The sequence below is a fragment of the Isoptericola sp. Y581 genome (assembly GCF_059445475.1).
Genome location: NZ_JCAIUK010000005.1, coordinates 226,446 through 337,037 on the forward strand (window position 1 = coordinate 226,446; position 110,592 = coordinate 337,037).

General features: G+C 73.6%; 110 protein-coding genes, 1 tRNA gene and 1 riboswitch. Of the genes, 54 read left to right on the top strand and 57 right to left on the bottom strand.

Annotated elements, in window-relative coordinates; genetic code table 11:
* Positions 1–154 precede the first annotated feature (154 nt).
* From AC1C2W_RS11520 to AC1C2W_RS11540, 5 genes are all read left to right on the top strand, one after another.
* A complete protein-coding gene (locus AC1C2W_RS11520) occupies positions 155–415 on the top strand; it encodes a hypothetical protein (RefSeq protein WP_495413161.1) in 261 nt (86 codons plus the stop codon).
* 24 nt (positions 416–439) lie between these two features.
* Positions 440–772 carry a CIA30 family protein gene (locus AC1C2W_RS11525; protein ID WP_495413162.1) on the top strand — a complete coding sequence of 111 codons (333 nt, stop codon included), beginning with the start codon at positions 440–442 and terminating at the stop codon, positions 770–772.
* Position 773: 1 nt separating this feature from the next.
* Positions 774–1,391 carry an OmpA family protein gene (locus AC1C2W_RS11530; protein ID WP_495388997.1) on the top strand — a complete coding sequence of 206 codons (618 nt, stop codon included), beginning with the start codon at positions 774–776 and terminating at the stop codon, positions 1,389–1,391.
* Positions 1,392–1,673: 282 nt separating this feature from the next.
* Complete coding sequence (locus AC1C2W_RS11535) at positions 1,674–2,171, top strand: rhodanese-like domain-containing protein (RefSeq protein WP_495388998.1); 498 nt, start codon at positions 1,674–1,676, stop codon at positions 2,169–2,171.
* Complete coding sequence (locus AC1C2W_RS11540) at positions 2,168–3,445, top strand: O-succinylhomoserine sulfhydrylase (RefSeq protein WP_495388999.1); 1,278 nt, start codon at positions 2,168–2,170, stop codon at positions 3,443–3,445. The genes AC1C2W_RS11535 and AC1C2W_RS11540 overlap by 4 nt, the downstream gene beginning before the upstream one ends.
* A gap of 217 nt (positions 3,446–3,662) precedes the next feature.
* Here AC1C2W_RS11540 and AC1C2W_RS11545 read toward each other — a convergent pair whose 3' ends face one another.
* Together AC1C2W_RS11545 and AC1C2W_RS11550 are read right to left on the bottom strand one after the other, a co-directional pair.
* The gene (locus tag AC1C2W_RS11545; protein ID WP_495413163.1) at positions 3,663–4,964 is read right to left on the bottom strand and encodes an FAD-binding protein; all 1,302 of its coding nucleotides are present in this window, start codon (positions 4,962–4,964) and stop codon (positions 3,663–3,665) included.
* Complete coding sequence (locus AC1C2W_RS11550) at positions 4,961–6,328, bottom strand: MFS transporter (protein WP_495389001.1); 1,368 nt, start codon at positions 6,326–6,328, stop codon at positions 4,961–4,963. Before AC1C2W_RS11550 ends, AC1C2W_RS11545 begins: the two co-directional genes overlap by 4 nt.
* A 217-nt stretch (positions 6,329–6,545) precedes the next feature.
* Here AC1C2W_RS11550 and AC1C2W_RS11555 point away from each other — a divergent pair, with 217 nt between their 5' ends.
* Genes AC1C2W_RS11555 through AC1C2W_RS11565 form a run of 3 tightly spaced genes read left to right on the top strand, consistent with a single transcriptional unit; the run spans position 6,546 to position 10,095 of the window.
* The gene (locus AC1C2W_RS11555) at positions 6,546–7,778 is read left to right on the top strand and encodes an ROK family transcriptional regulator (protein WP_495413164.1); all 1,233 of its coding nucleotides are present in this window, start codon (positions 6,546–6,548) and stop codon (positions 7,776–7,778) included.
* Positions 7,775–9,310, top strand: coding sequence for a sulfatase family protein (locus tag AC1C2W_RS11560; protein ID WP_495389003.1), 1,536 nt, complete (start codon positions 7,775–7,777; stop codon positions 9,308–9,310). Before AC1C2W_RS11555 ends, AC1C2W_RS11560 begins: the two co-directional genes overlap by 4 nt.
* 59 nt (positions 9,311–9,369) lie before the next feature.
* A complete protein-coding gene (locus AC1C2W_RS11565) occupies positions 9,370–10,095 on the top strand; it encodes a class I SAM-dependent methyltransferase (RefSeq protein ID WP_495413165.1) in 726 nt (241 codons plus the stop codon).
* 46 nt (positions 10,096–10,141) lie between these two features.
* Here the strand turns inward: AC1C2W_RS11565 and AC1C2W_RS11570 are convergent, their stop codons facing one another.
* Positions 10,142–11,158, bottom strand: a complete 1,017-nt coding sequence (locus AC1C2W_RS11570) for an NADP-dependent oxidoreductase (protein WP_495413166.1) — start codon at positions 11,156–11,158, stop codon at positions 10,142–10,144.
* Positions 11,159–11,208: 50 nt separating this feature from the next.
* The gene (locus tag AC1C2W_RS11575) at positions 11,209–11,595 is read right to left on the bottom strand and encodes a DUF1304 domain-containing protein (protein WP_495389006.1); all 387 of its coding nucleotides are present in this window, start codon (positions 11,593–11,595) and stop codon (positions 11,209–11,211) included.
* Positions 11,596–11,697: 102 nt separating this feature from the next.
* Between AC1C2W_RS11575 and AC1C2W_RS11580 the strand changes: the two genes are divergently transcribed.
* Complete coding sequence (locus AC1C2W_RS11580) at positions 11,698–12,276, top strand: TetR/AcrR family transcriptional regulator (RefSeq protein WP_495413167.1); 579 nt, start codon at positions 11,698–11,700, stop codon at positions 12,274–12,276.
* Positions 12,277–12,330: 54 nt separating this feature from the next.
* Here the strand turns inward: AC1C2W_RS11580 and AC1C2W_RS11585 are convergent, their stop codons facing one another.
* From AC1C2W_RS11585 to AC1C2W_RS11600, 4 genes are all read right to left on the bottom strand, one after another.
* Positions 12,331–12,990 (bottom strand): response regulator, encoded by a 660-nt coding sequence (locus AC1C2W_RS11585; protein ID WP_495389008.1) that lies wholly within the window; start codon positions 12,988–12,990, stop codon positions 12,331–12,333.
* Positions 12,987–14,378: a histidine kinase gene (locus tag AC1C2W_RS11590; RefSeq protein ID WP_495413168.1), complete on the bottom strand. Its 1,392-nt coding sequence runs from the start codon at positions 14,376–14,378 to the stop codon at positions 12,987–12,989. The genes AC1C2W_RS11585 and AC1C2W_RS11590 overlap by 4 nt, the downstream gene beginning before the upstream one ends.
* Positions 14,379–14,526: 148 nt before the next feature.
* The gene (locus AC1C2W_RS11595; protein ID WP_495413169.1) at positions 14,527–15,456 is read right to left on the bottom strand and encodes a hypothetical protein; all 930 of its coding nucleotides are present in this window, start codon (positions 15,454–15,456) and stop codon (positions 14,527–14,529) included.
* Positions 15,456–16,169 carry an ABC transporter ATP-binding protein gene (locus AC1C2W_RS11600; RefSeq protein ID WP_495413170.1) on the bottom strand — a complete coding sequence of 238 codons (714 nt, stop codon included), beginning with the start codon at positions 16,167–16,169 and terminating at the stop codon, positions 15,456–15,458. The genes AC1C2W_RS11595 and AC1C2W_RS11600 overlap by 1 nt, the downstream gene beginning before the upstream one ends.
* 192 nt (positions 16,170–16,361) lie before the next feature.
* Here AC1C2W_RS11600 and recC point away from each other — a divergent pair, with 192 nt between their 5' ends.
* Genes recC through AC1C2W_RS11625 form a run of 5 tightly spaced genes read left to right on the top strand, consistent with a single transcriptional unit; the run spans position 16,362 to position 27,175 of the window.
* Positions 16,362–19,799, top strand: a complete 3,438-nt coding sequence (recC, locus tag AC1C2W_RS11605) for an exodeoxyribonuclease V subunit gamma (protein WP_495413171.1) — start codon at positions 16,362–16,364, stop codon at positions 19,797–19,799.
* Positions 19,796–23,383 carry a UvrD-helicase domain-containing protein gene (locus tag AC1C2W_RS11610; RefSeq protein ID WP_495413172.1) on the top strand — a complete coding sequence of 1,196 codons (3,588 nt, stop codon included), beginning with the start codon at positions 19,796–19,798 and terminating at the stop codon, positions 23,381–23,383. The genes recC and AC1C2W_RS11610 overlap by 4 nt, the downstream gene beginning before the upstream one ends.
* The gene (gene recD / locus AC1C2W_RS11615; RefSeq protein ID WP_495413173.1) at positions 23,380–25,470 is read left to right on the top strand and encodes an exodeoxyribonuclease V subunit alpha; all 2,091 of its coding nucleotides are present in this window, start codon (positions 23,380–23,382) and stop codon (positions 25,468–25,470) included. The genes AC1C2W_RS11610 and recD overlap by 4 nt, the downstream gene beginning before the upstream one ends.
* Entirely contained in the window at positions 25,467–26,075 is a 609-nt protein-coding gene (locus AC1C2W_RS11620) for an HAD family hydrolase (RefSeq protein WP_495389015.1), read from the top strand. Before recD ends, AC1C2W_RS11620 begins: the two co-directional genes overlap by 4 nt.
* 29 nt (positions 26,076–26,104) lie before the next feature.
* The gene (locus AC1C2W_RS11625; protein WP_495413214.1) at positions 26,105–27,175 is read left to right on the top strand and encodes an LLM class flavin-dependent oxidoreductase; all 1,071 of its coding nucleotides are present in this window, start codon (positions 26,105–26,107) and stop codon (positions 27,173–27,175) included.
* Positions 27,176–27,188: 13 nt separating this feature from the next.
* Here AC1C2W_RS11625 and AC1C2W_RS11630 read toward each other — a convergent pair whose 3' ends face one another.
* Positions 27,189–27,995 (bottom strand): nucleotidyltransferase domain-containing protein, encoded by an 807-nt coding sequence (locus AC1C2W_RS11630; RefSeq protein WP_495413174.1) that lies wholly within the window; start codon positions 27,993–27,995, stop codon positions 27,189–27,191.
* A gap of 48 nt (positions 27,996–28,043) precedes the next feature.
* On the opposite strand from AC1C2W_RS11630, the gene AC1C2W_RS11635 reads away from it, so the two are divergent.
* From AC1C2W_RS11635 to AC1C2W_RS11650, 4 genes are all read left to right on the top strand, one after another.
* Positions 28,044–28,502, top strand: coding sequence for a PPOX class F420-dependent oxidoreductase (locus AC1C2W_RS11635; protein WP_495413175.1), 459 nt, complete (start codon positions 28,044–28,046; stop codon positions 28,500–28,502).
* Positions 28,503–28,555: 53 nt separating this feature from the next.
* A complete protein-coding gene (locus AC1C2W_RS11640) occupies positions 28,556–29,293 on the top strand; it encodes an MBL fold metallo-hydrolase (RefSeq protein WP_495413215.1) in 738 nt (245 codons plus the stop codon).
* A 63-nt stretch (positions 29,294–29,356) separates the two neighbouring features.
* Complete coding sequence (locus AC1C2W_RS11645) at positions 29,357–30,271, top strand: LLM class flavin-dependent oxidoreductase (RefSeq protein ID WP_495389018.1); 915 nt, start codon at positions 29,357–29,359, stop codon at positions 30,269–30,271.
* A gap of 60 nt (positions 30,272–30,331) precedes the next feature.
* A complete protein-coding gene (locus tag AC1C2W_RS11650; protein WP_495389019.1) occupies positions 30,332–30,718 on the top strand; it encodes a VOC family protein in 387 nt (128 codons plus the stop codon).
* 74 nt (positions 30,719–30,792) lie between these two features.
* Here the strand turns inward: AC1C2W_RS11650 and AC1C2W_RS11655 are convergent, their stop codons facing one another.
* From AC1C2W_RS11655 to purS, 3 genes are read right to left on the bottom strand one after another with little or no spacing between them, the layout of a single operon-like run.
* A complete protein-coding gene (locus AC1C2W_RS11655; RefSeq protein ID WP_495389020.1) occupies positions 30,793–31,317 on the bottom strand; it encodes a GNAT family N-acetyltransferase in 525 nt (174 codons plus the stop codon).
* Complete coding sequence (gene purQ, locus AC1C2W_RS11660) at positions 31,314–32,051, bottom strand: phosphoribosylformylglycinamidine synthase subunit PurQ (RefSeq protein WP_495389021.1); 738 nt, start codon at positions 32,049–32,051, stop codon at positions 31,314–31,316. Before purQ ends, AC1C2W_RS11655 begins: the two co-directional genes overlap by 4 nt.
* Positions 32,051–32,338, bottom strand: coding sequence for a phosphoribosylformylglycinamidine synthase subunit PurS (gene purS, locus AC1C2W_RS11665; protein WP_495389022.1), 288 nt, complete (start codon positions 32,336–32,338; stop codon positions 32,051–32,053). Before purS ends, purQ begins: the two co-directional genes overlap by 1 nt.
* Positions 32,339–32,562: 224 nt before the next feature.
* On the opposite strand from purS, the gene AC1C2W_RS11670 reads away from it, so the two are divergent.
* Positions 32,563–33,468 carry a DUF4190 domain-containing protein gene (locus AC1C2W_RS11670; RefSeq protein WP_495413176.1) on the top strand — a complete coding sequence of 302 codons (906 nt, stop codon included), beginning with the start codon at positions 32,563–32,565 and terminating at the stop codon, positions 33,466–33,468.
* A gap of 26 nt (positions 33,469–33,494) precedes the next feature.
* Here the strand turns inward: AC1C2W_RS11670 and AC1C2W_RS11675 are convergent, their stop codons facing one another.
* From AC1C2W_RS11675 to AC1C2W_RS11695, 5 genes are all read right to left on the bottom strand, one after another.
* Positions 33,495–34,520 carry a phosphoribosylaminoimidazolesuccinocarboxamide synthase gene (locus tag AC1C2W_RS11675; protein ID WP_495413177.1) on the bottom strand — a complete coding sequence of 342 codons (1,026 nt, stop codon included), beginning with the start codon at positions 34,518–34,520 and terminating at the stop codon, positions 33,495–33,497.
* Between the two features lie 306 nt (positions 34,521–34,826).
* The gene (gene purD, locus AC1C2W_RS11680; RefSeq protein ID WP_495389025.1) at positions 34,827–36,140 is read right to left on the bottom strand and encodes a phosphoribosylamine--glycine ligase; all 1,314 of its coding nucleotides are present in this window, start codon (positions 36,138–36,140) and stop codon (positions 34,827–34,829) included.
* 165 nt (positions 36,141–36,305) lie between these two features.
* Positions 36,306–37,022 (bottom strand): transporter substrate-binding domain-containing protein, encoded by a 717-nt coding sequence (locus AC1C2W_RS11685; RefSeq protein ID WP_495389026.1) that lies wholly within the window; start codon positions 37,020–37,022, stop codon positions 36,306–36,308.
* A gap of 1 nt (position 37,023) precedes the next feature.
* The gene (locus AC1C2W_RS11690) at positions 37,024–38,316 is read right to left on the bottom strand and encodes an adenylosuccinate synthase (protein WP_495389027.1); all 1,293 of its coding nucleotides are present in this window, start codon (positions 38,314–38,316) and stop codon (positions 37,024–37,026) included.
* 160 nt (positions 38,317–38,476) lie between these two features.
* Positions 38,477–38,836 carry an STAS domain-containing protein gene (locus AC1C2W_RS11695; protein WP_495389028.1) on the bottom strand — a complete coding sequence of 120 codons (360 nt, stop codon included), beginning with the start codon at positions 38,834–38,836 and terminating at the stop codon, positions 38,477–38,479.
* Between the two features lie 89 nt (positions 38,837–38,925).
* Between AC1C2W_RS11695 and AC1C2W_RS11700 the strand changes: the two genes are divergently transcribed.
* On the top strand, positions 38,926–39,375 hold the full coding sequence (locus AC1C2W_RS11700; protein ID WP_495389029.1) for a DUF3151 domain-containing protein: 450 nt from the start codon (positions 38,926–38,928) through the stop codon (positions 39,373–39,375).
* A 127-nt stretch (positions 39,376–39,502) separates the two neighbouring features.
* Here AC1C2W_RS11700 and AC1C2W_RS11705 read toward each other — a convergent pair whose 3' ends face one another.
* Positions 39,503–41,674, bottom strand: a complete 2,172-nt coding sequence (locus AC1C2W_RS11705; RefSeq protein WP_495389030.1) for an ATP-binding SpoIIE family protein phosphatase — start codon at positions 41,672–41,674, stop codon at positions 39,503–39,505.
* Between the two features lie 180 nt (positions 41,675–41,854).
* On the opposite strand from AC1C2W_RS11705, the gene AC1C2W_RS11710 reads away from it, so the two are divergent.
* Positions 41,855–42,214, top strand: coding sequence for an STAS domain-containing protein (locus tag AC1C2W_RS11710; RefSeq protein ID WP_495389031.1), 360 nt, complete (start codon positions 41,855–41,857; stop codon positions 42,212–42,214).
* Between the two features lie 124 nt (positions 42,215–42,338).
* On the opposite strand, the gene fbaA is transcribed toward AC1C2W_RS11710, so the two are convergent.
* Together fbaA and AC1C2W_RS11720 are read right to left on the bottom strand one after the other, a co-directional pair.
* The gene (gene fbaA, locus AC1C2W_RS11715; RefSeq protein WP_495389032.1) at positions 42,339–43,358 is read right to left on the bottom strand and encodes a class II fructose-bisphosphate aldolase; all 1,020 of its coding nucleotides are present in this window, start codon (positions 43,356–43,358) and stop codon (positions 42,339–42,341) included.
* A gap of 110 nt (positions 43,359–43,468) precedes the next feature.
* Positions 43,469–44,173, bottom strand: a complete 705-nt coding sequence (locus AC1C2W_RS11720) for a TrmH family RNA methyltransferase (RefSeq protein WP_495389033.1) — start codon at positions 44,171–44,173, stop codon at positions 43,469–43,471.
* A gap of 89 nt (positions 44,174–44,262) precedes the next feature.
* On the opposite strand from AC1C2W_RS11720, the gene AC1C2W_RS11725 reads away from it, so the two are divergent.
* Both AC1C2W_RS11725 and AC1C2W_RS11730 read left to right on the top strand, forming a co-directional pair.
* Positions 44,263–45,003: an HAD-IIA family hydrolase gene (locus tag AC1C2W_RS11725; RefSeq protein ID WP_495389143.1), complete on the top strand. Its 741-nt coding sequence runs from the start codon at positions 44,263–44,265 to the stop codon at positions 45,001–45,003.
* Complete coding sequence (locus AC1C2W_RS11730; RefSeq protein ID WP_495389034.1) at positions 44,996–45,286, top strand: hypothetical protein; 291 nt, start codon at positions 44,996–44,998, stop codon at positions 45,284–45,286. Before AC1C2W_RS11725 ends, AC1C2W_RS11730 begins: the two co-directional genes overlap by 8 nt.
* 19 nt (positions 45,287–45,305) lie before the next feature.
* Here AC1C2W_RS11730 and pyrE read toward each other — a convergent pair whose 3' ends face one another.
* Both pyrE and AC1C2W_RS11740 read right to left on the bottom strand, forming a co-directional pair.
* A complete protein-coding gene (gene pyrE, locus AC1C2W_RS11735) occupies positions 45,306–45,884 on the bottom strand; it encodes an orotate phosphoribosyltransferase (RefSeq protein ID WP_495389035.1) in 579 nt (192 codons plus the stop codon).
* 87 nt (positions 45,885–45,971) lie between these two features.
* Complete coding sequence (locus AC1C2W_RS11740; RefSeq protein WP_495389036.1) at positions 45,972–46,745, bottom strand: SDR family NAD(P)-dependent oxidoreductase; 774 nt, start codon at positions 46,743–46,745, stop codon at positions 45,972–45,974.
* Positions 46,746–46,813: 68 nt separating this feature from the next.
* Between AC1C2W_RS11740 and AC1C2W_RS11745 the strand changes: the two genes are divergently transcribed.
* The gene (locus tag AC1C2W_RS11745) at positions 46,814–47,326 is read left to right on the top strand and encodes a VOC family protein (RefSeq protein WP_495389037.1); all 513 of its coding nucleotides are present in this window, start codon (positions 46,814–46,816) and stop codon (positions 47,324–47,326) included.
* Between the two features lie 7 nt (positions 47,327–47,333).
* On the opposite strand, the gene AC1C2W_RS11750 is transcribed toward AC1C2W_RS11745, so the two are convergent.
* A complete protein-coding gene (locus tag AC1C2W_RS11750; protein WP_495389038.1) occupies positions 47,334–48,338 on the bottom strand; it encodes a ScyD/ScyE family protein in 1,005 nt (334 codons plus the stop codon).
* A gap of 203 nt (positions 48,339–48,541) precedes the next feature.
* On the opposite strand from AC1C2W_RS11750, the gene AC1C2W_RS11755 reads away from it, so the two are divergent.
* From AC1C2W_RS11755 to AC1C2W_RS11770, 4 genes are all read left to right on the top strand, one after another.
* The gene (locus AC1C2W_RS11755; RefSeq protein WP_495389039.1) at positions 48,542–49,357 is read left to right on the top strand and encodes a MerR family transcriptional regulator; all 816 of its coding nucleotides are present in this window, start codon (positions 48,542–48,544) and stop codon (positions 49,355–49,357) included.
* A 48-nt stretch (positions 49,358–49,405) separates the two neighbouring features.
* Positions 49,406–50,302, top strand: coding sequence for an exodeoxyribonuclease III (locus AC1C2W_RS11760; protein ID WP_495389040.1), 897 nt, complete (start codon positions 49,406–49,408; stop codon positions 50,300–50,302).
* A 50-nt stretch (positions 50,303–50,352) separates the two neighbouring features.
* The gene (locus tag AC1C2W_RS11765) at positions 50,353–51,021 is read left to right on the top strand and encodes a septum formation family protein (protein WP_495389041.1); all 669 of its coding nucleotides are present in this window, start codon (positions 50,353–50,355) and stop codon (positions 51,019–51,021) included.
* A 256-nt stretch (positions 51,022–51,277) separates the two neighbouring features.
* Positions 51,278–51,443, top strand: a riboswitch (cyclic di-AMP (ydaO/yuaA leader).
* A gap of 3 nt (positions 51,444–51,446) precedes the next feature.
* A complete protein-coding gene (locus AC1C2W_RS11770) occupies positions 51,447–52,292 on the top strand; it encodes a C40 family peptidase (RefSeq protein ID WP_495389042.1) in 846 nt (281 codons plus the stop codon).
* A 120-nt stretch (positions 52,293–52,412) separates the two neighbouring features.
* Here AC1C2W_RS11770 and clpB read toward each other — a convergent pair whose 3' ends face one another.
* Positions 52,413–55,055: an ATP-dependent chaperone ClpB gene (gene clpB, locus AC1C2W_RS11775; protein WP_495389043.1), complete on the bottom strand. Its 2,643-nt coding sequence runs from the start codon at positions 55,053–55,055 to the stop codon at positions 52,413–52,415.
* Positions 55,056–55,305: 250 nt separating this feature from the next.
* On the opposite strand from clpB, the gene AC1C2W_RS11780 reads away from it, so the two are divergent.
* From AC1C2W_RS11780 to AC1C2W_RS11795, 4 genes are all read left to right on the top strand, one after another.
* Positions 55,306–56,286 carry an LppM family (lipo)protein gene (locus AC1C2W_RS11780; protein ID WP_495389044.1) on the top strand — a complete coding sequence of 327 codons (981 nt, stop codon included), beginning with the start codon at positions 55,306–55,308 and terminating at the stop codon, positions 56,284–56,286.
* Positions 56,279–57,271 carry an alpha/beta hydrolase gene (locus AC1C2W_RS11785; RefSeq protein ID WP_495389045.1) on the top strand — a complete coding sequence of 331 codons (993 nt, stop codon included), beginning with the start codon at positions 56,279–56,281 and terminating at the stop codon, positions 57,269–57,271. The genes AC1C2W_RS11780 and AC1C2W_RS11785 overlap by 8 nt, the downstream gene beginning before the upstream one ends.
* 151 nt (positions 57,272–57,422) lie before the next feature.
* Positions 57,423–59,042, top strand: a complete 1,620-nt coding sequence (locus tag AC1C2W_RS11790) for an AlkA N-terminal domain-containing protein (RefSeq protein ID WP_495389046.1) — start codon at positions 57,423–57,425, stop codon at positions 59,040–59,042.
* A gap of 63 nt (positions 59,043–59,105) precedes the next feature.
* A complete protein-coding gene (locus AC1C2W_RS11795; protein ID WP_495413178.1) occupies positions 59,106–59,696 on the top strand; it encodes a methylated-DNA--[protein]-cysteine S-methyltransferase in 591 nt (196 codons plus the stop codon).
* 178 nt (positions 59,697–59,874) lie between these two features.
* Here the strand turns inward: AC1C2W_RS11795 and AC1C2W_RS11800 are convergent, their stop codons facing one another.
* The 9 genes from AC1C2W_RS11800 to dcd all read right to left on the bottom strand — a co-directional run bounded on the left by AC1C2W_RS11800 (position 59,875) and on the right by dcd (position 69,367).
* Positions 59,875–60,939: a cation diffusion facilitator family transporter gene (locus AC1C2W_RS11800; protein WP_495389048.1), complete on the bottom strand. Its 1,065-nt coding sequence runs from the start codon at positions 60,937–60,939 to the stop codon at positions 59,875–59,877.
* A 23-nt stretch (positions 60,940–60,962) separates the two neighbouring features.
* Positions 60,963–61,319 (bottom strand): monovalent cation/H(+) antiporter subunit G, encoded by a 357-nt coding sequence (gene mnhG / locus AC1C2W_RS11805; RefSeq protein ID WP_495389049.1) that lies wholly within the window; start codon positions 61,317–61,319, stop codon positions 60,963–60,965.
* On the bottom strand, positions 61,316–61,690 hold the full coding sequence (locus tag AC1C2W_RS11810) for an MrpF/PhaF family protein (protein WP_495389050.1): 375 nt from the start codon (positions 61,688–61,690) through the stop codon (positions 61,316–61,318). Before AC1C2W_RS11810 ends, mnhG begins: the two co-directional genes overlap by 4 nt.
* Before the next feature lie 11 nt (positions 61,691–61,701).
* Positions 61,702–62,304: a Na+/H+ antiporter subunit E gene (locus tag AC1C2W_RS11815; RefSeq protein ID WP_495389051.1), complete on the bottom strand. Its 603-nt coding sequence runs from the start codon at positions 62,302–62,304 to the stop codon at positions 61,702–61,704.
* Positions 62,301–63,923 (bottom strand): Na+/H+ antiporter subunit D, encoded by a 1,623-nt coding sequence (locus AC1C2W_RS11820; protein ID WP_495389052.1) that lies wholly within the window; start codon positions 63,921–63,923, stop codon positions 62,301–62,303. Before AC1C2W_RS11820 ends, AC1C2W_RS11815 begins: the two co-directional genes overlap by 4 nt.
* Complete coding sequence (locus AC1C2W_RS11825) at positions 63,920–64,555, bottom strand: Na(+)/H(+) antiporter subunit C (RefSeq protein WP_495389053.1); 636 nt, start codon at positions 64,553–64,555, stop codon at positions 63,920–63,922. Before AC1C2W_RS11825 ends, AC1C2W_RS11820 begins: the two co-directional genes overlap by 4 nt.
* Positions 64,552–67,509 carry a Na+/H+ antiporter subunit A gene (locus AC1C2W_RS11830; protein ID WP_495389054.1) on the bottom strand — a complete coding sequence of 986 codons (2,958 nt, stop codon included), beginning with the start codon at positions 67,507–67,509 and terminating at the stop codon, positions 64,552–64,554. Before AC1C2W_RS11830 ends, AC1C2W_RS11825 begins: the two co-directional genes overlap by 4 nt.
* Positions 67,510–67,589: 80 nt before the next feature.
* Positions 67,590–68,714, bottom strand: coding sequence for a hypothetical protein (locus AC1C2W_RS11835; RefSeq protein WP_495389055.1), 1,125 nt, complete (start codon positions 68,712–68,714; stop codon positions 67,590–67,592).
* Between the two features lie 77 nt (positions 68,715–68,791).
* Positions 68,792–69,367: a dCTP deaminase gene (gene dcd / locus AC1C2W_RS11840; protein WP_495389056.1), complete on the bottom strand. Its 576-nt coding sequence runs from the start codon at positions 69,365–69,367 to the stop codon at positions 68,792–68,794.
* 561 nt (positions 69,368–69,928) lie between these two features.
* Between dcd and AC1C2W_RS11845 the strand changes: the two genes are divergently transcribed.
* Positions 69,929–70,132: a cold-shock protein gene (locus tag AC1C2W_RS11845; protein WP_495389057.1), complete on the top strand. Its 204-nt coding sequence runs from the start codon at positions 69,929–69,931 to the stop codon at positions 70,130–70,132.
* A gap of 120 nt (positions 70,133–70,252) precedes the next feature.
* On the opposite strand, the gene AC1C2W_RS11850 is transcribed toward AC1C2W_RS11845, so the two are convergent.
* The 8 genes from AC1C2W_RS11850 to AC1C2W_RS11885 are packed head-to-tail and all read right to left on the bottom strand — an operon-like array spanning position 70,253 to position 77,113.
* Entirely contained in the window at positions 70,253–71,188 is a 936-nt protein-coding gene (locus AC1C2W_RS11850; RefSeq protein ID WP_495389058.1) for an urea transporter, read from the bottom strand.
* Between the two features lie 14 nt (positions 71,189–71,202).
* The gene (locus tag AC1C2W_RS11855; protein WP_495389059.1) at positions 71,203–72,243 is read right to left on the bottom strand and encodes an urease accessory protein UreD; all 1,041 of its coding nucleotides are present in this window, start codon (positions 72,241–72,243) and stop codon (positions 71,203–71,205) included.
* On the bottom strand, positions 72,240–72,875 hold the full coding sequence (ureG, locus tag AC1C2W_RS11860) for an urease accessory protein UreG (RefSeq protein ID WP_495389060.1): 636 nt from the start codon (positions 72,873–72,875) through the stop codon (positions 72,240–72,242). The genes AC1C2W_RS11855 and ureG overlap by 4 nt, the downstream gene beginning before the upstream one ends.
* Before the next feature lie 58 nt (positions 72,876–72,933).
* Entirely contained in the window at positions 72,934–73,629 is a 696-nt protein-coding gene (locus AC1C2W_RS11865; RefSeq protein WP_495389061.1) for an urease accessory protein UreF, read from the bottom strand.
* An 8-nt stretch (positions 73,630–73,637) separates the two neighbouring features.
* Positions 73,638–75,362, bottom strand: coding sequence for an urease subunit alpha (gene ureC / locus AC1C2W_RS11870; protein ID WP_495389062.1), 1,725 nt, complete (start codon positions 75,360–75,362; stop codon positions 73,638–73,640).
* Positions 75,362–75,847 (bottom strand): urease subunit beta, encoded by a 486-nt coding sequence (locus tag AC1C2W_RS11875; RefSeq protein ID WP_495389063.1) that lies wholly within the window; start codon positions 75,845–75,847, stop codon positions 75,362–75,364. The genes ureC and AC1C2W_RS11875 overlap by 1 nt, the downstream gene beginning before the upstream one ends.
* A gap of 51 nt (positions 75,848–75,898) precedes the next feature.
* On the bottom strand, positions 75,899–76,804 hold the full coding sequence (locus AC1C2W_RS11880; protein ID WP_495413179.1) for a sirohydrochlorin chelatase: 906 nt from the start codon (positions 76,802–76,804) through the stop codon (positions 75,899–75,901).
* A gap of 3 nt (positions 76,805–76,807) precedes the next feature.
* Positions 76,808–77,113 carry an urease subunit gamma gene (locus AC1C2W_RS11885; protein ID WP_495389065.1) on the bottom strand — a complete coding sequence of 102 codons (306 nt, stop codon included), beginning with the start codon at positions 77,111–77,113 and terminating at the stop codon, positions 76,808–76,810.
* A 443-nt stretch (positions 77,114–77,556) separates the two neighbouring features.
* On the opposite strand from AC1C2W_RS11885, the gene AC1C2W_RS11890 reads away from it, so the two are divergent.
* The 6 genes from AC1C2W_RS11890 (at position 77,557) to AC1C2W_RS11915 (ending at position 83,013) form a co-directional block, all read left to right on the top strand.
* Positions 77,557–80,811 carry an FUSC family protein gene (locus AC1C2W_RS11890; protein WP_495389066.1) on the top strand — a complete coding sequence of 1,085 codons (3,255 nt, stop codon included), beginning with the start codon at positions 77,557–77,559 and terminating at the stop codon, positions 80,809–80,811.
* Between the two features lie 47 nt (positions 80,812–80,858).
* The gene (locus AC1C2W_RS11895; protein WP_495413180.1) at positions 80,859–81,377 is read left to right on the top strand and encodes a universal stress protein; all 519 of its coding nucleotides are present in this window, start codon (positions 80,859–80,861) and stop codon (positions 81,375–81,377) included.
* Positions 81,377–81,850: a fluoride efflux transporter FluC gene (locus AC1C2W_RS11900; RefSeq protein ID WP_495389068.1), complete on the top strand. Its 474-nt coding sequence runs from the start codon at positions 81,377–81,379 to the stop codon at positions 81,848–81,850. Before AC1C2W_RS11895 ends, AC1C2W_RS11900 begins: the two co-directional genes overlap by 1 nt.
* Positions 81,847–82,224 carry a fluoride efflux transporter CrcB gene (crcB, locus tag AC1C2W_RS11905; RefSeq protein WP_495389069.1) on the top strand — a complete coding sequence of 126 codons (378 nt, stop codon included), beginning with the start codon at positions 81,847–81,849 and terminating at the stop codon, positions 82,222–82,224. Before AC1C2W_RS11900 ends, crcB begins: the two co-directional genes overlap by 4 nt.
* Before the next feature lie 68 nt (positions 82,225–82,292).
* Positions 82,293–82,366 (top strand) — tRNA-Gly (locus AC1C2W_RS11910).
* A 110-nt stretch (positions 82,367–82,476) separates the two neighbouring features.
* Positions 82,477–83,013, top strand: a complete 537-nt coding sequence (locus tag AC1C2W_RS11915) for a nitroreductase family deazaflavin-dependent oxidoreductase (RefSeq protein WP_495413181.1) — start codon at positions 82,477–82,479, stop codon at positions 83,011–83,013.
* Here the strand turns inward: AC1C2W_RS11915 and AC1C2W_RS11920 are convergent.
* From AC1C2W_RS11920 to AC1C2W_RS11935, 4 genes are all read right to left on the bottom strand, one after another.
* Complete coding sequence (locus tag AC1C2W_RS11920) at positions 82,958–83,710, bottom strand: AraC family transcriptional regulator (protein ID WP_495413182.1); 753 nt, start codon at positions 83,708–83,710, stop codon at positions 82,958–82,960. The two genes, AC1C2W_RS11915 and AC1C2W_RS11920, sit on opposite strands and share 56 nt — an antisense overlap.
* Positions 83,711–83,756: 46 nt before the next feature.
* Entirely contained in the window at positions 83,757–84,059 is a 303-nt protein-coding gene (locus AC1C2W_RS11925; protein WP_495389072.1) for a putative quinol monooxygenase, read from the bottom strand.
* A 147-nt stretch (positions 84,060–84,206) separates the two neighbouring features.
* Entirely contained in the window at positions 84,207–85,274 is a 1,068-nt protein-coding gene (locus AC1C2W_RS11930) for a pirin family protein (protein WP_495413183.1), read from the bottom strand.
* 840 nt (positions 85,275–86,114) lie between these two features.
* A complete protein-coding gene (locus tag AC1C2W_RS11935; RefSeq protein ID WP_495389074.1) occupies positions 86,115–86,681 on the bottom strand; it encodes a DinB family protein in 567 nt (188 codons plus the stop codon).
* A 52-nt stretch (positions 86,682–86,733) separates the two neighbouring features.
* Here AC1C2W_RS11935 and AC1C2W_RS11940 point away from each other — a divergent pair, with 52 nt between their 5' ends.
* Positions 86,734–87,336 carry a TetR/AcrR family transcriptional regulator gene (locus tag AC1C2W_RS11940; RefSeq protein WP_495389075.1) on the top strand — a complete coding sequence of 201 codons (603 nt, stop codon included), beginning with the start codon at positions 86,734–86,736 and terminating at the stop codon, positions 87,334–87,336.
* A 16-nt stretch (positions 87,337–87,352) separates the two neighbouring features.
* Here the strand turns inward: AC1C2W_RS11940 and AC1C2W_RS11945 are convergent, their stop codons facing one another.
* Complete coding sequence (locus AC1C2W_RS11945; RefSeq protein WP_495389076.1) at positions 87,353–88,225, bottom strand: sugar phosphate isomerase/epimerase family protein; 873 nt, start codon at positions 88,223–88,225, stop codon at positions 87,353–87,355.
* 144 nt (positions 88,226–88,369) lie between these two features.
* Between AC1C2W_RS11945 and AC1C2W_RS11950 the strand changes: the two genes are divergently transcribed.
* Positions 88,370–89,014, top strand: coding sequence for an HAD family hydrolase (locus AC1C2W_RS11950; RefSeq protein ID WP_495389077.1), 645 nt, complete (start codon positions 88,370–88,372; stop codon positions 89,012–89,014).
* A 51-nt stretch (positions 89,015–89,065) separates the two neighbouring features.
* Positions 89,066–90,058, top strand: a complete 993-nt coding sequence (locus AC1C2W_RS11955; protein WP_495389078.1) for a phosphotransferase family protein — start codon at positions 89,066–89,068, stop codon at positions 90,056–90,058.
* Between the two features lies 1 nt (position 90,059).
* On the opposite strand, the gene AC1C2W_RS11960 is transcribed toward AC1C2W_RS11955, so the two are convergent.
* Entirely contained in the window at positions 90,060–90,923 is an 864-nt protein-coding gene (locus AC1C2W_RS11960) for a GAP family protein (protein ID WP_495389079.1), read from the bottom strand.
* Between the two features lie 131 nt (positions 90,924–91,054).
* Between AC1C2W_RS11960 and AC1C2W_RS11965 the strand changes: the two genes are divergently transcribed.
* Positions 91,055–92,431 (top strand): sensor histidine kinase, encoded by a 1,377-nt coding sequence (locus AC1C2W_RS11965; RefSeq protein ID WP_495413184.1) that lies wholly within the window; start codon positions 91,055–91,057, stop codon positions 92,429–92,431.
* Positions 92,428–93,138 (top strand): response regulator, encoded by a 711-nt coding sequence (locus AC1C2W_RS11970; RefSeq protein WP_495413185.1) that lies wholly within the window; start codon positions 92,428–92,430, stop codon positions 93,136–93,138. The genes AC1C2W_RS11965 and AC1C2W_RS11970 overlap by 4 nt, the downstream gene beginning before the upstream one ends.
* A gap of 219 nt (positions 93,139–93,357) precedes the next feature.
* Here AC1C2W_RS11970 and AC1C2W_RS11975 read toward each other — a convergent pair whose 3' ends face one another.
* From AC1C2W_RS11975 to AC1C2W_RS11990, 4 genes are all read right to left on the bottom strand, one after another.
* On the bottom strand, positions 93,358–94,227 hold the full coding sequence (locus tag AC1C2W_RS11975) for a carbohydrate kinase family protein (protein WP_495389082.1): 870 nt from the start codon (positions 94,225–94,227) through the stop codon (positions 93,358–93,360).
* A complete protein-coding gene (locus AC1C2W_RS11980; protein WP_495389083.1) occupies positions 94,224–94,415 on the bottom strand; it encodes a hypothetical protein in 192 nt (63 codons plus the stop codon). Before AC1C2W_RS11980 ends, AC1C2W_RS11975 begins: the two co-directional genes overlap by 4 nt.
* A gap of 73 nt (positions 94,416–94,488) precedes the next feature.
* Positions 94,489–96,501 carry an NHL domain-containing thioredoxin family protein gene (locus AC1C2W_RS11985; RefSeq protein WP_495413186.1) on the bottom strand — a complete coding sequence of 671 codons (2,013 nt, stop codon included), beginning with the start codon at positions 96,499–96,501 and terminating at the stop codon, positions 94,489–94,491.
* A gap of 103 nt (positions 96,502–96,604) precedes the next feature.
* Complete coding sequence (locus AC1C2W_RS11990; RefSeq protein WP_495413187.1) at positions 96,605–97,801, bottom strand: FAD-dependent monooxygenase; 1,197 nt, start codon at positions 97,799–97,801, stop codon at positions 96,605–96,607.
* Between the two features lie 103 nt (positions 97,802–97,904).
* On the opposite strand from AC1C2W_RS11990, the gene AC1C2W_RS11995 reads away from it, so the two are divergent.
* Positions 97,905–98,453, top strand: a complete 549-nt coding sequence (locus AC1C2W_RS11995; RefSeq protein WP_495389086.1) for a TetR/AcrR family transcriptional regulator — start codon at positions 97,905–97,907, stop codon at positions 98,451–98,453.
* A 12-nt stretch (positions 98,454–98,465) separates the two neighbouring features.
* Here the strand turns inward: AC1C2W_RS11995 and AC1C2W_RS12000 are convergent, their stop codons facing one another.
* Positions 98,466–98,687 carry a hypothetical protein gene (locus tag AC1C2W_RS12000; RefSeq protein ID WP_495389087.1) on the bottom strand — a complete coding sequence of 74 codons (222 nt, stop codon included), beginning with the start codon at positions 98,685–98,687 and terminating at the stop codon, positions 98,466–98,468.
* A gap of 139 nt (positions 98,688–98,826) precedes the next feature.
* On the opposite strand from AC1C2W_RS12000, the gene AC1C2W_RS12005 reads away from it, so the two are divergent.
* Positions 98,827–99,549, top strand: coding sequence for a cation diffusion facilitator family transporter (locus AC1C2W_RS12005; RefSeq protein ID WP_495413188.1), 723 nt, complete (start codon positions 98,827–98,829; stop codon positions 99,547–99,549).
* A 38-nt stretch (positions 99,550–99,587) separates the two neighbouring features.
* Here AC1C2W_RS12005 and nrdI read toward each other — a convergent pair whose 3' ends face one another.
* Positions 99,588–100,058 carry a class Ib ribonucleoside-diphosphate reductase assembly flavoprotein NrdI gene (nrdI, locus tag AC1C2W_RS12010; RefSeq protein WP_495413189.1) on the bottom strand — a complete coding sequence of 157 codons (471 nt, stop codon included), beginning with the start codon at positions 100,056–100,058 and terminating at the stop codon, positions 99,588–99,590.
* 167 nt (positions 100,059–100,225) lie between these two features.
* Between nrdI and AC1C2W_RS12015 the strand changes: the two genes are divergently transcribed.
* Complete coding sequence (locus AC1C2W_RS12015; RefSeq protein ID WP_495389090.1) at positions 100,226–101,065, top strand: aldo/keto reductase; 840 nt, start codon at positions 100,226–100,228, stop codon at positions 101,063–101,065.
* Positions 101,066–101,318: 253 nt separating this feature from the next.
* Here AC1C2W_RS12015 and AC1C2W_RS12020 read toward each other — a convergent pair whose 3' ends face one another.
* Positions 101,319–102,341 (bottom strand): ATP-binding cassette domain-containing protein, encoded by a 1,023-nt coding sequence (locus tag AC1C2W_RS12020; RefSeq protein ID WP_495413190.1) that lies wholly within the window; start codon positions 102,339–102,341, stop codon positions 101,319–101,321.
* An 89-nt stretch (positions 102,342–102,430) separates the two neighbouring features.
* On the opposite strand from AC1C2W_RS12020, the gene AC1C2W_RS12025 reads away from it, so the two are divergent.
* The 3 genes from AC1C2W_RS12025 (at position 102,431) to AC1C2W_RS12035 (ending at position 104,205) form a co-directional block, all read left to right on the top strand.
* Positions 102,431–103,240: a TetR/AcrR family transcriptional regulator gene (locus AC1C2W_RS12025; protein WP_495389091.1), complete on the top strand. Its 810-nt coding sequence runs from the start codon at positions 102,431–102,433 to the stop codon at positions 103,238–103,240.
* Between the two features lie 75 nt (positions 103,241–103,315).
* The gene (locus tag AC1C2W_RS12030) at positions 103,316–103,585 is read left to right on the top strand and encodes an HPr family phosphocarrier protein (protein ID WP_495389092.1); all 270 of its coding nucleotides are present in this window, start codon (positions 103,316–103,318) and stop codon (positions 103,583–103,585) included.
* A 59-nt stretch (positions 103,586–103,644) separates the two neighbouring features.
* Positions 103,645–104,205 (top strand): vitamin K epoxide reductase family protein, encoded by a 561-nt coding sequence (locus AC1C2W_RS12035; RefSeq protein ID WP_495389093.1) that lies wholly within the window; start codon positions 103,645–103,647, stop codon positions 104,203–104,205.
* A 78-nt stretch (positions 104,206–104,283) separates the two neighbouring features.
* On the opposite strand, the gene ptsP is transcribed toward AC1C2W_RS12035, so the two are convergent.
* The gene (ptsP, locus tag AC1C2W_RS12040) at positions 104,284–105,966 is read right to left on the bottom strand and encodes a phosphoenolpyruvate--protein phosphotransferase (RefSeq protein WP_495413191.1); all 1,683 of its coding nucleotides are present in this window, start codon (positions 105,964–105,966) and stop codon (positions 104,284–104,286) included.
* Positions 105,963–107,339 carry a PTS transporter subunit EIIC gene (locus AC1C2W_RS12045; protein WP_495389095.1) on the bottom strand — a complete coding sequence of 459 codons (1,377 nt, stop codon included), beginning with the start codon at positions 107,337–107,339 and terminating at the stop codon, positions 105,963–105,965. Before AC1C2W_RS12045 ends, ptsP begins: the two co-directional genes overlap by 4 nt.
* A 223-nt stretch (positions 107,340–107,562) precedes the next feature.
* On the opposite strand from AC1C2W_RS12045, the gene AC1C2W_RS12050 reads away from it, so the two are divergent.
* From AC1C2W_RS12050 to AC1C2W_RS12065, 4 genes are all read left to right on the top strand, one after another.
* A complete protein-coding gene (locus tag AC1C2W_RS12050; RefSeq protein ID WP_495413192.1) occupies positions 107,563–108,402 on the top strand; it encodes a GntR family transcriptional regulator in 840 nt (279 codons plus the stop codon).
* Positions 108,399–108,656 (top strand): PTS sugar transporter subunit IIB, encoded by a 258-nt coding sequence (locus tag AC1C2W_RS12055; protein ID WP_344247124.1) that lies wholly within the window; start codon positions 108,399–108,401, stop codon positions 108,654–108,656. The genes AC1C2W_RS12050 and AC1C2W_RS12055 overlap by 4 nt, the downstream gene beginning before the upstream one ends.
* 72 nt (positions 108,657–108,728) lie before the next feature.
* Positions 108,729–108,959 carry a PTS sugar transporter subunit IIB gene (locus tag AC1C2W_RS12060; RefSeq protein ID WP_495389097.1) on the top strand — a complete coding sequence of 77 codons (231 nt, stop codon included), beginning with the start codon at positions 108,729–108,731 and terminating at the stop codon, positions 108,957–108,959.
* Positions 108,959–109,420, top strand: a complete 462-nt coding sequence (locus AC1C2W_RS12065; RefSeq protein WP_495389098.1) for a PTS sugar transporter subunit IIA — start codon at positions 108,959–108,961, stop codon at positions 109,418–109,420. The genes AC1C2W_RS12060 and AC1C2W_RS12065 overlap by 1 nt, the downstream gene beginning before the upstream one ends.
* Positions 109,421–109,515: 95 nt before the next feature.
* Here the strand turns inward: AC1C2W_RS12065 and AC1C2W_RS12070 are convergent, their stop codons facing one another.
* Positions 109,516–110,532: a chymotrypsin family serine protease gene (locus AC1C2W_RS12070; RefSeq protein ID WP_495413193.1), complete on the bottom strand. Its 1,017-nt coding sequence runs from the start codon at positions 110,530–110,532 to the stop codon at positions 109,516–109,518.
* Positions 110,533–110,592: the final 60 nt, after the last annotated feature.

Below are 110,592 nucleotides of genomic sequence, written 5' to 3' on the forward strand. Positions count from 1 at the left end.
CGGTGAGGGGGCCAAGGAGCCGGGCGAAGAAGCCGGCCGAAACTCGTGCGAATAAGTCTGGCCGGCGTGCAACCATTCCGCCGTCCCGCGCGACTCACCCCTGTCAGACGTAGTCAGAACCCATCAGGTCGAACCCTTCCGATCAGGAGAGATCATGCGACACCTGCCCCGCCGACTGGCACCGATCGCCGTCGTCGGCCTGCTCGCCCTCGGCGCCTGCTCCCCAGGCGGCGACGACGCCGAGTTCGACGACGCCGGCTCGACCGCCGACGCGGCGCCGAAGTCCGCAGAGGAGACCCCCACGGACGGGGCCGCCGCCGACGCCCCCGAAGGCACCGCGGGCGTCGACTTCCCAGACCCGGAGGACGTCATCGCGGACGCGACGTTCACCGTGCCTGGTACGGAGAAGGACTAGGTCCGCTTCGGGATCGAGTCGATCGTGGTCTCGGGCGGCACGATGGAGCTGCGACTCGTGATGACGCCGGAGTTCGACGACGGCGGCGGCGCCCCGTCCTTCTACGACGCCACCGGCGAGAGCTCCTCCCTCATCCTCATCGACCGGGAGAACCTCAAGGAGTACCGCGTCCTCGAGGCCGACGGCGGCGGCCGGTGGTACAAGAGCGACGAGGTCTACACGGAGGCGCTGCCCGGCCAGTCCGTGGGATACCAGGCGTTCTTCGCCGCGCCGGAGGACGAGATCACGACGGTCGACGTCAAGCTGGCCGACTCGTGGCCGGTGTTCGAGGACGTCCCCCTGACCTTCGAGGACTGACGTGCGACGCACACCTCTCCCGCGCCGGACGGCGCCGCTCGCGACGGTCCTGACCGTCGCGCTCACCACGGCCACCCTCGGCTCCGCGGCGTCCCCCGCGGCCGCGGCCGCGGACTCCTACGACTGGCCCGCCATCGACGCCCTCGACCTCGGCGAGCCCGCCCAGGAGCAGCGCGTCGCCTCCGTCACGGCGTACGTCGCCGGCGGCTCGGTCACTCGATATGTGGTCGAGGGCTCGGTCGACTCGGTCGACGACACGACGAAGGACGGCGGCGAGACCGTCGTCACCCTCTCGTCCGACATCCTCTTCGACTCCAGCGACGCCTCCCTGTCCAAGGTCGCCAAGGAGAAGATCGCCTCCCTCGTCGAGGACGTGCCGAAGGGGGCCGCGGTCAAGATCGACGGCCACACGGACACGGTCGACACCGACGCGTTCAACCAGAAGCTCTCGGAGCAGCGGGCGAAGGCCGTGGCGGGCGCGGTCGGCGACGCCCGCGGCGACCTGAAGCGCGACGTGCACGGCTACGGCGAGACGCAGCTCAAGATCGCCGAGTCGGGCGACGACGAGGCCGAGGACCGTGCCGCGAACCGTCGTGTCGAGATCCGCTACGGAGGCTGATCGTCAAGAGCCGCCGCGCGTCCCCACACGTTGTCCGCGCCGGGCGGGTAGGGGCCGTCGTGCGCGGCCGCCGGCCGGCCGCTCCGTGCGCGCCCACCGTGCACGTCGCGAGATGGGATGACCACCACGCGGACGCCGGGCGTACGATCGCCACGACCATCCCGAGCGGCCGAGTGACGTGGCACGTCGACGCCGCAGCAACCCGCGGGCCGGTCGCCGCCCTCCCGGCGGCGGTACGGACCGGACGAGGGTGCTACCGCCACGACCGATGGGAGGATTCCGATGACCACCCAGATCGATCCCCGCCCCGCCGACGGCTACGCCGGCGACCTCACCCCGCAGCAGGCGTGGGACCTCCTCGCCGGCGACCCGGACGCCGTCCTCGTCGACGTGCGCACCGAGGGCGAGTGGCGCGCCGTCGGCGTGCCCGACACCGCGAGCACGGGCAAGCGCCCCGTCTTCGTCGAGTGGGTCAAGGCCGGCGGGCGTCCCAACGCGGGCTTCCTCGCCGACCTCGCCGCGGAGGGCGTGACCGCCGACCGCCCGATCGTCTTCCTGTGCCGGTCCGGGCAGCGCTCGATCGGCGCCGCGCGCCTCGCGACGTCGGCCGGCCTGGGCCCGTCGTACAACGTGCTCGAGGGCTTCGAGGGCGGCCCCGGATTCGACGGCGTCCGCGACCGCGAGGGCTGGAAGGTGCGCGGCCTGCCCTGGGGCGCCTACGCCGACGGGGACACTTCGCAGGGCACCACAGGGGGCACCACGTCGGAGTCCCGCGCGTGAGCGCCTCGCGGCAGGGCGTCCCCACCGGACCGGCCGCCGACGACGTCACGCACGGCGGGTCGGGCCGCGGGCCGCTGCCCGCGACCGCGCGCCCGGCGACGCTCGCCGTGCGCGGCGGCCACCGCCGCTCGGACTACCAGGAGACGTCCGAGGCGTTGTTCCTCACCCAGGGCTACACCTACGACACGGCCGCCGACGCCGAGGCCTCGTTCTCCGGCGAGCTGTCGCGGTTCGTGTACTCCCGGTATGGCAACCCGACGGTGCACACGTTCGAGGAGCGGCTGCGCCTGCTCGAGGGCGCCGAGGCCTGCTACGCGACGGCGTCGGGCATGTCGGCGGTCTTCACGACGCTCGCGGCCCTGGTCTCTAGCGGCTCGCGCATCGTCAGCGCGCGTGCCCTGTTCGGCTCCACGAACGTCATCTACGACGAGATCCTCGCCAAGTGGGGCGTGCGCGTCGACTACGTGGACGGCCACGTGCTCTCCCAGTGGGAGGAGGCGCTCGCGACGCCGGCCGACGTCGTCTTCTTCGAGTCGCCGTCCAACCCGATGCAGGACCTGGTCGACGTGCGGGCCGTGGCGGACCTCGGTCACGCCGCCGGCGCCGTGGTCGTGGTCGACAACGTCTTCGCGACGCCGATCCTGCAGAAGCCGCTCGAGCTCGGTGCCGACGTCGTCGTCTACTCCGCGACCAAGCACATCGACGGCCAGGGCCGGGTGCTGGGCGGCGCCATCCTGGGCCCGCGCGAGTTCCTCGAGGGGCCGGTGCAGACGTTCATCCGCAACACGGGCCCGTCGCTCTCGGCGTTCAACGCCTGGGTGCTGCTCAAGGGTCTGGAGACGCTCGACGTCCGCGTCCGCGCGCAGAACGCCGCCGCGCTGCGGGTCGCCGAGGCGCTGGAGGGCTTCGACGAGATCGCCGCGGTGCGCTACCCGTTCCTGCCCTCGCACCCGCAGCACGACCTGGCGAAGTCCCAGCAGTCCGGCGGAGGCACGGTCGTGACGTTCGACCTGGCCGTGCCGGAGGGCACCGAGCCGGAGGCGGCGAAGAAGCGCACGTTCGCCTTCCTCGACGCCCTGCAGATCGTCGACATCTCCAACAACCTCGGCGACGCGAAGTCGATCATCACGCACCCCGCCACGACGACGCACCGCAAGCTCGGCCCCGAGGGCCGCGCCAAGGTGGGCATCGCGGAGACGACGGTGCGGCTGTCGGTCGGCCTCGAGGACACGCTCGACATCCTCGAGGACGTGGAGCAGGCCCTGCGCGCCTGAGCCGCGCACCGCTGGCCACCGGGTCCGGCACGCGACAGGCTGGTCGTCGTGACCCGTCGCCGACCGCCGGAGAGATCGCCGGGTGGTCGTCGACGACGCCGAGCACGTGCGGGCCGCCTGCGCCGCTATCGACAGCTGCTGGTGGACCCGGCCTTCCGGGTGTGGTCCTACCAGTTCGTGAGCACCCGCGGCCGCCGAACGGCCCGAGCCTGAGCGGTCAGTCCACCGGCAGGCCGAGCACCCGCTCCAGGTAGCGGTTGCGGAACTTGCGACCCGGGTCGGACTCCTCGACGAGCGCCCGGAACTCATCCGCCCGCGGGTACGACGACCGCACGACGGCCCCGTCGAGCGTGAACCACTTCCCCCAGTGCGGGCGGGGCGCGAAGGGCGTGAGCGCCGCCTCGACGACCGGGAGCACCTCGAGCACCTCGGCAGGGCTGTTGCGCCACGTCAGGTGGATGCCGAGCGAGTCCCGTCCGCTCGCCGGGCTCAGCCAGAGCTCGTCGGCCGCGACCGAGCGCAGCTCCGAGACGAGCACGAGGTGCGCGAACGTCTCGCTGACCGCCCGCAGCGCCCGCAGGGCGCCGGCGGCCACCGTGCGGTCGACGAAGTACTCCGTCTGGATCTCGTCGCCCCGGCTGGGGCTGGCGTCCGGGCGGAAGTGCGGCAGCCGCTGCCACCACGGCCCGGGCACGCCGCCCTGGACGGTCTGGTTGGGGTTCTGCCCCTCGGCGAGCTCCCCGGCCTCTGCCCGGGCCCAGCGCGCGCCGAACTCCGCGGGGTCGAGGGCGGGGTCCCAGTCCGCGGTCCGTGACTTGAGCCAGACCTTCCCTGCGACCTCCGGGTCGCCCCATCGCGGCATGACGGAGACGCTGAACGCCGCGCTCATGACGTCGTCGAGCCGGTCGAGCAGGACGGACCAGGGCAGGTCGAACCAGACGTCCTGCCTCACGTCGAAGGCGGGCACCAGGTCGAGCGTGACGGTCGTGACGACGCCGAGGGCTCCCAGCGCGAGGACCCGGCCGCCGAAGTCCGGGGCCTCGTCTCGGGTCCACCGCCGCAGCTCACCGTCGGCGGTCACCAGCTCGACCGCCGAGACGGCGCTCGAGAGGTTGCGGTTCCCGTCGCCGGAGCCGTGGGTGCCGGTGGCGCACGCCCCGGCCACGGAGATGTGCGGCAGGGATCCCATGTTGTGCAGCGCCCACCCGGTGTCGGCGAGGCCCGCGGCGACCTGCCCGTACGTGCTGCCGCCCGAGACCGTCACCCGCCCGGCGGCGTCGTCGAGCTCGAGCCGGGCCGGGAGGCCCTGCGCGCTGACCAGGACGCCCTCGGTGTCGGCCACGTCGTTGAATGAGTGCCGCGACCCCAGGGCGCGGACCCGCGGGGACGTGGCCACGAGCTCCTGGAGCTCGGTGACCGAGCGCGGTGTCCACACGCCGCGGGCCGCGAACCGGTGGCAGCCGGACCACGTCGCGCCGGCGTCCGCCGGCCCGTCGGCCGCGCGGAGGAGCGCGGTCACGCGGCGACCGTCCGGCTCTCGCCCGAGTCGGCTCCTGCGTTCTCGCCGTCCGCGCCGACGTCCGCCAGCTCGTTGCGGAAGGTCTCGCCCGCGCGCCAGATGCACAGTGCGCTGATCACGCAGGCGAGCACGAGGTAGGCACCCGCCGGCCACCACGACCCGGCGAGGGCGGTGAGCCCGACGGCGATCGCGGGCGTGGGCCCGCCGCCGATGAGCGCGGAGCCCTGGTAGACGACCCCGAGCCCGGTGTAGCGCACGCGCGTGCCGAAGAGCTCGGCGAACAGGGCGCTCTGGATGCTGAACATGAGGCCGGTCCCGATCGCGTGCACGACGACGATGATCGCCCAGGTGGAGAACGCGTTGCCCTGCGCGATGATCGGGAAGTAGAGCAGTCCCCCCCCGACCGCGCAGATCGCGATCCCGGTCAGGTAGACGGGCCGGCGCCCGATCCGGTCGGAGATCCGCCCTGCCAGCGGCAGCACACCGAGCTGGACGACGGAGGAGATGACGAACCCGGTGAGGATGAGGCCGCTGCTCATGCCGAGGTAGGTCGTGACCCAGGAGACCGCGAAGACGTTGATGATGTTGAACGTGACGGCGTCGGCCATCCGGGCGCCGATGCCGAGCAGCACCGTCCTGGGCTGCTCGCGCAGCAGGGCCAGGAAGGGCGACTTCCGCTCGGACTGGGCGTCCGCCTGGAAGGCGGACGTCTCGGGCAGGTTCTTCCGGATGTAGAAGCCGAGAGCCAGGAACGGACCGCTCAACAGGAACGGGATCCGCCAGCCCCAGCCCAGGAGCTGGTCCTCGGGAAGCTGCTCCACCAGGGCGAAGATGCCCGTGGACGCGAGCAGCGCCGCCGGGGTGCCGAGCTGGTGGAAGCTCCCGGCGAGGCCCCGCTTGCCCTTCGGTGCGTTCTCCAGGGCGAGCAACGACCCGCCGCCGTACTCCCCGCCGATCCCGATCCCCTGCACGAGCCGCAGCAGGACGAGGAGCACGGCCCCGAGCGAGCCCGCGACGGCGTAGGACGGCAGCAGCCCCATGAGGAACGTGCCGCCCCCGATGAGGAACACGGTGAGGAGCAGGACGGGCTTGCGCCCCACCTTGTCGCCGAAGTGGCCGAAGATGATGGCGCCGAGGGGCCGGGTGACGAAGGCGACCGCGAACGTCCCGAAGGACTGGAGCAGCGCGACCGTCGGCGACGCCTCGGGGAAGAAGACATGGGGAAACACCAGAGCGGCTGCCGTGCCGAAGATCCAGAAGTCGTACCACTCGAGGAAGGCACCGGAGAACGCGGCGATCGTGGCGCGCCGTGAGGTGACCGGGGCGGGGTGCGCCAACTCCGGGTGTGAGCGGGGAGACGTCATCGTCGGCCTTCCTTCGTCTCGGACGTCGCCACGTTCGAGGCGACGCGTCGCGGCGACGCTCGTCGGCCGCGACTTCCAGGACGCTAAGGAGCGGCCTTTTTTCCGTCAACAACCTGACAGAAACTTCTCCGTCCTGTTGCCCGCCTCCTCGCCGGTCGGCAGACATCTTTCTGTCGGCTTCTTGTCGGAAAAACGGGATCGTTCCTACCCTGGCCCGGTGACGACGACCACCGGGGCCCCCGCCCTCCTCCGATGGCGGCACGAGGCGCATGTGCTGGCCGCGCTCCGCGAGCACGGTGCCCTGCGCCGCGCCGAGCTCGCGGCCGCCACGGGGCTGTCGCGCACCACGCTGTCGGAGATCGTCGGCGACCTCGTCGAGCGGGGCGCCGTCCGCGTGGTCGCCACCGACGCGGCCGGCCGCCGCGGCTCCGGACGGCCCGCGGAGATGCTCGCGCTCGACCCGGCGTCCGGCCAGTACCTCGGCATCGACCTCGCGCACGCCGCGGTGCACGTCGCGGTCGTCGACGCGAGCCACGACGCGATCGCGTCGGAGCACCGCGAGGTGAGCCCCGACGCCGCGTGGGACGAGCGCGTCCGCGCGGCGCTCGAGGTGGTCGACGAGATCGCCGCCGCCGGGACCCGCCTCGACGCCCTCCAGGGCGTCGGCGTCGGGCTGCCCGGCCCCTACTCCCCCGCCTGGTCGGCGGACCACACCGGGGCGACGGAGTCGTCGGCTGCCGCCCGCAGGCAGGTCGAGGACGCCGTGCACGACCGGTTCGGGCTCTCGCCCCTGCTGGACACCAACACCCGGCTCGCCGCGCTCGCCGAGGCGGTGCGGACGCCGGGCACCGACCAGGACCTCGTGTACCTGCGCGTGGCCACCGGTATCGGGGGCGGCATCGTCGTCGGCGGGCGGCTCGTGCACGGCGGGCGGGGCCTGTCCGGCGAGCTCGGGCACGTCACGGTCCGCCAGGACGGCCGTCTCTGCCGGTGCGGCAAGCAGGGCTGCCTGGAGACCGTGGCCTCCGTCCCCGCGATCCTCGCCACGTGCGCCGAGCGCGGGCTCGACCTCGGCTCGCTGCGCGAGCTCGAGCGGGCCGTCGACCGCGCCGACCCGACGCTCGAGGCCGTGCTGCGCGAGGCGGGGACCGCCACCGGCCAGGTGCTCGCCTCGACCGTGCTCGCGCTGAACCCCACCGACGTCGTCGTGGGCGGGGCCCTCGCCGCCGTCGCCCCGCCGTTCGTGCAGCAGATCGCCTCGACCGTCACGTTCCAGGTCCACCCGATCGACGGCGCCCGCCCCCGGGTGCGCACCTCCGACCTCGGGGACTCGGGCGGGGCTGTCGGGGCTGTCGTCGCCCTGCAGCACCGCACGTCCCTGCTCGCGGACTATCCCGGAGGCCCCGGCGCCTCCTCCATCTCGTCACCACCCCGAAGGAGTACCTCATGACCGCTGCGACCGGACCGAGCGACACGAGGCGCACGAACGTCCTGTTCCTCATGACCGACCAGCACCGGGTGGACACCCTCGGCGCCTACGGCAACCCGATGGCGCACACCCCGGTCCTCGACGCGCTCGCCGCGAGCGGTACCCGGTTCGACCGCTGGTACACCCCGACCGCGATCTGCACGCCCGCCCGCGCGAGCCTGCTCACCGGTCAGGCGCCGTTCCGCCACAAGCTGCTGGCCAACCACGAGCGCAACGTCGGGTACCTGGAGGACCTCGCCGACGGCGTCTTCGCTTTCCCGCAGGCCCTGCGCGCCCACGGCTACAACGCCGGGCTGGTGGGCAAGTGGCACGCGGGCACCCACAAGGAGCCCGTCGACCTCGGGCTCGACGGGATCCATCTGCCCGGGTGGCACAACGCCGTCGACCACGCGGACTACCTGGACTACCTCGCCGAGCGCGACCTGCCGCCCTACGAGATCAGCGACCGCGTCCGCGGGACGCTGCCCAACGGCGGGCCGGGCAACCTCCTTGCGGCACGGCTGCACCAGCCGCTCGAGGCGACGTTCGAGCACTACCTCGCCACCCGCACGATCGAGATGCTCGAGCGGTACGCCGACGACTTCCGCAGCGGCGCCAAGCCGTTCTTCCTCGAGCTGAACTTCTTCGGCCCGCACCTGCCCTACGTCGTGCCGGACGAGTACTTCGACCTGATCGACCCGGCCGACGTCGAGCTGCCGCGCTCGATCGCGGAGACGTTCGCGGGCAAGCCGCCGGTGCAGGCGAACTACAGCGCGCACTGGACGTTCGACACGATGCCGATCGAGACGACACGCAAGCTGATCGCCGTCTACTGGGGCTACGTAGCGATGATCGACCTTGAGATCGGGCGGGTGCTGGACGCGCTCGACCGGCTCGGCCTCACCGACGAGACCGCGGTCTTCTTCTCCTGCGACCACGGCGAGTTCACCGGCGCCCACCGCCTGCACGACAAGGGCCCGGCGATGTACGAGGACATCTACCGCACCCCCGGCATCCTCCGGATCCCCGGCGGGCCGGCAGGACAGGTCCGCACCGAGTTCGTCAGCCTGCTGGACTGCACGGCCACGATCCTCGAGCTTGCGGGGATCGATCCCGCGCCGGCGGTGGACTCCCGGTCACTCGTCCCGCTGGCAGCCGGCGAGAGCCCCGAGTGGGCCGAGGACATCGTCTGCGAGTTCCACGGGCACCACTTCCCGTACCCACAGCGCATGCTGCGCACCGACCGGTACAAGCTCGTGGTCAACCCCGACTCCACGAACGAGCTGTACGACCTGCACAACGACCCCGACGAGCTGTCCAACGTCTACCACCACCCCGAGATGGGCGAGGTCCGGCGGGCCATGATGCGGCGGCTGTACCAGGTGCTGCGCGAGCGCGGCGACAACTTCTACCACTGGATGACCACGATGTACGACGTCGGCGAGGTCGACCACGACCCCACCCAGTCCGGTCTCGACGAGACCACCTACGTGGGGGCGTCCGCGCAGGGCTGACGGCGCGGCGCACACCAATTCGCTGGAACGGAGCGCCCACCCTTCCCTAGCGTCGGACCATGCCCGACGCGATCTTCGACGACCCCACGCTGGCCCGGCTGTACGACCCGCTCGACCCGGACCGCAGCGACCTCGACGCGTACCTGGCGCTCGCCCGCGAGCTCGGCGCGCGCCGCGTGCTCGACGTCGGCTGCGGCACGGGCACGTTCGGGGTGCTGCTCGCGGACAGGGGTTTCGACGTCGTGGGAGTGGACCCGGCGGCCGCCTCGCTCGACGTCGCGCGCGGCAAGCCCGGCGCCGAGCGCGTGCGCTGGCTGCACGGGGACGCGACCACGCTGCCGGCCCTGCAGGTGGACCTCGCGACGATGACGGGCAACGTCGCGCAGGTCTTCCTCACGGACGACGACTGGGCGGCGACGCTGCGCGGCGTCCGCGCGGCGCTCGCCCCGGGCGGGTACCTCGTCTTCGAGACCCGTGACCCGGCACGCCGCTACTGGGAACGCTGGACGCGGGAGCACACCTTCGCACGCACCGACGTGCCCGGGTTCGGCGTCGTCGAGACATGGACCGACCTGACCGACGTCTCCGAGCCCTTCGTCACCTTCCGCGGCACCATCGCGCTGGCGGACGGGCGAGTGCTGCACTCCGACTCCACGCTGCGTTTCCGCGAGCACGACGAGATCGAGGCGTCGCTGGCCGACACCTGCTACGTCGTCGAGCAGGTGCGCGACGCCCCGGACCGGCCCGGGCTGGAGTGGGTGTTCGTCGCCCGGGCCGCTGGTTGAGCTCGTCGAAACCCTGTCTCGACGAGCTCGACCGACGCGTGCGGGATCAGCCGGCGATGCGGACGACCATCTTCCCGGTGTTGGCGCCGCGCATCATGTCGACGAACGCCTGCGGGGCGTTCTCGATGCCGTCGACGACGGTCTCGTCGTAGGCGATCTTGCCCTCGGAGAACCAGCCGGTCATGAGCTCGCGGAACTCGGCCCCGTGGTGGAGGTACCCGCCGATCGTGAAGCCCTGCATCCGCAGGCCGCGGGTGATGAGGTTCGCCATGTTGTCCGGCCCGGGCACGCGGTCCGTGGTGTTGTAGCCGGCGATGGCGCCGCACAGCGCGATCCGCCCGCCGTCGTTCATGACGTCCAGCGCCGCGGTGAGGTGGTCGCCGCCGACGTTGTCGAAGAAGACGTCGACGCCGCCGGGCACCAGCTCGGGGAGCTGCTCGCGCACGGGCGCGTCCTTGTAGTTGAGGGCGGCGTCGTAGCCGTACTTCGAGGTGAGCAGCTCGACCTTCGCGGCCGACCCGGCCGAGCCGACGACCCGCCCCGCGCCGAGCAGCCGCGCGATCTGGCCGGCGGCCGTGCCGACGGCCCCCGCCGCGCCCGAGACGAAGACGGTGTCCCCCGGCCGCATGCCCGCGATCGCGGTGAGCCCGACGTAGCCGGTGAGGCCCGTCATGCCGAGGATGCCCAGGTGCAGGGACAGCGGCACGCCCGGGAGCTCCGGGACGATGCGGAAGCCGCGCGCGTCCTCCTGGACGACGTCGCGCCAGCCATGCTGGTGCAGCACCACCGCGCCGGCGGGCACGTCGTCCGACGCGGACTCCACCACGCGGCCGATCGCGCCGCCCGTCATGGTCTCCCCGAGCCGGAACGGCGGGGTGTAGCTCTTGACGTCGTTCATCCGCCCCCGCATGTACGGGTCGACGGAGACGAACTCGTTGGCCACGCGGACCTGCCCGGGCTCGAGGTCGCCGTAGGTGACCTGCACGGTGCGGAAGTCGTCCGGCGCGGGCCACCCGGTGGGGCGGGCGGCGAGCTGGACCTGGGTGCTGACGATCGTGGACATGCGGGTGGAGCCTTCTTCCGGGTGTGGCGGCGTGCGGTGTGGCGCGAAGGTCAGAGCGCGAGGCCCACGACGAGCGCGACGACGGCGAGCAGCGGCACGGCGCCCTGCTTGAGGGCCGCGCCGCGCTTGCCGGGCGAGGACAGGAACAGGACGAGCGCGGCGGCCAGCATGCTGCCGGTGCCGGCGAGGACGAGTGCCGCGCCGGCCCCCGTGGTCCCGGCCGCGACGAGCACGATGCCCACCGCAGTGACGACGGCGAGGAACAGGTTGTAGAAGCCCTGGTTGAAGGCCAGCTCGCGCGTCGCGACGGCCTCCGGCTCGCTGGTGCCGAACGTGGCCCGTGCCCGGGGCGTGGTCCACGCGAGGGACTCGAGCCAGAAGATGTACACGTGGAGCGCCGCGGCGACCCCCGCCAGGACCAGTCCTGTGCCGACCATCGGTGCCCCCTGCTGCCTGCCCGGCCGGGGCGGCCGGGTCGATTCTGCAACGGTCGGTCCACTGTATATACTATAACGAGCGTTTCACAACTTGGAGGCACGATGGGCAGGGCGCAGGGGTTCGAGACCGTGCAGGTGGTCCGGGCGGCCCGCGAGGTGTTCTGGCACGACGGCTACGCGGAGGCGTCGGTCCCCGCGCTGGAACGGGCCACCGGGCTGAACCGGTCGAGCCTCTACCACGCGTTCGGGTCCAAGCGCGGCCTGTTCGACGCGGCCGTGCAGAGCTACCTCGACGAGGTGGTGCGCCCCCGCCTGCGCCCGCTGGTCGCCGACGACGTGGACCCCGGCGCGCTCGTCGCCTACCTCGCCGGCCTGCGCGCCGCGCTCGCCCGCGCGGACGAGATCCAGGGCACCTCCGGCTGCCTGCTCGTCAACACCTCGAGCTCGCCGATCGCGCGCGACGACGCCGTCCGGCAGACCGTGGCCGACTACCGCGCCGAGCTGTACGACGCGCTCGGCCGCGGGGTCGCGGCGATGCTCCCGGACGCCGGGCCGGCCGAGGTCAGCCGGCTGGCCGACGTCTGCACGGCCCTCGTGATCAGCGCGTTCACCCTGGTGCGCGTCGACCCGCCGAGCGCCCTGCACTGCCTGGACACCGCCGTCGAGCTGCTCGAGCACTGACCCGCCCGAGCAGCGACTCGTTGGTCGAGGTGAACGTGCCGTCGCCGGAGGCGGTCAGCCGCGCGGCACGACCAGGCCCGAGTCGTACGCCCACACCACGAGCTGCACGCGGTCGCGGGCGCCGGTCTTGGTCATGATCCGGCTCAGGTGGGACTTCACCGTGCTGGGCTCCAGGAAGAGGCTCGCCGCGATCTCCGCGTTCGACGACCCGCGGCACAGCAGCTCGACGATCTCCCGCTCCCGGGGCGTGAGCAGCCCCGCGGCCGCCTCGTCGAGGGCCGCCGGGCCCCGGCGGCGGGCGAACTCGTCGATCACCCGGCGGGTGAGGGACTGGTCGACCAGCCCGTCCCCCGCGGCGACGCGGCGCACGGCGTCCACGAGCACGTCGGGCTCGGCGTCCTTGAGCAGGAAGCCCGACGCCCCCGCCTCGAGGGCGCCGAACACGTAGTCGTCGAGGTCGAACGTGCTCACCACGAGCACCGGCACCCGGTCGTCGACGTCCGGGCCGGCGAGCTCGCGCGTCGCGGTGATGCCGTCGCCGCCGGGCATGCGCACGTCCATGCACACGACGTCGGGGCGCACGCGGCGCGCCACCCGCACCGCGTCGGCGCCGCTCGACGCCTCGCCCACCACCTCCAGGCCCTCGCTCTCGAGGATCACGGTGAACCCGGCGCGCACCACGGCCTGGTCGTCGACCAGCACGACGCGCGTCATCGGTCCGCCCGCTCGCCGTCCGGGCGCGCGGCGCCACCGGGCACGGGCACGGGCACGGGCTCGGGCGTCGTCTCGGGCTCGGTCGCCGTCGGGCCCACGGCGCGGGGCACCGTGAGCCGCACCTGCCAGCCGCCCCCGGCGACCGGGCCGGCCGCGAGGGTGCCGCCCACCAGCACGGCGCGCTCCGTCATGCCGATCACGCCGTGCCCGGGCAGGCCCTCCTCGGGGCTCTGCTCTGCGTCATCCAGGCGGCCGTTCGGGCTGCCGGAGCCGTTGCGCACCGTGACCTCCAGCGCGACGTCGTCGTACGCCGTCGCGACCTCCACGGGACTGCCGGGGGCATGCCGGCGCGCGTTCGCGAGCGACTCCTGGAGCACCCGGTACACCGTGAGCTGCACGGTCGGTGGGAGGTCGTACCGCTCGCCGCGCCGCCGCTCCTGCACGCGCGTGCCGGTGCTCCGGGCGAGGTCGAGCAGCGCGGGCACGTCCGCGAGGGTGGGCTGCGGGGCCGCCGGCGCGTCGTCGTCCCGGGTGGCCGAATCACGCAGGATGCCGACCACGAGCCGCAGGTTGTCCAGCGTCTCGCGCCCCTGCGCGCGAATCCACCGCAGCGACTCCCGCGCGCGCTCCGGGTCGCGGTCCACGAGCCGCTCCGCGGCCGATGCCTGGACGACGATCCCGGACAGGTGGTGCGCCGCGACGTCGTGCAGCTCGCGAGCCATGCGCCCGCGCTCGGCGAGCACGGCCCGCGCCGCCAGCACCTCGCGCTGCCGCTCGGCCTGCTCCACGCGGGCGTGCAGCTGCGCCAGGAGCTCGCGCCGCGTGCCCACGTACGCACCGACGAGCACGGCCCCGAGGTAGGTGATCAGGGCGGACACCAGCCCGCCCCCGAGCTGGGTGGCGACCGGGACCCCGAGCTCGTCCGCCGTGGCCGGGCCGCCGAGGACGTAGCCGAGCAGCACCTGCACGACGGCGGTGGTGCCCGCGACCCACAGCGCCGACCGCCGCGAGGCGTAGGCACCGAGGGAGTACGCCGCGACGAGGCCCGCCGGCGCCTGGAAGTTCACGAACGCCGGCAGCAGCGGCACCAGCGCGAGCTGGCCCAGCAGCGTGAGCGAAAGGCACAGCAGGGGCGACCGGCGGCGCAGGGCCAGCGCCATCGCCTGCCCGACCAGCACCACGCACGCCGTGGTCCGGGCGCCGACGCTCATGACGTCGAGCGACGGGTCCGCGCCGAACGCGGCGCCGATGTCTGACGGCACGACCTGCAGCACCGTGAGGAACACCACCACGGAGACCGCCGCGACGACGGCGCCGAGCAGGGCGTCCCGACCCGTGGAGGTCCGGACGCCGAGGGCGTCGAGGCGGCGGCGCAACGCGTCGAGCACGGATTCCTCCGGTGACTGGTGAGGCCGAACAGGGGGTGAAAAGTGTCGCAGGGGTTGCGGGCGGCACGGTCGCCGTGCGTCGCCCGGCCCACGGTACGGGGTCCGGGGGCCGGGCGACGTCGGACGAGACCAGGCGAGACCGGTCAGGTCAGGCGAGGTCGCGCCGCCGGAAGACCGCCCCGGCCGTGACGAGCAGCAGGGCCGCCCAGACGACCAGGCCGACGAGCGCCGCGGCGGCGCCCATGCCTGCCGCCGGCGTCCCGCCGAACAGCTCGGCCGTGCCCCGCCCCGCCGACGCGAGGGAGCCGAGCGTGATCGGCAGCCACGACGTCGCCGTCGAGGCACCGCCCGTCAGGAGGAGCGTCGCGGCCTGCACCATCGGCTCGAAGAGCGCGAGGGCCACGACCACGACGACCGCCGCGACCTGCCCGCGCACGAGCGTGCCCACCGCGAGGCCGAGCCACGCGAGCAGCACCATGACGGCGAGCCCGCGACCCCACCCGCCCAGGGCCTCCCCGGGGCTGATGGCGAGGCTCGCCCCGGTCGTCGTCGCGACGGCGACGACCAGTCCGAGCGCCGTGACCACGACGAGCACCGCGCCCGTGACGAGGGCCACCGTGGCGGTCGCCCCCGCCTTGCCCGCGAGGATCCGCAGGCGGTCGGGGACGGCGAGCGCCGTGGGCACGATGCCGCCCGTGCGGAAGTCCGTCGTGGCGGCGAGCGCCCCGAGCAGCAGCATGCACAGGGCCGTGACGCCGCTGGAGCCGGAGCCGGCGGGCCCGTTGCCCATGAGGTCGAGCAGGGCGCCCTGGGCCGACGCGGCCCCGAGGTCGGTGGCCGCGGCGAGGTCGGACAGAAGCTCGGTGGTGTCGCCCGGGGACGCCTGCACGCCGACGTGGAACCCGGCGTCGGTGCCGGACCCGCCGCTGAGCGCCTCCAGGGTGCGCAGCGTGCGCGGCAGCACGAGGGTGAGGACCTGCGTGAGGACCATGCCCGCGGCCGCGACGGCCGCGATGATCCAGGGTGTCCGGGTGGTCCGGAGCTTGAGCAGCTCGGCACGAAGCTCGGCGGGGAACATCAGCGCACTCCTTCGGTGGCGGCGGTGAGGTCGAGGTAGACGTCCTCGAGGGACCGGTCGGTGACGAGGTCGGCCATCGGGCCGGCGGCGACGACCTGGCCCTGGCCGATCACGACCAGGTCGTCGGCCACCTGCGCGACCTCGGCGAGCACGTGGCTGGCCAGCAGCACCGTGCCGCCGTCGTGGGCGAAGGAGCGCAGCAGCTCGCGCAGCCAGCGCATCCCCGCGGGGTCGAGCCCGTTGGCGGGCTCGTCGAGGACCAGCACCTCCGGCCGGCCCAGCAGGGCGGCGGCGATCCCCAGCCGCTGCTTCATGCCGAGGGAGTAGGTGCGCACGCGGCGGTCCGCGGCGGGCGTCATGCCGACGGCGGCGAGCACCTCGTCCACCCGGCGCGCGGGCAACCGGGACGCCGACGCGAGCACGCGAAGGTGGTCGCGGCCGGTGCGGCCGGGGTGCAGGCCGCCCGCGTCGAGCAGCGCCCCGACGACGCGGGCCGGGCGCTCGAGGTCGGCGTACCGGCGGTCGTCGAACGTCGCGGTGCCGGCGTCCGCGCGGGACAGGCCGAGCAGCACGTGCAGCGTGGTGCTCTTGCCCGCGCCGTTGGGCCCCAGCAGCCCGACGACGCGGCCCGGTGCGGCCGTGAACCCGACGTCGTGCACGGCCTCGAAGCCGCCGTAGGACTTGTGCAGCCCCTCGATCCGGATGGTGGTCATCCGTCCTCCCCTGTCGTCCCGCTCGTGCGCCGGCGCCGTCCGCGCCGGTGACCACCAGGCTTCCGTCGGGGCCCCGTCCGGTCTTGGTGCGCAGGTCGGAACCCGCGTTGCGCCTTCCGGCGGAAGGACCTGTTCGACGGGGCTGTGGATGCGCGGGTGTCCGTGTCGGCGCAGGCCCGTACCCTGGCCGACGTGCTGCACGTCCACCGATCCGAGCGCGCCGATGCGCTCGTCGCGCCCCTGGCCGACGTGCTCGCCGAGCCCCCCGACGACCCGTTCACCCCCGACGTCGTGGCCGTGCCCACGCGCGGGATCGAGCGGTGGCTGGCGCAGCGGCTGTCGCACCGTCTGGGCACCGGCGGCAGGCCGGACGACGGGTCGGGCGCGGGCGTGTGCGCCAACGTGGACTTCAGCTCCCCCGCCCGGCTGGTCGCGTCCGCGGTGACGGCGGTGACCGGCGTCGAGGCCGACGACGACCCCTGGCGTCGCGCCCGCCTCGTGTGGCCGGTGCTCGAGACGATCGACGCGTCGCTCGACGAGCCCTGGGCGGCCCCGCTCGCCCGGTACGTGGGGGCGGACGGCGACCCCGTGCGCCGGTCGCGGCGGATCGCCCTGGCGCAGCGCGTGGCCGGCCTCTTCGCCGGCTACGCCCAGCAGCGCCCCGGGCTCCTCACCGGCTGGCAGGACGGTGCCGACGAAGGGGCCGACGGCGCGCCCTTCCCCGCCGACCTGGAATGGCAGCCGCGGCTGTGGCGGCTCGTGCGGGCCCGGGTGGACGCCCCCGGCCCCGCCGAGGTGCTGGCCACGGCCGTCGCGACGCTCGCCGCCGACCCCTCCGCCGTCGACCTGCCCGCCCGGCTGTCCGTCTTCGGCCCGACGCGGCTGCCCGAGGACCAGCTGCGGGTGCTGCGCGCGCTCGCCCTGCACCGCGACGTCCACCTCTGGCTGCCGCACCCCTCGCCCGCCCTCTGGGAGACGGTCGCGGGCCTGCCCGCCCCCGGCGTCCGGCGCGACGACCTGCCGCCCGTCGCCCGCCATCCGCTGCTCGCGTCCACCGCGCGCGACGCCGTCGAGCTGCAGCTGCGGCTGTCGGGCGCGCTCGACGAACCGAACGAAGATGACGCGTCCCCCACGGTTGGCGTCACGTCCCACCCGGCTCCCACGCCGCCCGCCACGCTGCTCGGCGCGCTGCAGGCGGCCCTGCGCGACGACGACCCGGACGCGCCGCCGCGCCCTCTCACGCCGGAGGACCGCAGCGTCCAGGTGCACGCGTGCCACGGCCGCGCGCGGCAGGTCGAGGTGCTGCGCGAGGTGCTCACCGGGCTGTTCGCCGCCGACCCGACGCTGGAGCCCCGTGACGTCATCGTCATGTGCCCGGACGTCGAGTCGTTCGCCCCGCTCGTGACGGCCACGTTCGGCACCGTGCCCGACGGGGTCACGCAGGTGCACCCCGGCCAGCGACTGCGCGTCAGCCTCGCCGACCGCGGGCCCGGCGTCGTCAACCCGGTGCTCGGCGTCCTGGCCACCCTGCTGCGCCTGGCCGACGGCCGCGTCACGGCGTCCGAGGTGCTCGACCTCGCCGCGAGCGAGCCCGTGCGTCGTCGCTTCCGGCTGTCGGACGACGACCTGGACCGCTGGCGCACCTGGGCCGTGGAGGTCGGCGTGCGCTGGGGCGAGGACGGGTCGCGGCGGGCGCGGTTCGGCATCGACCCACGCGTGCGGCAGGGCACCTGGGACGCGGCCCTGGACCGCGTGCTGCTGGGCGTCGCGATGGCCGAGGAGGACTCGCGCTTCGTGGGCCCGGCGCTGCCGCTGGACGACGTGGGTTCCACCGACGTCGAGGTGGCGGGCCGGTTCGCCGAGCTCGTGTCCCGGCTGACGGGGCTGCTCGCCGACCTCGACGGCACCCACCCGCTGGAGCACTGGCTCGACGCGCTCGACCGGGCCGTGACCCTGCTGACCGATCCCGCTCCTGACGACGCGTGGCAGACCATGCAGGCCCGGCGGGTGCTGGGCGACGTCCGGGCTGCGGGCACGTCGGGCACCGGGCGCGCGGGCTCCGCGCTGCGCCTCGAGGACGTCCGCGCCCTGCTCGCCGACCGGCTGGCCGGCCGGCCGACCCGCGCGGGCTTCCGCACCGGCGCGCTCACGGTGTGCTCGCTGGAGCCGATGCGCGCGGTGCCGCACCGGGTGGTCTGCCTGCTGGGGATGGAGGACGGCGCGTTCCCGCGCTCGGCCACCCCGGACGGCGACGACCTGCTGGCCCGCGACGCCTGCCTGGGCGAACGCGACCGGCGCAGCGAGGACCGGCAGATCTTCCTCGACGCGCTCACGGCGGCGCGCGAGCACCTCGTGGTGCTGCACTCCGGCGCCGACGAGCGCACCGGCGCGGCGCGGCCGCCGGCGGTGCCCGTCGCGGAGCTGCTCGATGCGCTCGACCGGCTCGGCACCACCGCGGTCGGCCGCCCGGCGCGCGAGCAGGTGGTGGTGCGGCACCCGCTGCAGGTGGTGGGCGAGCGCAACTTCGAGCCCGGCGCGCTGGGCGTCCCCGGGCCGTTCAGCTTCGACGCCGCCGCCTTCCGGGGCGCCCTGGCCGGGCGTGCGGAACGCACCGAGCCCGGATTGCTCGTGCCGGGCCCGCTGGACGTCGCGGCCGCGGGCGGCGACGGCGGCACCGAGGTCGACCTCGACGAGCTGGTGCGGCTGCTCGAGCACCCCGCGCGCTGGTTCGTCCGCACCACGCTCGGCGTGCTGCTCACGCAGGACGAGGACGAGGTCGACGACCGGCTGCCCCTGACCATGCCGCCGCTCGCGGCGTGGGGCGCCGGCGACCGCCTCCTGACCGCCGTGCTCGGCGGCACCGACCCCGCGCGCGCCTTCCAGGCCGAGTGGCGTCGGGGCCAGGCGCCGCCGCGCGAGCTCGGCCGCACCGCCCTGCGCGACGTCGTCGACCGGGTGCAGCCCGTGGAGGTGCTGGCGCGACAGGTCCGCACCGACCAGCCCGCGCGCGCCGTCGACGTGGCCGCCGCCCTGCCGTCCGGGGCTCTGGTCACCGGCACGGTGCCCGGCGTGCACGGCGGCCGGGTGGTCCGCGCGGAGTACTCGAAGCTGGGCCCCAAGCACCGGCTGCGCGCCTGGGTGCAGACGCTCGCGCTCGCGGCGTCGGGCGACGACGGCGGCCTCCCCGAGGGCCAGCGGTGGCACGCGGGCACGGTCGGTCGCGCACCGGGCCGCGGTGCCAAAGCGGCGTGGAGCCTGCTGCAGGCCCCCGACGCCGCCGAGGCCGCGAGCCTGCTCGACGACCTGGTCGCCCTGCGCGCGGAGGCGGCTCGGGCGCCGCTGCCCCTGCCGACCGAGGCCGCGCACGCGTACGCCGTCTCGCGCGCCGGCGGCACGGGCGATCCCGGCCAGGCGATCAGCGAGGCCCGGTACACGTGGAACGGCGGCTTCGAGAAGGCCGACCCGTACCACCTGCTGGTGTGGGGCGACGGCGCCACGCTCGACGCGATCGCCGGCACCCCGGACGACGACGACCGCCGGCGCTTCCCCGACGACCCCACCCGGCTGGGCGCGCTGGCACGGCGCGTCTGGGACCCGTTGCTGGCGCACGAGACGAAGGGCACATCATGACGGCGGCAGGCACGGGCACGGGGGCCTACGCGCAAGACGCCACCGACCGGCCCGTCTTCGACGTCTGCGGCCCGCTGCCCGAGGGCACCACGGTGCTCGAGGCGAGCGCGGGCACCGGCAAGACGTTCACGATCGCCGCGCTCGCGACGCGCTTCGTGGCCGAGGGCCGCGCGGAGCTGCGCGAGCTGATGCTCGTCACCTTCGGCCGCGCGGCGACGTCCGAGCTGCGCGACCGGGTGCGCGAGCGCCTGGTGAGCGCCGAACGGGCCCTGCGCGGGCCCGACCCGGCGTCCAGCTCCGACCCGGTGGTGGCCCTGCTCGCCGACGTCGACGCGGCCGAGCTGGACCGCCGCCGGGCGCGCCTCGCCGCCGCCCTCTCGCAGCTCGACGCGGCGACGATCACCACGACGCACGGCTTCTGCCAGCAGATGCTCACGTCGCTCGGCATCGCGGCCGACGTCGACCCCGCCGCCACCTTCGTGGCCGACGTCGCGGATCTCGTGCGCGAGGTCGCGGACGACCTGTACGTGCGGCGGTTCGCGGACGAGGCGCACCCCGCGCTCACGCCGTCCATGGCCGCCGACCTGGGCCGGGCCGCGGTGAGCGACCACCAGGCCGACGTCGAGCCGGCCGAGCCGGACGGAGCGCCGCCGTCCACCCCGGGCGCGCTGCGCCGGGCCGTGGCCGCCGCGACGCGCGACGAGACGCTGCGGCGCAAGCGCGCCCAGCACCTCATGGACTACGACGATCTGCTGGTCATGCTGCGCGACGCCCTCGTCGACCCGGTGCACGGACCGACGGCCGCCGAGCGCGTGCGGTCCCGGTACCGCGTGGTGATGATCGACGAGTTCCAGGACACCGACCCGGTGCAGTGGGAGATCCTGCGCACCGCCTTCCACGGCCACCGCACGCTGGTGCTCATCGGCGACCCGAAGCAGGCGATCTACGCCTTCCGCGGCGCGGACGTGGTCGCATACCTCGACGCCCAGCAGGACGCCACCGCCGTCGCCACCCTCGGCACCAGCTGGCGCAGCGACGAACCCCTGCTCCGGGCGCTGGACACCGTGCTGGGCGGCGCGGCCCTCGGCGACGAGCGGATCGTCGTGCGCCCGGTCGACGCGGCGCACGCGGGCTCGCGGTTCGACGGCGGCGCGCCGCTGCGGCTGCGCCAGGTCACGCGCGGCGCGCTCGGGCTCTCCCCCGGCGAGACGCCGCCCGTGGGGTCGCCGCGCCAGCTCGTCGCCGCCGACGTCGCGGCGGACGTCGCGGCCCGGCTCGGCCGCGACCGGCTGCTGGCTGAGTTTTCCTCGCCGGTCGAAACCCCGGCGGTCGAGCCTGTCGAGACCACCGGGGGCACATGGCGCCCCCTCGAGACACGCGACGTCGCGGTGCTGACCCGCACGAACGCGCAGGCGGAGGCGGTGCGCTCGGCGCTCGTCGCACGCGGCGTGCCCGCCGTCGTGTCCGGCCTGTCCAGCGTGTTCGCCACGGAGTCGGCCCGGGACTGGCTGACGCTGCTCGCCGCGCTCGAGCAGCCGGGTGCCCACGGCCGGGCGGCGGCACTCGCGCTGACCCCGTTCGTCGGCTGGGACGCGGAACGCCTGGCCACGGCGGACGACGCCGCCCACGACACGCTCGCCGACACCGTGCGGCGCTGGGCGCGGCTGCTCGGCTCGCGCGGGGTGGCGGCCCTGCAGGAGGCCGTGACCCGCGACGGGCTGGCCGAGCGCCTGCTGCGCACCAGCACCGGGGAGCGGCGCCTCACCGACCTGCGGCACGTGGGCGAGGTGCTGCACATCGCGGCCGTGACCGAGGGCCTGGGCGCCTCGGCGCTCACGGCCTGGCTGCGCCGCCGCATCCGCGAGGCCGCCCAGGACTACGACGAGGAGCGCAGCCGCCGGCTGGAGACCGACGCCGCGGCCGTGCAGGTCGTCACCGTGCACGCCAGCAAGGGCCTGGAGTTCGGCGTCGTGTACGTGCCGTTCGCCTGGGACCGGTTCGAGCCCCGCCAGCCGGAGGTGCTGCGGTTCCACACCGGCGACGGGCACCGCATCCTGCACGTGGGCGGCCCCGGGTCGTTCGGGTACGACGCGGCGCTGGAGCGGCACCGGGCGGAGGACGGCGGCGAGGACCTGCGCCTGCTGTACGTGGCGCTCACCCGCGCCCGTCACCAGGTGGTGGCGCACTGGGCGCCGTCCAAGGCGAACAGCGCCAAGGGGGCCCTGACCCGCGTCGCCCTGGGCGAGCGGACCCTGGGCGGTGAGCCCGCCCCGCATGCCTCGCAGCAGGCGATGCGCGACGACGCCGTCCGCGCGGCGCTCGGCGCGCTCGCCGGCCGCTCCGCAGGCACGATCGCGCTCGAGGAGGTGCCCGCACGGCCCTCGACGGCTCGGTGGCGCCCGCCCGCCGCGGAGCCGCCCGCGCTGGGCGTCGCCCACCTCGACCGGGTGCCGGACCAGACGTGGCGGCGCGCGTCGTACTCCGCCCTGACGGCGGCGGCGCACGACGCGCGTCACGCGGGCGGCTTCGCGGCGGCTCCCTCGGGCCCCGGGTCGCCGGCCGGCCCGGAGTCCGTCGGCGGCGTCGAGTCGGAGCCGGAGGGCGGCGGCATCCAGGACGAGCCGGCCGAGGCCGCGCCCACGGCCGTGCGCTCGGCCGGGTCGCACGACGCCACGCCCGCCGACGCGCCTGGCGCCGACCTGCCGTCCCCGATGTCGGGCCTGCCCGCCGGCACCGGCTTCGGCACGCTCGTGCACGAGGTCCTCGAGTACGTCGACACCGCCGCCCCCGACCTCGACGCCGAGCTGCTCGCCCGCTGCGCGGCGGCCGCGACGTCGCGGGTGCCGGGCACCGACCCCGCCGAGCTCGCCGCCGCCCTGGGGGTGGTCGCACGCACGCCGATGGGGCCGCTCGCCGCCGGGCGCACCCTGGCGGACGTCGCGCCCGCCGACCGGCTCGCCGAGCTCGAGTTCGAGCTGCCGCTCGCCGGCGGCGACGGCGAAGCGCCGGGCGGCGCGACGTCGCGGGCCGCCACGTCACAGGGCGCGACCCTGGCCGACGTCGCCGCGCTGCTCGGCCGGTACCTCGCCGACGACGACCCGCTCGCGGGATACCCGGCCGCGCTCGCCGAGCTCGCCGCGGCCGACCCCACCGACCGACGCCTGCGCGGGTACCTGACCGGGTCGATCGACGTGGTGCTGAGGGTGCCCGGCAACCACACCCGCGACGGCGAGCCCCGCTTCCTCGTCGTGGACTACAAGACCAACCGGCTCGGCGTCCCCGACACCCCGCTCACCGCGCACGACTACCGCCCCGAGGCCACCGTCGACGCAATGCTGCACGCGCACTACCCGCTGCAGCTCCTGCTCTACCTGGTCGCTCTGCACCGGTACCTCACCTGGCGCCTGCCCGGCTACGACCCCGACGTGCACCTCGGCGGCGGGCTCTACCTGTTCGTGCGCGGCATGTGCGGGCCCGCCACACCCACCGGGCCCGACGGCACGCCGTACGGCGTCGTGGCCTGGGCCCCGCCGAGCGGACTGGTGCCTGGCCTGTCAAACCTGCTGGACGGAGGCGACGTATGACGGCCGCACCGAACCCGTCGGTCGAGCCACCCCGTCCGCCGGTCGAGCCACTCCGTCCGCCGGTCGAGCCTGTCGAGACCACGAACCGGGTTTCGACGGGCTCAACCATCGACGTCGTCGACGGCGACGTCCGCGCGGCCGTCGACGCCCCGGGCCTGCTGCGGGAGTTCAACGCCGCCGGGCTGGTGGCCGCGACGGACGTGCACGTCGCGACCCGGCTCGGCCGGCTCACCGGCGAGGACGACCCGACGGTGCTGCTCGCGGTCGCGCTCGCCGTCCGGGCGCTGCGGGGCGGGTCGGTGTGCGTGCGGCTCGACGACCCCGACGAGCTCGCGGCGCTCGCGCTGCCCGAGGACGCGGACCGCGGCGACCTCCTCGCGGACGGCGCCGCCCCGGCCGCTCCCCCGCCGTGGCCCGAGCACGCGGCCTGGGTGCGGGCGATCGAGGCGAGCCCGCTCGTGGCCCCCGGCACCGGAGAGCCGGCCGACCGGCCCGCCCGCTGGGTCGGTGGCCGGCTCTACCTCGACCGCTACTGGCGGGACGAGCTCACGGTGCGGCACCTGGTCGACGCGCGGCTCGCCGCCGCGCCGTTCGATCCGGACGGTGCCCGGCTCGACGCCGCGCTCCTCCGCCTCTTCCCCACCGCCGACGACGCGCGCCAGCGCCTCGCCGCCGAGCACGCCGCCGTCCGGCGGCTGACCGTCCTCACCGGCGGGCCCGGCACGGGCAAGACCACGACCGTGGCCCGGCTCCTCGCCGTCCTGCAGGACGTCGCCGGACACGACGCGGACCGGGCCACCGGCGCGCCGGGCCTGCGCGTGGCTCTCGCCGCGCCCACCGGCAAGGCGGCCGCCCGCCTGCAGGAGGCGGTACGCGACGTCGTCGACGGTCTCGACCCGGACGACCGCGCGCGCACCGGCCGGCCCCAGGCCACCACGGTGCACCGGCTCCTCGGCTACCGCAGCGCCACGCGGTTCCGGCACCACGCGGGCCACCACCTGCCGCACGACGTCGTCGTCGTGGACGAGACCTCGATGGTGCCGTTGTCCCTCATGGCGCGGCTGCTGGAGGCGCTGCGCCCGGACGCGCGCCTCGTGCTGGTGGGCGACCCCGACCAGCTCGCCTCAGTCGAGGCCGGCGCGGTGCTCGGCGACCTGGTCGCCCGCCCGCCGGTCGCGCCCGCCCCCGCCCGGGTCGGCGGCCGCGGCACCACCGACGCCGCCGGCCTGACGGGCGACGAGCCCGCCGGGCTCGGCAACGGGGTGGTGCGGCTCGTGACCGTGCACCGCCAGGGCGAGGACTCCGCGATCCTGCCGCTCGCGGCCGCGATCCGGGACGGGGACGCCGACGCCGTGCTCGACGTCCTGCGCGCGGGCACGGGCGGCGTCGAGCTCGTGGAGGCCGACACCGAACGGCTCGACGAGGGCGCGGTACGCGACCTGCGCGACGACGCGATCGACGCGGGCCGCAGCCTCGTCGCCGCGGCCCGCGCGGGCGACCCTGCCGGCGCGCTGGAGGCGCTCTCCCGCCACCGGGTGATGGTGGCGCACCGGCGCGGCCCGGTCGGTGTGGCCCGCTGGGCGGCGCAGGTCGAGTCGTGGGTCGAGGAGGCCACCGCCGACGGGACCACCCTGGGCACCCCGTGGGTCGTGGGCCGGCCCCTGCTCGTCACCAGCAACGACGCGGAGGTGGGCCTGTACAACGGCGACACCGGCGTCCTCGTCGCCGAGGGGGACCCCGATGCGGCTGAGGACGGCGCCGGCGCGGTCGTGGCAGTGTTCGGCGACCCGCGCGCCCCGCTGCGGGTACGCACCCACCGGCTGCCCCCGGTCGAGACGGTGCATGCCATGACCGTGCACCGGGCCCAGGGCAGCCAGTTCCGGCGGGTGTCGCTGATCCTGCCCCCGGAGAGCTCGCCCCTGCTCACCCGCGAGCTCCTGTACACGGCGGTGACCCGCGCCCAGGAGCACGTGCGCGTCGTGGCGAGCGCCGCCGCCGTCCGGGCCGCCGTCGCGCACCCTGTGCGCCGCGCGAGCGGGCTGCGCGAGCCGCTGCCCGCCGCGAGCGGGGAGGCCACGCACCGATGACCGCGCCGACCCTGATGGTGGACGTCGACGGCGTCGTCGTGCGCCGGGACGACGACCGCCCCTGGCAGGCCGACCTGCGCGCCGACCTGGGGATCGACCCGGACGAGCTCGACCGGCAGTTCTTCCGGGTGCACTTCGACGACGTGGCCGCCGGCCGCGCGGACCTGTTCGACCGGCTCGACGCCGTCCTCCCGCAGCTCGGCGGCGCCTCGTCGCGGGCCCTGGTCGACTACTGGTTCGCGCAGGACGCCACGCTCGACGGCGTGCTGCTCGCCGACCTCGCGGAGGCCCGGGCGCGAGGGATCGACGCGCACCTCGCGACCGTGCAGGAGCACCATCGGGCCCGCTACCTGTGGGAGTCGCTGCGGCTGCGCGATCGGTTCACCGCGATCCACTACTCGGCCGACGTCGGGTACCGCAAGGGCGACCTCGACTTCTACCGGGTCGTCGAGTCGCGGACCGGGCGGCGCCCGGAGGAGCACTGCCTGATCGACGACCGACAGGGCAACGTCGAGACGGCCCGGCGGGCCGGCTGGCGCGCGTTCCTGTGGACCCCGGAGTCGCGCCTGGCGGACGTCCTCGCCGGCCCGCCCCCGACGGAATAGCGCCCAGGGATCCGGGGTTGACCAGAGCGATGAACTCCGACCTCGCACCGCAGCCCACATCCCCGCGCCTGTCCGTCCTCGACCTCGTGCCGGTCCGCACCGGGCAGAGCAGCCCCCAGGCGCTCGCCGCGTCGCTGGCGCTGGCGCGCCGCGCGGACGAGCTGGGCTTCGAGCGGTACTGGTTCGCCGAGCACCACAACATGGCCGCCGTGGCGGCGTCGACCCCGCCGGTGATGATCGCGGCGGCCGCCGCCGTCACGCAGCGGATCCGCGTGGGCTCCGGCGGCGTCATGCTGCCGAACCACGCGCCGCTCGTCGTCGCCGAGCAGTTCGCCGCGCTCGAGGCGCTCGCCCCCGGGCGGGTCGACCTCGGCATCGGCCGCGCGCCCGGCTCCGACCCGGTGGTCACCGCGCTGCTGCGCCAGTCCGGCCCGACGTCGGACGTCGAGCGGTTCCCGCAGCACGTGCGCGACATCCTGGCGCTCATGAGCCCCGACGGCGCGTCGCTGCGCCTCGGCGACGGCAACCTCTACGAGGTGCACGCGACCCCCGCGGCGGACGACTCCCCGACCGTCTGGCTGCTCGGGTCGAGCGACTACTCGGCCCGGCTCGCCGCCGAGCTCGGGCTGCCGTACGTCTTCGCGAACCACTTCTCCGGCGCGGGCGTCGACCAGGTGCTCGCCCTGTACCGCGACGGCTACCAGCCCAGCGCCGCCCACCCGGAGCCGCAGACCTTCCTCACCGCGAACGTCGTCGTCGCCCCCACCGCCGACGAGGCCCACGAGCGCGCGCTCCCCCAGCTGCGCTCGATGGCGCGCCTGCGCACGGGCAAGCCGATGGGCCGGGCCGAGACGGTCGAGGAGGCGCTCGCCGCCCCGCTGGACGGCATGGCGCAGCAGATCATCGAGGACATGCGCTCGCGCTGGATCATCGGCGAGCCGCACCAGGCCGCGGCGCAGCTGCGCGACCTCGCCACCCGGCACGGCGTGGACGAGGTCATGACGGTGCCCGTCGCCGGCTCCTACGCCGCCGAGCCGCTCGACGCCACGCCCGGCCGCGTCCAGACCCTCGAGCTGCTCGCCGCCGCTCTCGCCTCCTGACTGCGGGGGCCGCCTACGCGGACCCGACCGCGATCCCCGCGACCTCGGCCTGGAAGACCTCATCGGCGCGGGCCCGCGACTCGTCCGCGCTGCGCGTGGACGGCAGCTCGTCGAATGCCGCGGCGCGGTCGAGCTCCTCGATGACGAACCGCTCGAGCACGGCGGGCGGCGTCCCGGCGCCGAGCTCCCGGGTCACGGCCTTCGCGGCGACGACGTCGCCGACGGCGGCACGGACGTCGTCTGGCACCGAGCTGTCAGCGACCAGCGTGGGCAGGTCCATCGGCGGCGTGACGGCGCCCGGGTGGTCCGCCAACCAGCGCAGCGCGACCGCCGGGCGCAGGGCGTAGAGGAACTTCTTGAGGGACGGGCCGGCGACCCGCTGCTGTCGCGCGACGTGGAGGTAGTGGCGTCCGACCGCCCCGCGGTCCACCACCTCGTCGGCCAGCGCCAGCAGCCGGTCGCGGAAGCCCACGTCGCCGCGATAGACGATCGGCGAGCGCAGCCACTCGACGGCGGTGACGTTGCCCTTGACGAGCAGGCGCACCGCCTTGGCGAGATCCCACCCGTTGACGTCGAAGACCGCGTCGAGCGGCGTCTCGATCACGTCCCGCCCGGGCCAGAGCGACAGGTACTGCCCCGGGGCACGCACGTAGACGAACCGGCAGTCGTAGTCGCTGTCCGGCGAAGGGAAGCCCCAGGCTCTGCTGCCGGACTCGATCGCCCACGCGACGCGGACGTCGTCCTCCGCTTCGACGCTCGCGAGTCGCGCGTCGATCTCCTGGACGACCACGGGGTCCAAGTCAGGTGGGATCGCTCGCACCGACCCAGCCTAGGGTCCGGCGCAGGCACCGGTGGCAGAATGACCCGCATGTCACGGACGGGCGACGACGTGGACGCCGGCTTCGACGACGACGAGGCGGCCTACCTCCGGTCGGCTTCGCTGGCACGGATGGCGACCCTGGGGCCGGACGCGCAGCCGGACGTGGTCCCGGTGGCCTGCGAGTTCGACGGCACCGACTTCTGGGTCGGCGGCGGCGAGACCATGCTGCGGACGCGCAAGGTCCGCAACGTCGCGGCCGGTCGTCGCCGCGTGGCACTCGTCTTCGACGACCTGCCGTCGTTCGACCCCTTCGTGGCGCGGGGCATCCGCGTCTACGGCGTCGCCGACGATCCGGTCGAGCGCGTGGGGATCACCGGCCCGGGCTGGTTCGTCCGGGTCCACCCGACGGAGTCGTGGAGCTGGAACCTGGCCGGCGAACCCGTGGGCGACACGTGGTATCCCGCGCGACACCACGTTCACGGCGGGCAGGACGACGCCCGGTCGTGACGACGAGCCCCGCTCCCCACGTCACCGTCGTCCGCGCGGACAACCCCGGCCCGATGACGCTCGACGGGACCCGTTCGTACGTGCTGCGCGCGCCGGGCTCGTCGTCGTGCGTGGTGGTGGACCCGGGGCCGGACGACGAGCGTCACCTCGCCACGCTCGCCGCGGAGGGCCCCGTCGAGCTGGTGCTGATCACCCACCGCCACGCCGACCACACCGCCGGGTCGGCGCGGCTGCGCGAGCTCACCGGCGCACCCGTGCGCGCCGCCGACCCGGCGCACTGCCACGGCGGCGCGCCGCTGCGCGACGGCGAACGGATCGACGCCGGCGGCGTGCGGGTCGAGGTGCTCGCCACCCCGGGGCACACGGCCGACTCGGTGTCGTTCGTCGTGACGACGCTGAGCGACGACGGCAAGGACGGTGCGGACGACCCGGTGGTGCTCACGGGGGACACCGTGCTCGGTCGCGGCACCACGGTCATCGCCGCGCCGGACGGGTCGCTGCGCGACTACTTCGCCAGCCTCGACGTGCTGGAGCGCGTGGGCGACGGGCGACCCGGCCTGCCGGCGCACGGGCCCGCCCTCGACGACCTCGGCGAGGCGGTGCGCGCATACCGGCGGCACCGGCACGAGCGGCTGGCGCAGGTGGAGACGGCGCTGCGCGAGCTCGGCACCGACGCCGGCGCGGACGCCGTCGTCGTGCGCGTCTACGCCGACGTCGACCCGTCCGTGCTGGGCGCGGCGCGGCAGTCGGTGGCAGCGCAGCTCGCGTACCTGCGCGACGAGCGCACCTGACGGGTCCAAACAGACCACGGCAGGCCCCTGTCGCGTGTCGGTGTCACACGGCACGATGGCGGGATGACGGTCACCGCTGCCCCTCGCCCGGACGCCCGGCCAGCTCCTGTACGGCTGGGCGTCGCGTTCGCCCCGACCCAGGCCCCGGAGACCCTGCGCTCCCTCGCCACGTCCGTCGAGGCCGCCGGCCTCGACGACCTGTGGGTGTGGGAGGACTGCTTCAAGCAGAGCGGGCTGGCCTCCGCCAGCGCGGCGCTCGCCTGGACGGACCGCATCCGCGTGGGGCTCGGGCTGATGCCCGCCCCGCTGCGCAGCACCGCGATCACCGCGATGGAGCTCGCCACCGTGGCGCGCCTGTTCCCCGGCCGATTCGTGCCCGCGGTGGGGCACGGCGTGCAGGAGTGGATGGGCCAGGCGGGCGTGCGGGTGGACTCCCCGCTCACCCTGCTGCGCGAGCACACGGAGGCGCTGCACAGCCTGCTCGCCGGCGAGGAGGTGACGAGGTCGGGCCGCTACGTCCAGCTCGACGGCGTCCGCCTGGAGTGGCCGGCGCCCGACGTCCCGATCGTGCTGGGCGGCGTGGGCCCGCGCTCCCTCGCCCTGGCGGGCGAGCTCGGCGACGGCGTGATCCTCGCGAACGCGCTCACCCCCGACGACGTCCGCGCGGCGGCCGAGACGGCCGGGGCGGCGGCGCAGCAGGCCGGTTGGCCCCCTCCGAACGTGTACGCCACGCTCATCGCGGCCACCGGGCCGGGCGCGCAGGAGCGTCTGGACGCCGAGCTGCCGCTGTGGGGCGCCGAGCCCGGGCGCGGCATCGGCGCCGCCGGTGACGCCCGCGCGATCGCGGACGCCGTCCTGCGCCTCGCCGCCGCCGGGGCGAGCTCGGTCGCGATCCAGCCGACCGCCGACGAGCCCGACCTGGCCGGATTCGTCGAGCTGCTCGGGCGCGAGGTGCGGCCGCTGCTCGGCCAGGCCTGACGACGGACCCAGAACGACCGAGGAACCACCGAGGAACCACCGAGGAACGAGGAGCGCATCATGGACTGGAAGATCGAGCTGATCCACGTGCCGGTCAGCGACGTGGACCGCGCCAAGGAGTTCTACGAGCGGGTCGGCTTCCATCCCGACCACGACCAGCAGGTCAACGACGAGCTGCGGTTCGTGCAGATGACGCCGCCCGGCTCCGCGTGCTCCATCGCGTTCGGCACGGGCCTCGACGGCACCTTGGAGCCCGGCCGGCAGGACACCATCCAGGTGGTGGTGCCCGACGCGGACGAGGCGCTGGCCCACCTGCGCGACGTCGGCGTCGAGGCCCGCGGCGTGGACGAGCAGCCCTGGGGCCGGTTCGTCACGTTCGACGACCCGGACGGCAACTCCTGGACGCTGCAGCAGCTGCCGGCGTGGTCCGCTGCCAACGCCGGTTGAGCTTGTCGAAACCGCTCGGTTGAGCTTGTCGAAACCCGGAGCTGGGTTTCGACAAGCTCAACCAGCGGACACGGTCAGAGCCGCTTGCCGTAGCAGCGCTGCTGCTCGAAGGCGGCGTGGTCGCCGAACTTCTCGATCGGCTCGTAGCCGATCGCCTCGTACAGGGCGATCGCCTCGGGCTGCGCCGTGCCGGTCTCCAGCACGAAGCGGCGGAATCCGACCTGGCGTGCCGCACGCTCCAGCTCGGCCATCAGGCGCCGGGCCACGCCGCGCCCGCGGACGTCCGGGTCCACGTACACGCGCTTGACCTCGCCGGTGGCCGCGGGGTGGGTGGTGCCGCGCCCCCGGAGGTCGTCCGTGCCGGAGACGTCGCGCACCGCGGCGGTCCCCACGGGCTCGCCCGCCAGCCGCGCGACGAGCGCGACGACGATGGTGCGCGGGTCGATCGCCGGCGCCGGGTCGTCCTCGCCGTACCGCACCGTCATCTCGGCCTCCTGGGCCGCACGCAGGGCGACGGCCGCCGGGTGCTCCCAGTCGACGGCCTCGATCACCAGCTCGTCGGGACCGGCGGTCGCGGCCACGGCGGTGGTGGCGGTCATGCCCGGACGAGCGACGCCAGGACGGACGTGAAGAAGCCCAGGCCGTCGGTGCCGGTGCGCGGACCGCCCTGTCCGTCCGGGCCGAACCCGGGCTCGACGGCGTGCTCGGGGTGCGGCATCAGGCCGACCACGTTGCCGCGCGCGTTGCTGATGCCGGCGATGTCACGACGCGAGCCGTTCGGGTTCCAGCCCAGGTAGCGGAACACCACGCGGCCCTCGCCCTCGAGCTCGTCGAGGGTGTGCTCATCGGCCATGAACTGGCCGTCCTGGTTCTTCAGCGGGATCGTGATGTGCTGGCCACGCTCGTACCGGTTGGTCCACGCGGTCGCGGTGTTCTCGACCGACAGCACCTGCTCACGGCACACGAAGTGCAGGTGGTCGTTCTTGACCATCGAGCCGGGCAGCAGGTGCGCCTCGGTCAGCACCTGGAAGCCGTTGCAGATGCCCAGCACCGGCATGCCGCCCTTGGCCGCGTCGACGACGGCGTCCATCGCGGGGGCGAAGCGCGAGATCGCGCCGGCGCGCAGGTAGTCGCCGTAGGAGAACCCGCCGGGCAGCACCACCGCGTCGACGCCGTGCAGGTCGCCGTCGGCGTGCCAGAGGGAGACGGGCTCCCCGCCGGCGAGGCGCACCGCGCGCGAGGCGTCGCGGTCGTCCAGCGTGCCGGGGAAGGTGACGACGCCGATCCGCGCGGCGCCCAGCGTGGTCGACGGGGAGGGCGTCGCCGCGGTCATCAGGCCACACCCTCGGCGGTGACGGTGCCGGCCGCGTCGGTGGCCGCGTCCGCGACCCGCACGACGTCCTCGATGACCGGGTTGGACAGCAGCGTCTCGGCGGCCTGCTGCGCCGCGGCGAGCACCTCCGCCGTCACCTCGCCCTCGACCTCGAGCTCGAACCGCTTGCCCTGGCGCACCCCGCTGAACTGCGTGAAGCCGAGGCGGGGCAGCGCTCCGACGACCGCCTTGCCCTGGGGGTCCAGGATCTCGGGCTTGGGCATGACCTCGACGACGACGCGTCCCACGGGGTGCTCCTTGGATCGTGACCGGGCGGTCAGGGTGGCCGGCGCTCCGGGGTCCCGGCACGGGGACGTCCGACCGGGACGCACGCACGTGGCGAGCGGGAGCACGACGGCGGGATTCCGCGACGAGTCTACCTTCGGCGCGATAGCCTCTGGACGCCGTTCAGCACCGCGAGCATTCCGGGCCGCTGACCTGCGCACACACGACAACACGACGACGAGGAAGTATGTCTGCACCGACTCCGCCCCCGGGCGACAGCGCACCCGACCCGTACTCCGCCCCCGACCCGAACCGCCTGGCGTCGGCCGAGCCGGCGACACCGTCTCCGACGGCCCCCGCGCCGCCCGCGGTTCCCTCCCCTGCGCCCTACACCCAGCAGGCGCCCTACGGCCAGGAATCGCCCTACGGCCAGCAGGCTCCTTACGGCCAGCAGGCGCCCTACGGCCAGCAGGCGCCCTACGGCCAGCCGGCGCCCTACGGCCAGCAGCCTCCCTACGGCCAGGGCGCGCCCGGCACCGACGGGTTCTCGATCACCGCACTGGTCACCGGGATCCTCTGGCTCAGCCCGTTCGCGATCGGGTTCGGTATCGCCGGCCTGCGCCGCACCCGGCGCACGGGGCGCTCCGGCCGCGGCCTGGCGATCGCGGGCATCGTGCTGGGCGCGCTGGGCCTGGTGGCCTGGCTGCTGTTCATCGGGCTGGTCGTGCTGGCGGTGAACAGCGACGAGTTCCAGGACGGCTTCCAGGAGAGCTACGACGAGGCGTACTCGGCGCAGACCGGCGCGAACCTGGCCGTCGGCGACTGCTTCGAGCCGCCCGCTGACGTGACCGAGCTCGAGGACGTCGTGACGCAGACCTGCGCGACCGCCCACGGCGCCGAGCTGGTGGGCGTGCACGACATGACGGACGCGGAGTTCCCCGGCACCGACTCCGTCGAGACCTCCGCCGCCGACGTCTGCTACGACCAGTTCGCCGACTACGTGGGCACGGACTACGACTCGTCCAGCCTCGACATGGTCTACCTGTACCCCACCGAGGCGTCCTGGGGGTTCGGGGACCGGCTGGTGCTCTGCTGGGCTGAGACGTCGGACGGCGTACCGCTCGAGGGCAGCGTCGCCGGCAGCGGCCTGTAGCCGCGTGCCGGCACCGCGGGGGCGCCTCAGCGCAGTGGCGCCCCCGTCAGCCGCTCGTACGCCTCGAGGTACCGGTCGCGGGTGCGCTCGACGACGTCGGCCGGGAGAGCGGGCGCCGGGGCGTCGCCCGACCGGTCCCAGCCCGACTCCGGCGAGGTGAGCCAGTCGCGCACGAACTGCTTGTCGAAGCTCGGCTGGGTGCGGCCCGGCTCCCACCCGTCGGCGGGCCAGAACCGCGACGAGTCGGGGGTGAGCACCTCGTCGCCCAGCAGGATCCGGGGTCCACGGGAGTCCCCGGAGCGGAGCGAGGAGACTCCGGGGGTGGAGGTGGCTCCCGTGGCCGGGTCGAGGCCGAACTCCAGCTTGGTGTCCGCCAGGATGAGGCCGCGCTCGAGCGCGATCTCCTCGGCCCGGGCGTAGACGGCGAGGGTGAGGTCGCGCAGGCGCGCGGCATCCGCGTCCCCGATCCGGCGCGCGACCTCCTCGAACGGCACGTTCTCGTCGTGCTCGCCCACCTCGGCCTTGGTTGCCGGCGTGAAGATCGGCGCCGGCAGGCGCGAGCCGTCGACGAGTCCGTCCGGCAGCGGGATGCCCGTGACCTCTCCCGACGCGCGGTACTCCGCGAGCGCGGAGCCGGTCAGGTAGCCGCGGGCCACGCACTCGACGGGGAACATCTCGAGGCGGCGGCAGATCATCGCGCGCCCGGCGACGACATCGGGCACCAGCCCGTCGCCCGGCTCGGCGCTCGCCTCGGTGGACACCACGTGGTTGTCCACGACGTCGGCGAGCTGCTCGAACCACCACAGGCTGAGCTGCGTCAGCACCACGCCCTTGTCCGGGATGCCAGGCGCCAGCAGGTGGTCGTAGGCGGAGATCCGGTCCGAGGCGACGACGAGCACGACGTCGCCCAGCGGGTGCACCCCGCCCATGGCGGGCAGGTCCGGCTCGTACAGGTCGCGGACCTTGCCGGAATAGACGTGCCGCCACCCCGGCAGGTCGAGCGGTCCCCCGGCGAAGGCGTCGGGCTGGTCGGCGTCGCGCGTCTCAGTCACGGCGCCCAGTCTTCCACCCCTTGGCGGCGGGAAACGGCGCACCTCCTGCTCCGGCGGTGTCGGAGGACGACGCGTTGAACGGGGTGACGGTCATCCCGACCGGGATCGAGACTCTCTGATCACGACGATCTCATCCACGCCAGATCGACGCGATCGGCATCGCCCAGATGCGCTCTCCGAGCTGGCAGGTGAGCCTCCCCGTGTGGAGGACGACACCGCGTCGGAGGGTGTCACCCAGCTCGTCGCATAGCCACGCCAGGTGACGGGCGTCGCGCTCGCTCGATCGGTACGGGCCGCACGACACGCTCAGGGGACGGCGACCCCGCCGCGCTCGGCCTTCAGCGCGATGTCGCTGCGGTGGTGCGACCCGTCCAGGGCGATCTTCGCAACCCCCGCGTACGACGCGGCCCGCGCGGCGGCGAGGTCCGCCCCGCGTCCGACCACGGAGAGCACTCGGCCGCCCGCGGACACCAGCGTGCCGTCGTCGGCCAGCGCCGTACCCGCATGCAGCACGTGCACGCCGTCGACCGACCCGGCGTCGTCGATCCCGGTGATGGCGTCGCCCTTGCGCGGCGACTCCGGGTAACCCTGGGAGGCGACGACCACGTTGACCACCGCGTCGTCCGACCAGCGCAGCGGCTCGATGCCGTCGAGCCGGCCCGTGGCGGACGCGAGCAGCACGCCCGAAAGCGGGGTGCGCAGCCGCGCCAGCACGGCCTGGATCTCGGGGTCGCCGAAGCGGGCGTTGAACTCCACCACCCGGGTGCCGCGGCCGGTCAGCGCGAGCCCCACGTACAGGACGCCGGAAAACGGCGTGCCGCGGCGGGCCATCTCGTCGACGGTGGGCTGCGCGATGCGGTCGATCACCTCGGCCACCAGGCCCGACGGCGCCCAGTCCAGCGGCGTGTAGGCGCCCATGCCGCCGGTGTTCGGGCCGGCGTCGTCGTCGCCCACGCGCTTGAAGTCCTGCGACGGCACCATCGGCACCACGCTCGTGCCGTCGCACAGGCAGAAGACCGACACCTCGGGGCCGTCGAGGTACTCCTCGACGACCACCCGGCCGCCCTCCCCGCGGGCCCGGAGCGCCTCGCGGGCGTGTTCGAGGGCGGCGGCGCGGTCGGACGTCACGACGACGCCCTTGCCCGCGGCGAGCCCGTCGTCCTTGACGACGTGGGGCGCACCGAACGCGTCGAGCGCGTCTGCCACCTGCTCCACAGTCGTGCACACGTGCGCCATCGCGGTCGGCACGTTCGCGGCGGCCATGACGTCCTTCGCGAACGCCTTCGACCCCTCCAGCTGCGCTGCCTCGGCCGACGGGCCGAAGCACGGCACCCCGGCCTCGCGGACGGCGTCCGCGACCCCGGCCACGAGCGGCGCCTCGGGCCCGACGACGACCAGGTCGACGCCGAGCGACCGCGCCAGCGCGGCGACGGCGCGGCCTTCGTTCGCGTCCACCGGGTGCAGTGTGGCCTGCGCGGCCATGCCCGGGTTCCCGGGGGCGGCGTGCAGCTCGTGCGCCGGCTCCGCGGCCGATCCGGGGGCGCCGTCGGCGGCCTCGAACGCGAGGGCGTGGACGATGGCGTGCTCGCGGGCACCGGTCCCGACGACGAGGATCTTCACGGGCAGCCATGCTAACCGCCGAGATAGAGAACCTCCGCCCGCGAGATAGAGAGGCGGGAGCCGCGAGATAGAGAGCGCGGAAACATCGTTCCGCGCTCTCTATCTCGCGGGCGGAGGTTCTCTATCTCGCGGGTGGAGGTTCTCTATCTCGCGGGTGGAGGTTCTCTATCTCGGCGTCGCGACGGTGGCGTCCTGGCCGGAGCGGGCCAGTGAATCCGTGACGAACCCGTCCGCCGTCAGCCCGGCGACGACGTCGCGCAGCCACGCCACGCCGGCCGGGTCGCGGTCGCGCCCGGTGGCGACGGCCTGCCGGATCTCGGTGAACCGCGGCTCGACGAGGCGCAGTCCCGGACGCTCGGCCACGTAGCGGGTCAGCGGCTGCCGGATCCCCGCCGCGACCTCAAGCCCTTCGCGCGCGAAGACCTCCACACCGTCGGCCCCCCGCACCACCTCCGCGTGCTGCAGGGTGCGTGTGAGGAACAGGTCGTACGCCGAGCCCTCCTTGACGCCGACGCGCACGCCGGGCCGGTCGACGTCGTCGGCGATGCGTACGGGCGAGCCTTCGGGCACGGCGAAGACACCCTCGATCAGCACGTACGGGTCGGTGAACGCGACCTGGGTGGCCCGCTCGGGCTCGACGGCGAGGAAGCCGACGTCGACCCGGCCCTCCGCAACGGCCGCGAACGACAGCCGCGCCGCGTCGACGCAGTCCAGGTGGACGGGCACGTCGAGTCGGCGCGCCAGCTCGCGTGCCAGGTCGACCGTGACGCCCGACGGTGCCTGCGGCGTGCCCTGCGCCAGCACGGGGTTGCCCAGGTTGATCACCGCGCGCAGCGTCCCCTGCGGCGCGAGGGCGGTCATGACCTGCTCGGGGGCGCCCACGTCAGCGCGCGTGGATCAGGTCGTGCACCGGGATGATCTCGTCGCGGCGCGGGCCCACGCCCACCGCGGAGATGCGGCAGCCGGAGAGCTCCTCGAGCCGCTCGAGGTAGGCCTGCGCGTTCTTCGGCAGGTCCTCGATGGTCCGGGCGGTGGAGATGTCTTCCCACCACCCGGGCAGTTCCTCGTAGATCGGGGTCGCGTGGTGGAACGCCGACTGGTCGTCGGGCATCTCGTCGTACCGCGTGCCGTCCACGTCGTAGGCCACACACACCGGGACCTTCTCCAGGCCGGTCAGCACGTCCAGCTTGGTGACCACCAGGTCCGTCAGCCCGTTGATGCGCGACGCGTACCGCGCGATGACGGAGTCGTACCAGCCGCACCGCCGGGCGCGGCCGGTGGTGACGCCGTACTCGCCGCCGGTCTTGAGCAGGTACTCGCCCATCTCGTCGAACAGCTCGGTCGGGAACGGGCCCTCGCCCACGCGCGTCGTATAGGCCTTGATGACGCCGATGACGGAGTCGATCCGCGTGGGCCCGATGCCGGAGCCGGTCACCGCGCCGCCGGCCGTCGCGCTCGATGACGTGACGAACGGGTACGTGCCGTGGTCGATGTCGAGCATCGTCGCCTGGCCGGCCTCGAAGAGGACGTTCTTGCCGGCGTCGAGCGCCTCGTTGAGCACCAGCGGCGTGTTGGCGACCATCGGCTGCAGCCGCTCGGCGTGGGCGAGCAGCTCGTCGACGGTCTCGTCGATGTCGACCCCGCGCCGGTTGTAGACCTTGACCAGCAGGTGGTTCTTCTGGTCGAGGGAGCCCTCGACCTTCTCCCGCAGGATCTTGGGGTCGAACAGGTCGGCGATGCGGATGCCGACCCGGTTGATCTTGTCGGCATACGCGGGGCCGATGCCGCGCCCGGTGGTGCCGATGCGGCGCTTGCCGAGGAAGCGCTCGGTGATCTTGTCGAGCGTGCGGTGGTACCCGGCGATGACGTGCGCCTGGCTCGAGACCAGGAGCCTGGAGACGTCCACACCCCGCTCGATGAGGTCGTCGAGCTCCTCGAACAGCACGTCGATGTCCACGACGACGCCGTTGCCGATCACCGGCACGACGCCGGGCGACAGGATGCCCGAGGGCAGCAGGTGGAGGGCGTACTTCTCGTCGCCGATGACGACGGTATGGCCCGCGTTGTTGCCGCCGTTGAACTTCACGACGTAGTCGACCCGGGACCCGAGCAGGTCCGTGGCCTTCCCCTTGCCCTCATCGCCCCACTGGGCACCGACGAGCACCACGGCTGGCATGAAATCTCCTCGCATCGACGAGGCCCGGCATGTCACCCGTCAGCGGGCCGTCCTCGGCCGGGCCGCGCCCGAGTTTACCCGGCCGTGGTCCGGATGCTGGTTGAGCCTGTCGAAACCCCTCGGCGGGGTTTCGACAGGCTCAACCAGCGGTGGCGCGACCTCAGCCGGGCCGGTGCGACGCCGGCGCGGGCGGTGCGGGTGCGGACTCGCACCGGTGGTCGCGGTCGATGCGGAACAGGTCGAGGGCGCCGCACACCTCGAGCACGAACAGGTCGCGCTCGTCCGCGCCGCGCAGCACGGTGGCGCCGCCGCGCTTACGACCCGCGTCGGCGAGGGAGATGAGGAACGCCGCGCCCGTGGAGTCCATGAACGTGACCCGGCACATGTCGATCACCAGCAGCTGCCGGCGCAGTCCCACCACCCGGGTGGCGATCTCCGGGAACTGGTCGCGCTCGGCGAGGTCGAGGTCCCCTGCGACCACGAGCGTCGTCGTCGTCGAAGACGTCGCGATCTCGATCATGATGCCGAGCGTACCCGCGCCGGGCCCCGCGCGACGCGCGAGGAGCCAAGGGACACCGCGCTGCCGGGATCCGGTCCAGAATGAGTGCCATGACCTCCCCCCTGGACGACCTGCTCGGCGGACCGCCGACCACCCGCCTGCCCGACGACGATCCCCAGGTGCGCGAGGGCCTCGACACCGGCGAGGACCCGGCCCGGCTCGCCGCCGACCACCCGACGTCGTCCCTGGCATGGGCCGTGCTGGCGGAGCGCATCCTCGCCGGCACGGACGCGGGGCCGAGCGCCGCCCGCTCGGTCGCGGCCTACGCGTACGCCCGTACCGGCTACCACCGTGGCCTCGACGCGCTGCGCCGCGCCGGCTGGCGCGGCCAGGGCCCGATCCCCGCCGACCACGTGCCCAACCAGGGCTTCCTGCGCGCCCTCGCCGCCCTGGCCACGGCCGCCCGCCAGATCGGCGAGGACGCCGAGGCCGACCGCTGCGAGCAGTTCCTCCGCGACTCCGGCACCTCCGCCGAGGAGGTCCGCGCGCTCGCTGGTTGAGCTCGCGTCGTCCCGAGCTCGTCGAAGGGTCGAACCCGCTGGTTGAGCCTGTCGAAATCCGATCCGTGGTCTCGACAGGCTCGTCCGACGAGGACGAGCGGCACTCGACCGACGGGACGGGCGGCTACTAGGGCGCCGCGGCGTCCGCGCGCAGCTTGGCCCAGACGAGCTTGCCGGAGCCGGCGGGCCGCCACCCCCAGTCGGCCAGCCGCTCCACGATCTGCATCCCGAACCCGCCGACGCGGTTGGGGTGGCCGTCGGTGGTGACGGGCGGTGCGGGGTTGGAGTCCTCCACCTCGATGCGGAGCCCGTCGCCGGTGTCGAAGAGCCGCAGCGCGATGTTGCCCCAGCCGTGCAGCACCCCGTTGGCGACCAGCTCGGAGACGACGAGCTCGGCGGAGGCGGACTCGGGCAGCCCCCAGGCCTGGCAGGTGCGCAGGACGGCGTGCCGGGCCCGCCCGATCGATGCCGGTTCGCTGGGCAGCAGCCAGCGCCGCGACCGCGGGCTCAGCGGCTGGATCTGGGAGTCGGCGATCGGGTCGGGCACGCGGACCACGACGAGCGCCACGTCGTCCTCGGGCGCGTCGGCGAGTCGGGAGAGCAGCTCCTCCCCCACCCCGGCGGCGTCCCGCGCCGTGATCCGGCCGGACGTCTCGATGAGGGCGTCCAGACCGACCTTGAGCGACCGGTCCCGGCGCTCGATGAGGCCGTCGGTGTAGAAGAGCATCACGTCCCCGCGGCGCAGCTCGACCTGCCCCGTGGTCCGCGGTCGGGTGCCGAAGCCGATGAGCGACCCGGCCCCGCCGGAGAGCTGGGTGACCTTCCCGTCGCGCAGCAGCAGGGGCGGCAGGTGGCCGGCCCTGGTGTACTGCACGGTCCAGGCGTCGCTGTCCTGCTGGTGCCGCAGGGTCGCGTACACCATCGACGCGGAGCGCGGGATCCGCATCCCGGTCACCAGCTGGTCCACCCGGTCCACGACGATCCCTGGCGTCGCCAGCTCGAACGCGTACGACCGCACCACCGACCGGAGCTGCCCCATGGCCGCGGCCGCCTCGACGTCGTGCCCGACGACGTCCCCGACGACGAGGCCGACGGTGTCGTCGCTGATCTGCATGACGTCGTACCAGTCGCCGCCCACCTGGGCGTGCTCGGCGTTCGGGGCGTAGTAGGTCCACACGTCCAGCCCGGAGACGTCTGCCTGCTCGGGCAGCATCGCGCGCTGCAGCGCCTCGGCGAGCCGGTGCTCGCGCGCGTACAGGCGCGCGTTGTCGATCGCGGTGCCGGCGCGGCGCGCCACGACCTCGATCACGGTGTGCACGTGGTGCGGCTCGGACGGGTTGGCCCAAGACTCCTCGGTGACTGTGCCGTCGGCCGCCACGCCGACGCCGTGCCAGGTGGCGAGCAGTCCCAGCACGCGACGGCGCCCGGCGACGGCGTGCACGACGATGGCCCGCGGGAGCGCCCCGGTCTCCTCGACCACGCGGCGCAACAGGTCGCGGCGCAGCCACCCGGAGGCCGAGTGCGCGGGGAAGCGGGCGTCGAGCCGCAGGAGGACGGGTCCCTCGACGACGCCCTCGAGGAGGTCCTGCACCTGGTCCCGCACCAGCTCGTGGGGCTCGTCCTGGACGTCTGCCTCAGGGGCGTCGGGCACGTAGCGGGCGTGCCGCCGGCCGCGGCCGCTCGGAGGCGAGGCGACGTCGACGCCGCCGGCGAAGAGGAGGCCGTCGTCGTTGACGTAGAACCCGGCCCACGGCACGAGGGCGCGCAGCAGGTCGGCGATGTCGCGAAGGGCGTACGGGTACTCCAGGTCGCCGAGCAGCTCGGTCGTCTGGGCGATGAGGTCGAGGTCGGCGCGCTCCCGGCGCTCGACCTCGAGGGAGGCGAGCTGCGCGGCCTGCCGCTCCACGTGCGTCGAGACGTCGGTCGCGGTGCCGAACCAGCGGCGCACCTCGCCGTCGTCGTCGGGCACCGGGGACATCGTCACCTGCCACCACGTGACGCCCCCGGCGGGGTGGCGGCCGCGCACCATCCGGGTGGTTGGGCGGCCCGCGCGCAGGTCGTCCTGGCTGCCTTCCCGCTCCACATCGTCGTCGACGAGCTCCAGCAGCGGGTGCTTGCCCAGGACGGCGAGGTCGGACACCCCGATGCCAGTCTCCCGGCCGAACGCGGCGTTGACCCACAGCACCGGCATGCCGTCGTCCCACATTCCGGTGACGAAGGCTGGGATGATGGCGCTCGAGAGCGCCGCATCGAGAAATCCCCCAGGGAGGGGCGGCACAGGACCGGATGAATCGGTCATAATGCCTCCACTGCCGAGATTCCCCGCTCTGGTTGGTGTTCTTGCTGGTCATTCAACCGTAGATTGGTGTCCGCCGAGACTTGAGGTGAACGCCCCGCGCGTGGAAGGAGCACCGTGCACGACGGATCGAACTCGACCCCACGTGACCCGCGGCGTGCGGACGTGTGGGAGGCAGACGCTATGCCCGAGCTGGGCGACCCCGCGAGCGTGCACGTCATCGTCGGCGCGTCACGCGCCCGTGTCGTGCTGTCCGGCGAGATCGACGCCGACATCGGCGCCGAGCTCGGCGAGGCGATCTCGGACGCCGAGGGCTCCGGCCTTCCCGTCGAGATCGACGCCCACCACGTCACCTTCATGGACTCCTCGGGCGTCGCGTTCCTCGCCCGGCTCGCCTCGCGCAGCCCGCACCGGGTGCGTGTGCTCCGCGCGCCGCCCACGGTGCGCTTCCTCCTCGAGGTCACCCGGATCGGTGAGCTGCTCGAGATCGTCGACGTCGACCCGGGCTTCGACCTGGGCGACTCGACCAAGACAACGAGATAACGAGTGCCTCACGCCGAGGTAGTTCGAAAATCGCCGAGGTAGTTCACAAGAGGCGGCCCGCACGAGGTGCGGGCCGCCTCTTGTGAACTACCTCGGCGATTTTCGAACTACCTCGGCGTGATGGTCACATCTTGTGGCCGGCGGAGCGAAGCTGCTGTGCGGCCTCGACGATGCGTGCCGCCATGCCGCCCTCGGCCAGCTTGCCCCAGGCACGCGGGTCGTAGGCCTTCTTGTTGCCCACCTCGCCGTCGATCTTCAGGACGCCGTCGTAGTTCTTGAACATGTGCTCGACGACCGGGCGCGTGAACGCGTACTGGGTGTCGGTGTCGATGTTCATCTTGATGACGCCGTTGTCGACGGCCTCGGAGATCTCCTCGGCCGTGGAGCCCGAGCCACCATGGAACACGAGGTCGAACGGGTTCGCCTTGCCGATCTCGTCGCCGACGGACTTCTGGATGTCCGCGAGGATCGACGGGCGCAGCTTGACCGCACCCGGCTTGTACACACCGTGCACGTTGCCGAACGTGAGGGCGGTCAGGTAGCGGCCCTTCTCGCCGGCGCCCAGCGCCCTGATCGTGGCCAGGCCGTCCTCGGCCGTGGTGTAGAGCTTGTCGTTGATGGCGGCCTCGTGGCCGTCCTCCTCGCCGCCCACGACGCCGATCTCGACCTCGAGGAGGGTCCGCGCGGCCTGCGAGAGCTCGAGCAGCTCGGCGGCGATGACAAGGTTCTCGTCCAGCGGGATGTCCGAGCCGTCGAACATGTGCGACTGGAAGGTCGGGTTCTTGCCCGCCTTGACCTGCTCGGCCTCGAGGGCGAGCAGCGGGCGCACCCAGGAGTCGAGGTTCTTCTTGACGCAGTGGTCGGTGTGGATGGCGATGTTCACCGAGTAGTTCTTCGCGACCTCGGTGGCGTACGCCGCCAGGGCCAGCGAGCCGACGACGCGGTCCTTGATCGTGGAGCCCGACGCGTACTCGCCGCCGCCCACGGACACCTGGATGATGCCGTCCGACTCGGCCTCGGCGAAGCCCTGGAGCGCGGCGGTGACGGTCTGCGACGACGTGATGTTGACGGCGGGGTAGGCGAACTTGCCGGCCTTCGCCCGGTCGATCATCTCGGCGTAGACCTCGGGGGTTGCGATAGGCATCTGCGGTACTCCAATGACGGGGCGTACGGGGATGCATCGGGCTGCGACGTCGCGACCGGACACCGAGCTGCCCGCATGCAGCCTGATTTTCTCACGCCCGGTCGGGAGAGTCACATGCCGTCGGGTCCGTGAGACGGCGACGCCGTCGAGGGGGCCGCCGGAGAGAGCCACCGCGACGCCCAGACCTGCATCGCGATCGCGCCCGCGGCACCCGCGTTGAGGGAGCGCGTGGACCCGTGCTGGGTGATGTGCACGACGTCGACGCACGCCGCCTGCGCCTCGGGGGTCAGGCCCGTGGACTCCTGCCCGAAGAGCAGGACGCAGCGCGCGGGCAGCGCGTATCCCTCCAGCGGCACCGAGCCGGGCACGTTGTCGACGCCGAGCACGGGGAGGCCTTCGGCGGCCGCCCATGCCGCGAGCGCCGCCGCGTCCGGGTGGTGGTGGGTGTGCAGGTAGCGGTCGGTGACCATGGCGCCGCGCCGGTTCCACCGCCGGCGGCCGACCACGTGCACCCCGGCGGCGTTGAACGCGTTGGCGGTGCGCACCACGGAGCCGATATTGAGGTCGTGCGCCCAGTTCTCGATGGCGACGTGCAGGGTGCGGTCGGGCGGGCGGCGGGCGTCCAGGTCGGCGGCGACAGCCTCGACCGACCAGTACCGGTACCGGTCGACGACGTTGCGCCGGTCGCCGTGCGCGAGGAGCTCGGGGTCGTAGCGCGGGTCGGGGGCGCCGCCGGGCAGACGCGGCCACGCGTCCGGGCCGCCAGGCCATGGGCCGACGCCGACCTCCCGCCCGTCGTCCCCGCCCGTCGTCATACGCACCATCCTGGCCCACGCACGGCGGCGGCCCGCGCACTAGGGTGGCGGCTGTGAGTGAACGAAGGATCGACTCCTGGCTGAGCGACATGGACGGCGTGCTCGTGCACGAGGGGAGGGCCATCCCCGGGGCGGCGGAGTTCGTCCGGGCGCTGCGCGAGGCGGAGCGCCCGTTCCTCGTCCTCACGAACAACTCGATCTTCACGCCGCGCGACCTGCGGGCCCGGCTCAAGGCGTCCGGCATCGAGGTGCCGGAGCAGGCCATCTGGACGTCGGCGCTCGCCACGGCGCAGTTCCTCACCGACCAGATCCCGAACGGGTCGGCGTACGTGATCGGCGAGGCGGGCCTCACCACCGCCCTGTACGAGGGGGGCTACACGCTCACCGAGTCGAACCCGGACTACGTGGTGCTGGGCGAGACCCGCACCTACTCGTTCACGGCGATCACCAAGGCGATCCGCCTCGTGCGCGACGGCGCTCGGTTCATCGCCACCAACCCGGATACCACCGGCCCGTCGGCGGAGGGGCCGCTGCCCGCGACCGGCGCCGTCGCGGCGATGATCCAGGCCGCGACGGGGCGCTCGCCCTACTACGTCGGCAAGCCGAACCCCATGATGTTCCGCTCCGCGCTCAACCGGATCGACGCCCACTCGGAGACCACGGCGATGATCGGCGACCGCATGGACACCGACGTCGTCGCGGGCATCGAGGCCGGGCTGGAGACCTTCCTCGTCATGACCGGCTCCACCACCGCGGACGAGGTCGACACCTACCCGTTCCGCCCGTCGCACGTGGTGGACTCGATCGCCGACCTGATCGACCGTGTCTGACACCACCGCACCGGGCCCGGACGAGGACCCGACGGCCCACGACCGTCGATCCGTGGTGCTCCCGGTCGCGGCGGTCGTCGTCGGTGCGCTGCTGGCCGCCGTGGGCACGTGGCAGGCCCTGACCTGGGACTTCTCGTTCGGCTGGTTCGCCTACGCCCCGTTGTCGGACACCACGTTCGCGCCGAGGATCCCGAACTACTGGCTCCCGCCGGCGATGATCGGCGTCGGCGCGCTGCTCGTCGGGCTGGGTACCGGTTTCCTCCTGGGGCGCCGACGGCGCTGACGCCGCAGGACTCGCTCGCTCAGACGAGGCCGAGGTCCGCCAGGTCGTAGAGGTAGTGGTAGGGGACACCGAGCGCCTCGATCTTCTCGCCGGCTCCGGTGGCGCGGTCGACGATGGTGGCGCAGCCCAGCACCTCGGCGCCAGCGGCGCGCAGCGCCTCGATGGCCTGGATCGGGGAGCCGCCGGTCGTCGTCGTGTCCTCGAGGACGACCACCTTGCGGCCGGCGACCTCGGGGCCCTCGATCTGGCGCTGCATGCCGTGCGCCTTCGCGGCCTTGCGGACGACGAACGCGTCGAGGTCCTGCCCGCGCGACGCGGCGGCGTGCAGCAGCGCGTCCGCGATGGGGTCGGCGCCGAGCGTCAGGCCGCCGACGGCGTCGATCTCCGCGGTGCCGAGGCCGACCTCCTCGAGGTGGTCGAGCAGCACGTGGCCGACGAGCGGGGCAGCGCGATGGTGCAGCGTGATGCGGCGCAGGTCGACGTAGTAGTCGGCCTCCTTACCGGACGACAGCGTCACCTTGCCGTGCACGACGGCGAGCTCGGTGATGAGGTCACGCAGCTGCTCGCGGGGGGTCGGGGAGAAGTCGGCGGTGGTCACGGGCACCAGGGTACGGGGCCGGGCACCACGGAATCAGCGGCGGTCAGCGGGGGGTCGGCGGGGGTCAGCGGCGGTCAGCGGGAGGGGTCAGCGGTACTTGCCGACCGCGCGCACGACGGCCCGGGGCGCGAGGCGCAGCAGCGCCGAGGCCGCCTTGTACCGGACGGAGGGCGTGGAGATGACGACCCCCCGGCGCACGTCGGCCAGGGCCTCGGAGACCACCGCCGGCGCCTCGAGCCAGCCGATCTCGGGCAAGGACGTCATGTCGACGCCGGCCCGGTCGTGGAACTCGGTGTGCACGAAGCCGGGGCACAGCACGGTCGCGGTGACGCCGGTGCCCTTGAGCTCCACCGCGAGCCCCTCGGTGAACGACCGCACATACGCCTTGGCCGCCGCGTAGGTGCCGCCGGCCGTGAGCGCGGCGACGGACGCCACGTTGAGGATCGCGCCGCGGCCGCGGGAGGTCATCTGCCCGGCAGCGGCGTGGGAGAGCACCAGCACGGCGCGGACCATGACGTCGAGGGCCGACAGCTCGACCGCGAGGTCGCCGCCCACGAACCGCTGCGCCGTCGCGAACCCGGCGTTGTTGACGAGCAGGCCCACCGGGCGCCGGTCGTCGCCATCCTCCGCGCCGGTGACGGCGAGCCGGGCGGCGACGCGGTCCAGGTCCTCGGGCACGGACAGGTCGGCCGAGAGCACCTCCACGCGCACCCCCGCGGCGGCGCGCACCTGCGTGGCGAGCTGTTCGAGCCGGTCGCGGTCGCGGGCCACGAGCACGACGTCATGCCGCGCGGTGGCGAGCTGCCAGACGAACTCCAGGCCGAGGCCGGCGGTGGCGCCGGTGACGAGCGCGGTTCCCATGGGGGCAGCCTAGACGGCCCGGCAGGGACACTTGACCCTGACGCGGCGTGAGGCTGCACGCTGGCCGCATGACCGACAACACCTTCCCCGCGTTCAGCATCAGCCCGGTGCCGCTGCCCGGTGCCGGTGTGCAGCCGCCCGAACAGTTCCGCGGCATCTACGGCATGCCCATGTTCGCCAACGTCCCCACGGACGACCTCGAGGCGTCGACCGACTTCTGGGTGAACGGCCTAGGCTTCTTCGAGTTCTTCGCCGCGCCGGGCACCGTGGTGCACCTGCGTCGCTGGGCGTTCCAGGACGTGCTGCTCGTGCCCGCCGCGCCCGCCGCCGAGCCGGGGCCGCTGAGCCTGAGCTTCTCCTGCGTGCAGGGCGAGATCGACGAGATCGCGGCCGCCTGCGAGCGCGTCGCCCCCGGCTCGTCCACCGGCCCGCGGCTACAGCCGTGGGGCACCCTCGACCTGGAGGTCGTGACCCCCGAGCGCACCCGGGTGGTCATGACCGCCGCCCGCCCCTGGGACCCCGCCAGCCCGGAGGCCCAGACCGTGCGCGACGACCTGGGCTTCGGGGCCCCGGAGGCGTGACCCGGGGTCAGTGACCCCCGCCGTGCCCGTGCCCATGCCCATGCCCCAGGGGGACCGTCCACACCTCCCCGGTGAGCGTGACGACGTACGCCGTGTCGCGGACGATCTCGACGGACGTCGGCTGGTCCAGGCCGGACGCGACGACGCGCAGGGCGCCGCCCCGCCCGACCTTCATGAGCTGGCCCGTGTTCGGGTCCGCGGGCGACCCCTCGGGGTTGGTCGGCGTGAACACGCCCTGCGCGAGCGCGTACAGCCCGCTGCGGCCCTTCTCGACGTCGACGAGCAGCCGGCCGCCGGAGGCGACCTCCTGCACGCCGGCGCGCCCGGGCCGGAACGCCACGACCTTCCCGTCCGCGGGGAGGTGCGGCACCGGGCCGGCCTGGGCGACCAGTACGGTGCGGCCGACGGTCTCGAGCCCTGTGGGGACGACGTTGCCGAGGGTGAGGACCTCCGTGATCGAGCCGCGCGGCGACACGCGCAGCACCCGGTTGAGGTGGCCGTCGGTGACCAGGAAGGCGCCGCGGTACGTCTCGAGGCCGAACTGCACGCCGGTCGGCACGAAGAAGTCGGTCTCGGGCGGGTGCTCGACGGACCAGGCGCCGATGTCCGCGACGGGGGTGACGGACCCGGACCGGCCGACCCGGTAGAGGCCGGAGACGTCCGGGTCGGCGGCGAGGGTCACGAGGACGTACGCGGTGCGGCCGAGGAAGGCGACGTCGAGCGCACCGCCCGGCGTCCCCTCGACCTGCTCGGGCAGGCCGGACGCGAACGTCGTGACCTGACCGGTGCGGCGGTCGATCCGGGAGACCTCCCCCGACTGCGGTTCCGTGACGTAGAGGGCGCCGTCGGGGCCGACGGCGCTGCCGCCGCCGCCGGACAGGTCGGACGCCAGCAGCGCCGGGTCGGCGTGCCCGGGGCCGGGCCGTGGTGAGGTCGCGACGGCTGCGGACGCCGCGGTGGTCGCGAGGAGCGTGGACAGGACGATGGCGGTGATGCGGCGTGGGGTACGCATGGGGACCCCTCCCATGGGCGCGTCGTTGCACAACTGTGGGTCGGGCCCGGCGCGTCCGATGACGTCCGCGTACCGGGTCGGGAGATGGCGCTGCCCCCTCGCCGATCGACATTACGCCCGCCGGGCACCGCCGTCACGGGCCGGTGCGGCGGGCAAGCGTCGCCGGCCGGGAGCGCGGGGACGAGGCCGGGGAGACTGAGGGCATGACGCCCCGACCGACGCACCAGCGTTCCCGCGCCGACGGCCTCACCGTCGGCGTCGCGGCCCGCGCCGCGGGCGTCACCGTCCGCGCGCTGCACCACTGGGACGCGGTGGGCCTGGTCCACCCGTCCGCGCGTACGGCCGCCGGGTACCGGCTGTACACGGCGTCCGACCTGACGCGGGTGCACCGCGTGGTCGTGTACCGCGACCTCGACGTGCCGCTCGACGAGATCGCCGCGCTGCTCGACGCGCCCGAGGGTGCGGACGCGTCCCTGCGCCGACAGCGCGACCTGGTGCGCGAGCGCCTGCGCCGCCTGGAGCGGGCGGCCGGCGCCCTCGACCGGCTGGTCGAGGCGCGCGAGCGCGGCGTCCTGCTGTCTCCCGAGGAGCAGGTCACGCTGTTCGGCGACCATTGGCAGCCCTCGTGGGCGGCCGGCGCGCGCGAGCGCTGGGGCGACACCGCCCAGTGGGCCCAGTTCGCGGAACGAGCGGCCGAGCGCAGCCCGGAGGAATGGCAGGAGGTCGGCGCGGAGGCCGAGGCCGTGCTCGTGGCGCTCGCCGACGCCATGGGACGCGGCGTGCGGCCGGGCACAGTCGAGGCCGACGCGTCGGCCGAGCGGCACCGTGCGTCGCTCGGCGCGTACTTCGACGTCACGCCCGCCATGCACGTGGTCATCGGGCATATGTACGCCGCCGACCCGGACTTCGCCGCCAACCACGACTCGCGCCGGCCCGGCCTGACCGCGTGGCTGCGCGACGTGATCGACGCGAACGCCCGCGCGCACGGCGTCGACCCGGACACCGCGACCTGGGAGTGATCCACAGGCCCGCCCGCTCCCCCGCGGTCCGCCGGTAGCCTGGCGCCCGTGCGCCTCGCCACCTGGAACGTGAACTCCATCCGTGCCCGCCTCGACCGCGTGATCGCTTTCCTGGAACGCTCCGGCACGGACGTGCTCGCGATCCAGGAGACCAAGTGCCGCGACGAGCAGTTCCCCATCGCGGCGTTCGAGGCCGCGGGGTACGAGGTGGCGCACGTCGGGCACTCGGCATGGAACGGCGTCGCGATCGCATCCCGGGTCGGGATCGCCGACGTCGAGACGTCGTTCCCCGGGCAGCCCGGCTTCGCCAAGCCCGCGGCGCCGCGCTCCCCCGCGAGCAAGGACGACGATGCGCCGGCGGAGGCGCCCGACGCGACACCCGACGAGGTGCCGGCCACCCTGCTCGACGTCCCGCCGCCCGTGGAGGCGCGCGCCCTGGGTGCCACGTGCGGCGGCGTGCGCGTCTGGTCGCTGTACGTGCCGCACGGCCGCGCGATCGGCGACCCGCACTACGCCTACAAGCTCGCGTGGCTCGACACGCTGCGCGAGGACGCGTGCGGCTGGCTCGCCGCCGACCCCGACGCCCAGGTCGCTCTCGTGGGCGACTGGAACGTCATCCCGCTCGACACGGACGTCTACGACCCGGCCGCATTCGCCGGACACACCCACGTCACCCCCGCCGAGCGGGAGGCGTTCGCCGCCTTCGCCGACGCGGGATACACCGAGGTGACGCGCGAGCATCTGCCGGCCGAGCACACCTACACGTACTGGGACTACCAGCAGCTCGCCTTTCCCCGGAACAAGGGCCTGCGGATCGACTTCGCGTACGCCTCGCCCGCGGTGCGGCGTCGCGTGACCGGCGTGGCGATCGATCGCGACGAGCGCAAGGGCAAGGGCGCGAGCGACCACGTGCCGGTGATCCTCGACCTGTCCGACGCCGCCTGAGGCGGGCCGGGACCTCCAGGAGCAGGCCGTGAGCACGCGATGAGCAGACCATGAGCACAGACCCGTCGACCCCCGACGCCGCGGTGGGTCAGCACCCGCCGGACCCGACCTTTGCGGCGCCGACCCCGCCCGGCGTCCTGCCGGCCGAAGGTCTGGCCGACGCGCCGCTCCCCGGCGGCTCCACGGGGGCCCTCCCGGCGACGTCGTCCCGCCCGACCCCCTCGCCTGGGGACCGCGCCCGCGGGCGGCGGCGAGCCACCCGCGCAGCCGCGGGCGTCGTCGCGCTCGCCGCGGTCGCGGGCGGTCTCGCGCTCGGGGTCGCGACAGCGCGCGACCGGGCGTGGGCGCCGCTGCCGCCCGACGTCGCGTCCCCGAAGGAGGCGAACGCCGTGCAGCTCGTGCTGGGCTCGTGCCTGCGCGACCTGCCGGACGGCGACCTCGCCCGGGTCACCGCGGTGCCGTGCGGGGAGGACCACGCCGCGCAGGTGGTGGGCCGCACCGACGCCGCCCCGGACGCCGTCTGGCCGGGCACGGACGCCCTGGTGCGCCGGACCTCCGCCGTGTGCGGGCCGGAGCAGCTCGGGCCCGCCGGTCGCGACGTCGAGGGCGTGGAGTTCGTCGTCCTGACGCCCTCCGAGGCGGGGTGGGAGGCGGGGGACCGCGCCGGGCTGTGCCTCGCGGTGCCGGAGGGCGGCGGCGCCGTCGACCTGCTGTCCTGAGCCGCACCGACGCTGATACGTCCCGGCGCCGATGGCTACAGTGATCTTCGTCACATTCGGCGCCAGGCCTTGCGCCCGGTTCGGAGGGTGATGTCCGGACTCGTCCTGCGCGGACGCTGGGAGGTCGTCGCCGGGCGCACCACGCCCGGTGTTATCGGAACGTGCCCACGGAGGGTCGGCGGGGTTAGCGTCCTTCGACGGCGCCTGCTCCAGGTGCCGGCCGACCGGGACGCAGCCGAGTGCTGCCGGCGTCCCGGTGACCACGAAACTCACGGCAGCAGCGGGAGACCCACATCTCTTCCGGCCGGCCGCCCGGACCGACACGGTCCGGACGCTCCCGGCCTTGGGGTTCAGCCATCTTTCGATGGCAGGCCAACGATCTCGGCCTCACCCGACAGCTCATCTCGCAGGCTGGAGGTCCACCCATGCCCACGACCCTCGACCCTGCGCGCCCCGGCACCGTCGCCGTGGCGGCCTCCCGCCCCCGGCGCGCCATCGTCGCCCTCGGCCTCGCCGCAGCCCTCACCGGCGGCGGCCTCGTCGCCACCGCCCCCCACGCCTCCGCCGCGACCGGCTCGGCGTCCGCGAGCGTCAGCTCCGTCGCCGTCCACACCGCCAAGGCCAAGACCAAGCCCCGCACCGTCTTCAAGGCGACCAAGCACACCGTCGCCAGGACCTCGGGCAAGTACCGCCCCGCGTTCTCGATGAAGGTCACGCACGCCGGCAAGGCCGTCTCCGGTCGCGCCAAGCTGGTGCTGAACGGCAAGGTCGTCTCGACCAGGAAGCTGCACAGCGGCAAGTCGACGTTCAAGCCGTACTGGTCCACGTACAAGTCGGGCAAGAACCGGGTACGCATCGTCGTCTACCCGACGTCGAACAACCTCGCGAACAAGTCGTCGCGCACCACCGGCGTGACCAAGAAGACCGGGTCGTCCGTCGTGGCGCTCGCCAAGAAGCAGGTCGGCAAGCGCTACGTGTCCGGCGCCGCCGGCCCGAACTCCTTCGACTGCTCCGGTCTCACCTCGTACGTGTACAAGAAGGCGATCGGCAAGAAGCTCCCGCGGACGTCCTCCGCCCAGAGGAACGTCGGCAAGGTCATCTCGCGGAGCAAGGCCAAGCCCGGTGACCTCATCTGGTCCCCCGGGCACGTCGCCATCTACGTCGGCAACGGCAAGCAGATCGACGCCGCCCGCCCGGGGGTCGGCGTGGTCAAGCGCTCGATCTGGCAGAGCAGCCCCAAGTTCATCCGCGTCAGCAGCAAGGCGATCTGACCTTCTCGCCGAGATAGACAAGCTGGTTCGCCGAGATAGAGAAGCTCGAAGGACGCCGCGACAGATCGCGGCGTCCTTCGAGCTTCTCTATCTCGGCGAACCAGCTTCTCTATCTCGGCGTCAGAGGACGGTCACCACGAGGCCAGCGGCGTCGGGCGCCCGGTCCACGACCACCGTGCTGCCGTCGGACACCGTGCCCGCGAGCAGCTCCTTGGCCAGCCGGTCGCCGATCTCGCGCTGCACCAGTCGGCGCAGCGGGCGGGCGCCGTACGCGGGGTCGAACCCCTCGAGCGCCAGCCACTCCCGCGCGGCGGGCGTGACGTCCACCGTGATGCGCCGGTCGGCCAGCCGCTGGGCGAACGCCGCGACCTGCAGGTCGACGATCTCGCCGAGCTCCTCGACGCTCAAGGCGTCGAAGATCACCACGTCGTCGAGCCGGTTGAGGAACTCCGGCTTGAACGACGCGCGCACGGCCGCCATGACGGCCTCGCGCCGGGCGGCGTCGTCCAGGGCCGGGTCCACGAGGAACTGCGAGCCCAGGTTCGACGTCAGCACCAGGATGACGTTGCGGAAGTCGACGGTGCGGCCCTGGCCGTCGGTGAGGCGGCCGTCGTCGAGCACCTGCAGCAGGATGTCGAAGACCTCGGGGTGGGCCTTCTCCACCTCGTCCAGCAGGACGACGGAGTAGGGCCGGCGCCGCACGGCCTCCGTGAGCTGGCCGCCCTCCTCGTAGCCGACGTACCCGGGGGGCGCGCCGACCAGCCGGGACACCGAGTGCTTCTCGGAGTACTCCGACATGTCAATGCGCACCATGGCGCGCTCGTCGTCGAACAGGAAGTCCGCCAGCGACTTGGCGAGCTCCGTCTTGCCCACGCCCGTGGGGCCGAGGAAGAGGAACGACCCGGTGGGCCGGTCGGGGTCGGAGACGCCGGCCCGCGAGCGCCGCACCGCGTCGGAGACCATGCGCACGGCCGCCTTCTGGCCGATGAGCCGCGCGCCGATGACGTCCTCCATGTGGAGGAGCTTCTCGGACTCGCCCTGCAGCATGCGCCCGGCCGGGATGCCGGTCCAGGCGGAGACCACCTCGGCGATCTCGTCCGCGCCGACCTTGTCGGCGATCATCGGACCTTGCGGGTTGAGCTGGTCGAAACCCTGCTCCTCGGTCTCGGCAGCCCCGACCGACGACTCCGCCTCGGCGCGCTCGGCCGCGTCGAGCTCGCGCTCGACCTGCGGGATCTCGCCGTACAGGATGCGGGCCGCGCCCTCGAGGTCGCCCTCGCGCTGCAGCCGGTCGGACTCGGTGCGCAGCTCGTCGATGCGGGCGCGCAGGTCGCCGACCCGGTTGTGGCCGGCCTTCTCCGACTCCCACCGCGCCGTGAGCGCGGCGAGCTCCTCGCGACGGTCGGCGAGGTCGGCGCGCAGCTTCTCCAGCCGCTCGCGCGACGCCGCGTCGCCGGTGCTCTCGGCGTCCTTGAGCACGACCTCCTCCATCTCGAGGCGCGTGACGGCGCGCTGCAGCTCGTCGATCTCGATCGGCGAGCTGTCCATCTCCATGCGCAGCCGCGACGCGGCCTCGTCGACGAGGTCGATCGCCTTGTCCGGGAGCTGGCGGCCGGTGATGTACCGGTCGGACAGCGCGGCGGCGGCGACCAGGGCCGAGTCGGCGATCGTCACCTTGTGGTGCGCCTCGTACCGCTCCTTGAGCCCGCGCAGGATGGCGACCGTGTCTTCCACGGACGGCTCGCCCACGAAGACCTGCTGGAAGCGCCGCTCCAGGGCCGGGTCCTTCTCGATGTGCTCGCGGAACTCGTCGAGCGTCGTGGCGCCGACCATCCGCAGCTCGCCGCGCGCGAGCATGGGCTTGAGCATGTTGCCGGCGTCCATCGCGCCCTCGCCACCGGCGCCCGCTCCGACGACGGTGTGCAGCTCGTCGATGAAGGTCACGACCTCGCCGTCCGACGAGGTGATCTCCTCGAGCACGGCCTTGAGCCGCTCCTCGAACTCGCCGCGGTACTTGGCGCCCGCGACCATGCTCGGCAGGTCGAGGGCGACGAGGCGCTTGTCACGCAGCGACTCGGGCACGTCGCCGGCCACGATCCGCTGGGCCAGCCCTTCGACGACGGCGGTCTTGCCGACGCCGGGCTCGCCGATGAGCACGGGGTTGTTCTTGGTGCGACGGCTCAGCACCTGCACCACGCGGCGGATCTCGGCGTCGCGCCCGATGACCGGGTCGAGCCGGCCGTCGCGCGCAGCCTGCGTGAGGTCGGTGCCGTACTGCTCCAGCGCCTTGTACGTGCCCTCGGGGTTGGGGCTTGTGACGCGGCTCGACCCGCGGACGGCGGGGAGCGCGGCACGCAGAGCGTCGGCGGTGGCGCCCGCCTCGGTGAGCGCCTGCGCCGCGGGCGACTGCCCGGCCGCCACCCCGATGAGGAGGTGCTCGGTCGAGACGTACTCGTCGCCGAGGGACTCGGCCTCCTTGCCGGCGTTCTCGAGCACCGCGCTCATGGCGCGCGACGGCGAGGGCTGGGCGACGGCGGAGCCGCTGACCTGCGGGAGCGCGACGAGGGCGGCCCGCGTGCGCTGGCCGATCTGCTGCGCGTTGGCGCCGACGGCATCGAGCAGGCCGGCAGCGACGCCGCCCTGCTGCTGCAACAGGGCGGACAGCAGGTGCACGGGCTCGAGCTGGGGATTGCCCGCCGCCGACGCCGACTGCACGGCGTCGCCGAGCGCCTGCTGCGACATGGTCGTGAGCTTGATGTCCATGGGACCTCCGTGATGACAGGGAAAACGTCTGTTCGGGGAACGCCTCCAAAGTTGAGTCTATTCCGCTCAACTTTGGTCGCAACCGCCAGCGTGTGCGCTGGTCGAGCCCGGTGGCTCGCCGCCCACGGCTAGGGGATGCTGGGGCGGTGACCACTCGAACCGGCGGCCGCCGCCGTCTCCGCACCGCGATCGCGGCGACGCTCGCCGCCGTCGGCCTCCTCGCCCTCGCCGGCTGCATGAAAAAGTCGACATGGACCTCACGCTGTCCGAGGACGACAGCGTCTCCGGCACCATGATCATGGCCTTCTCCAACCAGCTGGCCGAGACCATGGGCATGGAGCCCAGCGAGCTCTGGGACCAGGCCGGGAGCGAGCTCCAGCAGGACCTGCCCGAGGGCGCCACCCATGAGCCGTACTCCGACGACGAGTACACCGGCACCCAGATCACCTTCGCCGACATCCCGCTCGAGGAGTTCGACTCCGGCGGCGCCACCGGCGAGCAGCTGAGCGTCACCCGCGACGGCGACGAGTACGTGGTGGACGGCACCATGGACCTGTCCGAGGGCGCCGACCAGATGGGCTCGCTGCCCGAGGGCGTCATGGACTCGTTCGACGTGCAGATCTCGGTCACGTTCCCCGGCGCGGTGGGCGACACCAACGGCACGGTCGACGGCAGCACCGTCACCTGGACGCCCGCGTTCGGCGAGACCACCGAGATCCACGCCCGGGGCGCGGCCGAGCCCGGCGCGGGCGACTTCCCGTGGTGGATCGTCGGGCTCGTCGTGGGGCCGATCGTCATCGGCCTCATCGTCTGGTTCGTCGTGCGGAACAACCGCCGTTCCACCGCCGTCACCGGCGACTCCGCCCTCGCTGCGGGCACCGCGCCCGGAGCCGGCCCGACGCCCGGAGCCGGCCCGACGCCCGGAGCCGGCCCAGCGCCCGGAGCCGGCCCGACGCCGGAGGAGCAGGTGTTCGGCGCGCCCCCGGCGGCTGCGGCGCCGACCGCCCAGCCCGGGGCCGAGCCCGGCACCGGCCCCGTCGCGGAACCTCTGGAACCCGAGCCCGCCCCCGACTCGCCCGCGCCGTCCGGGCCGACCACCGGCCCGGTCGCCGAGCCGCTCGAGCCGAGCCAGCCGACCCAGCCCATCGAGCCGGAGACGCGCGCCGACGGCCCCGACACCGACGGCCCCGACACCGAGCGCCGCCCGACCGACCCGCCCCAGGGTGCCTGACGCGCGCGGCGCCGCCGGCGCCGTCGGGGCGTGGCGAGCCGACGTCCTCGGCGCGGACTTCGAGGCCCGCAGCCTGCCGCTCCCGGGCGGCGCCGAGGCCGTGCTGGTGCGGCACGTCCCGTCCACCCCGGGCAGCGACACCGGCACCCCGCCCGCCCGGACCGCCGTCCTGTACGTGAACGGCTTCGTCGACTACTTCTTCCACCCGCACGTGGCGCGCGCGGTCGCCGACCGTGGCCCCGCGTTCTACGCCGTCGACCTGCGCGGCCACGGGCGGGCGCTGGCCGCGCACACGGCCGCGGGGCACGACCCGAACCTCGTGACCGACCTCGCGCTGTACGCCCAGGACCTCGACGCCGCGGCCGACGCCGTCCGGGCGGCGGGCCACGAGCGGCTGGTCGTGCTGGGGCATTCGACGGGCGGCCTGATCGCCCCGTTGTGGGCGTCCGCCCGCCCCGGGCGGGCGGACGCGCTGGTGCTCAACAGCCCCTGGCTCGAGCTCAACGAGGGCTGGCTGAAGCGCGGACCCGTGACGTGGGCGATCGACGTCGTCGGGAGGTTCGCGCCGCGGCTCGTCGTCGGCTCGCCCGGGGAGCACTACGGGCCGGCACTGCACCACGAGTCGGGTGGCGAGTGGGACTTCGACCTCGCTTGGAAGCCGCACCACGGCTTCCCTGCGCGCGCGGGCTGGCTCCGCTCGGTGCGTCGCGCGCACCGGCGGGTGGGCCGCGGTCTGGACCTGACGATCCCGGTGCTGGCGCTCTCCTCGAACCGTTCCGGCCCTGCCCGGGCGTGGCACCCTGAGCTGGTCACCACCGACTCCGTGCTCGACGTCGAGCACATCCGCGAGCGGGCGCCGCGCCTGGGCACGGACGTCACCCTCCGCATCATCCCCGGCGGCGCGCACGACCTCGCCCTGTCGCCCGAGCCCGCCCGCGACACCTACCTCGCCGCCGTCCTCGACTGGGTCGACGAGCTCCCCTAGCTCGCCGAACAGGCGGTTGACACCGTGATGCGTCCGAAGACGGCCCCATCACGGTGTCAACCGCCTGTTCGGCAGCGGGGGGCCGAGCGGCGGTCTCCGTCGTGTCCGATTCCCGCTAGCCCCCGCCGGTGCCGGGCGTGAGGATGGGGTCATGACCACGACAGCCCACCCCCGCGCGACGGCAGACGACCCGCAGGTCTTCGCCGAGCGGTACCGCGCCATCGCCGCGCGCGACACGCGGTTCGACGGGCAGTTCTTCACCGCGGTGCGCACGACGGGCATCTACTGCCGGCCGTCGTGCCCGGCCCGGACGCCCAAGCCGGAGAACGTCACGTTCTACCTGACGTCGGCCGCGGCGCACGAGGCCGGCTTCCGCGCCTGCAAGCGCTGCCTGCCCGAGGCCGCGCCCGGCACACCCGCCTGGGACCTACGCCACGACCTGGCCGCCAGGGCCATGCGGCTCATCGCCGACGGCGTCGTGGACCGGGAGGGCACCGACGGCCTCGCGGGCCGGCTCGGGTACAGCTCGCGGCACGTGCACCGGCTGCTCGCCGCGGAGCTCGGGGCCGGCCCGCTCGCCCTCGCCCGCGCCCAGCGCGCGCAGACGGCCCGCAGCCTCGTGGTCGCGACCGACCTCCCGCTCTCGGACGTCGCGTTCGCCGCCGGCTTCGGGTCGATCCGCCAGTTCAACGACACGGTGGTCGAGGTCTTCGACGTCACGCCGAGCGAGCTGCGGGCCCGCGCCCGGCGCCGGTCCGTGCCCACGGTGCCGGCCCCGCGGGCGTGGCGTGCCGACGGCGAGGGTCCCGACGTCGCGGCCGGGTGCGCCGTCGCGGGAGTGCGGCTCGCCCTCGAGCTGCCCGTGCGGGAGCCGTTCGACGCGCGCGGGGTGCTGTCGTTCCTCGCCGCACGCGCGGTCGACGGCGTCGAGGTCGCCGACGTGGCCGGGGACGACGTGCGGTACGCCCGCACGCTGCACCTGCCGCACGGGCCGGGGGCGGCGGAGATCGAGGCCGGTCCCGGTGTCGGGCCGGGCCGCGTCGCGGTGCGGCTGGAGCTCGCCTCCGCCGCGGACGTCTCGGTCGCGGTGACGCGCCTGCGCCGGATGCTCGACCTCGACGCCGACCCCGCCGCCGTCGACTCCGCCCTCGCGTCCGACCCGGCGCTCGCCCCGCTGGTCGCCGCGACCCCGGGCCTCCGGGTGCCCGGCGCCGTCGACCCGCACGAGCTGGTGGTCCGCGCCATCGTGGGTCAGCAGATCAGCGTCGCGGCCGCGCGCACCCACCTGGGCCGGCTCGCCGTCGGCGCGGGCACCCCGTACGCGTCGGCCGTGCCCGGCCTCGCCCGGCTCTTCCCGACCCCCGCCCAGGTCACCGCCTCCGCCGCTACGTACCTGCGCCTGCCGGCGCGCTCGCTCGCGACCCTCGCGGACACCACCCGAGCCCTCGACGACGGCTCGCTCGCGGTCGGCGTCGGGGAGGACGCCGACGAGCTGCGCGCCGCGCTCGTTGCCCGGCCCGGCATCGGGCCCTGGACCGCGGCGTACGTGGCGATGCGGGTGCTGCGCGACCCGGACGCCTGGCTCGACGGCGACGTCGCGCTGCTCGCCGGAGCACGCGCCGCCGGCGTCGACCTGCCCGGCCTCCCCGACGACGCCTCCCGCGCCGCCCGGTCCCGCGCCCTCGCCTCCCGCGCCGAACGCTGGGCACCCTGGCGCTCGTACGCCGCGATGCACCTGTGGCGCGCCGCCCTCCCGCCGACCATGCAGTAGCGCTCGCTTTCCAGCCACCGTCCGACCCGAACTGCCTGTTCGGCACCTGACCTGGAGGTTCTGATGACCACCACCACGACGACCGCACCCACCACCACGACGACCGCACCCACCACCACGACGACCGCACCCACCACCACCGCCCGCGCCACCACCGTCGCCACGCCGGACGGGCCCTTCACCATCGTCGCCGACCCCGACGGCACGGTGCTCGCCTCCGGCTGGACGCCGGACCCGGCGGCGCTGGTCGGGCTCACGCACCCGGACGTGCGGCCCGGCGGGACGGCGCCCGTGCCCGAGGACGACCCGGCCGTCGCCACCGCCGCCGCTGCGGTGCGCGCCTACTACGCGGGTGACGTGCGCGCGATCGACGCCGTCCCGGTCCGCCAGGTCTCCGGCCCGTACCGGTCCCACGCGTGGGACGTGCTACGCACGGTCGACCCGGGCGAGCCCGTGACGTACACCCGCTACGCCGAGCTCTCCGGGCGGCCCGCGGCCGTCCGCGCCGCGGCCGGCGCCTGCGCGATGAACGCGGCCGCCCTGTTCGTCCCGTGCCACCGCGTGCTCCGCACCGACGGCAGCCTCGGCGGCTTCCGCTACGGCCTGGACGTCAAGCGCAGCCTCCTCGCCCACGAGGCCCGCCACGCCGGTTGAGCGACACGCTGGTTGAGCCTGTCGAGACCGGTTTCGACAGGCTCAACCAGCGGGCGTTTCGACAAGCTCAACCAGCGGACGTTTCGACAGGCTCAACCGGCGGACGCTTCGACAAGCTCAACCGGCGGACGCTTCGACAGGCTCAACCAGCGGACGCTTCGACAAGCTCAACCAGCGGTCAGAGCGACGGCTCCTCCGGCGTCGACACGGTGAACACGGCCCCCGCGATGGCGGGCACCCGCGTGGCGGCCCGCTCGAGGTCGTCGAGCCGACCCGCGACGGTCGCCTCCTGCTCGTTGCCACGCAGGTCCACGCTCGCCACGAGGTACAGCGATCGCGGCCCGACATACTCCAACCGCAGGTAGGTCACCCGCTCCACCTGCGGCATCGTGATCAGGTGCGCGAGCACCGCCGCGCGGGTCGCGGGCCGGGCCGCCTCGCCGACGAGGAAACGCCGGTTGCGGTCGACGAGCACGAGCGAGACGACGGCGAGCACGACGCCGACGACGATCGAGCCGAGGGCGTCGGGCACGGGCGACCCGGTGAGCTGGTGGGCGAGCACGCCGGCGAACGCGACGACGAGCCCGATGAGCGCGGCGGCGTCCTCGGCGAAGACGGCGCGCAGGGTGGGGTCGGACGTGACGAGCACGTGGTGCAGCACGTCGTGCTCGGCCTTCTTCGCCTCGGCCCGCGCCTGCCGCGTGGCCCGGAGGAACGACGTGCCCTCGAGCAGGAACGCCAGGCCGAGCACGGCGTACGCGACGCCGAAGTCGCTGGCGGGCTCGGGGTGCACCAGCTCCTGGATGCCGTGCGTGATGGACACGCCGGCGCCGACGGCGAACAGCCCGATGGCGGCGAACATCGACCACACGTAGGCCTCGCGGCCGAAGCCGAGCGGGTGCAGCAGGTCTGCGGGTCGGTGCGACCGGCGGTCGGCGACGAACAGGAAGATCTCGTTGCCGGTGTCGGCCCACGAGTGCACGGCCTCGGCGAGCATCGACGCCGAGCCCGTCATGACGGCCGCGGCGGACTTCGCCAGCGCCACGAACGCGTTGGCGGCGAAGGCGATCACGACCGTGCGGGTGCTCTCCCCGCCGGAGCCCGTGTCCTGGACGACCCGCGGGCTGGCGCCCGGCTCCGGCGGGGCAGCCCCGGGCTCGGGTGCCACGGGCCCGCCGAGCGCCGCGAACGGGTCGGGTTCGGGCGCGGACGACGACGGCGGGTCGGGATCGGCAGGTGCCATGTAGCCGGTCTACCAGCCGTCGGTCAGTCGGGCTCGCCGAACTCGTTGGGCCGCAGGTCCTCGGGGTGGACCTTGCCGGTGCGGAACCCGGCCCGCCCCACCATGTGCGCCGCGACGGGCGAGGTGATCAGCTGGAACGCCACGACCAGCACGAGCATCGCGATGGCCGACCAGCTCCGCACCCGCAGCGCGAGCGCGATGAGCATGAGGATCAGCCCCAGCACCTGCGGCTTTGTGACGGCGTGCATCCGTGCGAGCAACGACGGGAACCGCAGCAGCCCCACGCCGGCGCCGAGGGTCAGGAACGCCCCCGCGAGGAGGCACACGGCAGCGATGACGTCCGCGACCGTGGTCCACAGGCCCGGGTCCACCTCGGTCATCGCCGCTCACCTCCCTCGTCCTCGGCCTCGGCCCCGCGCGGGCCGTCGCGTACCTCGCCGCGGGGCACGTCGGCCGCCCGCGCCTGGGCGGCGACCTCCTCGGGGGTGCGCACCCGGCCCTCGCTCTCAGGCTCGCGCGCGGCGAATCGCGCCATCGTCACCGAGCCGACGAAGCCGACCATGGACAGCGCCACGAGGATCGGGATGGTCTCGGTGCGGCGCGACCAGATGGCCTCGATCGCGATGGCGCCCACGAGGGTCACGGTGAGGGTGTCGAACGCGACGGCCCGGTCGAGCATCGACGGCCCGCGCTCCACGCGCACCAGCGCGAGCAGCGCGGCGACCGCCACGAGCACGGCAGCTGCGATCACGGCGACGAGCATCATGCGTCCCCTTTCCCGGGGTGTCCGACGCCGGCGGCGTCGGGCTCCAATCCGCACCGCGCCAGCACCGGCGCGCTCGCGAAGGCGCGCAGCACGCGCTCCTCGAGCGCGAGGGTGTCGCGACGCACGGCCTCGGGCCCTCCGGCCGCGTCGATGTCCAGCACGTGCAGGTAGACGATGCCGGTGCTGCGGCGCGCCTCCACGACCAGCGACCCCGGCACCAGCGACGACATCAGGGCGGTGATGGTGAGGTATGCGTCCTCGGGGTTGCGCAGCCGCACCGCCACGATCGCGCCGCGCGGCGTGGGCCCGGGCCGGATCGCCGCCCAGGCGACGTCGAACGAGGCCACGAACAGGTCGGACACGAAGCGGCCCACCAGCACCGCGGCGCGCCACGGCCGGACCGTGCCGTGCATCGTGATGGGCGGCAGCGGGAACAGGGTCAGCACCAGCGCGGCGAGCGCCGCGCCGGCGATGACGTTGGCCCACGACAGGTCGCCCCACAGCAGCACCCAGATCAGGGTGAGCAGCGCCAGGGCGTGCCACTGCGAGCCGAGACGGCGCAGCAGGCGCACGGGGCGGCGGCGCGGGTGCAGGCTCACGGGCCGTCACTCCCCCCGGTGTCCGACGACCCGCCGTCCGACGCGTCGTCGGACACCACGTGGGACTCGCCCTGGCCGCGCTCGGCCCCGCCGGGGAAGACGGCGTCCACGTACGTGTGGCCGTCCATCGACGCGGTGGCTGCGCGCTCCGCGTAGCTGTAGAGCGGCCCGGCGGCGACGGTGAGCAGCAGGCCGAAGGCGACCAGCGCCCCGGTGGGCCAGACCATGCCGCGCGGTAGCGGCACGTCGGACTCGATCTCCTCCGACGGCGCCTGCCAGAAGGCCTTGTTCCAGGCCTTGACCACGGCGTACAGGGTGAGGAGCGACGTCACGACCGAGCCCACGACGAGCACCCACGACAGCTCGGTGCCGACGCGCACGCCCTCGGTGAGCAGACCCACCTTGCCCAGGAACCCGGACAGGGGTGGTATGCCCGCCAGGTTGAGCGCCGGCACGAAGAACAGCACGGCCAGGCCCGGCGCGAGCTTGGCGAGGCCACCGAGCCGGTCCAGCGAGGTCGACCCGCCACGCCATTCGACGAGCCCCACCACCAGGAACAGAGCCGTCTGGACAGAGATGTGGTGCACCACGTAGTAGATGGCCGCGGCAGTCCCCGCCTCGGAGGCGAGCGCGATGCCGAAGATCATGTAGCCGATGTGACTGACCAGGGTGAACGACAACAGTCGTTTGACGTCGTTCTGCGCCACGGCGCCCAGGATCCCGATCACCATGGTGAGCAGCGCCAGCACCATCAGCACCTGGTCCACCGTCGGGTTGTCGGGGAACAGCAGCGTCTGCGTGCGCAGGATGGAGTACACGCCCACCTTGGTGAGCAGGCCCGCGAACACGGCCGTGACCGGCGCGGGCGCCGTCGGGTACGAGTCGGGCAGCCACGCGGACAGCGGGAAGATGGCGGCCTTGATGCCGAAGGCGAGCAGCAGCAGGATCTGCAGCGCGGTCCGCACGGTCGGGTCGATCTCGGGCAGCCGCTCCGCGAGCTGCGCCATGTTGACCGTGCCGGTGGCGCCGTAGATGAGCGCGATGGCGGTGAGGAAGAGCAAAGACGACAGCAGCGCGACGACGACGTACACCGACCCTGCGCGGATGCGCTCGGCGGTGCCACCGAGCGTCAGGAGCACGGACGACGCGGCGAGCAGGATCTCGAAGCCGACGTAGAGGTTGAACAGGTCGCCGGTGAGGAACGCGTTCGCGACGCCGGCGGCCAGGATGAGGAACGTCGGGTGGAAGATCGCGACCGGGATCATGTCGCCGCGCTGGGTGCCGGGCTCGTCCTCCCCCTCGGGCACGCCCTGCCCCTGGGAGTACAGCAGCACGCACAGCAGCATCACGCTGGAGACCGTGAGCATGACGGCGGAGATGCGGTCGGCCACGAGGTCGATCCCGACCGGCGCGGCCCAGCTCCCGATCTCCACCACGATCGGCCCGGAGTCCGCCGCGAACAGCAGGCCCACGGACGCCGCGGTGACGGCGGCGAGCGCGGTGACGCTGATGATGCGCTGCAGCTTGGCGTAGCGGTGCAGGGCGAGCGTCAGCCCCGCCGCGAACAGCGGCAGCATGACGGGCAGCGGCACGAGCGTCTCGACGGACCAGGGGGTCACGAGCGTCCCTCCTCGTCGTCAGCACGCTCGTCGTCAGCACGCTCGTCGTCAGCACGCTCGTCGTCAGCACGCTTGTCGTCAGCACGTTTGTCGGTGGCACGCTTGTGGGTTGCACGCTTGTCGGTGGCACGCTTGTCGGTGGCCCCGCCGACCTCGTCCGAGCTGTCGTCGACGTCGTCGTAGACGTCGGCGGCCTCCTCGTCGAGCGTCTTGTCGGGCTCGGTGTCGTCCGCGTCCTCGAACGCCGGCGCGTTGAGGGCGGCGTGGCGGGCCACGCGCCGGTCCTCGACGTCGTCCGCCACCTCGTCGTGCCCGTGCAGCTGCCACGACCGGTAGGCCATGGCCAGCACGAACGCGGTGAGGGCCAGCGTGATGACGATCGAGGTGAGCACCATCGCCTGGGCGAGCGGGTCGCTCATCCGCTCGCCGTCGGGGGCGTTGCCCACGATGGGCGAGGCGCCCGAGCGGCCGCCCGCGACCAGCAGCATGAGGTTGACGCCGTTGCCGATGAGCACGAAGCCGAGCAGCACGCGGGTGAGCGGCCGCTCCAGCAGGAGGTAGACGCCCGTGGCGAACAGGACGCCGATGGCCACCACGAGGACGGCGGACGGGGTGTTCTCGAGGACGGTCATCGGGCGGCCCCCTCACGCTCGTCGGGCGCCTGGACCTCGGCCACGACGGTGCGCGCGGGCCGCGGGTCCTGCCGGTCGATCTCGGCGCCGAGCGTGCGCAGCAGGTCGAGCACCAGACCCACCACGACGAGCATCACGCCGATGTCGAAGAACAGCGAGGTCACGAGGTGGACGTCGCCCAGCACGGGCACGTCGTACCAGTGGAAGATGGTGCTCTGCAGCACCTCCTGGCCGGCGACGAGCGTCGCGAGCCCCACGCCGGCGGACAGGAACAGGCCGGTGCCCAGCAGCACGCCGGGGTTGACCGGAGCGGCCTCGCCGAGCTCGTAGCGCCCACCCGCGAGGTAGCGCACCGCGAACGCGATACCCACCACGAGCCCCGCCGCGAAGCCACCTCCGGGCGCGTTGTGACCGCTGAACAGCAGGAACACCGCGAACACGATCATGGCATGGAAGATCACGCGGGTGATGACCTCGAACAGCACGGACCTGCGCTCGGGCTCCATCGTGCTGCCCGCGGCGAGCCACACCCGGCGGGTGTGCGGGTCGGCCTGGCTGACCTCGTCCACCCGGGACAGCCGCAGCACCTCGCCGCTGCGCTGCCGCAGGAAGACGAGGGACGCCACGCCGGTGGCCGCGACGAGCAGCACCGAGATCTCGCCGACCGTGTCCCAGGCGCGGATGTCCACGAGCGTCACGTTGACGATGTTCTTGCCGCCGCCCCACTCCACCGACTCGGCCGGGAAGCTGGTACTGATCGGTTCGGCCACCCGCACCAGCGGCGCCGCGACCGTGAACGCCATCATGACGAAGCCCGTGACCACGGCCAGCGCGAGCCGCAGCCAGCGGCTGGTCGTGAGCGGCCGGTCCGTGAAGTACGGGGGCAGGCGCCGCAGCACCAGCACCATGATGACCAGGGTGATCGTCTCGCACAGCACCTGGGTGAGGGCGAGGTCGGGGGCGCCGTGCAGCATGAACAGGGTCGCGTTGGCGTAGCCCGCGGCGCCGACGAGCACCACGGCCTTGAGGCGGCGGCGCGCGCGGGCGGCCAGCACGCATGCGACGACGATGATCGCGACGACCGCGACATCGGCCGGGCGGTCCCAGGGCACGACCTCGATCCGGGGCGTGCCACGGATCAACCCGGTCGCGATCACCGTGCCCGGGGCGACGGCGAGGACGACGAGGATGATGCCGAGGTAGACCGGCAGGGAACCGCGCTGCGTGACGGCCGTGACGTCGGCCGCGACGTCGTCCAGCCGTCGCATCGTGCGCCGGTACACGACGTCGGCCCCGCGCGGGGACCACAGGGCGCCCTGGGCCCGCTCCACCCACGAGCGCTGCCAGAACAGCACGAACCCGACCAGGAGCACGAGGACAGTGAGCCCGAGGACGGGGGTCAGGCCGCCCCAGAGCACCAGGTGCCCGGGCTCCCCGGCGGGATAGCGGTCCGCGTACGGAGCGAGGAGGCGCTCCCCCGTCCCCGGCACTAGCGCGACCGCCAGGCCGCCCGCCGCGAGCACGAGCGGCGGGCCGACCAACAGCCAGGGATGGCGCCGCACCGGCGTCGCGGGGGCAGGCTCCGCCGCGGCGTCCCGCCCCTCGCCCTCGACGACGCCGGCCCCGGCCGCCGCCGCACCGGGCCGCCGCTTCGTGCCGAACGCGCCCCACACGAACCGCAGGCCGTAGGCGACCGTCAGGGCCGAGCCCACGACCACGGCGACGAGCGCGATCGCCTCGACGGCGCCCGCGCCGTGCGTGACGTCGTGCCACAGGCCCTCGAGCGCGGCTTCTTTGGCCACGTACCCCGCGAACGGCGGGAACCCGATCATCGACGCCGTCGCGAGCACGCCCGCCACGGTGGTCAACGGCATGGTGCGCCACAGCCCGGAGAGCTTGCGCAGGTCGCGGGTGCCGGTCGCGACGTCGATGCCGCCGACCACGAGGAACAGGGCCGCCTTGAACATCGCGTGCGCCCCGAGCAGGGCCAGGCCGGCGAGCGCCAGGGCACGGTTGCCCAGCCCGAGGAGCAGCACGATCAGGCCGAGCTGGGAGACGGTGCCGAACGCCAGAACCAGCTTGAGGTCGTGCTGGCGCAGCGCCTGGTATCCGCCCAGCAGCAGCGTGCCGCCGCCGAGGACGAGCACGAGCCAGCGCCACACGGGCAGGTCCGCGAACGCGGGGGCGAAGCGGGCGACGAGGTAGACCCCCGCTTTGACCATGGCCGCCGCGTGCAGGTAGGCGGACACCGGGGTGGGGGCCGCCATCGCCGCGGGGAGCCAGAAGTGGAACGGGATGAGCGCGGACTTCGTGGCGGCGCCCGCGAGCAGGCACACGGCCGCCCAGGTCACCGCCGTGCCGGACGGCGGGTTCGCCACCACCTCCGAGACGCGCCACGTGTCGCCGACGACGCCCAGGATGATGAGGCCCACCAGCATGGCGAGCCCGCCGGCCGTCGTCACGATGATCGCCTGCATGGCCGCGCGTCGGGACGCCTTGCGGTCGGCGTAGTGGCCGATCAGCAGGTAGGAGAAGACCGTGGTGAGCTCCCAGAAGACGAACAGGAGCAGGAGGTCGTCGGCCGTGACCAACCCGACCATCGCCCCGGCGAACGCCGTGAGGACGGCGGCGAACCGGCCCAGGCCGAAGGCGTCACGCGCGAAGTAGGCCGAGCAGTAGAGGAGCACGAGGGCGCCGACGCCCCCGACCACGAGCAGCATGAACCACGCGAGCGTGTCGAGCTGCAGAGTGATCGAGAGCCCCAGGCCCGGCACCCACGGGACGTCCGTGGTGGGGAAGTCGCCGGCGGTCACCCGCGGGGTCATGGCCAGCGCGTAGACGACCGCTGCGGCCGGGCCGAGCGCCAGCACCCGGAATGCGCGCCTCCCGAGCCATGCCACCAGAGCCGGCGCCGCAAGGGCCAGCAGGAAGATGAAGAGCAGCACTGAGAGCACAGCACTCCGTCCGGTCGAGGGGCGGGGCGATGGCTTATCTTACCGTCCCGCGGCCGATGCTTCCGCCGGTGGGGCCGCTGTCAGAGGTCTTCGGGGGCGAGCAGGAAGTCCGCCTCGTCGGCGATCTCCCCGCCCACGGCGACCTGGATCGCCACCGCCATCTTCGCCACGACGTCCGCCGCGCGCCGTCGCGCGACGACGTGCGCAGGCTGCGGGAACTCCTGGTTCGCCTCGTAGAGGTCCGGCGGGTCCCAGCGCACGTGGTAGCAGATGGCCCCCGACGCGGCCCAGGGCAGGTCGCGCACCAGCAGCGGCAGCGTCTCCTCCCCGATCACCTCGACCGTGACGGAGCCGTCGAGGCCGAGATCGCTCGCCAGGCCGTAGGCGTCGAGCACCATCGGCGCCTGGAGCGCCTCGATGTCGATGTCGTCGGCACGCGCGTGGATCGACGTGCGCACCTCGGGGTCGAGCGGCTCGCCCGGGTACAGGGGGCGGTCCGCGATCCCCTTCGGCGGGCCCTGGTACGGCTTGCCCTCGGTGGCGAGCACGACGCGAGGGTGCACGGCCTGCAGCACGCGGTGCGCGGCCTGCGGGTCCAGCCAGATGTCGGAGTACACGGTGAGGTCCACGGCCACCCCGGGATCGGGGGTGAGCACCATGCCGGGCCCCGCGCTGCGGCGGCCGCCGTCGGCCTCGTCCCAGGTGCCGGCGACGTCGAGGCGCACCGAGCCGCCCAGACGACGGGCGGCCTGCAGCAGCCAGGTCACGACCCGCTGCTCCTCACGGTTCGGCATCGCCGCGGGGAAGGCGCGGCCCACTCCGTCCCGGTCGCCGCCGTACCGGGTGGCGTCGTCCCAGCGCTCCCGCGGGCACACGACGTCGAACACCAACGTGGTGCCGGAGGGCAGGCCGGCGTCGACCCCCTTGCCCGACGGCGCGTAGGGGCCGGCCACCGTGCTGTGCCGCGACAGCCGCAGCACGCCGGGCTCGCCCGGGTTCGCCATCCGGCCCATCGGGACGTCCGCGCCCGGTAGGTCTGCAGGAACGACGTCCCACCGCGTGCCCACGAAGCGCGACATCGCCAGCACCTCGATCTCGTCGACGACGACGTCCGAGGGCACCCCGATCAGGTGACGCGCCTGGTGCCCCTGCGCCGAGACCGGGGGCAGCGGGGGCAGGGTGTGGGCCGCCTGGTTCTGGGCCATCTGACGGAGCTCCTTCCGGGACCGGGGTGCGCCGGTGCCGGCGCGGCGGGACCGAGCGTAGCGACGTCCGGTCCCGTTCAGACGTCGCTCCGGTGGAAGGACTGCCACGACCGGCTCGCCGTCGGGCCGCGCTGCCCCTGGTAGCGCGAGCCGTACGCGTCCGAGCCGTACGGGTGCTCGGCCGGGGAGGACAGGCGGAAGAAGCACATCTGGCCGATCTTCATGCCCGGCCACAGCGTGATCGGCAGCGTCGCGACGTTGCTCAGCTCCAGCGTCACGTGCCCCGAGAACCCCGGGTCGATGAACCCGGCCGTGCTGTGCGTGAGCAGCCCGAGGCGGCCGAGGGACGACTTGCCCTCCAGGCGCGCGGCCACGTCGTCGGGCAGCGTGACGGACTCGAAGGTGGAGCCGAGCACGAACTCGCCGGGGTGCAGCACGAACGGCTCGCCCGGGACCACGTCGACGAGCCGCGTGAGCTCCGGCTGCTCCTGCGACGGGTCGATGAAGGGGTACTTGTGGTTGTCGAACAGCCGGAAGTACCGGTCGAGGCGCACGTCGATGCTCGAGGGCTGGAGCATCGACGCCTCGTACGGGTCGAGAACGACCCGCCCGGCGTCGAGCTCGGCCCGGATGTCACGGTCGGAGAGCAGCACGGGGCAACGGTAACCGGCGCGCCGGTCGCGTGTGCTGAGCCGTGCCGGGCGGGGCGGGACGTTCCTCGTGTACCCTGGAGATTGCGCACGCCGCGGGGATGGATCCCACGGCACCCTTCGGTACCTACGCATCGAAGCCAGGTCCGGCGCACGCGACAGCACCGCTGTCCAACGAATATCTCCGCACACAGAGTGCGGAGCGAAAGCAGAGAGCATCACTTCTTCCACCCTTGAACGGCCCTCGACCGCACCCGCGGCAGAGGGCACATCTGGATCGGCCCCTGTGTGGCGCCGCGCCGACGACGACCTGTGGGTCGCGACGGTAGACGGCGAGTACGGCGGCATGATCACCCGAAACTCCGACGGCTTCCACGTCCACGACCGCTACACGCGGCTGGTCGCAGTCGTCCCCTCCCTCGCCCAGGCGACGCGGCCGCATGCCCCGTCGCGCCGAGGCACCGCGCGGGCTCGTCGAGCCCGCGCCCACAACGTCACCGCCCGTCCGGGCACGACGACCGGGCCCACGTTCGCGGGTCCGTCGCAACAACGAAAGAAGACACCATGACCACCGGAACTGTGAAGTGGTTCAACGAGGAGAAGGGGTTCGGCTTCATCGCCCCCTCCGACGGCACCGCCGACGTGTTCGCGCACTACTCCGCGATCGCCGCCGACGGCTTCCGCTCCCTCAACGAGGGCCAGCAGGTCGAGTTCGACGTCACCCAGGGCCCCAAGGGCTCGCAGGCCTCGAACATCCGGCCGCTCTGACACCCCGCCGCCTGCACGCCGCGCATGCGGCGTGCAGGCGACCGGCTTTCCCACCTTCCGGCCGGCCCGCAGCCCGGCCGACAGTCCGGCCGACAGTTTGGCCGACCGCTCAGCGACGTGTCACGGACGCTTCAGAGCGGGCACGAAGGTGGCCACGACGAGCAGGATCCACGTCGTGAGGATGTACGGCCACGTGTAGTGCGGCGCGCTGGTGAGGTCGGTCATGACGAGCGTGACCACCGCGGTCACGATCGCGCCCAGCGCCGCGTAGAGCCACGACGCCGTGCTGCTGCGCAGGAACGTGACCGACAGGGCGATGGCGGTCAGCACGCCCGAGTACCCGGCGAGACCCTCCGCGATCGTGCTCGAGGTCTCCCCGAGGGCGAGCGCGCACAGGCTGCCGATCACGCTGCCCATCACGGCCGCGAGCCCGACCTTCCACGACGCGATGAACAGGCCGAGCAGGATGAGCGCCCCGGCCCAGATGCTGTTGACGAGCACGACCTCCGAGACGTTCGTGAGCAGCGATCGCAGCACCGACTCCCCCGTCCCGTCGGTGACGTGCTGGGGCGTCGAGGACACGTGCAGGCTCGTCGTCGACATGTAGACGATCCCCGCGACGGTGCAGAACGGGGCGGTGGTCGACGGGAGCCCGAAGCGCGCGAGGGGGCGCGAGGCGAAGAGCCACCCGAAGAACCAGGTCACGGGCCCACACACGAGGCCGCCGATGACGGCCAGGGCGTACGACCAGCCCTGGTCCCCACCCATCGCGGTGAAGACGGCGGCGCCGAGCAGCGCACCGTTGAAGCCCTGCATGCCCATGGACAGGGAGTCTGAGCCCACCCGCAGGACCACGCCCGCGAGCGTCGAGGCGACGGCTCCGATGACCACGAGCACGGCCATCTTCCAGTCCGCGACGACGAAGGCCGCGAGGATCAGCAACCCCGTCCACACGTTGCGCTGGAAGAAGATCTGGGACACCCCGTCAGGAAGGGTCTTGAGCGAGGACACCCATGTGTTCGGTCGTGCCCTCGCTGCGGCTCCAGTCGTCGACATGTCAGCTCCCTGCCTCAGGTCTTCCGGATCTTCGGAGCGTCGTGCCCGGTGAGCCGGCGGCGCAGCGTGCGCCAGGCGGCCGTGGTCGTCCGGAGCACGTCCTGCGTGTCGTCCCCGAGGATGCGGATCCACACCCCGGCGTCGCCGGGGAGCGCGGAGACCCCGACCAGCACGCCGGGCGGCGACGACTCCAGCTCGCGGTGCAGCAGGTCGCTCAGCTCGGCGGCCGGGGCCATGGGGGTCAGCACGTACAGCATGGCGACGACGTCGTGGTCGTCGAGCACCGCGAGACCGCCCGTCGCGCCATCGGTCGGGGTGAGGCGCACGCGGTCGATCGCGACGATCTCGCCGCCCGGGCGACGCACCTCGACGTCCGACGCGAGGACCGTGTACGCGTGCCGCTCCCCACGCGCGAGGCGCCCGCTGACGAGCGTCTCGCCGAGGAGCAGCGTGGCCGAGGGCGCGAGCTCGACGCGCGTGCGCTGGTAGAGACGCGAGTCGGCGAATGCGATGACCGGGTCCGGCAGGTACTCGACGTACGCGTCGTCGTCGACCCGGATGTTCGTCTGGGCCACCGCGTAGTCGTACTCCATGCGCAGCGCGCGCGTGTACGCCGACGTCGTGACGTGCGCCGACGTGCCGGGGCCGAACCCGAGGTCGGTGCGCAGCCGGTCGCCCTGCATGATCCCGGCGCCCGTCGCCATCAGGTAGGTGTACGGCATGTCGGGGCGCGCGAGGTCGTAGTAGAGCGGCCGCATGATCTGCAGCGGCGACTTCTGGTAGTGCTCGACGAGCTCCGTACCGTGCCCCGTCCGGGCGAACTCGAGCTCGAGCATGCCGACCTTCCCGGGGCTGCCGCTGGGCAGGGTGTCGGGCACCCCGCTGTGCCGGCGCACCTCGAGCGGGATGCGGTCGGGCTCGTAGTGGGCCCGCTCGAGCCGGGGCCCGCCGTACCCGGCCGCGGGGCCCGCGCCCCGCAGCGGGACCACGTCGCCACCCCCTCGCGGGTCGGGGCCGCCGGCTGGCACGTCGTCCTCGACGGGCTGGGCGCTCATCGGGCCAACGCGGCGGAGCGGGCGTCCCAGACGGCGAGGATCTCCTCCTGGAGCCGGTCGATGCCCTCGCCCGTCAGGGAGTTGGTCAGCACCACGGGCTTGCCGTCGCGCACGCGGATCGCGTCCGACTCCATGACCGCCAGGTCGGTGCGCACGTACTGCGCGATGTCGATCTTGTTGATGACGAGGATGTCCGAGCTGGTGATCCCCGGGCCCCGCTTGCGGGGCATCTTCTCGCCCTCCGACGTGTCGAGCACGAAGACGAAGACGTCCGCGAGCAGCGGCGAGTACGTGAGCGTCAGGTTGTCCCCACCGGACTCGTACACGATGGTGTCGACGTCGGGGAAGCGCTCGATCATCTCGGCGCCGGCCGCGAGGTTCATGGTCGGGTCGTCGCGGACCGCGGTGTGCGGGCACGCCCCGGTCTCGACGCCGACGACGCGCTCGGGGTCGAGGATGCCCGCGAGCTCGCGGCGCACGTGCTGCGCGTCCTCCTGCGTGTAGATGTCGTTGGTGATGACGGCGGGCTGGCGACCCGCCGCCAGGAGGCGCGGCACGAGCGCCTCCGCGAGCGCGGTCTTGCCGGAGCCCACGGGGCCGCCGATGCCGATCCTCAACACGTTGTCGCTCATTCGTCCACCGTCTCTCTCGTCGGTCTGATCTCGGGTCGGTGCGGTCTCAGGTGAGACCTCAGCTCGCGAAGAGCCGCGCCTCGGCCCGCTCGTGCTGTGCCGACATCACGTCGGCCATCGGGACGAACCCGCCCATGTCCTCCAGCTCGCGGTCGACCGCGTCGGCCGCCGCCCGGGCGATGACCGGGCCCACGGCGTGCAGCGCGACCTGCACCTTCCGGTGGTCCGCGAGCTGCAGGCGCAGCGCCGCCCCGAGGAAGCTCACGGCGAACGCGGACAGGTCGGACGCGACCGCCTGCTCGGTGCCCACGCCCGCCGCGGCGTACGCGACCGCCGTCGCGACCGGCTGGCACCCGGGCGTCTCCTTGGCCACCACGGCCCGGCCCCACTCCGTGAGGCCGGGCCCGCCGATCGACTCGAGCGCGATGTCCGTGAGCTGGTGACCGCTGCGCACCGACGCACGACGCATCTCGGCGTTGAGCTTCGTGGCGAACAGCATCCGGTCCACGAGCCGCACGCGCTCCCAGTCGTCGGCCTGCGCAGCCTCGTGGGCCCGGGCGAGCGCCGTGGCGTCGCCCGGGCCTACGGAGTGCAGCAGCAGGCCCCGCAGCAGCCCCTCGACGCCCGCCGGCTCGACCTCGTCCGCCTGGCTGAAGCCCTCCAACCCGTGCGACATCGTGTAGAAGCCGCTCGGGAACGCGGAGTCCGAGAGCTGGAGGCTGACCAGGAGGTCTCGTACGGCGGCCGACGACATGCCCGGCCTCAGGCGAGGAAGAACAGCTGGGACATGGGCAGCGAAGCGGCCGGCTCGATGTGCGCCCGCTTCCCGTCGAACGTCACCTTGTACGTCTCGGGGTCGACCTCGATGACGGGCGTCTCGCCGTTGCGGACCATGTGCTCCTTCCCTATCCCCCTGCAACGGCGCACCGGCAGCACCTGGCTCTTGATCCCGAGCTGCTCCGGGACGCCCTTGTCGATCGCGGCCTGCGACATGAACGTGACGCGGGTCGCCTGCTGGGCAGGGCCGAAGGCGCCGAACATCGGCCGGTAGTAGACGGGCTGCGGCGTGGGCAGCGACGCGTTCGGGTCGCCCATGAGCGCCCAGTTGATGAGGCCGCCCTTGACCACCATCCGCGGCTTGACCGCGAACGAGTCGGTCGGCCAGAGCACGATGTCCGCCAGCTTGCCGTCCTCGAGCGAGCCGATGTAGTCGGCCACGCCCTGCGTGATGGCGGGGTTGATCGTCACCTTGGCGAGGTAGCGCAGCACGCGGAAGTTGTCGTTGCCCTCGGTGTCCTCGGGCAGCGGCCCACGCTGGTCCTTGCTGTGGTGCGCGGTCTGGAACGCGCGGGTCACCGACTCGCCGATCCGCCCCATCGCCTGAGAGTCCGACGAGAACATCGAGAGCACGCCCTCGTCGTGCAGCACCGTCTCGGCCGAGATGGTCTCGGCTCGCACGCGCGAGTCCGCGAAGGCGACGTCCTCCGGGATGTCGTGCGCCAGGTGGTGACACACCATGACCATGTCGAGCAGCTCGTCAACCGAGTTGACCGTGTACGGCAGCGTCGGGTTCGTCGACGACGGCAGCACGTTCGGGTAGCCCGCCGCCTTCATGATGTCCGGCGCGTGCCCGCCTCCCGCACCCTCCGTGTGGTACGTGTGAATCGTCCGGCCGTCGATCGCCGAGATGGTGTCCTCGACGAAGCCCGCCTCGTTGAGGCTGTCGGTGTGTATCGAGACCTGGACGTCGTACTCGTCGGCCACGGACAGCGCGTTGCGGATGACGGCGGGCGTGGAGCCCCAGTCCTCGTGGACCTTGAGCGACGACGCGCCGGCCTCGATCTGCTCGACGAGCGCAGCGGGCAGGGATCCGTTGCCCTTGCCGTGGAAGCCCATGTTGACCGGCATCTCCTCGGCCGCCTGGATCATGCGGTGGAGATGCCACGCGCCGGGCGTCGTCGTGACGCCGTTCGTCGCGTCCGTCGGCCCGGTGCCGCCGCCGAACAGCGTGGTGATGCCGTTCGACAGCGCCGCCTGTGCCTGCTGCGGCGAGATGTAGTGCACGTGGCTGTCGATCGCTCCCGCGGTCGCGATGCAGTGCTCGCCCGAGAGGACCTCGGTCACGGCGCCGACGACGAGCCGCGGGTCGACGCCGCTCTGCAGGTGCGGGTTCCCGGACTTGCCGATGCCGACGATCCGGCCGTCCTTGACGCCGATGTCGCCCTTGACGACACCGAGGACCGGGTCGAGGACGATCGCGTTGGTGATGACGAGGTCGAGCGCGCCCTGGGCGCTCGTCGCCTGCGGGTCGGCCGCCATCCCGTCGCGGGCGGACTTGCCGCCACCGTAGACGACCTCGTCGCCGTAGTGCCCCTCGTTGTAGTCCTTCTCGATCTCGATGACGAGGTTCGAGTCGGCGAGGCGGACCTTGTCGCCCGTCGTCGGCCCGAAGAGATCGGTGTACTGCTTGCGCGAGACGATGGCCATCAGCTCTTCCCCTTCCCGCGGCTGCCGCTCTTGCGGGCCGTCGGCTTGCTTGCCGCAGGCTTGCCTGCCGTTGACTTCTTTCCCGCCGGCGTGCGTGTCGGCTTGGCGGTCGGCCTGCCGTCGCTGAACTGGCCCTCGTGCAGGCGTACCAGCGAGTCGATGCGGGTCTGCCGTGCGTCGAGACCGCCGTCGACGAGGTTGTTGAACCCCACGGCGTGCCGCGTCCCGGCGTATGCGGTCAGCGTGACGTCGCGCGTGTCGCCCGGCTCGATCCGTACGCCGGTGCCGGCCGGGATGTCGAGGTGCATCCCGTAGGCCTTCTCCCGCTCGAAGAGCAGGGCGCGGTTGACCTCGAAGAAGTGGAAGTGGGACCCGACCTGCACCGCGCGGTCTCCCGTGTTGCTCACGGTGATCGTGACGGTGGGGCGACCGGCGTTGATCTCGATGTCGTCGCTCAGGTGGTGGTACTTGGGGCTGCCTAGCATCGTTCTTCCCTCCGCTGCGCGGGCGTGCATGACGCCGCGCGGACCGTTCGGTCAGTGGTGCGAGGCGAGGACCTCGTCGTGAGAGGCGTCGGGTGTGGACGTCTCGTGCGCCTCGTCGTGGTGGACGTGGGTATGGGCGGGTGCATGGGGGTGCGGGTGGTCGTGCGGGTGGTCGCGCCCCCCGCCGCCCTCCTCGAACGCGTGCGAGTGGGCGTACCCGTGCCCGTGGTCGGCCTGGAGGCCGGTGGCGATGCCGTCGTGACCGTGGGACAGGTCGTGCAGCGCGGCGTCCACCCGCTGCCCGACGACGTGGAGCAGGCCCTGGCGGGACACGAGCGGCCCGTACCAAGAAGCGTGCTCCGCCTCCCCGAGGCCGGCGGGCGCCGCGCGGGCGAACCCCGCAGGCACGACGACCACGTCGTCGGACCCCAGGAGGCGCGCCCGCCGGGCCGCCTCGGCGAGGTCGGCCCCGGCGTCGTAGGACGCCACCTCGACCTGGGCGACGCTGCCGTGCGTGCGCACGAGGTGGGCGACGCGGTAGAGCTCCGCGTCGTCGAACGGATTCGCCGCCGGTGCGGCGACGACCATCCCCGTGGCCGGACCGTGCGCCGCCACCTGGGTCGCGGCCCGCCGCAACCATGCGACGAGGTGGTCGATCGTGCCGAGGCTCGCGCCCAGCGCGACCCGGCCTGCGCCGGGCCCTGACGCGACCCAGGCGAGCGCCTTCGCGGCGTCCGCGACCATGACGGGGTCGCGGCCCCATGTCATGGGCAGCACCGCCACCGGGCCGTCCCCCGCCGCGAGCAGCCCGATCACGGCCTCGTGGAGCGGCCGGCCGGCCGGGGTCGCGACGGCGCCCGGCAGGGCGTCGAGGAGCGGCTCGAGCTCGGCCCCGCCGGCACTCTCGTGCCCTCCGACGAGGATGATCCGAGCGGTGCCCCCCGGCGTCGACGGCATGCCTCAGGCCGCCACGGGGTCGTGGCAGGAGACGAGCTTGCTGCCGTCGACGAACGTCGCCTCGACCTGGAGCAGTGCGAGCCGCTCGCGGACGCCCGGCATGCAGTCGCCCTCCCCGACGACGTGCTTGCCCAGCTCCATGCACTCGGCGACCGACTTGCCGTCGCGCGCCGCCTCGAGGATGGCCTCCGAGATGAGGGCCTGTGCCTCGCTGAGGTTGAGTTTGGTGCCCCGCTCGCGGCGACGCCGCGCGAGGTCCGCAACCTGGTAAACCATCAGTTTGTCGATCTCTCGTGGAGTGAGGTTCATGGCCTGCCCGACTTCCGGAAAGTAACGGCTGGAACGATACGAACCAGCCCTGACGTGTCGTCTTTCGAAGATACCTGGGCCGCCCCGACCCACAACCGGAGAAGGAACACACGGCTCTGACCAGGGCATTCACTGTTAACCAGTCACCGATTCCGCATTGTCGGTGCCTGGTGAAAACTCCTGCTAGCACGGCAGAGAAACCGTCCCGCGGCCTTTCGCAGGACGGGGGCGGTGCGCTCGTCTACCGTGGGCGGGTGGAAACCGTCTGGTTGATTCTCGGGATCGTTATTCTGGCCGCGACGCTTCTCGACGTTTTCCTCACGGCGCTCAACTATGACGAATCGGGCTTTATCGCCGGGCGCGTCTCAAGCCTGCAATGGCGGGGCCTGCGTCGGGTGACCCGACGCATGTCGAGGCGCTGGCGACCGGTCGCACTGCGTCAGGTGACGGGCCTGCAGATCGTCGGGGTCGTCGTCGTATGGCTGTTCGGGGTCATCCTCGGGTACGGGCTCATCTACTACGGGCTCATGACAAGCTCCTCATTCTCCGCATCTGGCACAGATGCCGCATTCAATTTCTTCGGCGCCTTGTACTTCAGCGCCGCACAGCTCGCGACGGTCGGCGGGTCCTATCTCACCGCCGAGACCGACGTGCTGCGCTTCCTCAGCATCGCCGAGTCCCTCACCGGCGTCGTCCTCGTCTCCCTGATCCTCACCTTTCTGCTGGGTGTCTACTCGGTCATCGGCGACCTCAGCGCGCTGTGCACCCGGTTCTTCAGCGCCGAGCGCGGCGCCGGGTCCCCCGTTGCGAGCCTCGGTCCCTACTTCAACGACGGGCAGCCCAGCGGCCTCGACGGGCACCTCGACGGCATCGCCGGCTCCTTCGCCTCGTACAGCGACGGATTGCGGCTGCACCACTCCGCCTACTACTTCCAGAGCGGTCGGGACCGGTTCGCACTCCCGTACGCGGTGCGCATGCTGGGCGGGACGCTGGGCGCGGTGCGCTGGGGCCTGCCGTCCGGGCACCCCGCCACGACGCAGCCCGGGCTCGTGCCCCTGACATTCCAGTTCCTCGAGTTCGGCGAGTACCTCGAGCGCACCGCGCACTGGAAGAGCGTCGGCGTCCCCGAGGTGGTCGGGCCCGAGGAGTTCGCACGCCTCGTCGCGGACCCGCACCTGCGCGACGAGTGGGTCGCCCGGTTCGTCGCGCTCGACCGCGACATGGCCGCGCTCGCGGGCCTGACGCCGCTCGCCGACGTCGACGACGCCTACCGCCGGTACGCGCAGTGGCTGCCCTTCGCCTACCGCGCGCAGCAGATCACGCTCGCGGTGAGCCGCGACCTGGACTACCAGCCGATCATCATGTCGGACACGCCCGTCTCGATCCTGCACGCCGACGACTTCGCCCTGCGGAGCCTCGCGGAAGAGCAGCCGGTGCCCACGCCCCCGCCCGGCCCGCAGGACACGGAACCGCACAGCCACCTCTCCCGGTGGCGCACGTTCGTCGGCCGGCACATGTCGCTCGTCGACCCGGGGCACGCCCGCCTGCGCGCGGCCGTGCGAGCGGCGACGGCGGCAGCGGCCGCCGTCGCGTCCCTCTACCTGCTGTTCGACGCCCTCGGGGAGAACGCGGTCCAACCGGCGTTCTTCGGCGGCTTCGTCGCCATGCTCAGCACCGGCATCTCGGGCGACAAGACCGTCCGCGGCCGCAAGGTGACGAGCCTGCTCGTCGTCGTGCCGGTCGCGCTCGTGGTGCTGCTCGGCGCGCTCGCCTCGGGGTCGTTCGTCTGGACGAGCGTGCTGCTGATGGCGGTCGCCCTCGTGAGCGTCGGGGCGGGACGCTTCGGCCCGCGCTGGGCATCGATCGGCCGCGTGACCTTCATGTCGTACTACTTCGCCCTCATCCTGCGGCTCGAGCTGTCGGACGTGCTGCTCTTCACGGCGGCGGCGGTGCTCGGTACCGCCTGGGCCTACCTCCTCAACCACGTGGTGCTCGCCGAGCGCCCGCGCAGTGTGCTGCGCCACGGGGTCGAGAGCTTCGGCGAGCGCCTCGTGACGTCGATGGACGCACTCGTCGACGCCGTGTCATGGGCCCGGTGGGACGTGGACGTGCGCAAGCGCGTCGCGCTCGACACGCGCCAGCTGCACCGCGGTGCGTCGTTCCTCACCGGGCAGCTGACCGGGGAGCCGGGCGCCACCGGCGTGGACCGCGCGCACGGCGCGCTCCTGCGCCTGCGGGTCTTCGACACCGAGCTCGCCGCCGTGAACCTCGCGGTCGCGGCGCGCGCCGTCACGGGCACCACCGTGCAGCTCGAGCTGCGCGGGCGGCTCGCAGGCCGCCTCGAGCTCCTGCAGGCGCACCTCCAGGCGCTCGTCGACCTCCCGCCGGGCGACGCGGCACCGCCGTCCGCACCCTGGCCCGACGAACCTCCCCCAGCCACCTGGCCGCCGCAGGCGCGCGCGCTGCACCACGCCACTGACGAGCTCTACCGCGCCACGACCGCCCTGCGCGACGCCGCGCTCGCAGCGCTCGACCCCGAGGCGCCGCCGTTGACGCGCCCCGACACCGACGACCTCGCGGACGCGGACCAGCTCGCACGGCTCGAGGAGCCGGCGCCCACCGCGGCGTCCGCCGCGGGCGGCCGGCGGCTCGCACCGCCGACGCGGCGCGCGGTGCAGGCGGCCCTCACGACGGGCGCCGCGCTCCTGATCGGCGACGCCGTGTCCGCGACCCATCAGTACTGGGCGGCGCTGGCGGCGTACCAGGTGCTCGGGGGCACGGACGGCGAGACCTTCGTCAAGGGGGCGCAGCGCATCATCGGGACCGTCTTCGGCGCCGCCGCCGGGTTCGGGGTCGCGATCTGGACCGGAGGGGACCCGGCCGTCATCGTGCCGCTGCTCGCCGTGGCCGTCTTCGCCTCGACGTATTACCGGCCCGTGTCGCCGGCCGTATCGATGTTCTGGACGACCATGATCTTCGCGCTCATCTACGAGTTCCTGGGGCGCCTGACGACGCTCGCGCTCGAGATCCGGGTGCTCGAGACCCTGATCGGTGCCGCGGTCGCCCTGCTCGTCGCGTGGCTCGTCCTGCCGACGCACACACGCTCCAAGCTCGACCACGACATGACGACGCTCGTCACGGACATCCGCGTCGTCGTCCTCGCGAGCCTGGGGCGCCTGGGCGGGGACACGGAGATCTCGAAGACCGCGATCGAGCGGCGGCTCCTGAGCCTCGACCAGCACGTGCGCCAGGTCAACGTCACGGCCGCTCCGCTGCGGCGCGCGTCGGGCTCGCTCGAGGTCGGCGGCATCGAGTCGCAGCTCACGGCCGTGTGGTCGCTGACGTACAACACGCGCCGCCTGGTCCGCGCCGTCGAGCAGGCTGTGGACGAAGGCGTGGGCCCTGGAACCGAGGACTGGCCCGGGCTGCGGCGCCTCACGGGCGACAACCTCTCGGCGCTCACCGTGGCGCTCGCCGGCAAGCTCCCCGGGTCGGTGCACGACGACCTCGACCTCGGGAGCGAACCCGGCTCCGCCGAGCCGCCCGCGCGTCCGGAGGACGCCGTGCTGCGTCAGCTCGAGTCCATCAACCAGACCACCCTGCTCCTGCTCAGCACCATCTCGCCGGGCGCCGTGAGCGCCGGCAGATCCTCCGACGGGGCGGTGCCGGCCGGCACGGCGTCGCCGGGCGCAGGCTGACAGGCGCTCGAAGGGCATGGCCGGAGGGTCGGCCCTACGCTCGGGGCATGGGAGAGAACAGCGGGTTCGATCCGCAACCAGTTGTCCTCGGCGTCACCCCCGGGCAACCCGACCACATCCTGCACGACGCGGCCCGCTTCGCGACGCAGTTCGGCACCGAGCTGATCTGCGCTTACGTGAATGCGGGGCGGTTCGCGGTGTCGGAGGGCGCGGACGGGCAGATGACCTCGTCCTCGATCGACCCGGACTTCCACGACACACGCGAAGACGAGTTCGACCCCGCGCTCGCGGCGCACCTGGCCTCGGTGCTCGACCGGAGCGGCGTGCGGTGGAGCACCCGGCTGCTGGTGGGCGACACCGCCCAGGCCCTGGGCCACCTCGCGGAGACGGTCGACGCGGCGATGATCGTCGTCGGCACGCACGAGCGCGGGTTCGGCGGCGGCGTCCAGGAGTTCTTCAACCGGTCGATCGCGGTGCACCTCGCGCACCGCCAGAACCGCCCCGTGGTGGTCGTCCCCGCCCGGCCGGCGGGTGTCGAGTCCCCCCTGCCCTGGATGTCGGACTGATGGCCGCGGAGGCCAGGCCCAGCTACCTGCGCTGGGCCTCCATCGGCATCGTCATGCTCGGCGGCGCGTTCGGGGCCGCAGGTCGCGAGGGCGTGACGCTCGCGGTGCCGGACATCGACGAGCTGCCCATCGCGATCCCGATCGTCAACATCGTCGGGGCATTCCTGCTGGGCTACCTCTACGAGGCCGTGGCCCGCCGCCTGCCCGACGACCCGCTCGGACCCCGGCTCAAGCTCCTCCTCGGGACGGGCTTCTGCGGCGGCTTCACGACCTACAGCTCGCTGGCCACCGACACCGCGGTCCTGCTCGACAAGTCACGCGTCGACCTCGCCCTGATCTACGTCCTCGCGACGGTTCTGATCGGTGCGGTCGCGACCTTCACCGGCATCGTCGTGGCGACCAAGGTCAACGCCCGCAAGCAGACCGCCGACCAGACCGCCGACCATTCGACCGACCAGGGGGCGACGCGATGACCCTCGGTGTCTTCCTCCTCCTCGCGGTCGCGGGCGGCCTGGGCGCGGGCACGCGCTTCGTGGTCGACGGGCTCATCCGCTCCAAGATCAAGACCGCCTTCCCCTGGCCCACCGCGATCATCAACATGACCGGGTCGCTGGTGCTGGGCGTCCTCACGGGCCTGGTCGTCAGCAAGTTCGCCTCGACCGACGTCAGCGCGGTCATCGGGACGGGCTTCCTGGGCGGCTACACCACGTTCAGCACCGCGAGCTACGAGGCCGTCCAGCTCATCAAGCAGAAGCGCTACGGCACGGCCCTCGCCTACTCGATCGGCATCGTCGTGGTGTGCGTGGCGCTGGCCTACCTCGGCTACCGCTGGGGCGCCGCCCTCTGACGCGGGTTCGAAGCATCCGCTCGTGTTGGGTATGCTCGGGGCGCGCACATCGTCTACGGTGCTGCTGCGCGGGTGTAGTTCAATGGTAGAACTTCAGCTTCCCAAGCTGATAGCGCGGGTTCGATTCCCGTCACCCGCTCCACCACGAGGGTCAGATCAGAGCAAGCGCTCAGGTCTGGCCCTTCGTCGTGTGCGGGCGCGGTGGAGTCGTGCGCAGGCGCGGTGGATCAGGACGGCGGTAGGTTCGCGCGCATGAAACTCGCCTCCCGCGCGTTGCACACCCGGTGGTTCGTCCGCGCCCCGATCTGGCTCTTCCGCGCCGGGCTGGGCTTCCTCGCCGGCGGGCGGCTGCTGATGATGCAGCACCGCGGGCGCACCAGCGGGCAGCGGAGGTACGTCGTCCTCGAGGTCGTCGCGCGCCCGGCGCCGGATGTCGCCGCCGTGGTCGCCGGACTCGGGCCGCGGTCGCAGTGGTACCGCAACGTCCAGGCCGACCCGCGCGTGCTCGTCTCGATCGGGACGCGGCGCGACGCGCAGGCGCGGGCGGTCGTCCTCGCGCCCGGTGACGGCGCCGCCGTCCTGCGCGCGTACACCGCCGCCCACCCCGGCCCCTGGGCGCAGCTGCGCCCGGTGCTCGCCGAGTGGGCCGAGCCGCTCGCCCGCGAGCGCGGCGAGCCCGACTGGCTGCGCGTGGTGCCCGTGGTGGAGCTGCGGCTCGCGGCACCTGGTTCGGTCAGGGGAGAAAGCTGGCCCGGTACTCCGTCGGCGTACGGCCGGTCAGCTCCCTGAAGGCGGCGTTGAACGCCGACAGCGAGGTGTACCCGACCCTGAAGGCGATCGTGGTGACCGGGGTGTCTCCCGCGGCGAGCTCCTCGATGGCGCCCAGCACCCGCATCCGGCGCAGGACCGCCCGCCAGGACATGCCGGCCTCCTCCTCGAATCGCCGGGCCAGCGACCGCGGCGCGAGGCCGACCTCGGCCGCCAGGTCCTCGAACCGGACCTCACCGCCGCGACGCTGCTCCGTCAGCTCGAGGGCCCGGCGCAGCTCCGGTGATCGTCCCGCCGGCACGACGACCGGGCTCGGCTGCCGGGCGAGCCGCCAGGTGACCGCGGCGAGCGCGGCGAACAGCGTCTCTGCGTACGCCGTGAGAGGTTCGTCGTCCTCGCCCCACGTACGGCACTCGGTCAGGAGCGCGCGTGCCAGCGGGTCGAGGTCGAACACGGTCAGGGGCGCCGGCGGCGGCGGGGCGAAGCCGGTGTCGAACAGGATCGACGCGGTCGTCACCGGCCGCGGGATACTCACCCGGATCGGCTCGCCCGCCTCGATCAGCGCGGCCCGCGCCGGCGGCAGCAACCACGCCTGGCCCTGCGCCTCCAGCCGGAGGGTCCCGGCCGAGGCGCAGAGCAGGTAGTGCCGGTCCACGCACAGGTCGCGAGGGGGCTCCGGCGCGAACGTGCGGACGAAGCTGTACGCCCCGCGGGTCATCGACGGTCTCGCACAGGCCGAGCCTAGAGGCCGGGCGCGACGCCGGTCAGGCCACCGCCTCCAGCAGGTCGGCGTGGAAGCGCCGGCTCACCGGGGCCTCGATCATCAGCGGCCGGATCACCTCGCCCGATCGCGCGAAGGTGTCCGACCCCAGGTAGCCGGCGAACGACGCCTCGTCGTCCCACTCGTGGATCACCGTGACCGCGGTGTCGTCCGCACGTGCGGCATAGACCCGGAAGGCGAGGTTGCCCGGCATGGCCCGTACCCGGCGAGCCTCCCCGTCGAACTGGGCGAGGGCAGCGGGCCGGTCGGGGGCAGCAGTCCTGAAGTCGACGATCGCGATGAGCACGAGAACCTCCTGAGTAGTGCGGCGACGGGCCGCGGATCCGATGCCTCGATCCTCCGGCGGCATCCGCCCGGCACGCCTCCGCCGGCCGGACGCGTTCACGCTCCCAGCGGACACCGATGCCAAGCCCCTGAGGCCGTGTGACGAGGGTCAGCGGCGGGAGCGCGGCCGCAGCCGGACGTCGGGCAGGGCCGGCGCACGCAGCGGCCCGCCCGCGTACCCGTGCACCTGACCGAACCGGCGACTCTCGGCGCCGGCGGCGTAGCGGGTGTCCGGCCCTGCGCCGGACCCTCCTGAGCCGGTCGACGGGTCGTCGGCCACCTGCGCCATCCAGTCGGCACGCGCCCGCGCGACGTCGTCGTGGCTGCCGCCCACGAAGTTCCACCACATGACGACGTCCTCGGTGAACGGCTCCCCGCCGATGAGGACGGCGCGCGCCGGCGTGTCCCCCGCGGTCACGACGAGCCGTTCCCGGCCGGGCGCCACGTAGCCGAGCTGGGCCGGCGGCACGGGCTCGCCCTCGAACGTCAGATCGCCCGCGTCGACCAGGAGGGCGTGCTCGAACGACGGGTCGGCGTCCAGCGTCACGGTTGCGCCGGCGGGCAGGTCGAGCTGGGCGCCGACCAGCGGCGTGTAGGTGCGCGCCGGCGACGCGAGCCGCCGCCCCGCGACACCGAGCGACCCCAGGAAGACCTGCACCCGCGCGCCGTCCACCGTGGCCACGGGCAGGTCGGCGTGGTGCTCGAAGTGCGGGGCCGCCTCCCGGTCGGACGACGGCAGCACCGTCCACAGCTGCACGCCGTGCAGCAACGGCGGGCGCTCGTCGGCCGGCGACTCCTCGGAGTGGGAGATGCCGACGCCGGCCGTCATGAGGTTGAGCTCCCCCGGGCGCACGGTCTGCAGCGAGCCCACCGAGTCGCGGTGCAGGACCTCCCCGTCGAACAGCCACGACACGGTCTGCAGGCCGATGTGCGGGTGCGGCGGCACCTGCATGCCCGCCGACCTCCCGCCCGAGAGCGAGACGTCGTCGGGGCCGTAGTGGTCGCAGAAGCACCACGCGCCGACCAGGGAGCGCTGCCGCTGCGGGATGGTGCGGCGCACGTTCATCGCGCGCGGGCCGCCGAGCGGGACCTCGCGAGCCGTGAGCAGCTCGACGCCCGCGGGCCGGTCCCCGGCGGTGCAGGTGCGTTCCGTGGGCCGGGTCTCGAGGTTGCTCATGCAGGTGAGCGTAGGGCCGGCGGAAAAGCCGAGGCCCCCCGGGGCGGCCGGGGGGCCTCGGAGATGACCGCGTACCCCTGGTCGACGGTCCAGGGACCAGGGGCGCCGTGGCGACGTCACGACCCCGGCGGCTCGTCGGGTCTCCTCGAGGCCTGGTGCGTCGTCGCCCCTCCGAGACCCGTTCTCCACGAGCTGCCGGACGCGGGTGGTCTTCCGGCCCCGTACAGACACCTGTGTCGTCACCCACAACCCGCACCGCGGTACGGGACGGCCCGTCGTTCTCCGGTCGACCGTGTCCCGTGGAGGAGGCGCACGACCGTGCTTCGCAGGGGATCGCAGGCCCGATCTCCGCAAGACCGGTAGGCACGTTTCTAGACCTGCATCGGGTGCTGTGCAAGGGGTGCGGAGCAGGTTTTCGGGGGTCAATCTCCGGTCACAGGTTCGTCCACAAGGTGACCCGCGGAATCCCCACACCGCCCACAGGCCTGTGGACAAAATTTGTGGACGACGCGCCGGGCGCGACACGCGTCGGCCCGACCACCGCCGACCACCGCGTGAGCCGCGCCGACGACCCGACGGCACGGCAGGCGATTGCTCTGGGCCCGGAAACCGCATGATCCCAACGTTCTTACGGGGTGAATCGGCCCGGCCGCGCCACCCTGCGAGGCGTTGCCGCACCCCCGCTACGCCCGTTCCAGCTTGGAACCCCGCAGGTGAGGGCACAGGACGGCACGAGCCCGCCATCACACATCAGCCTGTGGAAAGAACCTGTGGACGACGAAACCGTCACACCCAGGCAACCCGCCCCGGGCGCCTGCGCCTCCAGGCGCCGGTCGGGCGTCAGGCGCGCACGTCGTGCAGGTGGTGCACGATGTCGTGCAGGAAGTACTGCCCCAGCGTGCGCACGGTGAAGACCGACCCGTCCGACCGGCGGCCCGCGCGCTCCTCCTGGCCCGGCTCGACGGCATCGAAGGCCGCTGAAACCACCCGGCCGGCCACGTCGAGCTCGTCGGCAAGGGCGTCCGGGTCCTGGTGGGCGTAGTCGCCATCGAGGGCGGCGACGTCCTGGTCCCAGTTGGCGAACGCCGGGTCGTCCTCGGCGATCAGCTGCGCGAGCCGCTCGTCGAAGATCACGAAGACATCGCGCACGTGGGCGGCGTACTCGAGCGGCGACCAGACGTCGGGCCGCGGCCGCGCCGCGGCGTCCGGGCGGGCGAGTGCGGCGCGCCAGCGGGGCAGCGCCTCCCGCAGGGCCGGGCCGACGTCGGACGTGGCGACGTCCGCTGCGACGAACCCGCAGTCCGGGCACGCGCGCGCCAGCACCCAGGTCCAGTCCTTGGTGTCCGGCACGATGCCGTCCGGCTGCGCGGCGGGGGTCGGCTGGGACGGTCCGGTGGGCTCTGTCACACCGGCACCCTAGCGTCCCGAGGTGCTGACAACGGATGCCTATGATGTCAGCATGCCCAAGATCATCGGCAAGAGCCTGCACGAGCACCGGCAGATGACCCGGCACAAGTTGTTCACCGCGCTCTCGACGTTGATGTCCGAGCGCGGGTTCGACTCCGTCACGCTGGCCGACATCGCGATCGCGGCCGGCGTCGGGCGTACCGCGGTCTACAACCACTTCCCCGACAAGGAGGCGCTGCTGCTGGGCTTCATCACCCACGAGACCGAGCAGTACGCGCAGACCCTGGAGCGGGCGCTCGTCGAGGTGGACGACCCGGTGGAACAGCTCCGGACGTACATCCGCCAGCAGGCACAGCTCACCCGCGTCTTCCACCTCGCCCCGGGCCCCGACCTGCGCTCCGTGCTGTCGCGCACCACGCAGGCGCGGCTGCGGGAGCACGCGGAGATCGTGGAGTCCATCCTCAAGCGCATCCTGCGCGCCGGGATCGCCGAGGGCGAGTTCCCGGAGCAGGACATCGAGCCCACGGTGCAGCTGGTCAACGCCTGCCTGTCGGGTCGCCTCGTCCCGGACGAGCCCGCCGCGCGGGAGCGCGCCGTGCGCGCCACCGAGGCGTTCGTGCTGCGCGCCGTCGGCGCCCGGGGCGTCGCCGCCTGACGAGATCCTGCTGCGGTCACCACGCGTCGGCGGGCAGGTGGTGGTGCTCGGGCGGCGGCGGCTGGTACGGCTCCGGGACGGGAGCGAGGTGGGCCCGCGCGAAGTGCAGCGCCACCTCCAGGTCCGCGTGCCGCTCGCGGGCGCTGCGCGCCTTGCGGGTGGAGATCTCGACGACGACGTCCCCGGCGAAGTCCCGCCGCGACAGCTCCTCGAGCACCTTGTCGCAGGCCATGTCGCCGCGACCAGGGACCAGGTGCTCGTCGCGCCCCGACGCCGTCCCGTCCGCCAGGTGCAGGTGCCGCAGCCGGTCACCGAAGTCGTCGACGAGCGTGATCCCGTCCTGGTGGGCGATCGCCGCGTGCGAGAGGTCGAGGGTGACGGCGTCGTAGTCGTGCTCGAGGGGATCCCAGCCGGGCAGGTAGGCCTTCAGCTCGCGCTCGCCGCGGGAGCGGGGCCGCCACGGGTACATGTTCTCCACCGCCACGATGACGCCGTCGGCCTGGTTGAGGCTGGCCTGGTTGAGCTCGTGCACCAGGTCCTGGAACTGCCGGGCGTACTTGTACTGCCAGCGGAACGGCGGGTGCACGACGACGGTCCTGGCGCCCAGCTCGCCGGCCATGTCGACGGTGCGGCGCAGCTTGTCCGCAGGCGCCCGGCCCCACACGCGCTGGCTCACGAGCAGCGTGGGCGCGTGCACCGACCGGATCGGCACGCCGTGCTCCTCGGCGAGATGCTTCAGGGCCGCCGCGTCCTGCGTGGCCTCTTCCGCCCACACCATGACCTCGACCCCGTCGTACCCGAGCTCGGCCGCGACCTCGAACGCGAACGCCGCGCGGCGCGGGTACACCGACGCGGTCGAGAGTGTCACGGGAATCCTCGCGCCGACCATGCTTCGCACGATAGCGGTCACTGCTGAACGGGAACTGACGAACGGCCGGCCGCCGGAGCCACGACCGTCGTCGGTTGAGCTTGTCGAAGCCAGCGGACCGTGGTTTCGACAAGCTCAACCGACGGTGCGGATAGGGTCGCGGGCATGGTGCGCGCAGTGGTGTTCGACGTCGGCGAGACCCTGATCGACGAGACCAGGATCTGGACCCGCTGGGCCGACCGGCTGGGGGTACCCGCCCTGACCTTGATGGCGGCGCTCGGCGGGTGCGCGGCGCTCGACCTCTCGCACCGACACGCCTTCGAGATGGTGCGGCCGGACGTGGACGTGCCCGCCGAGATCGAGCACTGGGCCCGCGACGACCCCGACGGGCTGCGGGAGAACTTCGACGCCGACGACCTCTACCCCGACGTGCGGGAGGCGCTGGCGGCGCTGCGGGCCGCCGGGCTCGCCGTCGTCGTCGCCGGGAACCAGCCGCCGCAGGCCCGGGCCGCGCTCGAGGCGATGGACCTGCCCGTGGACGCGATCCGCACCTCCGACGAGTGGGGGGTCCAGAAGCCGGATCCCGGGTTCTTCGCGAAGGTCGCCGAGCTCACCGGGGTCCCGGCCGCCGAGATCGCCTACGTCGGTGACCGGCTCGACAACGACGTCCTGCCCGCCGCCGACGCCGGGATGCGGCCGATCCTGATCCGCCGCGGCCCGTGGGGGTATCTGCACGCCGAGCGCCCCGATGCCGCGCGCGCCACGGTCGTCGACTCGCTGCTGGAGCTGCCCGCGCTGCTCGCGCCGTAGGCACGACCGGTGGTCGCGCGTCACGACGTGACGGGCACTACGCTCACCCGCGTGCTCACCAAGACGGCCGTCACCGACGATCAGGTCGCCGCGCTGCTCGCGCCGCTCGGGCCGGTGCGCCTGGTCGCACCGCTGACGGGAGGCCTGTTCGCGAGCGTGCTGCGCGCGGACCTCGCCGACGGGCGCTCCGTGGTGGTCAAGGTGACGGGCGCGGACACGTCCCGCCTGCTGCAGTACGAGCACGGCGTGCTCGGCACGGAGGCTGCCGTCGACCGGCTGGCGCGCGCGGCCGGGCTGCCCGTGCCGCGGGTGCTGCACGTCGACACCACGCGTGCCCACCTGGACGGCGACGCGCTGGTCACGACGTTCCTCGACGGCGGTCTGTGGAGCACCCTCGAGCTGGACCCGGCCGCGACCGGCCGCGCCCGCCGCTCCCTCGGCGGCTTCATGGCGACCCTGCACCGGATCACCGGCGACCGGTTCGGCTACCCCGCCCCCGAAGCCGGGCTGAGCGCCGCGACCTGGCCGGACGCGTTCGCGGCCATGGTGCGCGCCGCGCTCGACGACGCCGCGCGCTGGGGCGTGGCCCTGCCTGCCGGGCGGCTGCTCGACGCCGTCGAACGCCACCACGACCTGCTCTCCGCGATCACTACCGCCCGCCTCGTCCACGCCGACCTGTGGCCCGGCAACATCCTCCTCGACCCCGTCGAGCACACCCTCGTGGGCGCCCTCGACGGCGAGCGGGCGCTGTGGGGCGACCCGGTGTTCGAGCTGGTCGGCGCGGACCAGCTCGGCGCCGGTGCCGTGGACCCCGACCTGCTGGCCGGGTACCGCGATGCGGGCGGGGACCTCGGCGTCGGGGACGGCAGCCTCGGCTCAGGCGACCCCGAGGCCTGGCAGCGCCTGCGGCTGTACCGGGCGTACTTCGCCTGCCTGCTCGTGGTCGAGATCGTGCCGCGCGCCTACGCCGGCCCGTGGGTGGCGGACCACGAGCGCACGGCACGCGCCAACCTGGGGCGGGTGCTCGACGAGCTGGGCGTCTGAGTCACTGGATCCGCAGGGCGGTCCACCCAAGCGCCCCGAAGGCGTTGAGCGCGAGCAGCACGCCGATGATGCCCAGCACCCAGCCGGTCATCTCCGCGGCGTTCTTGGACAGCCACCCCTCCAGCCGGCGCAGCAGCGGGTCGACGGCGCGCGCCGCGACCAGCCGGCCCCCGAGCAGGAGCAGCGCCGGGAGCACCATCACCACGCAGTACGCGGCGAGGACGCCGACGCTCGTGCCGGTCGCGAGTTCCGACGTCGTGATCAAGCCGATCGCCGCCAGGTACGGGAGCATCGTGCCGACCTCGAGCGCCACCGCGCCGAGGGCGAGGCCCATGAGGGGCAGCAGCGACGTGCGCGGGCGCACCGCCGTCGAGGTCGTCGTCGACGTCGGTGCCAGCATGCCGGGCACCGGGCGGGCGTCGGCACCGCTCCCGCCGAGGCCACCGGACTCGATCCCCATGGCGCGCTCCCGCCAGCGGACCAGCCGCCCCGGGCGCGCGCCCTCGCGCTCCGCGCGCGCCCGGGCCCGCTTGCCGTCGAAGCGGAAGCTCAGCGCGAACAGCCCGATGCCGAGCAGGAGCTGCGCGATCATCGCGGGCCGCGACTCCAGCACGTCGCCGTACCGCTCCAGGAAGGCGCCGGCGCCGAGCAGCACCGCGACGCCCACCGCGAGGTAGAAGACCGCGACCGTGCCGAGGTAGGCGAGCATCCGCGCCGGGCGCACGCGGCCGGGGGCGAGCAGCAGCCAGACGGGGATCAGCAGGGTGCCGAAGCTGGTCGAGTCGATGAGCGCGAGCACCACGAGCGCGCCGGCCATGGCGCCGAGCCCGGCGCCCCCGAGCCCTCCGAGATCCAGAAGTTCCATGCCTCGATCCTGGCGGCGCGACGCCCGCCCGGTCGTCGGCCGAAGGAGTGATCCTCGCGCGTCGCGCGCCCCCGGCACGGATACCCCCTTCGGACGATCCCCCGGAGCCGCCCCTGTGCTGGGATGGGACGGTGACCACCGGACCCACCGCGACCACGCGCCTGCGCAGGCTGGTCGAGGTGTGGGGCGGCGACGACCGGCGCGGCGACGTCGCCAACGCCGTGACGCTGTTCGTCCTCGGCTGGTTGCTGCTGCAGGTCGGGCTGGTGGACATGTACACGGGGGATCCGCCGCTGGTCGCGCCGCCCGAGCCCTGGTGGCGGGTGGCGCTGCTGGCCGTGGGCTGCGCGATCACGCTGGCCAAGAGGGTCCGGCCGATGCTCGCACTGGCGGGTGGCGTGGTGGTGACCCTGGTCGACGTGGCGTGGGGCGGCAGCCTCGCGATCATGCTCGTGCTGTGGGACCTGCTGTTCGCGGCGGCGATGTGGTCCGGGTCGACGGCGCGCCGCTGGCTGTGGGGCACGGCGGTCACGCTCGCCGTCGGCGGCGCGGTCGCGGCCGGCGAGATCGAGCAGGACGTGCGCGCCTTCGTCTACGGGGGCCTGCAGTTCGGCGGGATCCTGCTGGTGCCGATGTGGTGGGCGGACAACGTGCGACAGAAGTCCGAGCTGGCCGGGCTGGAGCGCTCTCGGGCCGACGAGGCGGCGCGGGCCGCCGAGCTGGAGCGCGAGCGCGCGACGGACCTCGTCACGATCGCGGAGCTCGATCGGCACGAGGCCGTGCAGGCGGAGCGCGCCGCGATGGCGCGGGACCTGCACGACGTCATCGCCTCCCACCTGTCCACCATCGCGATCCACTCGGGGGCGGTGCTCAGCACGCCGCCGGACACGGACCGGGACCGGGCGGCGCTCGAGCAGGTCCGCGAGAGCTCCATCGCGTCGCTCACCGAGATGCGGTCCATGATCGAGCTCCTGCGCGCCGACGCCGCCCGCGACCCGCTCGCCGCACCCGGCGGGCTCGACCAGCTGGACGACCTGCTCGACTCTGCCCGCGCGACGGGGGTCGACGTCACCCTCGACGACCCGGACGGCGTGGCGCGGGCGAGGCTGCCCGCTGCCGTCGGGCACACGGTGTACCGGATCGCGCAGGAGGCGCTGACCAACGCGCGCAAGCACGCGCCCGGAGCCCCGGTGACGGTGCGGCTCGAGCTGCTGGGCGGTGAGCGCGCCGCGGCGGGGGACGTCGTGACGCTGAGCGTCCGCAACCCCGCCCCGGCGGGCGCCACGGCCGGTGCTCTCGGGGCGAGCGACCCCGCCCTCAGCGCGGGCACGGGGATGATCACCATGCGCGAGCGCGCGGAGGCGCTCGGCGGCACGTTCGAGGCCGGGCCGGTGGACGACGGCGGCTGGGCCCTGCGCGCGCGGGTGCCGGCCGGGACGGAGACCGGCGGGGTAGCGACCGGCAGGGTAGCGACCGGACGGGTAGCGACCGGACGGGAGGCCGGATGACGACGACCAGGAACGGGCGGACCGGCGGGAGCGCGCCCGTGCGCGTGCTGCTGGCCGACGACCACGCGGCGATCCGCGCCGGGTTGCGGCTGCTGCTGGACGCCGCCGACGACGTCGAGGTGGTGGGCGAGGCGGCCGACGGCATGGCGGCCGTGGCAAACGCGCGCGCGCTGCGGCCCGACGTCGTCCTCATGGATCTGCGCATGCCCGGCACCGACGGCATCGCGGCCACGCGCGCGATTACCGCGGAGGGCCTGGCCGACGTGCTGGTGCTCACCACGTTCGATCTTGACGAGTACGTGGACGGCGCCCTGCAGGCCGGGGCGGCGGGGTTCCTGCTCAAGACGGCCGAGCCGGCGGCGCTGCTCGACGCCGTGCGGCAGGTCGCGGCCGGCGACGGCGTGCTCGCCCCCGAGGTGACGCGGCGGGTGCTGGCCCAGCTCGCCGGGGGCGGCGCCGGCCGGCCCGCTCCCCGGGCGAACGGCGCTCGGCCCGACCGGGACGACCCCCGGCTCGCCGACCTCACCCCGCGCGAGGTGGACGTGCTCGCCGCACTGGGGCGCGGGCTGTCCAACCAGGGCATCGCCGCGGAGTTTGTCATCACCGAGGCCACCGCGAAGACCCACGTCTCGCGGGTGCTGGCCAAGCTGGGCGTGGTGTCCCGCATGCAGGCGGCGATCGTCGCGCGCGACGCCGGCCTGGCCTGAGCAGCCCTGGCACTCGCCCCCGCGCAGGCGTCTGCGTTCTCACTCCTGTCGGCGCGCCGGAATTCTCTCCTCGCCAGCGATCACGACTCCTGTGTCACGGGAGTCTCCTGCCAGGCAAGACTCCCGCCGGGTGACGAGTCAGCATTCCTGCTGAGCAAGCAGTTCGAAAGATGCACACGTCTTGAGCTGGAGTCCATTTCGCCTCAGTCCGCGGTCGCCTCAGTTCGCGGGCGCGAGGCCCGGGCTGCGCACCACCTGCGCGGCGTGGGCGGCGGCCGCGGTGAGCGCCTCCGCGAAGTCCGCCCCGCGTAGGTGCGCGTCGAGGTAGCCGGCGAAGAACCCGTCGCCCGCGCCGTTCGTGTCCACGACGTCGTCGACGACGTCCGCGGGCACGTCGACGAAGCCGTCGGCCGTGAGCGCCGTCGCCCCGCGCGCGCCGTGCGTGCACACGACGAGCCGCGCCCCGGCGTCGAGCCGCGCGGTCATGAACGCGCGGTGGTCGGCCAGCCGGTCGGAGCTGAAGAACACGTGCGTGCCTGCTGCCGCCCAGGGACGGTGGAAGTCCGTGACGCCGTCGTAGTCGTGCAGGTCGACCCAGACGTCCCGCCCTCGCTCACTCGCCGCGGCCAGGACCGGTAGGGCTGAAGGGGCGAGGTCCACGACCACGGCCGCGGCGGCGTCGAGCGCCGCGAGCGTGGCGTCCCAGCCCGGCCCCGACGCGGGCACCTCGCCCGGTGCCCGCAGGTAGACCGAGAGCCGCCCGCCGTCGCCGTCCATGAGGTTGAGGTGGCTCTCGGTGCGCCCGTCGGGCGACGGCTCGGCGAGCACGCGCACCCCGGCGCCCGCCAGGACGTCGCGCACCCGACCGCCCTCGTCGTCCGACCCGAGCACCGTGCGCAGCACGACGCTGCGCCCGAGGCGGGCCAGGTTGAGCGCCTTGCCCGCGGACGTGCCGCCGACGGCGTCGTAGGAGTCCCGGGCAAAGACGGTGTGCGGGGTCGGGGTCGGCAGCGCGTCCACGTGGACGATGCGGTTCCAGGCCGCCGGGCCCGCGACGAGCACCTCGCCCGTGCCGCCGAGCCCGCTCACCGGTCGGCCCGGCCGACGTGCGCGCCCGCACCGACGGCGTACGCCTCGCGCAGCCACCCGGCGAACTCGTCGTCGAGCTGCTCGACCTCCGAGACCCGGAAGTGGTGCACGAACAAGCGTTGGGTGTACGGCTTGGCGCTCGTGATGCGCGGGTCCTCCTGGCCGTCGCCGTCCGTGACGTGGATCATGCGCAGGACCGTACCGCCCGCCACCGACCCGAGGTCGGGCCGGGCGGCGCCGGGCGAGGCGAGGCGCTGTTCCTCAGCCGCGCAGCGGGAGCGTCAGCGAGGCGTCGCCGCCCGGCGTCACGCGCACCGGCACGCCCCAGTCCTGCTGGGCGAGGTGGCACGCGGGGAAGACGTCCGGGTCGGGCTCGCCGTCGAGCCCGAGCGGGACGACGTCGCACGACGCGGCCTTGGCCGTCACGTGCAGCACCCCCTCCGCGATGTCCGGGTTGATCACCAGGCCCCTCTCGAGGTCGACGCCGTCGCCCGCGCCGTCGAGCAGCAGCTCGGGCGGGGTGGCGCTGACGCGCAGCTCGGTGGACGGGCCCCAGCGGTCGTCGAGCTTCTGCCCCGGGGCGGGCACGAACGGCACGTCCAGCCGCAGCTCCCCGGGCGTGACCTCCGTGGCCGGGCGCGCCATCCGGTGCGAGCCGCCGTCGAGCACCTCGCCCGCCAGGTCGGCAGGCAGGGCCACCCGCGTGAGCCGGTGCGCGGCCGACTCCACGACGAGCAGGTGCACCCGGTCCCCCTCGACCTGCACCACGACGTCCGACGGCTCCGCGAGCCCGGTGGCGAGGGTCGTGACGGTGTCCGACGCCGGGTCGTAGCGGCGCAGCGCGCCGTTGTACGTGTCGGCGACGACGACGCTGCCGTCGGGGAGCGACGCCACGCCCAGCGGGTGCTGCAGCAGCGCCTCGCGGGCCTCGCCGTCGCGGTGCCCGAAGTCGAACAGCCCCTGCCCGACGGCGGTCGTGACCCGCACCCCCCGCGAGTTGTCAGGGCCAGGCGCATCAAGACCTTCGCGTGGCCCTGACAACTCGACGCGCCGCAGCGCCGACGTCTCGGCGTCGGCCAGCCAGAGCGCGTCCCCGTCGGTCGAGCCTGTCGAGCCTGTCGAGCCGATGCCCGCCCGCGCCAGCCCGGACGGCTGGGCGAACCACGCCTCGGTGCCCGGCCCGTCCTCGAGCCCCTCGTTCATCGTGCCGGCGAGCAGCCCGACCGTGCCCTCCAGGGCGTCGAAGGCCCACAGGGTGTGGTTCCCGGCCATCGCCACGACGAACGCCCCGAGCCGTGGCGACCACACCATGTCCCACGGGGAGCTGAGCCGCACGGACCTCGCGGGGTGGACGGCGCCGAGGTCGAGCCCGCCGGTCGCCCCGACGACGTTCTCCTGCCCGCCCACCATGAACTGCTCGCCGGTGCCCGCGACCGTCGTCACCGCGCCGTCGTCGAGCCGCACGCCGCGCAGCGCGTGGTTGACCGTGTCCGCGACGAGCACGTCGTACCCGAGCGCGGGGCGCAGCTCGTCGGGGACGAGGCACAGGCCGTTCGGCTCGCTGAACCGCGCGACGTCGGCGGCCCCGTCATCCAGCCCGCGCTCGCCGGAGCCGATGCGCCGCACCAGCGTCTCGGCATCGGGCGCGAGCTCGGCCAGCGAGTGGTGGCCGGCGTCCGCGACGAGCAGGTTCCCGCCCCGCAGCACGACGGCCTTGGCGGGGAAGCGCAGCGTGCTGGGCGTGGGCTCGGGCGGCACGTACGGGCCGTCGCCGCGGTGCAGCGTGCCCTTCGCGTCGTGCTCGGCCACCAGCTCCTCGACGATCGCCTCGATCGCCGACGCGTGTCCCTCCCCCGCCATCTGCGCGACGACGTAGCCCTCGGGGTCCACGACGACGAGCGTCGGCCAGGCCCGCGCGGTGTATGCGCCCCAGGTGACGAGCTCCGGGTCGTCGAGCACGGGGTGGTGCACCTCGTACCGCTCGACGGCGGCCGCGAGCGCCACCGGGTCCGCCTCGTGCGCGAACTTGGGCGAGTGCACGCCCACGATCACCAGCTCGTCGCGGTGCCGCTCCTCCAGCTCGCGCAGCTCGTCCAGCACGTGCAGGCAGTTGATGCAGCAGAAGGTCCAGAAATCCAGCACCACGACCTTGCCGCGCAGGTCGGCGAGGGTGACGTCGCGGCCGCCGGTGTTGAGCCAGCGGCGGCCGACGAGCTCGGACGCGCGGACGCGGGGCAGACGGGACGAGGAGGTCACCCCGCCATTCTGCGCCATCGTGGCCAGGTCTCCGACGGCGCGGCTCCCGTGTGTTCGTCAAGTACGCCGGGGCCGCCCCGGAGTGAACGGGTGAACCCCGACCGGACGGCCCGCACCACGATCAGCCCACGAGCTCGGGGAGCTCGATGGCGTCGGCCGCCCGGTGGATCGGCGCCGTCACCTGCGCGAGCATCCGCTCCTTGCCCGGCAGCCGGTCCATGATCCGCAGCATCGCGAGCGACGCGCGCACCTGACCTCGCGTGCGGACCACCATGCGCTTCACGTTGGCCGGGCCGAGCGCCTGGTTAGCCTCCACGAAGGGGCGCATCCTCCGCTCGTAGTCCGCGAACGCGGCCGCGTGGTCGTCGTGCCCGGCGAGCGCGGCGGCCAGGACGGACGCCCCGACGAGGGCCATGCTCGTGCCCTGCCCCGAGGCGGGGGACGCACAGTACGCGGCGTCGCCGATCAGCACGGTGCGCCCCTGCGACCAGCGGTCCATGCGCACCTGGCTCAGCGAGTCGAACAGCAGGTCGGGCGAGGCGGGCACGTCCGTCAGCAGTGCGGGCACCTCCCACCCCTCGCCGGCGTACGCCTCGGCCAGCAGCCGCTCGCGCCCGCCGCGGTCGAGCCCCTGGTGATCCAGCGGGCCCGACGACCACAGGAACATCGCCCGTGCCCCCGCCTCCCGGGCCGTGGCGTACACGAGCGCGGTGCGGCCGGGGCCCACGTACGTCACCTCTTCGCGGTCGAGGTTCAACCGGTTGGGGACCGTCGCGACGGCGACGTAGTAGCCGAGGTCGGTAAGGAACTTCTCGTCGGGCCCGAACACGAGGTTGCGCGTGGCCGACCGGAGCCCGTCGGCGCCGACCACCAGGTCGTAGCGCCCGGTGCGGCCGGAGGCGAACCCGACCTCGACGGCGTCTCCGGTGTCCGTGAGCGTCGCGATCGAGTCACCGTAGACGTGCTCGCCACCGGACGCGCTCTCGCGCAGGAGGCGGTGCAGGTCCCCGCGCAGCAGCTCGACGTCGTCGTGCACGCGGCCGCCGAAGGTGTCGCCGTCCATGCTCGCGGCCCGCCGTCCTCGCCCGTCGACGACCGTGCCGGACCGCACCTCGGTGCGCAGGCCCTGAGCCTCGGCCAGGAGCCCCATGCGGTCGAGAACCTGCAGAGCGGCGCCCCGCACGTCGACCTTGTACCCGCCGGCGCGGGGCGCGGCGGCGTGCTCGACGACGGTGGGGGTGTCGCCGTGGGCGGCGAGCTGGTGCGCGAGGGCGAGGCCCGCGACACCCCCGCCGGAGATGAGGACGGTGCGGTTCATCGGGCTTCTCCTGACCGTGAGGAAGTTGGTGCGCGCCACGCTACAAGCATCTAAGACACTTGTGCAAGACGTTCGTGTGAGACGTCTGAGCTACCATGGGCCGATGAGTTCGAGCAACAGGGCCGCGCTCCTCGCCGCGGCACGCAACTGCCTCCGCGAGAAGGGGTACGCGCGCACCACCGCACGCGACATCGCCGGCGCCGCCGGCGTCAGCCTCGCCGCGATCGGCTACCACTTCGGGAGCAAGGAGGCGCTGCTGGACGACGCGCTCGTGGCGGCCGTGCGCGACTGGGGGGACGTGCTCGAGTCCATCGGGGCGCAGGACCTCGGATCCTCCCCCAGGGAGCGGTTCGGCGCGGTCTGGCAGCGGGTGACGGCGTCGGTCGCCGAGGACAGGGCCCTCTGGGCGGTGCAGCTCGAGCTCATCGCGACCGCGGCGCGCGACCCGGAACGAGCGGCTGCCGTGACTGCCGCGAGCTCTGACGCCCGCGCGGCACTGGCGGAGCTCTTCGGACTTCCGGCCGAGCACGGCGCCTTCCTGCAGATGCTCCTGCTGGGCGCGGTGGCGCGCGTGCTGCTCGATCCTTCCGACATCATCGACGCCGACGACCTGTTGGCCGACGCGTCGTCGCTCGTCGCGCGGGTCGCCTGACGCCGGGGGGCGTCAGAACGCGGTGACCGCCCCGACGACCTGCACCTGAACGGGCACGCCGTCCACCGCGGGTGGCACGTCCTTGCGCGCGCTCAGGGAAACGACGTTCACCTGGAGCACCCAGTCCGCCTCGTCACCGCGTTGGGCGAGCCCGACGCCGCACACCCCCTCGACGCTCTGGAGCGCCTCGCGCAGGGCGGGTTTGGCGGCGCGCGCCTCGTCGATCGTGACCATGGAACACCTCCGGGTCCTCCCATTGTGCGCCCGACGCCGACACGGGCACAGCCCGAGCCGCGTGACCTGCACCCGGCCCCAAAGCTGCCGGCCGTCGGCGCCCTTCCGACGATACATCATTCCGTGTACCGTCGGCCTGGTGACCGCCCTCCCGCTCCGCCCCGTGCAGCCCGCACGCCGCGCGCTCCTCGAGCGCCGCGTGCGGTGGATCGTGGCCGCGACGATCGGCTACAACGCGATCGAGGCCGTCGTCGCGATCACCGCCGGGCGCGCGGCATCGTCGGCGGCCCTGGTCGGCTTCGGGCTGGACTCGGTCGTCGAGGTGCTGTCCGCGGCCGCGGTCGCCTGGCAGTTCGCCGCCCCCGACCCGCACCGCCGCGAGCGCGTGGCGCTGCGACTCATCGCCGTGTCGTTCTTCGGCCTCGCACTGTTCGTCACCGTCGACGCCGTGCGCACCCTGCTCGGCGCCGCAGAGCCCGACCATTCTCCCGTCGGCATCGCCCTCGCGGCGGTGAGCCTGGCCGTCATGCCGCTCCTCTCCTGGTTCGAGCGGCGCACCGGCCGGGAGCTCGGCTCCGCATCCGCCGTCGCCGACTCCAAGCAGACCCTGCTGTGCACCTACCTGTCCGCGGTGCTGCTCGTCGGGCTCGTGCTCAACTCCACGCTCGGGTGGACCTGGGCCGACCCGCTCGCCGCGCTCGTCATCGCCGGCTTCGCGGTCAAGGAGGGTATCGAGGCCTGGCGCGGCGACACCTGCAGCACGCCGGTCGGCGCGCTCCTCGGGGGCGAGGACGGCTGTGCGGACGGGTGCGACGACGGGTGCTGCGCTCCCCGCGACGGCGGGGCGGCCGGCCCACGCTGACCGTCCTTCGGCGCCGACGAGCCGGCCACCCCACCGGCTCAGACCGGCACACGTGGGCGCCTTTCGCGGAGCCCGGCGTCGAGCGCGGCGAGGGTCTCCCGCGCCTGCTCGACGTCCCACCGCGTGCCCTGCAGCTCGAACTCGAAGAGCACCGGACGTCCGGACGCCCGGGCCACCTGCCGCGCGGCCGCCTGATAGTGCTGGCCGAAGTTCCGGTTACCCGAGCCCATGATCCCCACCAGCCGACGCCGCGTGACGGGGGTGCGCAGGAACCGACGCACCGGCTCGGGGAGAGTGTCGTTGTCCGGGTTGCCGGTCTTGTACGACGGCGTGACCAGCACCCACGGCCCCCGGGGTACCGAGCGGCGCACCTCCCGGTCGCCCAGGTCGTGCACGGGCCGACCGAGGCGTTCGCAGAACTGGCGAACCATCCCCGAGGCCGACGAGGCGAAGTAGACGTGCACCTGGTCGAACGGCATCTGGTCGAACGGCATCTGGTCGAACGGCATCGGATCTCCTCACGGGGCGACCGCCCTGGCGGCCGGGGCGACACCTCCAGCGTGCTCCCGGCGACGGTCCCCGGGAGAACTTCGGCGCGATGGGATCGATCACGCCACCGGGTCATCTCGACGCTCGCCTCCCTGCGTGGCCGGCGGTACCGGGACAGGATGGGGTCATGAGCACCGCGATCCCGTCCCTGCCCCTGAACAACGGCACGTCGATCCCGCAGCTCGGCTTCGGCACGTTCAAGATCCCGCCGGAGCAGACGCGCGACCTGGTGCTGACCGCCCTCGAGGCGGGCTACCGGCACATCGACACCGCGCAGATGTACCGCAACGAGCGGGGCGTCGGGGAGGCCGTCGCCGCGGCGGGTCTGCCCCGCGACGACCTGTTCATCACTACCAAGCTGAACAACGCGTTCCACGCGCACGACGACGCGCTCATCGCCTTCGACCTCTCGCTCGACGAGCTCGGCCTCGACCACGTCGACCTGTTCCTCATCCACTGGCCCCTGCCCGCCGTCGGGAAGTTCGCCGAGGCGTGGACCGCGCTGGAGGAGATCTACCGCTCCGGCCGCGCCCGCGCCATCGGCGTCTCGAACTTCCAGCCGCACCACCTGCGCCGGGTACTGGCGGAGGGCACCGTCGTGCCCGCGGTGAACCAGGTGGAGGTGCACCCGTGGCTCGGCAACGAGGAGGTCCGCGCCTTCGACGCGGAGCACCAGATCGTCACGGAGGCCTGGTCCCCGCTGGGCCGGGGCCGCGTCCTGGAAGACCCGACGATCGTCCGCATCGCCACCGAACACGGCAAGACCCCTGCCCAGGTGGTGCTCCGCTGGCACCTCCAGCGCGGCGACGTCATCTTCCCGAAGTCCGTGACCCCGGCGCGCATCGCCGAGAACCTCGACCTCTTCGACTTCGAGCTCACCGACGCCGACCTGGCCGACATCACCGCGCTGGACCGCGGCGAGCGCATCGGCTCCCACCCGGACGAGATGAACGACACCGGCCGCTGAGATTCCGGCTCGACCAGCGGCCGCCCTCAGACCGACTTGCGGGTGGCGCGGATGCCGACCAGCAGGCCGACGGCGCACGTGAGCGCCGCGGCGACGGTCCCCCACAGCACGGCCGGGTCGGCGAACGTGGCGCCGAAGAGCATCCGCTCGGAAGCCGCCGCCGAACGCGCCGGTGAGCAGCGGGCCGAACAGGCCGAGGAAGATCAGCGGCTGCAGCAGGGAGAAGACCACAGCGTGAACGGGTCGCGCAGAATCAGGATCTCGCGGGTGAAGACGGCGCCCGTGTCCGCGAAGAACTTGCCCGGGCCGGTGCGGGTGACGATGCGGGGGGCCTCGTGCCCCGTGTCCCTCTGCCCCGTGCCCGTCTGCCCCGTGCCCGTGTGAGTGGTGCGGGTCTGCCCGGTCCTGCTGTTCGCTCCTGGCGTGCCCTCTGCGGTGCCTCGCTGAGGAACACGTCGTCGAGGCTCGCCTGCCGCACGCTCGCCGACGACGTCGCGACCCCCGCCACGCGCAGCGACCCGATGACGCCGGGCAGGGTGTCCGCGCCGCTCGCGGTGGTCACCCGTACCTGCAGCCCGGGCTCGTGCGGCGTGAGCTCGACGTCGCCGAGGCCGTCGGGCAGCGCGGCGCGCACCGCCGCGCCGTCGTCGGTGGCGACCACCAGCGTGAGGGCGTCGTCCGCGTGCCGGCGCTTGAGGGCGTCGGGCGCGGCGTCGGCGATGATCTCCCCGTGGTCGATGACGACGACGCGTTCCGCCATGCTGTCCGCTTCGTCGAGGTAGTAGGTGGTGAGCACCACCGTCATGCCGTACCGCTCGCGCATCGCCGTGAGGCGGCCCCAGAGGTTGGCCCGCGAGTGCGGGTCGAGGCCCGCGGTGGGCTCGTCGAGGAACAGCAGCGGCGGGTGGTTCATCAGCCCGAGCGCGACGTCGAGCCGGCGGCGCTGCCCGCCGGACAGCGACTGCACGGACCGCTCCTCGAGCCCCGTGAGCTCGAGCGCCGCCATCAGGTCGGCGGCCCGGTCCTTGTAGACCTGCGGCGACGTAGACCTGCGGCGACGTAGACCTGCGGCGACGTAGACCTGCGGCGACAGGCCGTAGAACCGGCCCTGGTCGTGCAGCTCGTCGATCACCTTGTAGCTGAAGCCGCCGCCGTTGCCCTGCCCGATGAAACCGAGCCGGGCGCGCACCTGCCCGGGGTGGGCTACGACGTCGAACCCCGCGACGGTGGCCTCGCCCGCCGTCGGCTCCAGGAGTGCGCTCCCCTCTCCCCGCATCTCTCGTACACTGTACTGGAACTAGCTTCAAGACTAGCAACGGGGTCCGGCAACGGGCCACGGTCGTGGCGGTGGGAGGATGACGAGCCATGTCGAGCACTACGCCAGAGCCGGGGCCGTCGGCCGGCCCGGAACCACCGGTCGAACCGGCCGACGGGATCCCCCGTCCGCCCGACGTCGTGCGCCGGCTGGCGCTGCTCTGGGACCCGCCACAGCCGTCGGGGCGCGGGCGCAAGGCCCGCCTCACCCTCGACGAGGTGATCGCCGCGGGCACGGCGATCGCCGACGCGGAAGGTTTGGACGCGCTGTCGATGCGCAAGGTCGCCGCCCGGCTCGGCGTCGGGGCGATGTCGCTGTACACGTACGTGCCGGGGCGCACGGAGCTGCTCGACCTGATGATCGACCGCGCGTTCGCCGAGCTCGACCTGCTCCCCTCCGACGCGACGTGGCGCGACGGCCTCGGCGCCTACGCCCGCCAGCACTGGCACCTGTACCAGCACCACCCGTGGATCCTGCAGACCAACATGTGGCGGCTGCCGCCCACGCCCGCGGTGCTGGACGCGCAGGAGTGCGGCCTGCGCAGCCTCGTCGACACGGGGCTCCCGGAGCGCCAGGTGGTCGAGATCATCGGGCTGGTCGACGCGTTCGTGCGCGGCCTCGCGCGTGCCACGGTCGCCGAGGTGGCCGAGAACGACGCCTCGGGCCAGAGCAACGACGAGTACTGGACCTCGATGAGCAGCTTCTGGGCCGACTGGTTCGACCCGCAGCGGTACCCCACCATGACGCGCATCTGGGAGGCGGGGGGCTTCGACGCCGAGGCCACGCCCTTCGACGCCTCGATAGAACGGCTGCTCGACTCCGTCGGGATGGCGATCGACCGCGCCCGCGTCCCTCGCTGACCAGGGACGGGCTTCCCTTCCCGGCCTGCGATCCCTACGATGAACTGGTCCAGACCACCCGTCTCGGAGGACTCCATGGAACGCACCGTCGTCGTCGCCATCACCGAGGGCCTGCACGCCCGCCCGGCCGCCCTGTTCGCGCAGAAGGCCGGCCAGCAGCCGGTCCCCGTGAAGATCGCCAAGAACGGCAGCGTCCCGGTGGACGCAGCGAGCATCCTCGGGATCATGACGCTCGGCGCGGACGCCGGCGACGAGGTGGTGCTGCGCACCGAGACCGACGGCGACGACGCCACGGCCACGCTGGACGCGCTGGTCGACTTCCTCTCCTCCGAAGCGGTGGCCTGACGGACCGGACCCACCGCCCGAGCGGTTTCTTCCACTCGGCGGGCTGGCTGTTCGGCGAGATGCTCGTCGGCGCGCTCGTGGGGCTGGTCGCTGCCTTCGTCCTGTCGGTCGACGCCGTCGAGCTGGCCGCCGACCCCGACGCCGTGCTGTCGTGCAACATCAACGCCGTGATCTCCTGCGGCACCGTCGGGACGTCATGGCAGGCGAGCCTCTTCGGGTTCCCCAACGCCTTCCTCGGGCTCATCGCCGAGTCCGTGGTCATCACCGTCGCCGTCGCCGGGCTCGCCGGGGTGCGGTTCCCGCGGTGGTTCATGACGGCGGCGCAGACCGTCTACCTGCTCGGGTTCGTCTTCGCCTACTGGCTACTCTGGCAGTCGATGTTCGTCATCGGCGCGCTGTGCCCCTGGTGCCTCACGATCACCGTCTCCACGACGCTCGTGTTCGCGTCGATGCTGCACTGGAACATCCTCGAGGACACCCTCTACTGGCCCCCGCGCCTGCAGGCCTGGGCGATGTCCCTCGTGCGGTCCGGCGCGTTCGGCATCCTCACCGCGGCGTGGTTCGCCCTGCTCGCCGCCGCGGTGCTGTTCAAGTACGGCGCCGCGCTCTTCGCTGGTTGAGCCTGTCGAAACCTCGGTCCTGGGTTTCGACAAGCTCAACCACCGGGGCGGGATTCGACAGGCTCAACCAGCGGATCGTCACAGTCCGAGCGGCTCCAGCACCTCGGCCAGCTCGCGCCGGACGGCGGAGCGCGCGGCGTCGGCGTCGGGCTGCTCCAGCGCCACGCGCGCGAGCTCGCGGCACCGGACGAACGTGACCTCGGCGAGCACGGCCGCGACGTCGGCGAGGGCGCGCGGCGTCATGGACAGCGATTTCACGCCGAGCCCCACGAGCACGGGGGCGAGCACGGCGTCCGCCGCCGCCTCGCCGCACACGCCCACGGGACGCCCGCGGGAGTACGCGCCCCCGCAGGTGGCGCGCACCAGCTCGAGCACGGCGGGCTGCCACGACGTGGAGAGCGCCGCGAGGTCACCCAGCATGCGGTCGGCCGCCATCGCGTACTGCGTGAGGTCGTTGGTGCCGATGCTGCCGAACGTCGCGTGCTCGAAGATCCATTGCGACCGCAGCGCGGCCGCCGGCACCTCCACCATCGCGCCGGCGCGGTGCAGCCCGTGCGTCTCGCAGGCGGCGACGAACGACCGTGCCTCGTCGGTCGTGGCGACCATGGGCGCCATGACCCACACGTCGGCGCCCTCGGCGGCGGCCGCCTCCGCGATCGCCTGGAGCTGCCGGTCGAGCACCTCGGGGTGGGCGACGGCGGTGCGCAGGCCGCGGACGCCGAGCGCCGGGTTGGGCTCGTCGTCGGCGGTCACGAAGGGCAGCGGCTTGTCCGCCCCCGCGTCGAGGGTGCGGACCACGACCTTGCGGCCGCCGAACGCGGCGAGCACGCCGCGGTAGGCCGCGACCTGCTCCTGGACCGACGGCTCGGAGTCGCGCCCGAGGAAGCAGAACTCGGTGCGGAACAGGCCCACGCCCTCGGCGTGCGCCGCGACGGCCGCCTGTGCCGCCTCCGGGTCGGCCACGTTGGCGAGCAGCTCCACCCGGTGCCCGTCGGCGGTGCGGCCGGTGCCGTCGAAGGTCCGCACCACGCGCACGGCGCGCCGCGCGGCCTCGACCTCGGCGTCGGACGGGTCGCGCACCACCGTGCCCGCGCCGCCGTCGACGACGACGGTCTCGCCCTCGGCGAGCTCGTCGGCCCCGTGGGTCGCGACGACGGCGGGGATGCCGAGCGCGCGCGCCAGGATCGCGGTGTGCGAGGTCGGGCCGCCGCCCCTGGTCACGATGCCGACCACCTCGGCCGGGTCGAGCGTGGCCGTGTCCGCGGGCGCGAGGTCGTCCGCCACGAGCACGAACGGGTGCCCCGGCGAGGGCACGCCCGGTGGGCGCACGCCCGTGAGCTCCGCGACGATCCGGTCGCGCACGTCGTGCACGTCGCGGGCCCGCTCGCTCAGCGGCGGGCCGAGCGACTCGAGCTGCGCGGCCAGCGCGTTCGCGGCGTCCCACACGGCCCGCTCGGGCGTCGACGACGACCCCCGCACGCGCCGCTCGGCGTCGGAGGCCAGCGTCGGGTCGGCGGCCATGGCGGCCGTGACCGTGAGGACGTCCGCCGCCGTGCCCGTGGCCTCGGCCGCCTGCGCGGTGAGGCGGTCCTGGACGGCCCGCGACGCGGCGCCCAGGCGGGACACCGCGTCGTCGGCCCCTGCCGGGTCGGACGTGTCGATCGTCGCCGCCGGGGGCTCCGGGACGGGGGCCGGCATCGTCACGACGACGCCGGCCACCCGCCCGGGGCTCACCGGGGCACCGGTGAGAGTGATGCTCATCTGTCCGAGCCCTTCTCCTTCGCGGCCGCGGGTCCGGCGTCGGACCCGGCGGCCTTCTGGTCCCCGGCCGCCTGGTCGGCGGCCTGCTGCTCCGTGGCCTGCTGCTCCGTGGCCTGGTCGGCGACGACGGCGGCCGCGGCCTCCGGGTCGTCCTCGCGGCCAGGCGTCTTGAGGTTCCACTTCGTGATGACGAACCGGAACAGGAAGTAGTAGATGACCGCGTAGCCCAGCCCGATGAGGATGAGCAGCAGCGGCATCTCGGCGATGCGGAAGTTGAGCAGGTAGTCGATGACGCCCGCGGAGAAGCCGAAGCCGTCGCGGATGCCGATCGCGTTGACCAGCGCGAGGGAGCTGCCCGTGAGCACCGCGTGGATCGCGTACAGCGGGTACGCCACGTAGACGAACGCGTACTCGAGGGGCTCGGTGACGCCGGTGACGAAGGCGACCAGCGCGGCGGAGCCGAGGACGCCGCCGATGGCCTTGCGGTTCTGCGGCTTGGCGGTGTGGATCATCGCGAGCGCCGCCGCCGGGAGGGCGAACATCATGATCGGGAAGAAGCCGGTCATGAACGTGCCCGCGGTGGGGTCGCCGTTGAGGAAGCGCGCGATGTCGCCGTTGACGACCGCACCGCCGGGCGTCGTGAAGGAGCCGAACTGGAACCAGGGCAGCGAGTTCAGCAGGTGGTGCAGGCCGAACGGCAGGAGGAGGCGGTTCAGGGTGCCGAAGACGAACCCTCCGAGCACGGTCGAGCCGGTGACGAAGACGCCGATCTGGTCGTTGATCAGCCAGTCGAAGGCCGGGTAGATCAGGGCGGCGACGACGCCGATGACCAGCGACATCCCCGCAGTGACGATCGGCACGAACCGCCGGCCGCCGAAGAAGGCGAGGTAGGCCGGCAGCTTGATCCGGTAGTACTTCTGGTACAGCAGGGCGGCCGTGAGGCCGACGATGATGCCGCCCAGCACGCCGTAGTTGATGAGGACCTGCTCACCGTTCGCGTCCACGCCGAGGCCGATGGCCGGGGACAGCGCGTCCGTGACCCCGGTGAAGACGAGGTATCCGATGAGGGCCGCGAGCCCGGTGGTGCCGTCCGCCTTGCGGGCGTACCCGACCGCGACGCCGAGGGCGAAGATGATCGGCAGGTTGTCGATCAGCGCGCTGCCGGCGGCGCCGACCACGTCGGCCACGTACTGCATCCACGGGAGCGTGCCGGCGACCCCGTCGGCGCCGAGCATGTCGGCCTGACCCAGGCGCAGGAGCAGCGCGGCGGCGGGCAGCGAGGCGATGGGAAGCATCAGCGAGCGGCCGACGCGCTGCAGCTGCGCCAGGCCGGGGAAGCCCCGCTTCTGCTTGGTCTCAGCGACCGTGGTCATGGTTCTCCTCCGATGGGTGGCCCGGGCGGGCCCTGCAGGCCCGGGCCTGCGTCGTCCGGCGGCAGTGTCGCGACGTCGATGCGGCGGCGATGCCGGTGATCCCTACGCTGCCATCGGCAGGTTGTCTGGACCACTTGCAGGAAGAGTGGTCTAGACCTCATGATGTGTCAACCCCGTGCTTCCGCCGGGAGGAACGGCCCGATACTTGGGCACGATGTCGGACATGACGCTGATCGATGCCGATCACAGGGCAGAACAGGACACGACGATGGTCAGGGCACGCGCACGCGGCGGCGAGCACAAGTACCTCGCCGTGCGCGCGTACCTCGCCGGGCTCGTGTCGACCGAGCTCTCCGTCGGGGACGCCGTCCCCTCCGAGCGCAGCCTCACCGAGCAGTTCGGCGTCTCGCGCATGACCGTGCGCCAGGCGATCGACGCGCTGGTCACCGAGGGCGTGCTGGAGCGCGCGCAGGGCCGCGGCACCTTCGTGGCGCCGCCGCGCGCGGACTTCGAGATGCGCCTGACCACCTTCGGCGAGGAGGCCCGCCGCCGCGGCCTCACGCCGGGGGCGACGGTGCTGCGGTGCGAGTCGCTGCCCGCGCCGGCCCCGGTCGCCGAGGCGCTGGACCGCGAGGTCGGCACCCCCGTGCACCACGTGGTGCGGCTGCGCACCGCAGACGGCAACCCGATGAGCGTCGAGGAGTCCTGGATCCCCGTCGACCTCGCGCCCGACCTGCTCGACGGCGGCGTGCCCGACAGCCTCTACGCCGCTCTGCGCGAGCGCGGCCTCGACCCATCCTGGGGCGAGGAGACCATCACGGCCGCGGACGGCACTCCGGAGGAGCTCGAGTCGCTGCAGATGCAGTCCTCGCGCGCCGTCATGCGCACCGTGCGCCGCACCTTCGGCGGCGACGCCGCCCTCATGTACTCGCGCGCCAGCTACCGCGGCGACCGGTACAGCGTCTTCGTGCCCCTGCGCGAGGCGCGCCCGACGCTGGTGCCCCGCTCGACCCCGTCAGGACGACCCGTCCCCGGACGCATCCCCGAAGGGAGCCCTCGATGAGCCAGCCCGACAGCGACCCCGACGCGCGGCTCGCCGCCTCGATCCTCGCCGGCCTCGGCGGGGTGGAGAACATCGACGAGATCGACCCGTGCACCACCCGGCTCCGGTCTCTCGTCAAGGACCCCGCCCTGGTGGATGCCGCCCTGCTGCGGCGCGCCGGGGCGTTCGGAGTGATGATCAACGGGCGGGTGGTGCAGGTCGTGGTGGGCCCGCGCGTGGACACGATCGCCTCCGACCTCGCCGAGCTCATGTGAGCCCGTGTGAAGCCAGGCCAGCGTGATGCCGGAACCCCTGACCCACGGATCCCGGACCGACCAAGGAGCATCATGAGCAAGGCACAGCAGATCCTCGACGCCCTCGGCGGCGACGACAACATCGTCGACCTCGAGCCGTGCATCACCCGGCTCCGCGTCGAGGTCGAGGACCCCGCCAAGGTGAACGACGCCGCGCTCACCGCGGCCGGCGCGATCGCCGTCGTCCGGTCCGGCATCGCGATCCAGGTCATCGTGGGCCCCGAGGCGGACACGCTCGCCTCGGACATCGAGGACCTGCGCTGATGACGGCGCTGACCGTCCTCGCCCCCGTCGCCGGCACGGTCGTCGACGTGTCCGAGGTGGCCGACCCCGTGTTTTCCGCCGGCCTCGTCGGCCCGGGCCTCGCGATCGAGCCCGACGGCGTCCGTGGCCGGGAGGCGGTGGCGCCCATCACGGGCAAGCTCGTCAAGCTGCACCCGCACGCGTTCGTCGTGCAGCACGCCGACGGCCGCGCCGTCCTCGTGCACCTGGGCATCGACACGGTCAAGCTCGGCGGCGAGGGCTTCACCGCGCACGTCGAGGAGGGCGCCGACGTCCAGCGCGGCACCGTCCTCGTCTCCTGGGACCCGGCCGCGGTCCGCGACGGCGGCCGCTCCGCCGTCTGCCCCGTCGTGGCGCTCGAGGCGACGCCCGACGTCGTCGACCGCCTCGCGCAGGTCGGCACGATGATCGAGCACGGCGAGGACCTGCTCACCTGGGCCTGATCCCGCCGAGGTAGTCCGGAAATTCGCGAGGTAGTTCGAAAATCCACGAGGTAGTTCGAACTACCTCGCGAATTTCCGGACTACCTCGGCGGGGGTCAGGCGAGCTGGACGCCCAGCGCCTCGAGGACGGCGTCGATCGGGTTGCAGTAGGTGAGCCCGCTGCCGTCGGCACCGCCGGTCTCGGAGCCGGCGAACAGGAGGCCCAGGGCCACGCCGTCCTCGCGGTAGACGAGCGAACCGGAGTCTCCGCCGCGGGAGAAGGCGCCGGCGGTGCCCTCGACCTCGATCTGGTTGTCGAACGACAGCGCGCCGAGCTCCTCGCCGTACCCGACGACGACGTCGTCCATCTCGATCGCCGTGACCCGACCCTGCGTGAGCGCGGTGGTACGGCCGATCTTTGCCACCGCCTCGCCGCCCGTCGCCACGGCCGTCGCGGTCACCCGGCCGACGGGATACGTGGGGTCCGCCTCGATCCCTTCGTCCAGCAGGGCCAACGCCGCGTCCACGGTCGCGGGCTCGCCGGGGGACAGCGGCACCACCTGCGCGAGGGTGGCGACGCGGTCGTCGGGCGATCGGCCGCCGTCGGCGGGGCCCGGCTGCACGACGACGTCCCCGACCTGCGCCGATGGCGACCCGGCGAGCACGTGGAAGTTGGACAGCACGAACGTGGCGGCGTCGGCGCGGGTCACGAAGGCGCCGAGCGTGCCGGCGGTGACGTCCACGTGCGCGATCGAGACGCCCGGGCGCAGGGGCCGCACGCGGTCGGTCTCCCCCGCGGCCTGCGCCGTCGCGACCGGCGGCCGGACCGCGCGGGCGAGGGTGCGGATCCGGCCGGTGCGACGCACGTCGACGGCGTCGCCCGCCTCGGCGGCCAGCTTGCGCGCGAACGACCGCGCGGTGGGCACGCCGAGCCGGTACCGCACGGCGATCGCGTACCGCCCCTCCCCCTGCGGCGCGAGGCCGAGCGAGAGGGTGGGTGCGCGCACCACGTCGGCGGGGGTGGCGTCGTCCCCGAAGGTGTACGGGGACGCCGGCACGCCGTGACGTTCGGCCAGGTCACGGGCGAATTCGGACAGCTGTGACTTGGTCTCGCGCGCCTGGGTGAGGTCCATGCGGCGAGTCTGCTGCAGACCTGTGACACACCGGGTGTCACAAACCGGCGAGTCGGACAT

Coding starts and splice junctions, on each gene's coding strand:
- AC1C2W_RS11585 (WP_495389008.1), bottom strand. CDS start 12,990: ATGACGCGCGTCGTGCTGGTCGACGACCAGGCCGTGGTGCGCGCCGGG.
- AC1C2W_RS12035 (WP_495389093.1), top strand. CDS start 103,645: ATGCTCGTCGGCGCGCTCGTGGGGCTGGTCGCTGCCTTCGTCCTGTCG.
- AC1C2W_RS11670 (WP_495413176.1), top strand. CDS start 32,563: ATGTCTGCACCGACTCCGCCCCCGGGCGACAGCGCACCCGACCCGTAC.
- AC1C2W_RS11940 (WP_495389075.1), top strand. CDS start 86,734: ATGCCCAAGATCATCGGCAAGAGCCTGCACGAGCACCGGCAGATGACC.
- AC1C2W_RS11690 (WP_495389027.1), bottom strand. CDS start 38,316: ATGCCAGCCGTGGTGCTCGTCGGTGCCCAGTGGGGCGATGAGGGCAAG.
- ptsP (WP_495413191.1), bottom strand. CDS start 105,966: ATGAGCATCACTCTCACCGGTGCCCCGGTGAGCCCCGGGCGGGTGGCC.
- AC1C2W_RS11790 (WP_495389046.1), top strand. CDS start 57,423: ATGACCACGACAGCCCACCCCCGCGCGACGGCAGACGACCCGCAGGTC.
- AC1C2W_RS11880 (WP_495413179.1), bottom strand. CDS start 76,804: ATGCCGTCGACGCCGGGGGGCACCGCTCGGATCATCCTCGTCGGAGGG.
- AC1C2W_RS11620 (WP_495389015.1), top strand. CDS start 25,467: ATGACCGCGCCGACCCTGATGGTGGACGTCGACGGCGTCGTCGTGCGC.
- AC1C2W_RS12070 (WP_495413193.1), bottom strand. CDS start 110,532: ATGGACCTCACCCAGGCGCGCGAGACCAAGTCACAGCTGTCCGAATTC.
- AC1C2W_RS11865 (WP_495389061.1), bottom strand. CDS start 73,629: ATGTCGTCGGCCGCCGTACGAGACCTCCTGGTCAGCCTCCAGCTCTCG.
- AC1C2W_RS11700 (WP_495389029.1), top strand. CDS start 38,926: ATGACCTCCCCCCTGGACGACCTGCTCGGCGGACCGCCGACCACCCGC.
- AC1C2W_RS11980 (WP_495389083.1), bottom strand. CDS start 94,415: ATGATCCACGTCACGGACGGCGACGGCCAGGAGGACCCGCGCATCACG.
- AC1C2W_RS11855 (WP_495389059.1), bottom strand. CDS start 72,243: ATGAGCGCCCAGCCCGTCGAGGACGACGTGCCAGCCGGCGGCCCCGAC.
- AC1C2W_RS11750 (WP_495389038.1), bottom strand. CDS start 48,338: ATGCGTACCCCACGCCGCATCACCGCCATCGTCCTGTCCACGCTCCTC.
- AC1C2W_RS11950 (WP_495389077.1), top strand. CDS start 88,370: ATGGTGCGCGCAGTGGTGTTCGACGTCGGCGAGACCCTGATCGACGAG.
- AC1C2W_RS11885 (WP_495389065.1), bottom strand. CDS start 77,113: ATGAACCTCACTCCACGAGAGATCGACAAACTGATGGTTTACCAGGTT.
- AC1C2W_RS11995 (WP_495389086.1), top strand. CDS start 97,905: ATGAGTTCGAGCAACAGGGCCGCGCTCCTCGCCGCGGCACGCAACTGC.
- AC1C2W_RS12065 (WP_495389098.1), top strand. CDS start 108,959: ATGACGGCGCTGACCGTCCTCGCCCCCGTCGCCGGCACGGTCGTCGAC.
- clpB (WP_495389043.1), bottom strand. CDS start 55,055: ATGGACATCAAGCTCACGACCATGTCGCAGCAGGCGCTCGGCGACGCC.
- AC1C2W_RS11900 (WP_495389068.1), top strand. CDS start 81,377: ATGGCCGCGGAGGCCAGGCCCAGCTACCTGCGCTGGGCCTCCATCGGC.
- AC1C2W_RS11610 (WP_495413172.1), top strand. CDS start 19,796: ATGACGGCGGCAGGCACGGGCACGGGGGCCTACGCGCAAGACGCCACC.
- AC1C2W_RS11740 (WP_495389036.1), bottom strand. CDS start 46,745: ATGGGAACCGCGCTCGTCACCGGCGCCACCGCCGGCCTCGGCCTGGAG.
- AC1C2W_RS11560 (WP_495389003.1), top strand. CDS start 7,775: ATGACCGCTGCGACCGGACCGAGCGACACGAGGCGCACGAACGTCCTG.
- AC1C2W_RS11945 (WP_495389076.1), bottom strand. CDS start 88,225: ATGGTCGGCGCGAGGATTCCCGTGACACTCTCGACCGCGTCGGTGTAC.
- AC1C2W_RS11565 (WP_495413165.1), top strand. CDS start 9,370: ATGCCCGACGCGATCTTCGACGACCCCACGCTGGCCCGGCTGTACGAC.
- AC1C2W_RS11795 (WP_495413178.1), top strand. CDS start 59,106: ATGACCACCACCACGACGACCGCACCCACCACCACGACGACCGCACCC.
- AC1C2W_RS11915 (WP_495413181.1), top strand. CDS start 82,477: ATGAAACTCGCCTCCCGCGCGTTGCACACCCGGTGGTTCGTCCGCGCC.
- AC1C2W_RS11725 (WP_495389143.1), top strand. CDS start 44,263: ATGGACGGCGTGCTCGTGCACGAGGGGAGGGCCATCCCCGGGGCGGCG.
- mnhG (WP_495389049.1), bottom strand. CDS start 61,319: ATGACCGAGGTGGACCCGGGCCTGTGGACCACGGTCGCGGACGTCATC.
- AC1C2W_RS11780 (WP_495389044.1), top strand. CDS start 55,306: ATGGACCTCACGCTGTCCGAGGACGACAGCGTCTCCGGCACCATGATC.
- AC1C2W_RS11850 (WP_495389058.1), bottom strand. CDS start 71,188: ATGTCGACGACTGGAGCCGCAGCGAGGGCACGACCGAACACATGGGTG.
- AC1C2W_RS11875 (WP_495389063.1), bottom strand. CDS start 75,847: ATGCTAGGCAGCCCCAAGTACCACCACCTGAGCGACGACATCGAGATC.
- AC1C2W_RS11755 (WP_495389039.1), top strand. CDS start 48,542: ATGACGCCCCGACCGACGCACCAGCGTTCCCGCGCCGACGGCCTCACC.
- recD (WP_495413173.1), top strand. CDS start 23,380: ATGACGGCCGCACCGAACCCGTCGGTCGAGCCACCCCGTCCGCCGGTC.
- AC1C2W_RS11845 (WP_495389057.1), top strand. CDS start 69,929: ATGACCACCGGAACTGTGAAGTGGTTCAACGAGGAGAAGGGGTTCGGC.
- ureG (WP_495389060.1), bottom strand. CDS start 72,875: ATGAGCGACAACGTGTTGAGGATCGGCATCGGCGGCCCCGTGGGCTCC.
- AC1C2W_RS11990 (WP_495413187.1), bottom strand. CDS start 97,801: ATGAACCGCACCGTCCTCATCTCCGGCGGGGGTGTCGCGGGCCTCGCC.
- AC1C2W_RS11800 (WP_495389048.1), bottom strand. CDS start 60,939: ATGGCACCTGCCGATCCCGACCCGCCGTCGTCGTCCGCGCCCGAACCC.
- AC1C2W_RS11745 (WP_495389037.1), top strand. CDS start 46,814: ATGACCGACAACACCTTCCCCGCGTTCAGCATCAGCCCGGTGCCGCTG.
- AC1C2W_RS11535 (WP_495388998.1), top strand. CDS start 1,674: ATGACCACCCAGATCGATCCCCGCCCCGCCGACGGCTACGCCGGCGAC.
- AC1C2W_RS12045 (WP_495389095.1), bottom strand. CDS start 107,339: ATGACCACGGTCGCTGAGACCAAGCAGAAGCGGGGCTTCCCCGGCCTG.
- AC1C2W_RS11635 (WP_495413175.1), top strand. CDS start 28,044: ATGTCACGGACGGGCGACGACGTGGACGCCGGCTTCGACGACGACGAG.
- AC1C2W_RS12060 (WP_495389097.1), top strand. CDS start 108,729: ATGAGCAAGGCACAGCAGATCCTCGACGCCCTCGGCGGCGACGACAAC.
- AC1C2W_RS11920 (WP_495413182.1), bottom strand. CDS start 83,710: ATGACCCGCGGGGCGTACAGCTTCGTCCGCACGTTCGCGCCGGAGCCC.
- AC1C2W_RS11600 (WP_495413170.1), bottom strand. CDS start 16,169: ATGACCACCATCCGGATCGAGGGGCTGCACAAGTCCTACGGCGGCTTC.
- fbaA (WP_495389032.1), bottom strand. CDS start 43,358: ATGCCTATCGCAACCCCCGAGGTCTACGCCGAGATGATCGACCGGGCG.
- AC1C2W_RS12015 (WP_495389090.1), top strand. CDS start 100,226: ATGAGCACCGCGATCCCGTCCCTGCCCCTGAACAACGGCACGTCGATC.
- AC1C2W_RS11650 (WP_495389019.1), top strand. CDS start 30,332: ATGGACTGGAAGATCGAGCTGATCCACGTGCCGGTCAGCGACGTGGAC.
- purQ (WP_495389021.1), bottom strand. CDS start 32,051: ATGACCGCGGCGACGCCCTCCCCGTCGACCACGCTGGGCGCCGCGCGG.
- AC1C2W_RS11595 (WP_495413169.1), bottom strand. CDS start 15,456: ATGTTCCCCGCCGAGCTTCGTGCCGAGCTGCTCAAGCTCCGGACCACC.
- AC1C2W_RS12050 (WP_495413192.1), top strand. CDS start 107,563: ATGACGCTGATCGATGCCGATCACAGGGCAGAACAGGACACGACGATG.
- AC1C2W_RS11710 (WP_495389031.1), top strand. CDS start 41,855: ATGCCCGAGCTGGGCGACCCCGCGAGCGTGCACGTCATCGTCGGCGCG.
- AC1C2W_RS11580 (WP_495413167.1), top strand. CDS start 11,698: ATGGGCAGGGCGCAGGGGTTCGAGACCGTGCAGGTGGTCCGGGCGGCC.
- AC1C2W_RS11625 (WP_495413214.1), top strand. CDS start 26,105: ATGAACTCCGACCTCGCACCGCAGCCCACATCCCCGCGCCTGTCCGTC.
- AC1C2W_RS12020 (WP_495413190.1), bottom strand. CDS start 102,341: ATGCGGGGAGAGGGGAGCGCACTCCTGGAGCCGACGGCGGGCGAGGCC.
- AC1C2W_RS11770 (WP_495389042.1), top strand. CDS start 51,447: ATGCCCACGACCCTCGACCCTGCGCGCCCCGGCACCGTCGCCGTGGCG.
- AC1C2W_RS11655 (WP_495389020.1), bottom strand. CDS start 31,317: ATGACCGCCACCACCGCCGTGGCCGCGACCGCCGGTCCCGACGAGCTG.
- nrdI (WP_495413189.1), bottom strand. CDS start 100,058: ATGCCGTTCGACCAGATGCCGTTCGACCAGATGCCGTTCGACCAGGTG.
- AC1C2W_RS12030 (WP_495389092.1), top strand. CDS start 103,316: ATGGAACGCACCGTCGTCGTCGCCATCACCGAGGGCCTGCACGCCCGC.
- AC1C2W_RS11765 (WP_495389041.1), top strand. CDS start 50,353: ATGAGCACAGACCCGTCGACCCCCGACGCCGCGGTGGGTCAGCACCCG.
- AC1C2W_RS11550 (WP_495389001.1), bottom strand. CDS start 6,328: ATGACGTCTCCCCGCTCACACCCGGAGTTGGCGCACCCCGCCCCGGTC.
- AC1C2W_RS11825 (WP_495389053.1), bottom strand. CDS start 64,555: ATGACCGTCCTCGAGAACACCCCGTCCGCCGTCCTCGTGGTGGCCATC.
- AC1C2W_RS11570 (WP_495413166.1), bottom strand. CDS start 11,158: ATGTCCACGATCGTCAGCACCCAGGTCCAGCTCGCCGCCCGCCCCACC.
- AC1C2W_RS11705 (WP_495389030.1), bottom strand. CDS start 41,674: ATGACCGATTCATCCGGTCCTGTGCCGCCCCTCCCTGGGGGATTTCTC.
- AC1C2W_RS11575 (WP_495389006.1), bottom strand. CDS start 11,595: ATGGTCGGCACAGGACTGGTCCTGGCGGGGGTCGCCGCGGCGCTCCAC.
- ureC (WP_495389062.1), bottom strand. CDS start 75,362: ATGGCCATCGTCTCGCGCAAGCAGTACACCGATCTCTTCGGGCCGACG.
- AC1C2W_RS11970 (WP_495413185.1), top strand. CDS start 92,428: ATGACGACGACCAGGAACGGGCGGACCGGCGGGAGCGCGCCCGTGCGC.
- AC1C2W_RS11695 (WP_495389028.1), bottom strand. CDS start 38,836: ATGATCGAGATCGCGACGTCTTCGACGACGACGACGCTCGTGGTCGCA.
- AC1C2W_RS12025 (WP_495389091.1), top strand. CDS start 102,431: ATGTCGAGCACTACGCCAGAGCCGGGGCCGTCGGCCGGCCCGGAACCA.
- crcB (WP_495389069.1), top strand. CDS start 81,847: ATGACCCTCGGTGTCTTCCTCCTCCTCGCGGTCGCGGGCGGCCTGGGC.
- AC1C2W_RS12000 (WP_495389087.1), bottom strand. CDS start 98,687: ATGGTCACGATCGACGAGGCGCGCGCCGCCAAACCCGCCCTGCGCGAG.
- AC1C2W_RS11930 (WP_495413183.1), bottom strand. CDS start 85,274: ATGAGCAACCTCGAGACCCGGCCCACGGAACGCACCTGCACCGCCGGG.
- AC1C2W_RS11960 (WP_495389079.1), bottom strand. CDS start 90,923: ATGGAACTTCTGGATCTCGGAGGGCTCGGGGGCGCCGGGCTCGGCGCC.
- AC1C2W_RS11895 (WP_495413180.1), top strand. CDS start 80,859: ATGGGAGAGAACAGCGGGTTCGATCCGCAACCAGTTGTCCTCGGCGTC.
- AC1C2W_RS11640 (WP_495413215.1), top strand. CDS start 28,556: ATGACGCTCGACGGGACCCGTTCGTACGTGCTGCGCGCGCCGGGCTCG.
- AC1C2W_RS12055 (WP_344247124.1), top strand. CDS start 108,399: ATGAGCCAGCCCGACAGCGACCCCGACGCGCGGCTCGCCGCCTCGATC.
- AC1C2W_RS11985 (WP_495413186.1), bottom strand. CDS start 96,501: ATGGCGCAGAATGGCGGGGTGACCTCCTCGTCCCGTCTGCCCCGCGTC.
- AC1C2W_RS11835 (WP_495389055.1), bottom strand. CDS start 68,714: ATGGCCCAGAACCAGGCGGCCCACACCCTGCCCCCGCTGCCCCCGGTC.
- AC1C2W_RS11520 (WP_495413161.1), top strand. CDS start 155: ATGCGACACCTGCCCCGCCGACTGGCACCGATCGCCGTCGTCGGCCTG.
- AC1C2W_RS11720 (WP_495389033.1), bottom strand. CDS start 44,173: ATGACGACGGGCGGGGACGACGGGCGGGAGGTCGGCGTCGGCCCATGG.
- AC1C2W_RS11645 (WP_495389018.1), top strand. CDS start 29,357: ATGACGGTCACCGCTGCCCCTCGCCCGGACGCCCGGCCAGCTCCTGTA.